The following is a 107287-nucleotide window of genomic DNA, read 5'->3' as shown; positions in this document are numbered from 1 at the left end:
CTCAAGGTACGGACGCTTCCTTTGTTCCCGTTTCCGGGCCCTCCGGGCGCTTCCTTCGTTTCCGACTCTATCAGACTCTTTCGTGTCCGATTCCCAGTCAGCGGGATTCGCTTTCCAGGTTTTCGCTTTCGCGTTTCCCTTTCGGCGTGGTCACTACTTTAGCCGATTCCCCGGGCGGCTCATAATCGAGCCAGTGAATCCGAATTCCGGCATGCCGAAAGAAGGACCCGTTGGGGTCAGTCGTAGGTAGTGGGTGGCCGCTTCGGGTTACTGCTGAACAGCAGGACCCGTCTCAAGCGGCTCGGGCTACGTTAGGCGTCGGGCCGGGCCGAGTCAAGTTGCACGGCGGCGTGGCTGATGTGCCCGGTACGGGCTGACTGTCGGATCGTCAGAGATCCAGAACCGCCAGGGATGTGGGGCTCCGTCGCCGCCCACGCCGGTGCGCGGTCCGCTGCGTACCAGGTCGGCCGGTGGCGGGGTCCCCGTAAGTACGGAGAGCGGGGCATCCGTGCCGGTGCAGACGTCCGTGCCGTCGAGGGCCCGGTCGATGTCCAGGGCCGTGGCCAGCCGGGCAGGCCCTTTGGCCAGTTCCTTGTCGTTTCGGGCCGAGATTCGACGTTTACGCGCGAGCTCCGCGCCTACCTGGATCTCGCCCGCCCGCAGCAGGACCCCACTCGCCGCGCCCTCCGGCCCGCACACCACGTTCAGGCAGTGCCACATCCCGTACGTGAAGTAGACGTACGCGTGGCCGGCCGGCCCGAACATCACGCTGTTGCGCGCCGTGCGTCCGCGGAAGGCGTGCGACCCGGGGTCGTTCGCGCCGTCGTACGCCTCCACCTCCGTGAGCCGCAGCTCGACCGGGCCGTCGGCGGTGCGGCGCACGAGGGTGCGGCCGAGGAGGTCCGGTGCGACCTCCAGGACGGGGCGGTCGAAGAAACCGCGCGGGAGTGGCGTACGTTCGGGGGCCGCGATCATGGCGTCCGAGAGTACCGGGTGGGGAGACGGAACCGGAGGCCGCGGTTTTGCGTTTAGTGGGGGCAGGATCTATGGAGGGAACAGCATGGGGTTCAAGCGTCTGCTTGCGAGTCTGGGTGCCGGTGGCGCTTCGGTGGAGACGGAGCTGGCCGAGGCGAACGTGGTACCGGGCGGTGTCGTCCAGGGCGAGGTGCGGATCCAGGGCGGATCCGTGGACCAGATGATCGAGGGGCTCTCGGTCGGTCTCCAGGCGCGGGTCGAGGTCGAGGGCGGTGACCACGAGAGCAAGCAGGACATCGAGTTCACCAAGCTGCGCCTCGGCGGCGCGTTCGAGGTGAAGGCGGGCGCGGTGCACGTGGTGCCGTTCGGCCTGGAGATTCCGTGGGAGACGCCGGTCACGACGGTCGACGGTCAGCCGCTGCGCGGGATGCACATCGGTGTGACGACGGAGCTGGAGATCGCGCGCGCTCTGGACTCGGGCGACCTGGACCCGATCAGCGTGCACCCGCTGCCGGCGCAGCAGGCGATCCTCAACGCCTTCATCCAGCTGGGCTTCCGCTTCAAGAGCGCGGACATGGAGCGCGGGCACATCCGCGGCACCCGCCAGCGGCTGCCGTTCTACCAGGAGATCGAGTTCCACGCGCCGTCGGAGTACCGGGGCCTCAACCAGGTGGAGCTGACCTTCGTCGCGGACGACCGCGCGATGGACGTGGTCCTGGAGATGGACAAGAAGCCGGGGCTGTTCAGCGAGGGCAGCGACTCGTACCGCTCGTTCCAGGTGGGTCTGCACGACTACCAGGCGACGGACTGGCCGGCCTATCTGCACCAGTGGCTGGCGGAGGTCGGCGGCCGGCGCAACTGGTTCTAGGCTCGCCCTCGTCACTGGATCCCGGTGTCACCGGGATCCAGTGCCTATGGTCTGCGATACCGATGGTTACCGATCAGGAGGTGCCCGCGTGAGCGAGCTCAAGAGGCCGCCGCTCCCCCATGACTTCCACCCCGAGGTGCCCTCGTTCACCGTGGTGAGCGAGGACGTCCAGGAGGGTGCGCCACTGCAGGACGCCCAGGTGTACGCGGCCGGGAACACGTCTCCCCACCTTCGGTGGGAGGGGTTCCCGGCCGAGACCGAGAGCTTCGCGGTGACGTGCTTCGACCCGGACGCCCCGACGGGCAGCGGGTTCTGGCACTGGGTGGTGTTCGACATCCCGGCGTCGGTGACCGAGCTGCCGGCAGGCGCGGGCAGCGGGAAGTTCGAGGGTCTGCCGGCCGGGGCGGTCCAGGTCCGCAACGACTACGGGTCGAAGGAATTCGGCGGAGCGGCTCCGCCGGCCGGTGAGTCGCACCGCTATGTCTTCACCGTGTACGCGGTGGATTCCGCGAAGCTGGGACCGGACGCGGACGTGTCGCCCGCCGTCGTCGGATTCAATCTGCGGTTCCACACTCTGGCACGCGCCCAGCTGATCGGTATGTACACGGGTCCCTCGAACAGCTGACTCCGGGTAGCTGATCGTTCCTTCATTGTTTGCCCTGCTCTGGTCTTGGAGAGATCAGAGCAGGGCATTTTTAATGCGTTGTCCGTCGTGGCGAGCCCGGCCAAAGTTGATCCAAGCCCGCCAGGGGGTGGGCCGGCACTACGCGGAGGTGGGCAGGATGCGGGACACGCTGGTACTGAATGCGAGCTTCGAGCCGCTGTCGACGGTCACTCTCAACCGTGCGGTCGTGCTGGTCCTCCAGGACAAGGCCGTCGTCGAGCAGGAGCATCCCGAGCTCAGGATGCGTGCGGCCGCCGTGGAGATACCGGTGCCGCGGGTGATCAGACTCTGCCGTTACGTACGGGTGCCGTTCCGAAGACAGGCTCCGTGGTCGAGAAGGGGGGTGCTGGTCCGGGACCAGCACCGGTGCGCGTACTGCGGAAGGCGCGCGACGACCGTGGACCACGTGGTGCCGCGGGCCCAGGGCGGGCGGGACAGCTGGCTCAATACGGTGGCGTCCTGCGCCGAGGACAACCACCGCAAGGCCGACCGGACGCCGGACGAGGCGGGGATGCCGTTGCTGCGCGAGCCGTTTGTGCCGTCGCCTGCGGATGCGATGCTGCTCGCTATGGCGGCAGGCGATCGGTCGGCGCTGCCGGAGTGGTTGGCTCGCGGGGCCGCGTAGGCGTTCCGCCGCTTGTGCGGTTCGTTTGGCTGTGGGCCGTCTCCGGCTGGTCGCGCAGTTCCCCGCGCCCCTTACCTGAAGACAAGGCATCACGGAGCCCGCCTACCCGTCGGAGGCGGGCTCCGTACCTTTTAGCGCAGCACCAGCTGCACGATCGCCACCACGCCCACCGCGATGATCACCCCCCGCAGCACCGCCGGCTTCAGGCGGCGGCCGACCTTGGCGCCGATCTGGCCGCCTATGGTCGAGCCGGCCGCGATGAGCAGGACGGCCGTCCAGTCGAAGTCGGCGACGAAGAGGAAGAAGACGGCGGCGATGCCGTTGACCAGGGCCGCGAGGATGTTCTTGACGGCGTTGACGCGTTGCAGGCTCTCGGGGAGCAGCAGGCCCATCAGGGAGAGGTAGAGCACGCCCTGGGCCGCGCCGAAGTAGCCCCCGTAGATGCTGGCGAAGAAGAGGCCGACGAGCAGGACGGGGCCGCCGTCGGGGCGGGCCTGGGTGCCGGTGGCCTCGCGGCGGCGCTTGACGGCGGCGGCGATGCGCGGCTGGAAGAGGACGAGCAGCAGCGCGAGGCCGACCAGTACGGGGACGATCGCGTCGAACGCGTCGGACGGCAGGGCGAGCAGCAGGATGGCGCCGACGAGCCCGCCGATCAGCGCGGTGGACGCGAGGCGCAGGATACGGCGGGTCTGGCCGCGCAGTTCGCGGCGGTAGCCGATGGCTCCGCTGATGGAGCCGGAGACCAGGCCGAGGGTGTTGGACACGTTCGCCGTGATCGGCGGGAGACCGGTGGCCAGCAGCACGGGAAAGGTGATCAGGGTGCCTGAGCCGACGATCGTGTTGATGGTGCCGGCGCCGATGCCGGCCGCGAAGACCGCGAGTGCTTCCCAGATGGACAAGGCCATCTCCTTACACAATCAGTGAGACGCCTCCCCGCCATGGAGGTCGGGGGGCCGCACTGATCATGCACGGATGTTGCACTACGCAGTCAACTGGTCTCAGTCTACGGGCGGTTCCTCGCGGCGCTCGGATCCCGTGTTGAAGCCGGGCATCCCGCTGCCGAGGTTGCCGAAGGCGCCGGACAGGCCCTTGAGCGCGTCGCCGATCTCGCTGGGCACGATCCAGAGCTTGTTGGCGTCGCCCTCGGCGATCTTCGGGAGCATCTGGAGGTACTGGTACGAGAGGAGCTTCTGGTCGGGGTCGCCCGCGTGGATGGACTCGAAGACCGTACGGATCGCCTGGGCCTCGCCCTCGGCGCGCAGTGCGGCCGCCTTGGCCTCACCTTCGGCGCGCAGGATCGCGGACTGCTTCTCGCCCTCGGCGCGCAGGATCTCGGACTGCCGGACACCTTCGGCCTGGAGGATCGCGGCGCGCTTGTCACGGTCGGCGCGCATCTGCTTCTCCATCGAGTCCTGGATGGAGGTCGGCGGCTCGATGGCCTTGAGCTCGACGCGGTTGACGCGGATGCCCCACTTGCCGGTGGCCTCGTCGAGGACGCCGCGCAGGGCCGCGTTGATCTCCTCGCGGGAGGTGAGGGTCCGCTCCAGGTCCATGCCGCCGATGATGTTGCGGAGCGTGGTGACGGTGAGCTGTTCGATCGCCTGGATGTAGCTGGCGACTTCGTACGTGGCGGCGCGGGCGTCGGTCACCTGGTAGTAGATGACGGTGTCGATGTTGACGACCAGGTTGTCCTGGGTGATCACCGGCTGCGGCGGGAACGGCACGACCTGCTCGCGGAGGTCGATGCGGTTGCGGATCGAGTCGATGAACGGGACGACGATGTTCAGGCCCGCGTTCAGCGTCCTCGTATAGCGGCCGAAGCGCTCCACGATGGCCGCGCTGGCCTGCGGGATCACCTGGATGGTCTTGATCAGGGCGATGAAGACCAGCACCACCAGAATGATCAGGACGATGATGATCGCTGACATCGCGTTCCCCGTGCCTTTCTTGCCTCTAGGAAGTGTCCGGCAGCCGTGCGGCCCCCGGCCCGGATGATCCTGGCATGGTTCACATGACGATGGCAGTCGCTCCGTCGATCTCGACCACATCGACCTGCTGGCCGGGTTCGAACGACTGGCCGCCGTCGAGGGCGCGGGCCGACCACACCTCGCCCGCCAGCTTGATCCTGCCGCCGCTGCCGTCGACCCTCTCCAGGACGACGGCCTGACGGCCCTTCAGCGCGTCGATGCCGGTGGCGAGGCGGGGCCGCTCGGCGCTGTGCCGGGCCGCGATGGGCCGGACGACGGCGATGAGGGCGACCGAGACCACCACGAAGACGAGGACCTGCGCGACGGTGCCCAGTCCCAGGCCCGCGGCCACGGCCGCGGCGACCGCGCCGACGGCCAGCATGCCGAATTCCGGCATGGCGGTCAGCACCAGAGGAATTCCGAGACCCGCCGCCGCGATCAGCCACCCAACCCATGCGTCCACGAGGTCATGGTAGGTCCGGGCACCCCGTCACGGACAGTGCGCCCGGGGAGCGCCCGGGTCAGCCGAGGGGCAGACCGGTCGCGGAGTAGCGGTCGCCGCGGTGTTCGACGACCAGCGGGAGCCCGAAGCAGAGGGAGAGGTTGCGGGAGGTGAGCTCGGTCTCCATGGGGCCCGCGGCGAGCACCTTGCCCTGGCGGATCATGAGGACGTGGGTGAAGCCGGGGGCGATCTCCTCGACGTGGTGCGTGACCATGACCATCGAGGGCGCGTACGGGTCGCGGGCGAGGCGGCCGAGGCGGCGGACCAGGTCCTCGCGGCCGCCCAGGTCGAGACCGGCGGCCGGCTCGTCGAGGAGCAGCAGCTCGGGGTCGGTCATCATCGCGCGGGCGATCAGGGTGCGCTTGCGCTCGCCTTCGGAGAGGGTGCCGAACTTCCGGTCGACGTAGTCGGTCATGCCGAGCCGGTCGAGGAAGGCGCGGGCGCGCTCCTCGTCGATGGCGTCGTACTGCTCCTGCCAGGTGGCGGTCATGCCGTACGCGGCGGTGAGCACCGTCTGGAGCACGGTCTGGCGCTTGGGCAGCTTGTCGGCCATGGCGACGCCGGCCATGCCGATGCGCGGGCGCAGCTCGAACACGTCGACCTTGCCGAGCCGGTCGCCGAGGATCTTCGCCGTACCGGTGGTCGGGAAGAGGTAGCTGGAGGCGATGTTGAGGAGGGTGGTCTTGCCGGCGCCGTTGGGGCCGAGGATCACCCAGCGCTCGCCCTCCTTGACCGACCAGGAGACGTCGTCCACCAGAGCGCGTCCGTCGCGGACCACGGATACGTCCACCAGCTCCAGTACATCGCTCATGAGCGCGTTGTCTCCCCATGCAATCGTCTTGAGGTCCGGGCTGTTCCTGTGCAGGGTCCCGGGGAAATCTCCCAGGGAAAACCTACGCCACTGAGGGAGTGGACCTGCCGTGAGGGCCAGTACCTAGGCTGGGTCCATGTTCTCGGAACCACGTTCAGGTCGGCTGGCCGCATGGGGAAATGCCCTGTTGGCCGGGAAAGTTTCACCGGATGACGCCGCGTCGGCGATCGTCGGGGACGACACGGTGCACCGGGTGGCGGGGCTGCCGGGTGAGGCGGCACCGGTGGGGCTCACGCTGGCGCTCGGGCGGCTGCGGGGGCTCGGGGTGACCGGCTTCCGGGTCGCGCTGCCCGCCCCGGGGCATCCGCTGGGGCTCAGCGGGCCGCCGGAGTTCAACGCGCGGGCGCTGGACGCGGAGGAGGCCGTCGTCGGCTTCGGGGCGCCGCACGGGCTGGTGCCGGAGGTCAGCGAGGTGGGGCCCGCGGGTGATGTGCGGGTGGAGGTCGTCTGGCAGTGCCTGGCGGTACGGGAGGCGCCGCCGGCCGATGTGCCCTCGCTCGGGGAGGCGGAGCGCGAGCTCGCGGAGGCGCTGCGGGAGGCGACGGCCGTTCTGACCCGGCTCGACGTCGCCGGGTCGGGGCCGGCGGCGGAGGCGGCGATCGACGCGTACCGGGCGCGGGCGGAGGGGCCGGACGACTCGGTCCTGGCTCCCGGTTATCCGCCGCGGGCGGTACGGGTGTTGGAGCTGGCCCGGCGGGTCGCGCTGCTGGTCGAGGTGGCGCGGGGGGCGGAGCACATCGGCGGGGCGGTGAGCGCGTCGGAGCTCGCGGCTCGGGCGGAGGCGTTGCGGCCGGTGGAGCGGGTGGCTCGACGGGCTCGGGTGGCGGCGTACAACTCGTATGTGGAGGGTCCCCCACCCCGCCCGTTCCCCTGAACCCTCCGGGGGGTGGGTGGGGGTGGAGGCTCGTTTCCCGGGGGCTGAGCCGCCGGACCCCCGTTGCGGGGGCTGCGCCGCCGGACCCCCGTTGCGGGGGCTGCGCCCCCTGCACCCCGCTTCGGGGCTGCGCCCCGGACCCCGTTCGTCGCAGGGCTTCTGTGGCCGGTCGCGCAGTTCCCCCGCGCCCCTGAAGACCGGCACCTCCAGCCCCTCCGGCGTTCGAGGAGTGGGGTGCACCTTCAGGGGCGCGGGGCTGTGGCATCGTGCGGCTCCGCCGCGGGCGCGATCAGCCCCCACCCACCCGCAGAAAAACACGGGGCCGGGGCGCAGCCCCTGGCGGGGTGGGGGCACACGAACGCTCGCGGTCAGGAGTTGGAGGACTCGTTTCCGAAGGCCGGGTTGAGTACGCCGATCACGTTCACCGAGTTGCCCGTGGCGTTGACCGGGACATGGACCGGCGCCTGGATCAGGTTGCCGGAGACCACGCCCGGGGAGTGGTCCGCCTTGCCGTCCGCGTTCGCTCCGTGCGCGGAGGCGGCACCGGCACCGGCTGCGACGATTCCTCCGGCGACCATGGCGACGGCGGCGGCCTTCTTCAGGTTCTTCACTTCAGGTTCCTCCTGGTCTCGCCGCGACGGTCCGCCGCAGCACGCCCTGGAGAACGCCCACCGGTCGCCGGGGATACGCCGGACGGGTGACATACACCCGACAGTATGAATCTCTCGCTGGAGTGTGACGATCCGTATTTACGGACCTTCACCTCTGTCCGGCGCCCCGTCAGTCCGTCAGGCCGTGGCGCACCGCCCACAGGGCGGCCTGGGTGCGGTCCGCCAGGTCCAGCTTCATCAGGATGTTGGAGACGTGTGTCTTCACCGTCTTCTCGGAGAGGACGAGTGCCCGGGCGATCTCCCGGTTCGAGCGGCCGTCGGCGATCAGGCCCAGGACCTCGCGCTCGCGCTCGGTGAGCGAGGTGCTCCGGCCCTGGCCGCCGCCCGCGTCGTCCTGGGAGAGCAGCGCGCCCGCGACCTCGGGCTGGAGAAGCACGTGTCCCGCGTGCACCGAGCGGATCGCGCCGGCCAGTGCCTCCGGGTCGACGTCCTTGTACACATAGCCCGCCGCGCCCGCCCGCAGCGCGGGCACCACCGTGCGCTGCTCGGTGAAGCTGGTGACGATCAGCACCTTCGCCGGGTTGGCCAGCGCGCGCAGCTTGCGCAGCGCCTCGATGCCGTCCATGCCGGGCATCTTCACGTCCATCAGGACGACGTCCGGCTTCAGCTCCTCGGCGCGGGCGACCCCCTCGGCCCCGTCGGCGGCCTCACCGACGACCTCTATGTCGTCCTGGACCTCCAGGAACGTCCGCAGGCCGCGGCGGACCACCTGGTGGTCGTCGACCAGGAGGACTTTGATGCTGTCAGCCACCTGGCACCTCCATCTCGATCGTGGCGCCCTCTCCGGGCGCCGATTTCACGATGAGCCGGCCCCCGACGCCGCTCGCCCGGTGCCGCATCGACACCAGGCCGAGGTGACGGCCGGCGCGGCGGACCGCACGGGGTTCGAATCCGCGGCCGTCGTCGACGATCCGCAGGGCGGCGCCCTGGCCGCGTCGTATGAGGACGACCGAGACGTGCTCGGCGTCCGAGTGGCGCAGGGCGTTGTGCAGGGCCTCCTGGGCGACGCGCAGCAGCGCCTCCTCCTGGGCGGGCGGCAGTGCCCGTACTCCACAGTTCTCGAAGGTGACCTCGGCGCTGTGGGCACGGTCGAGGACCTGGATCTGGGTGCGCAGGGTGTTGACCAGGCCGTCTTCTTCCAGGGCGGCCGGGCGCAGTTCGACCACGGCCGCGCGCAGTTCGTCGGCGGCCTCGGCGGCGAGCGCGGCGACCTGCTGGAGCTCGTCCTTGGCGCGCGCGGGGTCGCGGTCCACGAGGGCGGTAGCGGCCTGGGCGGTGAGCCGGAGCGAGAAGAGCTTCTGGCTGACCGCGTCGTGCAGCTCGTGGGCGAGGCGGGTGCGCTCCTCGGTGATGGTGAGCTCGCGGCTGCGCTCGTAGAGCCGGGCGTTGGTCAGGGCGATCGCCGCGTGCTGGGCGAGGATGCCGAGCAGTTCGGCGTCGTCCTCGGTGAAGCCGCAGCCGCCCTCCGGCTTGGGGCAGCGCTTGTTGGCGAGGAAGAGCGTGCCCAGCGTCTCGTCGCCGTCGCGGATCGGCACGCCCAGGAAGTCGGACATGTCGGGGTGCGCGGCGGGCCAGCCGCCGAAGCGGGGGTCCTTGCGGACGTCGGCGATCCGCTCCGGCTTCTGTTCGTTGAGCATCGCCGCGAGGATGCCGTGCTGGCGCGGCAGCGGGCCGATCGCCTTCCACTGCTCGTCGCTGACGCCGTCGACGACGAACTGCGCGAAGCCGCCGTGGTCGTCGGGGACGCCGAGTGCCGCGTACTCCGCGTCGAGCAGGTCGCGGGCCGACGCGACGATCGTCTTGAGGACGTCGCGCACCTCCAGATGCCTGCTCATCGCGAGGAGTGCGGTGCTCACGGCGGCGAGGCCGGAGCTCGGTCGGTGGCTCATGGGATCACCGTACCCGTGGGTTGTGACGGTCCGTATCCGCCTGTGGACGGCGGTCGGCTGGGTCCCGGGGACTAGGTCGAAGTGCCTTGGGCGGCTGGGGCGTGCGGCTGAGGCGGCGGGGGCGGGCGGGGAGTGACGCTGGGGCTGTCGGCGGACCCCGGCTCGCGCGGCCGACGCGCACCGCCGACGCGGGACAGTGACGCGGCGGACTGCGAGGGGACGGAACATCATGCCGGTAGCGATCATCACGGGGGCTTCGAAGGGACTCGGGCGGGCGCTCGCGAGGGCACTGGCCGCACGCGGCTGGGACCTCGTCCTGGATGCCAGAACGGCGTCCGTACTGAAGGAGACCGCCGACGCGCTCGACGGGCACGGAACGAAGGTCGTGGCCCTCGCCGGGGACGTGACCGACGCCGTGCACCGCCGGGCGCTGGTGGCGGCGGCCGGGGAGCTGGGCGGGCTCGATCTGCTGGTGCACAACGCGAGCGCGCTCGGCGCCGAGCCGCTGGTGGCGCTGGAGCGGCAGAGCCTGGACGGGTTCCGGGCGGCCCTGGAGACCAATGTGGTGGCGGCGCTCGGGCTCGTACAGGAGTCGCTCGGCCTGCTGCGGGGCTCGGGGGCGGGGGCGGTGCTGGCGGTGAGTTCGGACGCGGCGGCCGAGGCCTATGCGACCTGGGGCGGGTACGGGGCGTCCAAGGCGGCGCTCGACCAGCTGGCGGCCGTGCTCGCGGTGGAGGAGCCGGGGCTGCGGGTGTGGGCGGTGGACCCGGGCGATATGCGGACCGATCTGTACCGGGCGGCCGTGCCGGGTGACGAGGAGGAGCGGCCGGAGCCGGAGACGGTGGTGCCCGGATTCCTGAGCCTGATCGAGCGCCGCCCCGCGAGCGGGCGGTACGCGGCTCCCGCGCTGGTGGAGGTGGCCCGGTGAGGCGGAGCCCTGGCGGAACGGGGCCGCGATGACGGCGGACATCGCCATCCGGGTGCCCGAGGAGCTGATGGCCTCGGTGCCCGCCGAGGTGCGCGGTTCGGGGCGGGACGACGTGCGGCCGATGGTGTCGCACGGCACCGAGGTCTCCCATCACGCGTTCCGGGAGCCGGCCGGGCAGCTGCGGGCCGGGGATGTCCTGGTCGTCAACACGTCGGCGACCATGCCGTCGGCCGTGGACGGCACGGTGGCCGGCGAGCGGGTGGTCGTGCACTTCTCGACGCTGGGCCCGGACGGGCGCTGGGTGGTCGAGCTGCGCACCCCGGAGCCGTCGGGCAGCACCCGCCGGCGGACCGGTACGCGCGCGTGGACGACGGTGGCGCTGCCGGGCGGGCGGTGCCTGGCCCTGGAGGAGCCGCTCAGCGCGGCCGGGGACCGGCTGTGGTGGGCCCGTGCGGACACCCCGGACGTGCCGGGGCTGCTCGCGCGGTACGGGCGGCCGATCCGGTACGCGTACACCTCGGGCGACCAGCCGCTCTCCGCTTACCAGACCGTCTTCGCGCTGCCCTCGCCGGACGGGGTGGGCTCGGCGGAGATGCCGAGCGCGGCGCGGCCCTTCACGGTGGAGCTGGTCGTGGAGCTGGTGCGGCGCGGGGTGCGGTTCGCGCCGATCACCCTGCATACGGGGGTGGCCTCGGCGGAGGCGCACGAGCCGCCGTATCCGGAGCGGTTCGAGGTACCGGTGTCCACTGCACGGCTGGTGAACGCGGCCCGGGCGGGGAGAAAGCGGGGGGCGCGAAGCGCTTCCTTGAATGGGCGGTGGCGGGCGACGGGCGGGCGGATCGTGGCGGTGGGGACGACCGCGGTGCGGGCCCTTGAGTCGGCGGCCGGGGTGGACGGGGTGGTACGGCCCGCGTCGGGGTGGAGGGACCTGGTGGTGACGCCCGGCGCGGGGTACGCGTGGTGGACGGGCTGCTGACCGGGCTGCACGAGCCGGAGGCCTCGCACCTATTGATGCTGGAGGCGCTCGCGGGGCGGGCGGCGACACGCGCCGCGTACACCCAGGCGCTGAGCGGGCTCTACCTCTGGCACGAGTTCGGCGACGTCCATCTCATCCTTCCGGACGAGGGTCGTCACACACCGAATTGCTCCTGCAACTGATGGTGAGACCGTTGCGTGGCCGATGTGAGCCCGCGCATAGGACGCACATCACTTACGAAGCGGCGTAGTGGATCCATAAAGGCCCTGTAAGCGGGGTGAGCAGGGGCGGGAGGCACTTTTTCCCGGCCCCTGATCCACTATCCGGGTTCGTACGTCACACCTTTGCCACAGGATTTTGCGGCCGCTAAGAATGGCTCCCGTCGCACAGCGCTGCGGCTCACCGCCGCGGCGCTTTCGTGTGCCGTCCCCGTCATTCGGAAGAGGTCCCACAACCATGCCCGAGTCCAGCAACCCTGGTCCCAGCCGTCTGAACAAGACGCACAAGATCTCGATTGCCGGTGTCGCCGCTCTCGGCGCCGCCGCCCTCGCCTTCTCGGTCCTGCCGGGCAGCGGCGAGGCGGGTACCGCCGTGGCCGCCGAGCCCGTCGCCTTCTCCGTGACCGCCGCCGGCACCAACGCGAAGGCCGTCGAGGCGAGCGTCGCCAAGCAGCACGTCACCGCCGTCAAGCAGGCCAAGGCGAAGGCCGCGGCCGACGCGAAGGCCAAGGTCGAGGCGGAGGCGAAGGCCAAGGCCGCGGCGAAGGCCAAGGCCGCGGCCCTGGCGAAGAAGCGCGCGGCCGACGCCGCCGCGAGCCGCGCCGCCGCCCGCAAGCCGGTGTACGCCAACAACCTGGACGGCTGGATCAAGCAGTCCCTGGACATCATGAAGTCCAAGGGCATCCCGGGTTCGTACAACGGTCTGTACCGCAACATCATGCGCGAGTCGACCGGCAACCCGAACGCGATCAACGGCTGGGACATCAACGCCATCAACGGCGTCCCGTCGAAGGGCCTTCTTCAGGTCATCCAGCCGACGTTCAACGCGTTCCACGTGTCCGGCACGTCGACCAACATCTACGACCCGGTCGCCAACATCACCGCCGCGGCGAACTACGCGGCCGGCAAGTACGGCTCGATCGACAACGTCAACGGCGCCTACTGACAGACGCCGACGGCACACGAAAGGGCGGCACCCGTGCGGGGTGCCGCCCTTCGGCGTACGTGCGGGGCCCGCGCTACTTGCGCATGACCTCCGGCTCATGGCGGCGCAGCAGGCGCGCGACCGCGAAGCCGCAGATGACACCGAGGGCGATCAGCACGGTGATGTTGATGCCCCACTGGGCCACCGAGTGCTTCCACAGCGGGTCCAGGTCGGTGGGGTTGTTCTGGTCCCACGGCGGCATCAGGTGCGCGAGGTCCAGGGTCGTACCGGCGCCCGCGATGGCCCAGCGCGAGGGCATCAGCCAGGCGAACTGCTCCAGGCCGATCGAGCCGAAGACCTTGAAGAGGATGCCGGTGAAGACGACCTGCACGATCGCGAACATGACCAGCAGCGGCATGGTCTTCTCGGCGGTCTTCACCAGCGAGGAGATGACCAGGCCGAACATCATCGAGGTGAAACCGAGGGCGATGACCACCAGGCAGATCTCGATGGCCGGCGGCATGATCAGGCCCTCCTTGGGGAGGTCCCGGGTGGAGAAGCCGATGCCGCAGATGATGACGCCCTGGATGGCGGTGATCACGCCGAGCACGATGACCTTGGACATCAGGTACGCCGAGCGGGAGAGGCCGGTGGCCCGTTCCCGTTCGTAGATGACCCGTTCCTTGATCAGCTCTCGTACGGAGTTGGCCGCGCCCGAGAAGCACATGCCGACCGCGAGGATCAGCATGATCGTGCCCGCGTCGCCGTTGAACTTGCTGGACCCGGTCGGCGGGGCGAGGCCGAACTTCGCCGGGATGACCACGCTGACCGCGCCGAGGACGGCGGGCAGGATCACCATCAGGCCCAGGAAGCCCTTGTCGGAGGCAATAACCGACGAGTACCGCCGGATCAGCGTCCACAGCTGGGCGCCCCAGCTCTGCGGCTTGGGCGGGCGCATCTGGTTGGGCGCCGGCATCTGGACCGACTGGGCGGCCACGGCGTCGATGTCCGCGGCGTACATCTGGTAGTGCTGTGAGCCCTTCCAGCGGCCCGCCCAGTCGTAGTCGCGGTAGTTCTCGAAGGCGGAGAAGACGTCGGCCCAGGTGCCGTAGCCGAAGAAGTTCAGCGCCTCCTCGGGCGGACCGAAGTACGCCACCGAGCCGCCCGGCGCCATCACCAGGAGCTTGTCGCAGATCGCCAGCTCGGCCACCGAGTGGGTGACGACGAGGACGGTGCGGCCGTCGTCGGCGAGCCCGCGCAGCAGCTGCATGACATCGCGGTCCATGCCCGGGTCGAGGCCGGAGGTCGGCTCGTCCAGGAAGATCAGGGACGGCTTGGTCAGCAGCTCCAGGGCGACGGAGACGCGCTTGCGCTGGCCACCGGAGAGGGAGGTGACCTTCTTCTCCTTGTGGATGTCCAGCTTGAGCTCGCGCAGCACCTCGCCTATGCGCTGCTCGCGCTCGGACTCGGTGGTGTCGGCGGGGAAGCGCAGCTTGGCCGCGTACTTCAGCGCCTTCTTGACGGTCAGCTCCTTGTGCAGGATGTCGTCCTGCGGGACCAGACCGATGCGCTGGCGCAACTCGGCGAACTGCTTGTACAGGTTCCGGTTGTCGTAGAGGACATCGCCCCGGTTGGCGGGCCGGTAGCCGGTGAGCGCCTTGAGCAGGGTGGACTTGCCGGAACCCGAGGGGCCGATGACCGCGATGAGGGACTTCTCCGGGACGCCGAAGGAGACGTCCTTGAGGATGTCCTTGCCGCCGTCGACCGTCACCGTGAGGTGGCGGGCCGAGAAGGAGACGTCACCGGTGTCGACGAACTCCTCAAGGCGGTCGCCGATGACCCGGAAGGTGGAGTGACCGACGCCGACGATGTCGTTCGGGCCGAGCAGCGCGGAGCCGCCCTTGGCGATCGGCATGCCGTTGACGTACGTGCCGTTGTGCGAGCCGAGGTCGCGGATCTCCGTGCGGCCGTCGGGCGTCGAGTGGAACTCGGCGTGGTGGCGCGAGACCTGGAGGTCGGAGACGACCAGCTCGTTCTCCAGCGCACGGCCGATGCGCATCACCCGGCCCAGCGCCACCTGGTGGAACGTGGTGGGGCTGCGGTCGCCGTAGGCCGCCGACGCGCCCGCTCCCTGGCCGGGGCCCTGCTGCTGCGGGACCTGGGCCTGCGGGGGCTGGGGGGCCGGGGCCTGCTGCTGCGGGGCCTGCTGCCACGCCTGCTGCGGGACCTGCTGCGGCGCCTGCTGCGGGACCTGCTGCGGCGCCTGCTGCTGGGGCTGCTGCGGTGCCCAGCCGCCCGCTTGGGGCTGCTGCTGCGGCGGGGCCTGCTGCGGTGCCTGCTGGGCGGCGGCGGGCGCGCTGTACGCGGCGGCTCCGGCCGGGGCCGCCGCGGCGGCACCGGTGAGATTCAGCCGCGGGCCGTCCGTCGCGTTGCCCAGGTGCACCGCGGAGCCGGGGCCGATTTCCATCTGGTGGATCCGCTGACCCTGCACATAGGTGCCGTTGGTGCTGCCGTGGTCCTCGATGACCCAACTACGCCCGCCCCAGCTGATCGTGGCGTGCCGCCACGAGACCCTGGCGTCGTCGATCACCATGTCGCCCTGCGGATCACGTCCGAGGGTGTACGACCGGGACGCGTCGAGCGTCCAGGTCCTGCCATTCAATTCCAGTACGAGTTCCGGCACTCCATGCCCCACTTTTTGTCCCCCGAGCAATCCCCCGATACAGGGAGTCTAGGGATGGCGAACATCGTGGGGAACTATTTCAGGCCCGGGCTCGTATCCGAAACCCGGCCCTTGTGAATAACGTGCACAGACCTGTCGCAGTCGAGCAACAGGTGTGTACGCGCGCGCCGTTGACTCAGGAGAAACGCGCCCGGAAAGTAGTAAGCACCCATGACTGCCTACGGATCATGCGCGAATGGGACAACTTGGACCAATCCCAGGGGGCCTGATGAGCATGGGCGACAGGGGCGGGAAGAGGCTCTCCGGGGGGCTCGGGACCCCGGGTGCGACCGAGGCCCGAGGGGCGCCCGGCGGCATTGCCTGGACCGATGTACTGCTGGCTTCGATCGCCTCGGTCAGCTGGGCGCTGGTCGGGATGGCGGGCGTGGCGGCCCTCGGGCTGCATCTGCTCGGCGCCGACGCGGCCGGGGCGCTGGGGCCGATGACGGCGGCCGTCGTGGTGCTCGGGGCGGGCGGCTCCGTCACCCCGTCGGGCGATGTCTCGGCGTTCGGCCTCACCGGCGCGCAGGCGAGGACGGCCGTCGAAATCACGCCACTGGGGGTGTCGCTCGCCGGGGCCGTGCTGCTCGCCTTCTTCTTCCTGCGCTCACTGCGGGCAGCGGGGGCGGTCCTGCCCGGGGCGGAGCTCGCCGCGCGGGCGGGCGGCGTCGTGGTGCTGTTCGTCGCGGTGGTGGCGGGGCTCGCCTGGGCCGGCCACGACCTGGTCACCATCGACGGGGGCTCGCTCGGCCTCGACACGGGGAAGTCGCCGGGCGGCGGGGTGTCCATCCCCGGGCTCGGCGACCTGGGCGATCTCGGGGACATCGGCGGGCTGCTGCCGGACCGGCTCGGCAAGCTCGTCGACGCCAAGGCGCAGGTCGGCTTCACCGTGAACACGGCGGACTCGCTGGCGGGCGCGGTGCTCTGGGTGCTCGGGGTGCTGCTGATCGCGCTGCTCGCCTCGCGGCGCTCACCGCTGCCGCGCGGCTGGGAGTGGGTGCACCGGGTGGTACGGCCGGCCGTGTCGGCGCTGGTCGCGGTGGCCCTGGTGGCGGTCGTGGCGGGGCTCGCGGCGGCCGCGTACGCGATGGTGGGCGACGGCCACCCCGGGCGCATCGCGGGCGCCGCGCTGCTCGGTGCGCCGAACGGGGTGTGGCTGGCGCTTCCGCTCGGCCTGTTCGTCCCGTGGAACGGCCATGCCACGGGGGCGCTGGTGAAGGTGCTGCCGGACCCGCTGGACAAGCTGCTCGGCTTCAGGAACGACCAGAGCGTGAGTCTGGGGCGGCTGGCCGAACTCGACGGCCGCGTATGGCTGTTGGCGGTCGCCACGGGCGTGATGATGCTGTATGCGGGGGTACTCGCGGCGGCGCGCACACCGGTGCGGGGGCTGTCGGCGGGCGCGTTCGCGGTGCGGTGCGCGGTGGCGCTCGGGGCCGTGACGGCGGTCGCGCTGCCGCTGATGGTGTGGCTGACGGGGGTGTCGGCGGACGCGTCGCTGTCCGTGCTGGGGTTCAACGCGTTCGGGGCAGGGGTGGAGCTGCACGGCAACGCGGGGCTCGCGGTGGTTCTGGGGGCGGGGTGGGGGGCGGTCGCGGGGGGCGTGGGGGGGCTTCTGGCGTACGGGGTGGGGGCTGCGGGGCGGCGGGTGGGCGTGCTGGCCGGGCCAGCGCCCGTTTCGGGGCCGGGGCCTTCTGCGGATGAGGTGTACGGGCGGGCGGGCCCCTACAGCCCCTCCCCCGTGTACCGGCCGCACGACGAGACGAATCCGTATTTGCGGGGGCCGGGGCCCCCACCCCACCCCTGAGTGACCACCAGGTTTCGCTCCGCTGTCAATTTGGGCCGGGACCGTGACACAGCTGTCCGGTGGGCGGGACAGGGGGTCGGGGCCCGGCGGCGGGCCTATACGGTGGGAGCACCATGAGCGCTTCTCAGCCCCCTCGCCCCGCTGGTCACAGCGGTGACGCCGCCCTCCCGGGCGCGGACATGCCGACCCTGCTCGTCAAGATCTTCGGGAAGGACCGGCCCGGGATCACCGCCGGGCTCTTCGACACCCTGGCCGCCTACTCCGTCGACGTCGTCGACATCGAGCAGGTCGTCACCCGTGGCCGTATCGTCCTGTGCGCGCTCGTCACCGCGCCGACCGTGAGCACGGAGGGCGAGCTGCGGGCCACCGTGCACAGCTGGGCGGAGTCGCTCGGGCTCCAGGCCGAGATCATCTCCGGTACCGGCGACAACCGGCCGCGCGGCAGCGGACGTTCGCACGTCACCGTGCTCGGGCACCCGCTCACCGCCGAGTCCACGGCGGCCATAGCGGCCCGGATCACCGCGACCGGCGGCAACATCGACCGTATCTTCCGGCTCGCCAAGTACCCCGTGACGGCCGTCGAGTTCGCCGTCTCCGGCACCGAGACCGAGCCGCTGCGCACGGCGCTGGCCACCGAGGCCGCAGCCCTCGGCGTGGATGTCGCCGTCGTCTCGGCGGGGCTGCACCGCCGCGCCCAGCGACTGGTCGTCATGGACGTGGACTCCACACTCATCCAGGACGAGGTCATCGAGCTCTTCGCCGCGCACGCCGGGTGCGAGGACAAGGTCGCCGAGGTCACCGCCCAGGCGATGCGGGGCGAGCTCGACTTCGAGCAGTCACTGCACGCGCGCGTGGCGCTGCTCGCGGGGCTCGACGCGTCCGTCGTGGACAAGGTCCGCGCCGAGGTGCGGCTCACCCCCGGCGCGCGCACCCTCATCCGTACGCTCAAGCGGCTCGGCTACCAAGTCGGCGTGGTGTCCGGCGGGTTCACCCAGGTCACCGATGACCTGCGGGAGCGGCTCGGGCTCGACTTCGCCTCCGCCAACACCCTGGAGATCGTCGACGGCAAGCTCACCGGGCGCGTCACCGGGGCCGTGGTGGACCGGGCCGGGAAGGCGCGGCTGCTGCGCGAGTTCGCGGCCGAGGCGGGCGTCCCGCTCGACCAGACCGTGGCGATCGGCGACGGGGCCAATGACCTCGACATGCTCAACGCGGCCGGTCTGGGCGTCGCGTTCAACGCCAAGCCGGTGGTCCGCCGGGCCGCCGACACCGCCGTGAACGTGCCGTTCCTGGACACCGTCCTCTACCTCCTCGGCATCACCCGCGAAGAGGTCGAGGCCGCCGACGGGCTCGTGGACGAGCCCCACTAGTCGCGTGCGGCCAGCCGCGTACAGCACAGGAAGGCCCCGGTAGCGTTCACGCTCCGGGGCCTCTTCTTCACGTATGAGTCGTACGGGTCGTACGGGCCGTACGGGTGGTACGACTCGTACGGTTCACGTGTGCGGTGCCCAGAAGTCCGTCAGCCTGCCGACGCCGGGCTCCACCGTCTTCCACGAGCCGTTGAACGCCACCACCGCGAACGCGGCGGTCGGGAAGCCGCTGCGGTTCATCCTCGGCAGCGCATCCCCCTCCGCCTGGCCCGCCAGCGCGTCGGCGAGCGCGTGCATCCCGGGGTTGTGGCCGACCAGGAGGACGTTGTCGACGTCGTCCGGCGTCTCGTTCAGGAGGGCGATCAGCTCGCCGAGCGAGGCCTCGTACAGCCGCTCCTCGTACACGGTCCTGGGGCGGTGCGGCATTTCCTGCACGGCCAGTTTCCAGGTCTCGCGGGTACGGGCCGCGGTCGAGCAGAGAGTCAGGTCGAAGGCGATTCCGGTCTCGGCGAGCCTGCGCCCGGCCACCGGGGAGTCCGTGCGGCCGCGGTCGGCGAGCGGCCGGTCGTGGTCGGACACCTCGGGCCAGTCGGCTTTCGCATGCCGGAGGAGGGCGATCCTGCGGGGAGTGTCGACGCTCATGCCCAACAGCTTCGCACGGATCACGCCATCGGGCGCAGGGTCCCGGTGCGCCCTCGCGGCAGGGTTGACAAGGGTGTTCACCGGGACAGCGTGTGCTGAATGCGGTCCATGAGGTGGCTGATAGCGGGGTCTGTTCCAGCGGCCTCGGCGTCGTGCGAGCCCGTGATGAGCACCAGCAGCACGACGAAGGCGACGGTGGGGAGCGCGACGGCCCACCAGGGGAGCCGGAAGTCGGCGCGGGCGGTGGCCGGCTGGGTGGACCGGGTGTGCGTACGGGCCGACATGGCCGCCTCCGTAGAACCGTAAAGGTGAAGTACGTGGTCTCGCTGACGTACCTCGAACCTACGGAAGGGGGCGCCCGGGGCCCATCGGGTGACCCACCCACTTACCCCGGGGCTTTTCCCCCTAGGGGTTAGGGGGGCCAGCACCACCATCGGCGCGTCGGTGCAGGTCAGGGGGAGGCGATCGTCGCGATCACGGCGATGACCACGGTGATCGCCAGCATCGCGCCGAGCACGATGAGGAGTTTCTTCTGACCGTTCTGGGGGTTCGGGTCGAGCACAGGCATGCGCTCAGTCTCGCATCCCCGCTTCGTCCTCCACCGTCCGGTCCCTGCCCGCCAGCGACCCGACGACGATCTGCGGCACCATCAGGCCCGCCATCAGCGCGATCGGCAGGCCCCAGCCGCCGCTGCTGTCGTAGAGGGCGCCGACCAGGGTGGGGCCGGGGATGGAGATGAGGTACCCGGTGGACTGGGCGAAGGCGGAGAGCCGCACCACTCCGGTGCCGGTCCGGGTGCGCATCCCGATCATGGTGAGGGCGAGCGGGAAGGCGCAGTTGGAGATGCCGAGGAGGACCGCCCAGGCCCAGGCGCCGGCGGCGGGGGCGAAGTAGAGGCCCGCGTAACCGGCGAGGCCGCAGGCGCCCAGGACGGCGACGATCGGGCCCTGGTTGCGCATCCGGGTGGCGACGCGCGGGATGACGAACGCGAGCGGCACGCCCATCACCATGGTCACCGCGAGCAGCACGCCCGCGGTCCCGGCGGACACCCCGGCGTCCCGGAAGATCTGCGGCATCCAGCCCATCGTGATGTAGGCGGCGGTGGCCTGGAGGCCGAAGAAGCAGGCGAGCGCCCAGGCCGTACGGCTGCGGGTGATCTTGAAGGCGGGAGCCTCGGCGTCCCCGCGGGCGGCCGAGGGCTGTCCGGCCGGCCGGTCCGAGCGGTCGCGGACGAGCAGCAGCCACGGCAGTACGGCCACGACGGCGAGGAGCGCCCACACGCTCAGCCCGGCGCGCCAGCTGCCGCCGAGCACATCGGTGACCGGGACGGTGGCGGCGGCGGCCAGGGCGGTGCCGAGCGCGAGGGCCATCGAGTACAGGCCGGTCATCGAGCCGACGCGGTCCGGGAAGTACCGCTTGACGATCACGGGCATCAGCACGTTGCTGACGGCTATGCCCATCAGGGCGAGCGCGCTGGCCGCGAGGAAGCCCGGGGTGCCGCCGGCGAACGGCCGCAGCAGCAGGCCCGCGGCGATCGCGACCATGCCCGCGCAGACGACCACGGCGGGGCCGAAGCGGCGGGCGAGGCGGGGGGCGAAGACGCCGAAGACGGCGAAGCAGAACGGCGGTACGGAGGTGAGGACACCGGCGACGCTTCCGCTCATGTGCAGCCCGTCGCGCACCTCTTCGAAGAGCGCGCCGAGGCTGGTGATGGCCGGGCGCAGATTGACCGCGGCGAGGACGAGGCCGACGAGCACGAGGCGGATGGTCCACGGCGCCGGGCCGCCCGTGCGCCCGCCTGTGCGCCCGCCTGTGCGCCCGCCTGTGTGCCCGCCCGTGAGGGCTTCCTGGGAGGTGTGGGGCGTGGTGCCCGGCGCGGGGCTCAGGGTGCGGGTCTCGTCGGCCATGGGCCCATCATAGAATCATGGGATGATTGGTTGTCCAATCACTTGGGGCCCGCCCTCACTACAATCTGGGCGACTCTCACTACAAGGAGCGGCATGACGCTGAGCTCTCCCCGGCGGTCCGCCCTCGCCGACCAGGTGATCGCGCAGCTGCGCAACCAGATCACCTCGGGCGAGTGGCCGGTGGGATCGCGCATCCCCACCGAACCCGAGCTGGTCGAACAGCTGGGGGTGGCGCGCAACACGGTCCGCGAGGCGGTCCGGGCGCTCGCGCACAACGGGCTGCTCGACATCCGCCAGGGCTCGGGCACGTACGTGGTCGCGACGAGCGAGCTGGCGGGCGTGATGCACCGGCGTTTCGCCGACGCCGATCCCCGCCATGTGGCCGAACTGCGCTCCACCCTGGAGTCGTCGGCGGCCCGCCTTGCGGCCGAACGGCGTACGGCACGCGATCTGGCACAGCTGGACGCGCTGCTCGCCCGGCGCGAGGAGGCCTGGGAGTCGGGCGACGCGGAGGCGTTCGTGGCCGCCGACGCCACGCTGCACCTGGCGATCGTCGCGGCCTCGCACAACGACGTCCTGACCGAGCTCTACGCCGACCTCGGCGACCTCCTGCGCGACTGGCTCCGCGACGACGTGGGCCGCGAGCTGCGGCCGGAGAACCATATGGACCACGCCCGGCTGGTCGAGGCGATCCGGGCGGGCGACGCGGAATCCGCTGCCGCGGAGGCCGCGGGCCATGCGTTCGTCTGCCTGAGCGATCGCATCTGAGTGCTTCGCCGCGCGGGGGCTTTCGGCTGCGGGTCGTCTGTGGCTGGTCGCGCAGTCCCCGCGCCCCTAAGGGGTGCTCGGCACCGCACCACGCCGGCGCTCCGGCGCCGGCAGCGCCCCCGGCTTCTCATGGGTGACCCACACCGCCCGCACCTCCTTCCAGCAACGGTCGGTGAGCCGCACGGTCTGGGCGGGCGCCACCTCCACCGGGGCCGCGTCGGCGTCGACGTCCCACCAGCGGGCGCACTCGGTGTGCAGCCGCACCCGGTCGGTGTCGGGGTACGGGTTGTGGCAGTACGCGATGACGTGCGAGCCCCGCACCGAGGTGCGGCAGTCGGCCCCGAAGGGCTCGGGCGCCGCGGCCGGGGCGGGGTCCTCCGAGGTGGCGGCCCGTACGACCGAGGGGGCCGCGAGTGCGGCGAGGGCCGTGAGCAGGAGCGCCACCAGGGCGACGGCTCGGCGCTGGGCCGTACGCAAGGGCCGCACCGCCCCACCTCCTCCCCTGCTGACCGCCCGACTTGTCCGCTTCGCTCAGTCTGCGGGGAGTTGGCCCGATACGCACGACGGCCGCCTCCCCCCGCCGGAGCGGGGAAAGGCGGCCGTCGTGGGTGCGCGCCGGGTAAGGGCGCCCGCCGCGGCGGGGGCTCGCACCGGTCATGGCGCCGTCAGGCGTCCTACGCGCCCATCATGTGCACGCCGCCGTCGACGTGGACGATCTCGCCCGTCGTCTTCGGGAACCAGTCCGAGAGCAGGGCCACGACGCCGCGGCCGGCCGGCTCCGGGTCGGCCATGTTCCACTCCAGCGGGGAGCGGGTGTTCCAGACGTCGGCCAGGTCCGAGAAGCCCGGGATGGACTTGGCGGCCATCGAGCCGATCGGGCCCGCCGAGACCAGGTTGCAGCGGATGTTCTCCTTGCCCAGGTCGCGGGCGAGGTAGCGGGAGGTCGCCTCCAGGGCGGCCTTCGCCGGGCCCATCCAGTCGTACTGCGGCCAGGCGAACTGCGCGTCGAAGGTCAGGCCGACGACCGCGCCGCCCGAGCTCATCAGCGGGCGGCAGGCCATGGTCAGCGACTTCAGCGAGAACGCCGAGACGTGCATCGCCGTCGACACCGACTCGAACGGGGTGTTGAGGAAGTTGCCGCCGAGGGCGTCCTGCGGGGCGAAGCCGATGGAGTGGACGACGCCGTCCAGACCGCCGAGCTCCTCCTTGACCAGGTCCGCCAGCCGGTCCAGGTGCTCCTGGTTGGTCACGTCGAGCTCGATGACCTTGGCGGGCTTGGGGAGCTTGCGGGCGATGCGCTCGGTGAGCGTGGGCCGCGGGAAGGCGGTCAGGATGACCTCGGCGCCCTGCTCCTGAGCCAGCCTCGCGGTGTGGAAGGCGATGGAGGACTCCATCAGCACACCTGTGATCAGGACGCGCTTGCCGTCGAGAATTCCGCTCATGTGATCAGTGACCCATGCCCAATCCGCCGTCAACCGGGATGACGGCACCAGTGATGTACGAGGCGTCGTCCGAGGCGAGGAAGCGGACCGCGGCAGCGATCTCCTCGGGCTGCGCGTAGCGGCCCAGCGGTACCCCGGAAAGGATCGAGGTGCGCTGCTCGTCGGTGAGCACCTTGGTCATGTCGGTGTCGACAAAACCGGGTGCGACGACGTTGAAAGTGATGTTGCGGGAGCCCAGCTCGCGCGCGAGGGAGCGGGCGAACCCGACGAGACCGGCCTTGGAGGCCGCGTAGTTGGCCTGGCCGGGCGAGCCCATCAGACCGACGACGGACGAGATCAGGACGACACGGCCCTTCTTGGCGCGCAGCATGGCGCGGTTGGCGCGCTTCACGACCCGGAAGGTGCCGGTGAGGTTGGTGTCCAGGACCGAGGTGAAGTCCTCCTCGGACATCCGCATCAGCAGCTGGTCCTTGGTGACTCCGGCGTTGGCGACGAGCACCTCGACGGGCCCGTGGGCCTCCTCGATCTGCTTGAAGGCCTGATCCACCTGCTCGGTGTCGGTGATGTCGCACTTGACGGCGAGGAACCCCTCCTCCTGGAGGGCGTCCGGCTCTCCGGAGCGGTAGGTGATCGCGACCTTGTCGCCCATGGAGGCGAAAGCGCGGGCGATGGCGAGGCCGATGCCCCGGTTTCCTCCGGTGACGAGAACCGAGCGGCTCAACGGATCACCCTTTCGATAGCGGTTTCGTACTTCCGCAAACTATCGGTACCGGCCGTTGTACGGGGAATCGACCTGTGACAGTGGCGTACGGAAAGCGCTGTGGGGTCCCTACAGAAAGGGATAGGCAGGCGCCCCCGAACCGCGACATGATCGGGTCGACCGGTCTCACACGACAGGAGACATCCGTGCCTCATTCCATCGACGCAGCCTTCACGGCGCTGCCGCTGCGGGCGCTCGCCGACGCCGCGCTGGCGCGCGCCCGTGCGCTCGGCGCCGACCATGCCGACTTCCGCCTGGAGCGGGTGCGCAGCGCGGCCTGGCGGCTGCGCGACGCCCGGCCCTCGGGGTCCTCCGACACCACGGACCTCGGTTACGCGGTCCGGGTGGTGCACGGCGGCGCCTGGGGCTTCGCCTCCGGCGTCGACCTCACCATGGACGCCGCCGCCAAGGTGGCCTCGCAGGCCGTGGCGATGGCGAAGCTCTCGGCGCAGGTGATCGCGGCGGCGGGCTCCAAGGAGCGCGTGGAGCTGGCGGACGAGCCGGTGCACGCCGACAGGACCTGGATCTCCTCGTACGAGATCGACCCGTTCTCCGTACCGGACGAGGAGAAGAGCGCGCTGCTCGCCGACTGGAGCGAGCGGCTGCTGGGGGCGGACGGGGTGGCGCACGTCGACGCCTCGCTGCTCACCGTCCACGAGAACAAGTTCTACGCGGACACGGCGGGCACCGTCACCACCCAGCAGCGGGTGCGGCTGCACCCGCAGCTCACCGCGGTCGCCGTGGACGGCAAGACCGGCGAGTTCGACTCGATGCGCACGATCGCGCCGCCGGCGGGGCGCGGCTGGGAGTACCTCACGGGCACCGGCTGGGACTGGGACTCCGAGCTGGAGCGGATCCCGGCGCTGCTCGCGGAGAAGATGCGGGCGCCGAGTGTGCGGGCCGGGTCGTACGACCTGGTGGTGGACCCGTCGAACCTGTGGCTGACCATCCACGAGTCGATCGGCCACGCCACCGAGCTGGACCGGGCGCTGGGCTACGAGGCGGCGTACGCGGGCACCTCGTTCGCCACCTTCGACCAGCTGGGCAAGCTGGCGTACGGCTCGTCGGTGATGAACGTGACCGGTGACCGCACCGCCGAGCACGGGCTCGCGACCATCGGGTACGACGACGAGGGCGTCGAGGGGCAGTCCTGGGACCTGGTGAAGGACGGCACGCTGGTCGGCTACCAACTGGACCGCCGCATCGCCAAGTTGACGGGCCTGGGCCGGTCGAACGGCTGCGCCTTCGCGGACTCCCCCGGGCACGTCCCGGTCCAGCGCATGGCCAACGTCTCGCTCCAGCCGGACCCGGGCGGGCTCTCCACGGAGGACCTGATCGGGGGCGTGGAGCGCGGGATCTACGTGGTCGGCGACCGCTCGTGGTCGATCGACATGCAGCGCTACAACTTCCAGTTCACCGGTCAGCGGTTCTTCCGCATCGAGAACGGCAGGCTGGCGGGCCAGTTGCGCGATGTCGCCTACCAGGCGACGACGACCGACTTCTGGGGCTCGATGGAGAAGGTCGGCGGCCCGCAGACGTATGTGCTCGGCGGCGCCTTCAACTGCGGCAAGGCCCAGCCGGGCCAGGTGGCGGCGGTCTCCCACGGCTGCCCCTCCGCCCTCTTCCGGGGCGTGAACATCCTCAACACCACGCAGGAGGCGGGCCGATGACTCGCGGGATGCGCCGCACCGCCCCCGGCTGGGGGTCCGGGGGCCCGCAGCGGCAGCTGCTGATGTCACAGACCCCGGGACAGCACAGTCTCAACACCACGCAGGAGGCCGGGCGATGAGCTCCCGTACGACCGTCAAGCCGCACGAGATCGTCGAGCGGGCGCTCGCGCTGTCCACCGCCGACGGGTGCGTCGTCATCGCGGACGAGCAGTCCTCCGCCAATCTGCGCTGGGCCGGCAACGCGCTGACCACCAACGGCGTGACCCGCGGCCGCACCCTCACCGTGATCGCGACCGTCGACGGGGCGCAGGGCACGGCCTCGGGCGTGGTGTCCCGGTCCGCCGTGACCGCCGACGACCTGGAGCCGCTGGTCCGGGCGGCGGAGGCGGCGGCGCGCGGCGCCGGGCCCGCCGAGGACGCCCAGCCGCTGGTCGAGGGCGTGCCGGTGGCGGCCGACTTCACCGACGCGCCCGCCGAGACCTCCTCGGCGGTCTTCGCGGAGTTCGCCCCCGCCCTCGGCGAGGCCTTCGCCCGGGCCCGCTCGGGCGGGCGCGAGCTGTACGGCTTCGCCAACCACGAGATGACGTCCTCGTACCTGGGTACGTCGACGGGCCTGAGGCTGCGCCACGACCAGCCGACCGGCACGCTCGAACTCAACGCGAAGTCGCCGGACCGGGCGCGTTCGGCCTGGGCCGGGCGCTCCACCCGGGACTTCAAGGACGTCGACCCGGGCGCCCTGGACGAGGAGCTCGCCGTCCGGCTCGGCTGGGCCGAGCGCCGTATCGACCTGCCCGCGGGCCGGTACGAGACGCTGCTGCCGCCCACCGCCGTGGCCGATCTGCTGATCTACCAGCTGTGGTCGTCGAACGCGCGGGACGCCACCGAGGGCCGGACCGTGTTCTCCAAGCCCGGCGGCGGCACCCGGCTCGGCGAGACGCTGGCGCGGCTGCCGCTGACGCTGCGCAGCGACCCGAACGAGCCGGGTCTGGAGTCGGCGCCGTTCCAGCTGGCGCACTCCTCCGGCGACGACGCCTCCGTCTTCGACAACGGTCTGCCGCTGGCCCCCACCGACTGGATGCGCGACGGGAAGCTGGAGCGGCTGATCACCACCCGCCACAGCGCCGCTCTCACACAGTTGCCCGTGACACCGTCGATCGGCAACCTGGTCCTGGACGGCGGCGGCGAGCGCTCCCTTCAGGAGATGGTCGCGGCCACCGAGCGGGGCCTGCTGCTGACCTGCCTCTGGTACATCCGCGAGGTGGACCCGGCGACGCTGCTGCTCACCGGGCTGACCCGGGACGGCGTCTACCTCGTCGAGAACGGCGAGGTGGTCGGCGAGGTCAACAACTTCCGGTTCAACGAGTCGCCGGTGGACCTGCTGTCGCGGGCCACCGAGGCCGGGCGGACCGAGAAGACCCTGCCGAGGGAGTGGAGCGACTGGTTCACCCGGGCCGCGATGCCGGCCCTGCGGGTGCCGGACTTCAATATGAGCTCGGTCAGCCAGGGCGTCTGACCCCCATAGACTGACTGCTGCACATCCACACACCTGAGCCGAGGAGACGTACGACCGTGACGGACATCGTCGATGAGCTGCAGTGGCGCGGGCTGATCGCCCTCTCCACTGACGAGGACGCACTACGCAAGGCGTTCGCGGACGGTCCCGTCACGTTCTATTGCGGCTTCGACCCGACCGCGCCCAGCCTGCACCTCGGCAACCTGGTGCAGATCCTGACCATGCGCCGGATCCAGCAGGCGGGCAACCGCCCGCTTGGCCTGGTCGGCGGGGCCACCGGTCTGATCGGCGACCCCAAGCCGAACTCGGAGCGCACGCTGAACGCGCCCGAGGTCGTCGCGGGCTGGGTCGAGCGGCTGCGCGGGCAGATCGAGCGGTTCCTCGACTTCGAGGGCCCGCACGCCGCGACCATGGTCAACAACCTGGACTGGACGTCGGGCCTGTCGGCCATCGACTTCCTGCGTGACATCGGCAAGTACTTCCGGGTCAACAAGATGATCGCGAAGGAGGCGGTCGCCCGGCGGCTGAACTCCGACGCGGGCATCAGCTACACCGAGTTCAGCTACCAGATCCTGCAGGGCATGGACTTCCTGGAGCTGTACCGGCGGTATGGCTGTGTGCTGCAGACCGGCGGCAGCGACCAGTGGGGCAACCTCACCGCGGGCACCGACCTGATCCACCGGGTCGCCCCGGAGGCCGAGGTGCACGCGCTGGCCACCCCGCTGATCACCAAGGCGGACGGCACCAAGTTCGGCAAGACGGAGTCCGGCACGGTCTGGCTGGACCCCGAGCGCACCACGCCGTACGCCTTCTACCAGTTCTGGCTGAACGCGGACGACCGCGATGTCTCCAAGTTCCTGCGGATCTTCAGCTTCAAGTCCCGCGAGGAGATCGAGGAGCTGGAGCAGCTCACCGCGGAGCGCCCGCAGGCGCGCGCCGCGCAGCGCTCGCTCGCCGAGGAGCTGACGACGCTGGTGCACGGCGCCGACCAGTGCGCGGCGGTCGTCGCCGCCTCGAAGGCGCTGTTCGGGCAGGGCGAGCTGGCGGACCTGGACGAGGCCACGCTGGCCTCCGCGCTCTCCGAACTGCCGCACGCCGAGGTCGCCGAGGCCGGTCTGGTGGTGGACCTGTTCGCCGCGGTGGAGCTGGTGGCGAGCAAGTCGGCGGCCCGGCGCACGGTGAAGGAGGGCGGCGCCTACGTGAACAACGCGAAGGTGACGTCCGAGGACGCGGTGATCACGGCCGACGATCTGCTGCACGGCCGCTGGCTGGTGCTGCGCCGGGGTAAGAAGAACCTGGCCGCGATCGAGGTCAAGGGCGCCTGACCTGCGCATACGGTAGACGGCGAGGGGGCGGTTCCGTTACGGGGCCGCCCCCTCGCCGTACCGTCAGGCCCGCTGTTTGTTGCCCCGCATCGCCATGTAGAGCATGTCGCCGAGGAAGACGATGACGACGGCCGCCGCGATCTGGAGGCCGTGCCGGCCCCAGTCGATACCCTTGGTCTCGGCGATGCCGATCGCCCGGGCGATCGAGTTGCCGACCACACCGCCGATGATGCCGAAGATGGTGGTCAGCCAGAGCGGACTGTGCTGCTTCCCCGGAAGGATCGCCTTCGCGATGAGACCCAGCACGAATCCCACGATGATCGCCCACAACCAGCCCATGGCTGCCTCCTCGTTCGCTCGACATGAGCAGTCGCAGTCAGTGTTGACCCATCCGCCATACGACGCATGTCGGACTCGTCCGTACGTAGTACGGATCGGATCAATCACGCGGGCCGGACCGGCCCCGGTCTCGAACCCGGCGGATACCGGGCGTACCGTGTGAACAGTCCGGGCCGGGGAGAGTCCGGTGTGGAGTCGGGTGGTGGAGCTTGATGCGGAAGCGGAGCGGAGCCGAGGTCTTCCGGATCACCGGGGCCCGGCAGGGTCTCGCCGAGGACGTGCGGGGGCGGCAGCGCCGCTATGTGATCTCGATGTCGATCCGTACGGTGTCGGTCGTGCTGACGGCCGTCCTGTGGAACATCGAACGCCCTGTCGCAATCGTGACCCTGGTGCTGGGAGCCCTGCTCCCCTATGTGGCTGTGGTGCTCGCCAACGCCGGGCGGGAGAACGTGCCTTCGCTGCCGTCGACGTACATCCCGGCGCCGTCGCGGCCGATGCTCGGGGCGGCTCCGGCGGGGGGTCCGGCGGAATCCCCGGAGGCCTCCGGGAGCCCTGACCACGAACCGTGGTCACGTGAGCAGACCTGATCCGTCACCGTCTGCAAAGCTCAAGAAAAGCTCAGATCAATCATGAAGTTACGGTGCACCACATCGGGTCCCCCGTGACATACTGCGTAGGCGCTCCGCATCCCCCGTCGGAGCGACGGACCGACGCCGGGCAGCTCCCCCCGTGGCTGCTCGGCGTCGCCATGTCACCCCCGGTTCATGGCGCAGAATGTATCCGTGAGTGACGAGATCGCCGACGAGGCGCCCACATGTTCCGCCAAGGGCTGCCGCACCGCGGCCCTATGGGTCCTGGCATGGAACAACCCGAAGATCCACACGCCGGAGCGGCGCAAGACCTGGCTCGCGTGCGACGAACACCGCGAGCACCTCTCCCAGTTCCTGGGCGTACGCGGGTTCCTCAAGGACGTGGCGCCACTGGCCGAGTGGGAGTCAGCCGCCGATCGCTGACATCGGGCGGTCGGGCTGGAGGAAAGCCGGGTCGTCCAGACCGGATCCGGCCTTCTTTCCCCACATCGCCAGCCGCCACAGCCGGGCGATCTCCTCGTCCGGAGCGCCCGAGCGCAGGGCCGCGCGCAGGTCGGACTCCTCACGCGCGAAGAGGCAGGTGCGCACCTGGCCGTCGGCGGTGAGCCGGGTCCGGTCGCAGGCCGAGCAGAACGGGCGGGTCACCGAGGCGATGACGCCGACCCGGTGCGGTCCGCCGTCCACCACCCAGCGCTCGGCGGGCGCGGAGCCCCGCTCGTCGTCGCCCTCGGGGGTGAGCGTGAACCTCGTACGCAGCGAGGCGAGGATGTCACCGGCGGTGATCATGCCGTCGCGCTTCCAGCCGTGCTGGGCGTCGAGCGGCATCTGCTCGATGAACCTCAGCTCGTAGTCGTGCTCCACGGCCCAGGCCAGCAGGTCGGGGGCCTCGTCGTCGTTGAGCCCGGGCATCAGGACCGCGTTGACCTTGACCGGGGCGAGCCCGGCGGCGCGGGCGGCCTCCATGCCCTCGATGACGTCCTTGTGGCGGTCGCGGCGGGTGAGGGTCTTGAAGACCTCGGGGCGCAGGGTGTCGAGGGAGACGTTGACCCGGTCGAGACCGGCCGACTTCAGCGCGGCCGCGGTGCGCTTCAGGCCGATGCCGTTGGTGGTGATCGACATCCGGGGGCGGGGCTCCAGGGCCGCGCAGCGCTCCACGATGCCGGCCAGGCCCGGACGCAGCAGCGGCTCGCCGCCGGTGAAGCGGACCTCGGTGATGCCGAGCTCGGTCACGGCGATGCGGATGAGGCGGACGATCTCGTCGTCGGTGAGCAGGTCCGGCTTGGCCAGCCACTGCAGGCCCTCTTCCGGCATGCAGTACGTACACCGCAGATTGCAGCGGTCCGTGAGTGAGACACGCAGGTCAGTGGCCACACGGCCGTATGTGTCGATGAGCACTGTGGGCCCCCTCCCCCGATTACCGGTTGGTGTATACAGCCGAGCCTACGCGAGAGGGGTGACAACGGCGGGGGCCGTTTGACACGAGGTGCGACGCGGTCGCGTCGTAGGACCCTACGACGCGGCCGCGGCTCGTACCCGTACGGAACGCACTAGTGGGCACCGACTCCGGTGAGGGACTTGACCTCCAGTTCCGCGTACTTTCCGGCGTCCGGCTCCTCCTTCGAGAGCAGCGATCCGATCAGGCCGAGCAGGAAGCCGACGGGGATCGAGATCAGGCCGGGGTTCTCCAGCGGGAACCAGTGGAAGTCGACGCCCTTGAACATCGACGTCTTCGGGTTGCCGGAGACGACCGGCGAGAACAGCACCAGCACGACCGCCGTGGTCAGACCGCCGTAGATCGACCACAGCGCGCCCTGGGTGGTGAACCGCTTCCAGAAGAGGCTGTAGAGGATGGTAGGCAGGTTGGCGGAGGCGGCGACCGCGAAGGCGAGCGCCACCAGACCGGCGACGTTCAGATCGCGGGCGAAGGCGCCGAGCACGATGGCGACGGCCCCGATGAAGACGGTCGCCCAGCGCGCGGCCCGGACCTCCTCCTTCTCGGTCGCCTTCCCCTTGCGGATGACGTTGGCGTAGATGTCGTGCGCGAAGGAGGACGACGAGGCGAGGGTGAGGCCCGCGACGACCGCGAGGATCGTGGCGAAGGCGACCGCCGAGATCACCGCGAGCAGGATCGCGCCCCCGTTGGAGCCGCTGCCGCCGCCGATCTCCAGGGCCGCCAGTGGCGCCGCGGTGTTGCCCGCCGGGTTGGAGGCGATGATGTCGCCCGGCTTGAGCAGCGCGGCCGCGCCGAAGCCGAGCACGATCGTCATCAGGTAGAAGGCGCCGATGATGCCGATCGCCCAGTTCACCGACTTACGGGCGGCCTTGGCCGTGGGGACGGTGTAGAAGCGGATCAGGATGTGCGGCAGGCCGGCCGTGCCAAGCACCAGGGCGACGCCGAGCGAGATGAAGTCCAGCTTGGAGGTGCCGGTCTTGCCGTACTTGAGGCCGGGCTCCAGGAAGGCGCTGCCCTTGCCGCTGTTCTTGGCGGCCGTGCCGAGCAGGTCCGAGAGGTTGAAGTTGAACTTCAGCAGGATCAGGAAGGTGATCAGGATGGTGCCCGCGATGAGCAGGACCGCCTTGACCATCTGCACCCAGGTGGTGCCCTTCATCCCGCCGATCGTCACGTACACGATCATGAGCACGCCGACCAGGGCGACGATCAGGACCTTGCCCGCGTCGCTGGTGATGCCGAGCAGCAGCGAGACGAGCACACCGGCGCCGGCCATCTGCGCCAGCAGGTAGAAGATCGAGACGACGATGGTGGAAGTGCCGGCGGCCGTGCGCACGGGACGCTGGCGCATCCGGTACGCGAGCACGTCGCCCATGGTGTAGCGGCCGGAGTTGCGCAGCGGCTCGGCGACCAGGAGCAGCGCCACCAGCCAGGCGACCAGGAAGCCGATCGAGTACAGGAAGCCGTCGTAGCCGAAGAGCGCGATGGCTCCGGCGATGCCGAGGAAGGACGCGGCGGACATGTAGTCGCCGGAGACCGCCAGGCCGTTCTGGAAAGCGGTGAACTGGCGGCCGCCCGCGTAGAAGTCGGCCGCGCTCTTGGTCTGGCGGCCCGCCCAGACGGTGATGACCAGGGTCGCGACGACGAACACCGAGAAGAGCGTGATGATCAGCGGCCGGTGCTCGCTGGTGGCGGTCGCCGCGAGCGGGAGGTGGGCGTACGGGGCGCTCATGCGTCGGCCTCCATGCGGGACTTGATCGCCTCGGCACGGGGGTCGAGCTCGGCGACCGCGTACCGCGAGTAGAGCCAGGCGATGAGGAAGGTGGTGAGGAACTGGGCGAGACCGAAGACGAGCGCCACGTTGATGTTGCCGAACAGCTTGTGGCCCATAAAGCCGCCCGCGTAGTTGGACAGCAGGACGTACAGGAGGTACCAGGCGATGAAGGCGACCGTCAGCGGGAACGCGAACCGGCGGTGTGTGCGGCGCAGTTCGGCGAATTCCTCGCTCGCCTGCACCTCGACGAACTTCTCGGTGGGGGGCTGGGCGGGGCGCGTGTCGATACCGCCTTCGGGCGGTGGCACGTCGGTGGCCACGGAGTCTCCTCGCGATGCGGGTGCGGTGGGGATGGACGTCAAGGGGGACCTCACTGTCGGGGACGGGGTGATGGTGGTCCCCCTGACAACGGCACGGAGGGCGTCGCGTCTCGGTTCAGACCGGTCGTTTTTCTCGGCCCCCTTTCCCGGCGCCGCCTCCACGTCGTTCACACAACTTCTCGGACCAACCCGCCCGAACTCGTTGATGGGCCCGCGTGATCAGCGATAGCTTCGCTGGTCATGTACCCGTCCATCCGTGACCCGCGGTTGGACGGCTCTCACGGATGATGTGGAGAACCCATGGCTCATCTGGGATCCGGACGGCGACGGGCCCTCGTGCTCCCCGCCGGCCTGGCGCTCACGGCCTCGCTCGGCTTCCTCCCGGTGGGCACGGCCTCGGCCGCACCGGCCCCCGCCGCCGACGGACCGGACCTCTCGTACGTCGTCAACACCACGGGCGGGCACGGCACTTCGGCCCGGGTGCAGAAGGCGATAGCGAAGGCGGGCGGCACGGTCGTCGTCTCCTACGACCGGATAGGCGTGGTCGTCGCGCACTCCACGAACCCCGCGTTCGCCCGGGAGATACGCCGGGCCAGGGGCGTCACCTCCGCCGGCGCCACCCGTACGACGCCCCTGAAGGCGCAGGCCACCACCGAGGAGGGCACCACCCAGGCCCTCACCCCGGCCGAGGCCGCCAAGGCGAAGGCGGCGGCCGCACCCGGCCAGGAGCCGCTGGAGGCCAACCAGTGGGACCTGCGGGCGATCGGCGCCGACAAGGCCGCCAAGATCTACCCGGGCAGCCGCCGGGTCACCGTCGGCGTGATCGACACCGGGGTCGACGACACCCACCCGGACCTCGCCCCGAACTTCTCCGCCTCCCAGTCGGCCAACTGCGTGGGCGGCGTCGCCGACACCTCGCCCGGCGCCTGGCGGCCGTACGTGGGCGGCAGCGACCACGGCACGCACGTCGCGGGCGAGATAGCCGCGGCCCGCAACGGAATCGGCGTCGCCGGGGTCGCGCCCGGCGTCAAGGTCGCCGGGATCAAGGTCGCCGAGCAGGGCAGCGGGCTGTTCTTCACCGAGGCGGTGGTCTGCGGGTTCGTCTTCGCCGCCGAGCACCACATCGACGTCACCAACAACAGCTATTACGTGGACCCCTGGTACTTCAACTGCAAGGCCGACCCGGACCAGAAGGCACTGCTCGACGCGGTGACCCGGGCGAGCAGGTACGCCGAGCACAAGGGCGTCCTCAACGTCGCGGCGGCGGGCAACGAGAACTACGACCTGTCCAAGCACGCCATCACCGACACCACCAGCCCGGACGACCAGCCCGCGCCGCACCCCACGGTGACCGTGGACCCGGCCAAGTGCCCGGACATCCCGGCCCAGTTGCCGGGTGTCGTCACGGTCGCTGCGACCGGGGTGCAGAACGTGAAGTCGTACTACTCCAGCTACGGCCTGGGCCAGATCGACGTGGCCGCGCCCGGCGGCGACAAGTACCAGATCCCGGACACCCCGGACAAGAACGGGCGGATCCTGGCGACGCTCCCGGGCGGACAGTACGGCTACAAGCAGGGCACGTCCATGGCCACGCCGCACGTCGTCGGCGTCGCCGCGCTCCTGAAGTCCAAGAACCCGTGGGCATCCCCGGCCGAGCTGCGGGAGATGCTCAAGGAGCAGGCCGACAACCCCGGCTGCCCCACCGGCCTGTACGACCCGGACGGCAACGGCGTCCAGGACTCCACCTGTGAGGGCGGCAAGCGCGTCAACGGCTTCTACGGCCGGGGCGTCGTCAACGCGCTGCGCGCGGTCACCGAGTAAGCGGCGCGGCGGTTCTCCGCGGCCACCACCGCACCTTCCGTACGTACCGAGACATCCGTCAGCCACATGGAGATCCCATGACGTTGCACTTCTCCCGTACGCACCGCGCCCTCGCCGTATCCGTCGGCATGGCGACCATCACCGCGCTCGCGGTCCTGCCGGGCACGGCGTCGGCCATGCCGGCCGGCGGCACGGCCACCAAGGCGGCCCCGGCCGCCGCCTCGCCCTCGCTCAGCTATGTCGTCAACCTCCGCAAGGGGTACGGGCACGCGGACCGGGTCAGAAGGGCCATCGAGGCGGCCGGGGGCACGGTCGTCCAGTCCTACGACCGGATCGGCGTGATCGTCGTCCACTCCGCCGACCCCGGCTTCGCGACGGCCGTGCGGGCGGTACGGGGAGTGGAGTCGGCCGGGGCGACCCGGACCGCGCCGCTGCCCGCGCAGACGACGACCGACGTCGGCACGCCCAGGACGCTCACCGCCGAGGAGGTCCGGGCCGCCACCGCCGGGGCCGCGGCCGGCGAGGACCCGCTGGAGCCGCTCCAGTGGGACCTGAAGGCCATCAAGGCCGACAAGGCCCACGAGAAGACCCTGGGCAGCTCCCGGGTGACGGTCGGCGTCATCGACACGGGCGTGGACGACACCCACCCGGACATCGCGCCCAACTTCGACCGCGCCAAGTCGGTGAGCTGCATCGGCGGCAAGCCGGACACCACCGACGGCGCCTGGCGGCCGTTCACCACCGGCGGCTCCCCGCACGGCACGCACGTGGCGGGCGAGATAGCCGCGGCCAAGAACGGCGTCGGCGTCACCGGTGTGGCGCCCGGCGTCAAGGTCGCCGCCATCAAGGTGTCCACCCAGGGCGGCAGCTTCTTCTACACGGAGGCCGTCGTCTGCGGCTTCATGTGGGCCGCCGACCACGGCATCGACGTCACCAACAACAGCTATTACACCGACCCCTGGTACTTCAACTGCAAGACCGACCCGGACCAGAAGGCCCTGGTCGAGGCGATCACCCGGGCGAGCCGGTACGCCGAGTCCAAGGGCACGGTGAACGTGGCGGCGGCGGGCAACGAGAGCTACGACCTCGCGGCCGACTCGATCACGGACCCGGCCAGCCCGAACGACTCCACGCCGGGCGACCGGACCGTCGACCCGAGCAAGTGCTTCGACATCCCCACGCAGCTGCCGGGCGTGGTCACGGTCGCCGCGACCGGGGCCAAGGGCCTGAAGTCCTCGTTCTCCAACTACGGCCTCGGCGTGGTCGACGTGGCGGCGCCGGGCGGCGACTCGACCGCCTACCAGCCGCCGCAGGCCCCGGCCACCAGCGGTCTGATCCTCGGCCCTGTGCCCGGCGGCAAGTGGGCCTACATGGCGGGTACGTCGATGGCGACCCCGCACGTGGTGGGCGTGGCCGCGCTGCTCAAGTCCGCGCACCCGCACGCGCCGGCCTGGAAGATCAAGGAGCTGCTGAAGGAGGGCGCCGACGCGACCGCCTGCCCCGACCCGTACGACATCGACGGGGACGGGAAGGCTGACGCGGTCTGCGAGGGCGGCCGGCATCACAGCGGGTTCTACGGGGCGGGGGTGGTGAACGCCCTGCGAGCGGTGCGGTAGCGCTCCGCTGGGGCGCGGGGATCCGGCTGCGGGCCGTGTGTGGCTGGTCGCGCGGGGCCCCGCGCCCCTCAGGGGCCGCTACGGCTTGATCAGCACCTTCAGGGCCGTGCGCTCGTCCATCGCCTTGTAGCCGCCGGGGACGCCGTCGATGCCGACCGTCACGTCGAAGACCGGGGACGGGTCGATCGCGCCGGACAGGACGTCCGGCAGCAGCTCGGGGATGTAGGCGCGGACCGGGGCGACGCCGCCGCGCAGCGCGATGTTGCGGTCGAACATGACGCTGAGGTCGAGGCCGGTGCCGCTGCCGTGCGGGACGCCGACGTAGCCGATGGCGCCGCCGTCGCGGGTGATCTCGACGGCGGTGCGCATCGACTGCTCGGTGCCGACCGCCTCGATGACCGCGTGCGCGCCCTGGCCCCGGGTCAGCTCGCGCACCGCGTCGACGGCGGCCTCGCCGCGCTCGGCGACGACGTCCGTGGCGCCGAAGGTCCGCGCGATGTCCGTACGGGCCTGGTGGCGCCCGAGAGCGATGATCCGCTCGGCGCCGAGCCGCTTGGCCGCCAGGACGCCGCAGAGGCCGACGGCCCCGTCACCGACGACGGCGACCGTGGAGCCGCGCCGCACGCCCGCGCCGACGGCCGCGTGATGGCCCGTGCCGAGCACGTCGGAGAGGGCGAGCAGGGCGGTGAGCAGGTGGTCGTCGGAGGCCGCGGCGGCGGGCAGCTTGACCAGCGTGCCGTCGGCGAACGGCACCCGGACCGCCTCGCCCTGGCCGCCGTCGGAGCCCACCGAGCCCCAGAACCCGCCCTGCGGGCAGGACGTCTGGAGCCCCTCGGCGCAGTACTCGCAGTTGCCGTCGGACCAGACGAAGGGCGCGACCACGAGGTCCCCGGCCCGCAACCCGTTCACCTCGGAGCCCGCCTCCTCGACGACGCCGAGGAACTCGTGTCCGATCCGCTGCCCGGGCTGCCGGGCGGACTCGCCCCGGTAGGCCCACAGGTCGCTGCCGCAGATACAGGCCCGCAGCACCCGCACGACCGCGTCGGTGGGGAACCGGACCACGGGGTCGGGCACGTCCTCCACCCGGATGTCGTGGGGGGCGTGGATGACGGTGGCGCGCATGGGGCAGGTCCTTGCTGGTCAGTCAGGGGTGGTACGGAAACGGCCGGGCCACCGGCGGTATGGCGACGGGCCGCCCGGAGGTCCGGATCTCACCGTACGCCCCTCACACCCCCGACGCCCCCAGCGCCGCCCCCGCCGCATACGTCACTCCCATGGCCACCGCGCCCCCGGCCATGTTGCGCAGGACCGCCGCGCCGGCCGGGGCCGAGCCCAGGCGGGCGCTGCCCCAGCCGGTGAGGGCCAGGGCGGCCAGGACCGAGGTGACCGTCACGTACAGGCGCACCGAGGACGGGGGCAGGACGATGGCCAGGAGGGGGAGCAGGGCGCCGGCCGTGAAGGCCAGGAAGCTGGCGCCCGCCGCGTGCCAGGGGTTGGCCAGCTCGTCGGGGTCGATACCGAGCTCCACGCGCGCGTGGGCGCGCAGGGCGTCGCGCTCGGTGAGCTGCTGCGCCGCCTCCCGCGCCACCTCGGCGCTGAGGCCGCGGTCCTCCAACAGGCCGCTCAGCTCATCCAGTTCGGCCTCCGGATCCTCGCGCAGCTCGCGCCGCTCCTGCGCCAGGGCGGCCTTCTCGGAGTCGCGCTGGGTCGACACGGAGACGTACTCGCCCGCCGCCATCGACATCGAGCCGGCAAGGAGGCCGGCGAGGCCCGCCGTCAGCAGGGCGGAGCGGTTGTCGGTCGCGCCCGCCACGCCGACGACGAGGCCCGCCGTGGACACGATGCCGTCGTTGGCGCCGAGGACCGCCGCCCGCAGCCAGTTCAGGCGCGTGCCGAGGGCGCCCCGGTGGGCCTCGTCGTGGCCCCCGGCCGTCTCCGCTTCCGTCATGCGGCGAAGGGTCTCATCCGCCGCCTCACCACACCCGTACCGACCCACCCGGCGCGAACACCGGGCTCGTCGCGTCCGCCGGGATCTCCTTGAGCGGCTCGGCGATCTCCTCGACGGTCGGGCCCACCCTCGCCGCGATCTCGTCCAGGAAGGGCAGGTCGAAGCCGTACACCCGGGCCGCGTTGCCGCCGGTCATCCGCGCCACCTCCTCCCTGGGCAGCCCCGCGTAGGCGATCCGCAGGCCCTCCCGGGAGTAGGGGGTGGTGCCCTCGTCGTGCGGGTAGTCGCTGCCCCACATGATCTTGTCGAGGCCGATCCGGTCGCGCAGCGGCACCTCGTGGGGGCGCATGAAGCTGGCGCCCACATAGCAGTTGTCGCGCCAGACCCGGCTCGGCCCCGCGCCCATCGACTCCGCGAGGCCCGCGCCGAACTTGGACTCCGCCGTCGCCGCCCGGGTCGCCGCCGACACCAGGCGCTCGTGGTAGTAGTCGAGCATCTCGATCACGCCGGGGATCCAGCCCGAGCCCTGCTCGGTGAGGATCAGCTTCAGCGCCGGGTGGCGGCGGAACGCGCCGCCGAAGATCAGGTGCCACAGGGCCCGGTGCGAGAACCAGGTCGTCTCCACCATGAAGACGGCCCGCGCGGCCGGTTCCTCGCCGAGCGGCGGCGACGCGGAGCCGCCGTGGTGGCTGACCGGTACGCCGAGGTCGGCGCAGGCCGCCCAGATCGGGTCGTGGACGGCCGAGTACAGCTCGGGGACGCCCGAGCCCGGCGGGGCGCCCGGCAGCAGGATGCCGCCGGTCAGGCCCGCCTCCTTCACCCGGTGGATCTCCGCCACCGCCGCGTCGGTGTCGTTCAGCAGGATCTGCGCCACGCCCGCCCTGCGGCCCGGCACCAGCGCGCAGAAGTCGGCCAGCCAGCGGTTGTGGGCCCGCAGCCCCGCCCAGCGCTGGTCGAGCTCCTCCCGCGTCGGCGCGGGCGCCATCAGGGAGGCCGAGGGGAAGAACGGCGGGATGGTGTTGGGGAACACCACCTCCGCGACGATCCCGTCCGCCTCCAGCTCGGCCACCCGCCGCTCGGAGTTCCAGTTGCGGTCGGCGGTGTCGGCGAGCAGGTCCTCGTGCGGATTGACGTAGGTGGCGGCCCAGGCGTCGAAGTCTTCGTGGTGGCGCTTCTCCAGATACGGCTTGTAGTCGAGGAGGTCGGCGCCCGCGTGGCAGTCGGCCGAGATCACCGTGTACCGGTCGGCCGTCATGACACCCCCAGGACCGGGAAGTCGTGGTCGGTCAGCCAGTGCCGGCCCACCTCGCGCGACCGCGCCCAGGACGCCTCGACCGCCGGCTGGTCCTCGCTCTGGCCGAGTTCGGCCGGGGTCGGGCCGATGCGCCGGGCCAGCGGGGCCAGTTCCGCGGTGTCGAAGCCGAAGACCTCCGCCGCCGCCAGGCCCAGCATCCGGCGCGTCTCCGCCACCGGGATGTCGTGGAAGGTCTTGCGCAGCCACTCCCTGGTGTGCGGCCAGGTGCCCTCCGGGTGCGGGAAGTCGGAGCCCCAGAGGATGTTGTCGACGCCGATCTCGTAGCGCTGGGCCAGCTCGCGCCGTTTGGTGTTGGTGGCGCAGACGAAGATCTGGCGGTCCAGGTACTCGCTCGGCGGGCGCTTGAGCTCCGCGAACGGCGAGAGCTTCTTGCCGCCGTGCGCGCCCAGGTACAGCCGGTCCATGAACCACAGCAGGTTCGGCAGCCACCAGCAGCCCGACTCCGCGACCCCGAAGCGGAGTCCGGGGTGGCGCTCGAAGACACCGGACCAGAGCAGGAACCACAGCGGCCGGGCCGGCCACCAGGTGACCTCGCTGACGTAGATGCCGAGGTGGTCGCCGTACTCGTGGCGGGGCGCCGCTCCCGAGTGGGTGACGACCGGCATCCCGGTCTCGGCGGCCGCCGCCCAGACGGGGTCGTAACGGCGGTCGTGGTACGGGGCCTTGTCCACCCACATCGAGGGGATCATCAGCGCGCCGAGCCCGGACTCCTTGGCCCGGTGGATCTCCGCGACCACGCGCGCGGTGTCGCCCGTCACCGGCAGCAGGGCGACCCCGCAGTGCCGTTCGGGATTCTGACCCACGAACTCGGCGAGCCAGCGGTTGTGCGCCTGCGCGCCCGCCATCCCGAGGTCGGGGTCCTGGTCGCCGGAGAGGCCGAGGCCCACCCCGAAGGGCGCGGCGGTCCGGCTGTCGACGGCGTCCGCGTCGGGGAAGACGACCTCGGCGGCCACCCCGTCCCCGTCGAGCTCCTTGAGCCTGCGGGCGGCGTCCCAACCGCCCTTCAGGCCCTCTTCGTTGTCGGCGAACCACTTGTCCGCGAAGGCCTCGTTGCGGACGCCCAGCCGGGTCATCTCCTCGCGGCGGCGGTCGCGCCCGTCGAGGAAGCCGTCGAAGTCCCGGTGGAAGCGGGAGTCGAGATAGGGCCGGTACTGCTCGGTGGGGAGCCCGGCGTGGCAGTCGGAGGAGATGATCAGGTACGGGTCGTTCTGTGCGCCTTGCGATGTGCTGCTCTTCGGCATGGCGAAATCCCTTGATCCAGAATGCTGCGTTTCCCGGGGGCACCCCCCGGACCCCCGGCCGGAAGCCCGAGTCGGCGCGTCGGCGCGTCGGCGGGAGTCGCAGCGGGTCAGTCGAGAATGAAGTTCTCCAAGTACGACGGATCGGCCCGGTCCAGCATCGACTGCGACCTCGCCCTGATCTGGCGGTCGCTGTGCTCGCTCGGCGGGAGCATCCAGAAGCGGTCGGCCCGGATGCCGTCGACGACCGCCTCGGCGACCTCCTCGACCGGGGTGAACTCGACCTCGTGCCCGGCCGCCCGCATCGCCGCCTCCCACTGGCCGAGGCTGCGGTAGGGCGCCTTGCGCGGGCGCTCCTTGGCGTAACGGTCGGGGCGGTTGCGGTGCGACTCCCACAGTCCGGTGCGCAGCATGTGCGGCCCGGGAAAGAGCACGGACGCGCCCACGCGCGCGTGCTCCGCCTTCAGGTGCGCGTACAGCGACTCGGTCATGGTGACGACGGCCGCCTTGGTGACCGCGTACACGGAGGCGGTGGGCAGCGGCGCGATCCCGCCGTCGCCCGAGGAGGTGTTGACGACATGGCCCGGCTCACCGGAGGCGATCATGCGGGGCACGAAGGCCTGGATGCCGTGGAAGACGCCCCACACGTTGACGGCGAAGGCCCACTTCCAGTCGTTGACCTCGTGCTCCCACATCCGGCCCTCGGCGCCCGAGCCGACGCCCGCGTTGTTGCACAGCACGTGGACGGCCCCGAACGTGTCATACGCCGCGTCCGCCAGCTCCTGTACGGACGCGCGCTGCGAAACGTCGACCACGCGCGCGTGGACCTGCGCCCCGTCCTCGCGCAGCGACTGCGCCGCCTTCTCCAGGGCCGCCTCCTCGACGTCCGCGAGGACCACATCGAGCCCCTCGGCCGCGAACCTGCGGGCCATGGCGAGCCCGATCCCGCTCGCCGCGCCGGTGACGACGGCGACCTGCCCCTCGGTGAGCCGCATCACACGCTCCCCGCCGGCGGGCCGTCGAGGATCTGCCGCGGGTCGTCGTAGCGCTGGTGGATGTACGGCAACAGGGCCTGGGCGCTGACCCGTTCGGCCACCCGGCCCCGCTGGTCGGTGGTCTTCTCGCCGATCGTGATCTCCACGACGCGCCGGACCGGGAGGTCCGCGACCGGGTCGTACATGGACTCGCGCAGCACCACGTCACCGGTGATCCGCTCCAGCTTGCGGACCTTCTCGTTGCGTACGCAGTACACGAGCACCGGGTCCGCGTCGAAGCCCTCGCCGTCCACGGCGGGCAGGAACTTGAAGTAGAAGTCGACCTTCTCCACCGGCTCCGGCAGCGGCAGCGCGCTGCCGACCGCGCCGCGCACCTCCACGAAGGCGATGCCGTGCCGGGCGAGCGCGGCCCGGACGACCAGGCCGTCCCGCTCGACGGTGACCTCGCCGAGCTTCTTCGGCTCGCCGAACACCTCGCGCCCGCCGATCAGCGCCCGCTCATGGGTCATCGGCATCACCAGCGGGTACCAGCCGGGCTGCCCGTCGTGCACGGCGGAGACCGCCACCGAGCCCGCGCCGAGCGGATAGCCGGGCAGGTCGACCCGGCTGATATTGGCCCGTACGAGTGAATCCCCGGCGGGCTTGAGCGGCGGCGGCAGCACCGCCGCCACCGCGTCGGGATCGCTCTCCCAGACGGCCACCACACCGGTGGACCAGATGTCGGGGAGGCGGGAGCTCGCGGTGCGCGCGGCCCGGATCTCGTCCTCGGTCCGCGCTCCGTACCGTACGCGTGCCATGGCGTACCACCCTTCCTGGGTCGTGCCTCGCAGTGCGTTCCCCGGGGTCTGTAACACAGTTACACCGAGCCCGATGAAGGTAAAGAGCCGTGCGGAAAAGAGCCGCGCGGAGCGGGAAAGAGCCGCGGGGGCGAGAGCCGCGCCGGGAGGTGGGCCGTGCGGGAAGGGGAGCCGGGAGCGCCATGACGCGTGCGTCGCTCAGCCGCGAGGAGGTGCTGGCCGCGGCCGGCACGCTGGTCCGCCTGTACGGCCCGGCCGCCCTCACCATGCGCGCGCTCGCCGCCGAGCTCGGCACCGCCGTCACGTCGATCTACTGGCACGTCGGCAACCGCGAGTCGCTCCTGGACGCGCTCGTGGAGCGGACCGTGGAGGAGCTGGGCGAGATCGCGCCGCGCGGGACGACCCCCGCCGCCCGGATCGTCTCGGTCGCCCGGACCCTGCGCCGCGAGCTGCGCGCCCGGCCGCACCTGATCGCGATGGTCCACGAACGCGGCCTCACCGAGCGGATGTTCCTCCCCGCCCAGCAGGCTCTCGTCCACGAGATGCACGCGGCCGGGCTGCGCGGGGGCCGCGCGGCCGACGCGGTCCGGGCCGTCCAGTTCCACGTCGTCGGCCATCTGCTGGTCGAGCGCAACCGGGAGCGCGCGCCCGCGCAGCACCCGGACGAGGAGGAGCTGTGGCACGCGCCGGCACCCCGGGCCGCGGAGCACGATCCGGCGCTCGCGCGGGCGCTGGCGCGGCCGGTGGACGAGGAGCGCCTTTTCACCACCTCTGTACGCGCGCTCGTGGCGGGCCTGTTGGCAGCCGGGGAGCCGGCGGGCTGACCGGCCGCCGCCCGCGTTGTCAGTGCGGCCCCGTATTCTCTGTGACCATGCTCGACGACCGTACGACAGCAGCAGCGACGTGGCCGGCCGCCTACCCACAGGGGTACGCGGTCGTCGACGTGGAGACCACCGGCCTCGCCCGCGACGACCGGATAGTGTCGGCTGCCGTCTACCGCCTGGACGCCCAGGGCAACGTCGAGGACCACTGGTACACGCTGGTCAACCCCGAGCGCGACCCCGGCCCCGTGTGGATCCACGGGCTGACCACCGACCTCCTGGCGGGCGCGCCGCTCTTCCCGGACATCGCCGCGGAGTTCGCCGAGCGCCTGGACGGCCGGGTCCTGGTAGCGCACAACGCGATCTTCGACTGGCAGATGATCTCCAGGGAGTACGCACGGGCGAAGCGCACCGCGCCGGTGCGCCAGCGGCTGTGCACCATCGCGCTCTCCAAGGAGCTCGACCTGCCGCTGCCCAACCACAAACTGGAGTCGCTGGCCGCGCACTACGGAGTGGTGCAGCAGCGCGCGCACCACGCGCTGGACGACGCGCGCGTGCTGGCCGAGGCGTTCCGCCCGAGCCTGCACGAGGCGGCGCGGGTCGGGGCGCGGCTGCCGCTCCTCGAATGCCGCCCGCTCACCGAGTGGTCGGACGGCCCGGCCACCCCCCGCATCGGCTACCAGGCCACCGGTTCGTACGGCCGGAGCTCCAGCTGGCGGCCCGCACGCAAGCGCCCGGTATGTCCGCACCCCAACCCCGGCCGTTACGAAGTGGACAAACCACTCAAGCAGGGCATGCGGGTGGCGTTCTCCGGCGACACCTCCATCGACCGGGAGCTCCTGGAGGACCGCGCGGTCGAGGCCGGGCTGCACGTGGCGACCAGCGTCTCCCGGCTGACCAGCCTGCTGGTGACCAACGATCCGGACTCGGCGACCTCCAAGACCGTGAAGGCGAAGTCGTTCGGCACCCCGGTCGTCGACGAGGCGGCCTTCACCCAGCTGCTGCGGGACGTGGCTCCGGCAGACGGGTGACCGCATGGCGTGCCGCCCGCCGTTGCGGCGCGGTGCGCCGCACCCTGTGGCGCATGGCACGTTGTGAGGTCTGCGGAAACGACTACGGGATGTCCTTCGAGGTGCACGCGCAGGGCGTGGTGCACGTATTCGACTGCTTCTCGTGCGCCATCCACCGCATGGCGCCCATCTGCGAACACTGCCGGGTCCAGATCATCGGCCAGGGCGTCGAGGTCGAGGGGCACTGGTACTGCGGCGGGCACTGCGCCCGAGCGGAGGGCCGGGTGGGCATCGTCGACAAGGTGTGACCCGGCCGCATCTGCCTCGTTGGGGCCTTCGAGGCGGCGTGCTCGCCCAGTTCCCCGTTCTACGGGGGTGGCCCGCGATAGCCCCCCGACGGTACGAGTCGGTCGTACGCTCCCCGCCGGTGCGGGGGTCCGGCCCCCGGCGGTACCCACTGCCGGGGGGCCTTTCGCCACGTTGTACCGTCGATGCGTGTACCGCTTCCTGTTGTCCCGGCAGTGGGTGCTCGTCACCCTCCTCGCCCTCGTTCTCATCCCCACGATGATCGAGCTGGGCTTCTGGCAGCTGCACCGCCATCAGCACCGCGTCGCGCAGAACACCGTCATCGCGGACAACCTGAAGGCCGAGCCGGTCCCGGTGACCGCGCTCACCTCCCCCGGCCACACCGTCCCGCACGCCCAGTACTGGCGCCGGGTCACCGCCACCGGCACATACGACACCGCCCACGAGGTCGTGGTGCGCCGTCGGACCGCCGCCGACGGACGGGTCGGGTACCACGTCCTCACGCCGTTCGTCCTCGACAGCGGGCCGACCGTGCTGATCAACCGCGGCTGGGTGCCGGACAACGGCAGCCAGACCGAGTTCCCGCAGATCCCGGCCCCGCCCAAGGGCGAGGTCACGGTCACCGGGCGGCTGATGGCCGACCAGACGACCGCGGCCAGCGGCATCAAGGACGTCAAGGGCCTGCCACCCCGCCAGGTGATGCTGATCAGCAGCGCCCAGCAGCAGAAGGCGCTCGGCCGCCCGGTCCTGGGCGGCTACATCGAGCAGACCGCGCCCGAGTCCGGCGACTCCCCCGAACTGATCCCGGCCCCGGACCACTCCTCGATCGGCCCGCACATGGCGTACGCCGTGCAGTGGTGGCTGTTCACCGCAGGGGTCCCGGTCGGCTGGGTGATCCTGGTCCGCCGCGAGAAGCGGGACCGGGCCGAGGCGGCGGCGAAGGCCGGGGCGGCGGAGCCCGCACCGGCGACGGCCTGACCGGTCCGTCGCCCGACGATCCGTACCGTCCGGTCCTATTGACGTACTGGCCTGATTGACAATTCCGCCGGGCGGGAAGACGCCTGAGCGTGACGCGACGTATCCAACGCATCGAGGACTACGCCCTCATCGGCGACCTCCAGACCGCCGCCCTCGTCGGCCGGGACGGCTCCATCGACTGGCTCTGCCTGCCCCGCTTCGACTCGGCGGCCTGTTTCGCGGCGCTGCTCGGCGACGACGACAACGGCCACTGGCGGATCGCCCCGGCGGGCGCCGGGGACTGCACGCGCCGCGCCTACCTCGACGACTCGCTCGTCCTGGAGTCCGTCTGGGAGACCCGCACCGGCACGGTCCGCGTCCTCGACTTCATGCCCCAGCGCGACACCTCCCCCGACGTCGTACGGATCGTCGAGGGCGTCAGCGGCAGGGTGGAGATGAGCTCCGTACTGCGGCTGCGCTTCGACTACGGCCGGGTGGTGCCCTGGGTGCGCCGCGCCGACGGCCACCGGGTCATGGTCGCCGGCCCCGACTCGGTCTGGTTGCGCACCGAACCCCCCGTCAAGACCTGGGGCCAGCAGATGAGCACCCGCTCGTCGTTCACCGTGGGCCCCGGCGAGAAGGTCGCGATGGTGCTGACCTGGCACCCCTCGCACGAACCCCGGCCGTCGATACTCGATCCATTCGAGTCGCTGGAGCAGAGCCTGGCGGACTGGCGCGAGTGGGCGGGCAAGTGCCGCTGCACCGGCCCCCACCGGGACGCCGTCGTCCGCTCCCTCATCACCCTCAAGGCCCTCACCTACGCGCCGACCGGCGGCATCGTCGCCGCCCCCACCACCTCGCTCCCGGAGGAGCTCGGGGGCGTGCGCAACTGGGACTACCGCTACTGCTGGCTGCGCGACTCGACGCTGACGCTGGGCGCGCTGATCTCGGCCGGCTACCTCGACGAGGCGGCGGCCTGGCGCGACTGGCTGCTGCGCGCGGTCGCGGGCGACCCGGCCGACCTCCAGATCATGTACGGCCTCGGCGGCGAACGGCGGCTGCCGGAGACCGAACTGCCGTGGCTGAGCGGCCACTTGGACTCCGCCCCGGTCCGGATCGGCAACGCCGCCGTCAGACAGCTCCAGCTCGATGTGTACGGGGAGGTCATCGACTCCCTCCATCTGGCCCGTACCGCGGGCATGGCCGCCAAGCCGCACACCTGGAACGTCGAACTCAGCCTGCTCGGCTTCCTGGAGTCCCGCTGGCGCGAGCCGGACGAGGGTCTGTGGGAGGTGCGCGGGGAGCGCCGCCACTTCGTGCACTCCAAGGTGATGGCGTGGGTCGCCGCCGACCGTGCGGTGCAGGCCCTGGAGTCCGACCCGTCCCGGCGCGGCGACGCGGAGCGCTGGCGGCGGATGCGGGACGAGGTGCACCGGGAGGTGTGCGAGAAGGGGTTCGACGCCGAGCGGAACACCTTCACCCAGGCGTACGGGTCCCAGGAGCTGGACGCCGCGACGCTGCTCATCCCCCGGGTCGGGTTCCTGCCGGGCGACGACCCGCGGGTGATCGGGACGGTGGACGCGGTACGCGCCGAGCTCGGCCACGACGGCTTCGTGCGCCGCTACAGCACCGAGGGCACCACGGTGGACGGTCTGCCCGGCGACGAGGGCACCTTCCTGGTCTGCTCGTTCTGGCTGGCCGACGCGCTGCGGCTGACCGGCCGCGAGAAGGAGGCGCGGGAGCTGTTCGATCGGCTCCTCGCGCTCCGCAACGACGTCGGACTGCTGGCCGAGGAGTACGACCCGGCGGCCGGCCGGCAGCTGGGCAACTTCCCGCAGGCCTTCAGCCACATCGGACTGGTGGCGACCGCGATGGGACTGGAGGCAGGATAGGCGCATGGATCTTGGACTGAAGGACCGCGTCTACGTCGTCACCGGCGCCTCCCGGGGCCTCGGCCTCGCCTCGGCGCGGGCGCTCACGGGCGACGGCGCGAAGGCGGTGCTCAGCGGCCGCGACGAGAAGGCGGTGGCGAAGGCCGCCGAGGAGCTGGGCCCGAACACGCTGGGAGTGGCCGTCGACAACGCGGACACCGGCGCGGCCGCCCGTCTGATCGCCACCGCCCGCGAGCGGTTCGGCCGCTTCGACGGCGTGCTGATCAGCGTGGGCGGCCCGCCGCCCGGCTTCGTCGCCGACAACACGGACGAGCAGTGGCGCTCGGCCTTCGAGTCGGTGTTCCTGGGTGCGGTACGGATGGCGCGCACGGCGGCGGAGGAGCTGGACGAGGGCGGCGTGATCGGCTTCGTCCTGTCGGGCTCGGTCCACGAACCCATCCCCGGCCTGACCGTCTCCAACGGCCTGCGCCCCGGCCTCGCGGGCTTCGCCAAGTCCCTGGCGGACGAGCTGGGCCCGCGCGGTATCCGGGTGGTCGGTCTGCTCCCGGCCCGCATCGACACCGACCGCGTCCGCCACCTGGACGCCCTCTCCGGCGACGCGGAAGCAGCCCGTACGGCCAACGAGGCCCAGATCCCGCTGCGCCGCTACGGCACCCCGGACGAGTTCGGCCGCACGGCCGCGTTCCTGCTCTCGCCCGCCGCGTCGTATCTGACGGGCCTGATGCTGCCGGTGGACGGCGGATCACGGCACGGCTTCTGAGGCGACACCGACGCGGGGGTGGCGCTCCACTCCCTCCGGCGGTACGAACACCCCATGAAAGAGCCGGAGTTCACGGCGGAGAGCCGCCACTACGAGGAGGCGCTGGCCGCTTCGGCCGACATCCTCGCCATGGCCGAGGAGCTGGCCGCCGCGCGGCCGGACACGTACCGGCCGGACCTGGCCGCGGCGCTAGGAAGTCACGGCGCCCTGCTGGCCCGGGCCGGACGGCGCGAGGAGGCGCTTGCGCCCATCGAGCGGTCGGTGGCCGTCCACCGGGAGCCGGCGGCCCCGCACCCCGGCGCCCGCCGCGAGCCGCTGGCGGCCTCGCTCGGCGCCCTGGCCGGGCTGCTGGCCGCGCTGGAGCGGTACGCGCCCGCCCGGGAGGCCGCCGAGGAGAGCGTCGAGCTGTACGCACGGCTGGCCCGGGAGGACCCCGCCGTCCATCTCCCGGCGCTGGCGGCCGGGTTGAGCGGGCTCGCCGCGGTCCTCGACGCCCTCGGCGAGCCGCGTGCCGCGCGCAGGGCGTCAAGGCGGGCCGCACGGATCCGCCTGCGGCTGGCACGGGATATCGGCGGGCCACTGCGGCCCGGGGTCAACTCACCCGCTGCGCCCGGTGCTTGACCTCGCGCAGCCGTACCTCGGCCGGGAGCGCGGCGAGGCCCGCCGAGTCGCGGGCGTGGGCGAGGGCCTCCGAGGTGAGCCGGGAGAGGGCTTCGACGGGGGCCGCGTGGGGCTCCAGGAGGAGGGCGACGCGAGCCGCCGGTGTGGTGCGGCGGCCGTGCAGGGCCACCTGGGCGCGGGCCACACCGGGCAGCGACTCCGCCTCGCCCGCCAGGACCGCCTCCATGGCGCGGCCGCGCAGCAGCGCGCCCTCGCCGTCGCCCGAGTCCACCAGGACCTCGGCCAGCCGCGCCCGGCGCAGCTGGGCGAAGAGCCACCACAGGGTGAGCAGGACGAGTACGGCCAGCGCCGCGATGACCGTCGGCCACCACCAGCCGTGGTGGTGCCAGCGCTCCCGGCGGGCCCGGTCGAGCAGTACATCGTCGGTGCCCTCCCAGGGCCACCACGACGGGACCGGGAGACCGGCCCCGGCCGCGAGGACCGCACCGCCCGCCACCACCAGGATCAGCCCGACGAGGCCGATCAGCACCCGGTTCACCGTCCTGAGCATGGGTCACCTCTTCCTGGCGGCACGGCCCACGTGCACGGAGAGCCCGGGCTGCCCGGCGAGCCCGAGCTCCTTGATGCCCGCGCCCAGCGCGGCATCCAGATCGGCCCGTACGTCGTCGAGCTCGCGGAAGTGCGAGACGGCCCGTACGGCGACCTTGGCGCGGCCCATCCTGACCCGCACCGACTGCACACCCGGGACCTCCATCGCCCGGTCCCGCAGCACCAGCGCGGCGGCGGAGCGGTCGAGCCCGGCGCGGACCCCGGCCGAGGCGCGCCGCATCGGCAGCACGTCGCGCAGCCCCGGCGTCACCGCGAGCACGATCAGCCAGATCCCGACGGCCACCACGACGCCCGCGCCGGTGAGCACCACCGCGTCGTCCACGGTGTGCCGGGCCGGCCAGTCGGCGAGCCGACGGCGCCAGTGCATCGCGGGGCGGTCCGCGCGTACGGCCGCGATGTCGTACAACAGCGGCCCGGACACGGCCAGTAGGGCCAGGGCGACCAGCACGGCGGGCACCCGCCGCACCGACCAGAAGCGCCCGGCCCGGCCGCCCTCGTCCTCGGCGAGGACAGGCACGGGGTCATAGGCGGCGGACGACTGCGACTGGTCGAGCCCGCCGTCGGGGTCCTGGTCGGAGCCCATGGCGGGGTCCTTCTCCATGACGACGGGAAGGCGCCGGGTGCCGCTCGCGCCACTCGTTCCACTGGACGGGTCGTGCCCGCCCGGCTCGCTGGGCTCGCTCATGTGGTCCTCCCCCGGGCCGCCGTACCGGTGTGCGCCGAGTGCAGACGCTCGATCTGCACCGCCACCTCGGGCACCTCCATGCCCGCCAACGCCTTTACCCGCTCGGCCACTTGCCGACGCACGGCACCGCACTGGGCGCCGAGATCGGAGGGGTAACCGAGCTCCAGGCTGACCCGCACCCGGGCCACGTCCTGGTGCACCGTGACCGCCGTGTGGGGCACGGCCCCGCCCTCGGGGAGCGCGCCCAGCACCTCGCGCGCCGCCTGTGCGGCGATCTTCGCCACGACCCGGTCGGCGATACGGGTCGCTCCGCGCTCGGCGGGCGCGATACGGCGGGGTGCGCCGGCCGGCCCGGGGCCGAGGGGGTCCGGCGTGATGGCGGGGCCGTCTTCGCCCCGGGCGCCGGTTCTCCCCCGGCCGGGCCGGGCCTCACCGGCCCCGGACGCCGCCGTCGACGACACCGTCATGAGCCCGCGTCACCGCCGCCGGTCGCCGCGGTCGCGGTCCCGGGGGCGGAAGAAGTCGCCGGGTTCGAGATCGCCGTCCATGAACCTGCCCACCACGAATCCGATCGCGCCGAGCGCCGCGACCAGCACGAACGCCCCGAAACCGCCGAAGTATCCGGCGAATCCGAGCGCCATGCCGGCCACCATGCCGATCACCGCCATGCTCATCCTGAGCTCCTCAGTCGCTCCTCAGTCGGGGGCCGGGGCCTCACCGGGGCCTCACTGGAGCCGGGACTCCGGCTCGTCCTCTTCCTCATCCGGAAGTTTCACGTCGCTCACCGCGATGTTGACCTCGACGACCTCCAGCCCCGTCATCCGCTCCACGGCCGCGATCACGTTCTCCCGTACGACACGGGCCACCTCCGAGATCGACACGCCGTATTCGATGACGATCTCCAGGTCGAGAGCCGTCTGGACCTCGCCGACCTCCGCCTTCACCCCGCGCGCCACGGCGGACTTGCCGCCACCGGGCACCCGGTCGCGCACCGCGCCGAAGGTACGGGACAGACCGCTGCCCATCGCATGGACGCCGACGACCTCGCGGGCCGCGAGCCCCGCGATCTTCTCCACCACGCCGTCGGCGATGGTGGTACGGCCGCGTGTGCCGGGGTCGCCACCGCCGCGCTTCGCGGTGGAGCTCTTTCTGGTACCGCCCACGGCGGTGTCCCTGCCGCCCGAGCCGGACGGTTCGGGGCTACTGCGTTCCACGGTGTCACTCATGGCGTTCATCCCTTTCGGCTTCCCCTTCCCCTCCGCTGCCCACACTAAGTGCGGTTGCCCCGTCTCGCTCCAGGGATGCGGCAGGCTGGAGTAATGACGCCAGACGTATGGAGCACAGAGGTACGGCGCCGGCTGGCCCTGGGCAGGCTGCTGCCGCTCGGGGACGCGGCGGACGGCGCATGGGTGACGGAGCGGGCGGCGGGGGCGGTGCTGCGGGCGGCGTGCGCGTCGGTGCCGGGCCTGGCGGTCACGTCCCTGCGCCTCGCGCTCGCCGACCCGGCGGCGGCCGGTGTGCCCGCGGTTCCGCCACCGCCGAGCGGGCTGCCGCCGGGGGATGTGCGGGCGGTGGTGGAGGTGGCGGTGTGGGGTGACGGCCGCCCTCGGACGGAGGAGGTGCGGCAGGCGATGCTGTCGGCGTCGTCCGCCCGCCTGGGCCTGCGCCTGTCCCGGGTCGACATCCGGGTGACGTCCCTGCTGGACGCCCCCGCATCCTCGTCTCCCCCCGATCCCCCACCCGGGGTACGCCCCGGGCCCCCGCTCTCGGTCCCCGGCGTGGCGTACCTGACGTCGGAGCTGGCGGGGGCGGAGTGTCTGGAGGTGGCGGTCGCGCCGGGGTACCGGGCGGTGGAGGTGGTGCGGGGGGTTCGGGGGGTGGTGGGGGGTGGGGTGGCAGTGCTGGTGACGTGGGTGGGGTGACGTTTCCCCACCCCGCCCCTTCCCGTAAGCCCTGGGCGGGCGGCCGGGCGGTGGGCTGAGGCGGGCTGCCCCGCTTCGCCTGCGGCCCGGTGGGGGCTGGCCGCGCAGTTCCCCGCGCCCCTGAAGGCCGAACGGGGCCCGGCCACATTGCAGCCCCTCCGGCGCTTGAGGAGAAGGGCCCTCCAGGGGCGCGGGGACTGCGCGACCAGTCACGGACGACCCGCAGACGAACGGGGGGCGGGGGCAACCCCGAAAGCGGGCGCGGGGGCACAACCCCGAAAGCGGGTCCGGGGGCGCAGCCCCTGGTAACCCACCCACCCCCGTCCCAGGGCCCGGGGCGGAGCCCCGAAGCGGGGTGCAGGGGCCGCAGGCCCCGCGAAGGGCGCAGGGGGCGGAGCCCCCGCAAGCGGGTCCAGGGGGCACAGCCCCGCCCGGGGTCCAGGGGCACAGCCCCGCCCGGGGTCCAGGGGCACAGCCCCCGGTAACCCACCCGCCCCCGTCCCAGGGCCCGGGGCGGAGCCCCGAAGCAGGGTGCAGGGGCCGCAGGCCCCGCGAAGGGCGCAGGGGGCGGAGCCCCCGCAAGCGGGTCCAGGGGGCACAGCCCCGCCCGAGGTCCGGGGGCACAGCCCCGCCCGGGGTCCGGGGACGCAGCCCCCGGGAAACCACCTCCACCCCCACCCACCCCCGGAGGGTTAAGGGAACGGGCGGGGTGGGGGAAAATCAGTCCGCGAGGCCCGCGAGGGATCGCAGGCGGCGCGCCTGAGCGCCCCGCTCCGCGACCCGCTGCTCCTCGTACGACCGCCCCGACGCCCCCCGCAGCAACGCCTTCGTCTCGATCACCGCATCCCGCGGCGCAGCCAGCAGCGCCCCCGCCAAGTCACGTACGGAAGCGTCCAGCTCCGCCCCCGGCACCGCGAGGTTCGCTAGCCCGATCCGCTCGGACTCCTCCGCTCCGACGAATCGGCCGGTCGCGCAGATCTCCAGGGCGCGGGCGTAGCCCACCAGGCTCACCAGGGGGTGGGTGCCCGTCAGGTCCGGCACCAGGCCCAGGCTGGTCTCGCGCATGGCGAACTGCACGTCGTCGGCGACGACGCGCAGGTCACAGGCGAGCGCGAGCTGGAAGCCCGCACCGATCGCGTGGCCCTGGACCGCCGCGATCGACACGATGTCGTTGCGGCGCCACCAGGTGAACGCCTCCTGGTACTCGGCGATGACCCCGTCCAGCTCCGCGTCGGAGCCGCGCGCGAGGTCGATGAAGGACGGCTCGCCGTCGAAGCCTTCGGGAGTGAAGGCCTGGCGGTCGAGCCCCGCGGAGAAGGACTTGCCCTCTCCCCGCAGCACAACGACCCGGACGGTGCCGGGCAGCTCCTGACCGGCGGCAGCCAACGCCCGCCACAGAGCGGGAGACTGGGCGTTGCGCTTGTCCGGGTTGGTCAGGGTCACCGTGGCGACTGCGTCGTCGACGGTGAGCCGGACGCCGTCCTTGTCGAGTACGGGGTCGGGCGAAGCCATGGGGCGCCTCCGGGTCGGGTGCGGTCAAAATAAGTGACTGCACAGTAACTACCCGGCCGACCGTGCGGCCGACCGGGTGGCAACCCCACCCGGCGAGCCCATGGATCCGCCCGGCCCCGGTCAGGCCGAGGCGGTCTTCTTGCCGCGTGTCGCTCCGCCGCGTCCGCGCAGTACCACCCCGGACTCGCTGAGCATCCGGTGGACGAATCCGTAGGAGCGGCCGGTCTCTTCGGCCAACGCCCGGATGCTCGCACCGGAGTCGTACTTCTTCTTCAGGTCTGCCGCGAGCTTGTCGCGCGCGGCGCCGGTTACCCGGCTGCCCTTCTTCAGAGTCTCGGCCACCCGTGCCTCCTCATGGGAAGTGCGCTCTGGACTTCTCATGATCACCCCTCCCGGGCTTCCTGGCCACCCATTCGGCAAGGTCCGTGCAACCGGGTTTCGGCGCAGGGCGGCGCGAGACGGGGCCGGAATCACAAATTCCGCACGGCCACGGAACCGCCCCGGATTCGAGCGCGGCAAGAACACGCTGGTCAGGGGTGTGTTCGGGGTCACACTCCGGAATCAGTCCGTCCCGTACCCACCGGATCTTGATCCCGTGCATGACACGCCGGGGTACGAGACGCACTCACTCAGATTGAGGATCACACGTAAGCCGAATGATCCATAGGGAGTGGATCATTCGCCCTGCGTCAGGCGAGGGCGACCAGATCCGCGTAGTCGGGACCCCACAGGTCCTCGACCCCGTCGGGCAGAAGAATGATGCGCTCGGGCTGTAGAGCCTCGACCGCGCCCTCGTCGTGCGTCACTAGAACGACCGCGCCCTTGTACGTACGCAGCGCGCCCAGGATCTCCTCGCGGCTGGCCGGGTCGAGGTTGTTGGTCGGCTCGTCGAGGAGCAGGACGTTGGCGGACGAGACCACCAGCGTGGCCAGGGCCAGCCGGGTCTTCTCGCCGCCGGAGAGCACGCCCGCCGGCTTGTCCACGTCGTCGCCGGAGAACAGGAACGAGCCCAGCGTCTTGCGGACCTCGACCAGGTCCAGGTCGGGCGCCGAGGAGCGCATGTTCTCCAGGACCGTGCGGTCCGGGTCGAGCGTCTCGTGCTCCTGCGCGTAGTAGCCGAGCTTGAGGCCGTGGCCCGGGGAGACCTCGCCGGTGTCCGCCTTCTCGGCCCCGGCGAGCAGCCGCAGCAGGGTCGTCTTGCCGGCGCCGTTCAGACCGAGGATGACCACCCTCGATCCCTTGTCGATGGCCAGGTCGACGTCGGTGAAGATCTCCAGGGAGCCGTACGACTTGGACAGGCCCTCCGCGGTCAGCGGGGTCTTGCCGCAGGGCGCCGGGTCCGGGAAGCGCAGCTTGGCGACCTTGTCGGAGACCCGTACCGCGTCCAGGCCGGAGAGCAGCCGCTCGGCGCGCTTGGCCATGTTCTGCGCGGCCACCGTCTTGGTCGCCTTGGCGCGCATCTTGTCGGCCTGCGAGTTGAGGGCCGCGGCCTTCTTCTCGGCGTTCTGGCGCTCGCGCTTGCGGCGCTTCTCGTCGGCCTCGCGCTGCTGCTGGTAGAGCTTCCAGCCCATGTTGTAGACGTCGATCTGGGAGCGGTTGGCGTCCAGGTAGAACACCTTGTTGACGACCGTCTCGACCAGGTCCACATCGTGGGAGATCACGATGAAGCCGCCGCGGTACGTCTTGAGGTAGTCACGCAGCCAGACGATCGAGTCGGCGTCGAGGTGGTTGGTCGGCTCGTCGAGGAGCAGGGTGTCGGCGTCCGAGAACAGGATGCGGGCGAGCTCGACACGGCGGCGCTGACCGCCGGAGAGGGTGTGCAGCGGCTGGCCGAGCACCCGGTCGGGCAGACCGAGCGCGGCCGCGATGGTGGCGGCCTCGGCCTCGGCGGCGTACCCGCCCCTGGTGAGGAACTCGGTCTCCAGGCGCTCGTACTTCTTCATCGCCTTCTCGCGCGTGGCGCCCTTGCCGTTCGCCATGCGCTCCTCGTTCTCGCGCATCTTGCGCAGCACCTCGTCGAGGCCGCGCGCGGAGAGCACGCGGTCGCTCGCCAGGACGTCGAGGTCGCCGGTGCGGGGGTCCTGCGGCAGATAGCCGACCTCGCCGGAGCGGGTGATGGTGCCGCCGGCCGGGATGCCCTCGCCGGCCAGGCACTTGGTGAGGGTGGTCTTGCCGGCTCCGTTGCGGCCGACGAGACCGATGCGGTCGCCCTTGGCTACTCGGAAGGACGCGTTCTCGATGAGGATGCGGGCGCCGGCGCGCAGCTCGATGCCGGTGGCGGTGATCACGGAAATACTCCAGGGCGGTATGGACGGCGGACGGACGGGGGTCGAGGGAGCGTCGACGCCGCCTAATGCACGAGGAGAATTGCCATGGGCCAATTCTAGCGGGGGTGTGCAACTGCTTTAACGTGCGGTGATCTCTTACGAGAGGCGGTCCCCCGGGCGCGCCGACGACCCGCCGTGGGGCGGCCGGCACCGGTCCGCCGCGCGGCCTCACACGCCCCGGGCGGCGCCCACGCGCGCGGGGAGCTCGTTGCCCAGCGGGGTGCGGCCGGGGGCGACGCGCCCGAGGGCGTCCACCGCCACCACCTCCTGGGTCCACACATCCCGGTCGCGGCAGGGCTGGGCGACGAGCAGAACGCCCTCCACGCGCGCGATGCGGCCCGGGTCGAAGGCGCACTCCCGCCGGGCGGGCAGCATCCAGCGCAGATCCCCGTCGGCGGTGCGGTACGCGGCGATGCGCTCGGGGGTGACGACGGCGAGCATCCCCGCCGGAGCCAGCTGCTGGAGCACGCCCGCGGCCCGGCCGGGGCGCCCGGCGAGCCAGCCCGCGAGGCCCGGGACGGCCCGGTGCCAGCGGACCGCGTCGACCGAGAGCACGCGCGCGGTATCGGTGACCATGCCGTCGCTCCAGAGCGCGAAGGCGTGCCCCGGCGCCGTGCGCACCGCCAGCGGACGGCGCCCCTCGCGGCGGTACGTCCAGCTGCGCGCCCCGCTCCTGGGGTCGTACGCCTCGACGGCCGCGCCCCGCACCCGTACCGCCGGGCGGGCCGGCGCGGCGGCGGGCAGCACGGTGAGGCGGTCGCCGTAGGGGGCGGGCCGGGCGTGCTGCGCCTCGGTGACCAGGGGAAGGGCCAGTACGGCGGCGACGGCGGCCAGTGCGAGACGGTTCCGGTCCATGAGGCGCCGAGCGTATCGGGCACCGTGTCAAAAGGGGCGCAACGCAATGAACTGTTTGATACTCAGGCCGACGAGTGGGACGGGAGTTCGTGATGAGTGTGTATCCGACGATTCTGTACGTGGACGCGAAGGCTGCGATCCGCCTGTTGAAGGACGCCTTCGGGTTCACGGAGAGGAGTGTCTACGAGGACGCGGACGGCCTGGTGCTGCACGCCGAACTCGCCAGCGGCACCGGCATGGTGATGCTCGGCTCGAAGAGCCGGGGCGGCCTCTTCGCGGACGCCATGCGCGACGCGGGCCCGGTCGGTGTCTACGTGGTGGTGGACGACGTGGACGCGCACCACAGACGGGCGGTGGAGCACGGCGTGGAGATCCTCATGGAGCCCACCGACCAGGACTACGGCTCGCGGGACTACATGGCACGCGACGCCGAGGGCAACGTGTGGAGCTTCGGTACGTACGCCCCCGGCGCGGCCGGCTGACCCCCGCCGGGCCCTAGACCCCGCCGGTGTGGACCTGGAAGGCCGCGCGGCGCACGGCCTTGGCCAGGGCCGGGTCCGGATGGGCGGCGGCGAGGGCGACCAGGACCTGGACGGTACGGGGGTGGCCGACGGCCCTGACCTCGTCGAGCAGGGCGGGCACGGTGCCCTGCACGGCCGAGTCGAGGTGGCGCACCATCAGCTCGACCTCGCCGTGGTCGGCGACGGCCGCGGCGGTGTCGACCCAGAGCCAGGTGGACTCCTCGCGGGTGAGGACGGCGGTGACGTCCTCGGGGTCGCTCCCCTCGTGCTCGGCGAGCCAGAGCAGGGCGTAGGGGCGCAGGAAGAGCTCGTCGGCGGCGGCGCGCACCTCGGGCTCGGCGGGGGCGCCGACGACCCGCAGCGCCTCGAAGGCGAGCCCGCGCACCAGGGCGTCCTCGCCCCGGGCCGCGTCGAGCAGCTCGGTCACCGCGCTGCCGACGGGCCGGGCGGCGAGCCAGGCGCGGTACTCGGCGCGGGCCGGGCCGGGGGTGAGCCGGGCGCAGCCGCGCAGCATGTCCCCGGCGGACTGCTCGATGTTGCCGGCCGGACTCTGCGCGGCGACGCAGATCTGCTCCAGCTTGACCCACACCGCCCAGCTGCCGAGCGGGGTGAGGGTGGCCGAGCCCTCGCCGAGGGTGAGTGCGCCGACGGCGGCGAGCCCGGCGAGCACCCAGTCCAGGAGGAGGGAGAGGAAGGCGAGGGAGGCGGGGCGGTCCCCGCCGGTGCCGTCCGCGTCGGTGCCGTACGGGACTTCGCAGCGCTCGTCGCGCAGTTCGTCGACGCGCTGGCCGAGCAGATCGAGCAGAGCCGGTACGAGGACGGGACCGGCCGAGAGCTGGAGGAGGGAGAGCACCTGGGGAACGGCTTCGACGACCTCGGCCACGGCGGCGGGCGCGATGGCGGCCGGGGCGGGGTGGACGATCGACCAGGCGTCGAAGAGGGCGACCCAGCCGCGCAGCACCGCGGCGTCGTCGCGGTCCCAGGCGCGCAGCCGCCAGCCGGGGCGCGCGGTGCCGCCGTGCAGTTCGACGAGTCCGGCGAGCCGGGCCCGGTCCCAGCCGGCCCGCACCTGGGCGGGCGTCAGCCGCAGGGTGGCGGCGGCCAGTTCGGCGGCGGCGCCGGACAGGGTGCCCGTCGGGGCGGGGCGGGGCGCGCTGCCCCGGGCGCGCTCGGCCTCGGCCCAGCGGGCGACGCGTACGGCGTCGGCGAGGACCGCTCTGGCCTGGCGGGCCAGTTCGGCGGCGGCCGGGGTGCCCTCGGGCGGCCGGGAGCCCGCCCGGGAGCGGCGGTCGCTCACGGCCCGGCGTGCGCTGGCGAGGGGTCGGGCATCCTTCGCGTGCGGTGCGCGGACAAGCCGCAGTCTGGAGTCTCGCGGCAACTTCTCTTCAGGCTTCCGGGACGTCACGGATGCAGTCTTCCCGTTGACGGGCAGAAAGCCCAAACGGAATGGGGCATGCCCGGATCCCGCGCGGGCCGGGCGCGGCCGGGGCCCGGGGGTTGTCACCCCGGGTGGTGCGGTCCGTTGACGGGCCGAAAGCCGAAGCGGAATGGGCGCCCTGATCGCCTGGGCGGTGCCGGCGGCCCCGTGCGCCGCTTCGGGGGCTCCGGCCCCGCGCGTCACATGAGCGGGGTCAGGAAGCGCCGCAGCGCCTCCTCGTAGCGGGCGGGGTCCGCGTTCCACATCGAGGCGTGCGGGGCGTGCTGGACCGTGTGAAGGGTCACCAGATCGGGGCGGCGGGCCGCGAGTTCACGGGTGAGGTGCCAGGACGCCAGGGTGTCGTCGGGGCCGTGGAAGACCAGCGCCGGGACACGCAGGCCGGCCGGGTCGGCCGCCTCGCGCAGACGGTCGCCGTGCGGGCCGGTGCGGCCTTGCGCGGCCCGGACGGCGAGCGGCAGCAGCGCGCTCGGGGCGCCGTGGGCGAGGGCGAGGGCGCGCAGGGTGCCCTCCCAGTCGAGCACCGGCGAGTCGAGGACGACGCCCCGGATGTGCTCGCGCATCCCGGAGCGCGCGGCGGCGTGCAGCGCCATGGTGGCGCCGGTGGACCAGCCGTGCAGGATGACGCGCTCGGCGCCGGAGCGCACGGCGTACCGGATGGCGGCGTCGAGGTCGCGCCACTCCGAGTCGCCGAGGTGGCCGAGGCCGTCGGGGGACCGGGGGGCACCCTCGTCGCCCCGGTAGGCGAGGTCGAGCACCGGCAGCTTCTGGCGGTGCAGGAAGCCGATGACGTTGAGCGGATGTTCGCGGGTGGTGCCCAGGCCGTGCACGGTGATGACCCAGGTGTTCCGTACACCCTTCACCAGCCAGGCGGGCAGCACACCCAGCTCGGCGGGGATCTCCACGTCCTCGTAGTCGAGGCCGAGCGCCTCCTTCGGGGTGCCGTGGTGCAGCTGCGGGGTGAGCCGGACCCGGTCCCCCGGCTGCGGGCTGCCCCGGGTGACCCGCTCCAGGCGGCGCACCACGGTGTCCGCCGGGTGCGGCCTGTCGACGACCTCGCCGACCACCGCGCGGATGCCGGGACCCTCGATCCCGTACGTCCCGGGGCGCAGCGAGGCCAGGCACCGGGTCAGGGCGATCCGCCCGGGCCCGGTGGCATGCACGGTGAGGTCGGGGTCGGTGGGCAGCGGGCGGCCTGGCGGCGCCTTGAGGGCCGCGTCGCTCGCGTACCGTCCGGCGGCCACCGCGGCCGCGCCGACGCCGATGAGTGTGGTGACGGCCGCTGCCGTCGCTGTAGCCGGGCGCACCCTTCCAGTGTCGGCAGTGCGCGGCGACACGGCCAGTGGGCGGGGGCCTACCGGGGCACGCCCGGGCCGGGGGCGTCCCCCTGGCCGTACCCCCGGAACTGTTCGGCGGCCCGGTCGAGGTCGGCGACGGAGAGCAGGGAGGGGGTGCGGCCGGGGACGGAGGAGGCGGCGAGCCAGAGGCGGCACATCCACTCCAGCTGGGCGGTGCGGTCGTATGCCTGGGAAAGAGTGGTTCCGTAGGTGATCGTCCCGTGGTTCTGGAGGAGACAGCCGGTGCGGCCTTCGAGGGCGCGCAGCATGTTCCGCGCCAGTTCCTCGGTCCCGTACAGCGCGTAGGGCGCGACCTGGACCGGACCACCGAGCGTGGCGGTCATGTAGTGGACCGGCGGGAGCTCGCTGACCAGCGTGGAGACGGCCGTGGCGTGCACGGCGTGGGTGTGGACGACGGCCCGGGCGTCGGTGTGCCGGTATACGGCCAGGTGCATCGGGAGCTCGCTGGTGGGCCGCAGCGTGCCGGTCACCTGGCGGCCGGCGAGGTCGACGGCGACGGTGTCGTCCGGGCCGAGGCGGTCGTAGGGGACGCCGGTGGGGGTGACCAGGACCAGGTCACCGACGCGTATGGAGACGTTGCCCGAGGTGCCCACGACCAGGCCTTCCTCGGCGGTGCGGCGCGCGGTGGCGGTCAGCTCGGCCCAGGCCGTGGCGGTCGCTCCGGAGTCCTTCGGCTCTCCCATGGGGCGATCCTCGCAGGCTCCGCGCAGCGGGCGACGGAGTGAGCAGAATCTCTTCAATGGGGTATATGGCCGGTTCGCGGGGTTTGTCAGGGCCTGGTCGCAGCAAAAACCGGTCGGATACACCGCGAAGCCCGACCCAGTTCACCTTCCGTTCATCCAGGTTACTTACGTTCGTCCAGCCACTGACGTCGAACGATTGACTGGGTAAATGGAACACATCACGCTGCTGCTCGCCATTGTGGTCGTGACAGCTCTAGTGTTCGATTTCACGAACGGTTTCCATGACACCGCCAACGCGATGGCCACGACCATCTCGACCGGCGCCCTGAAGCCCAAAGCAGCGGTCGCCATGTCCGCCGCGCTCAACCTGGTCGGCGCGTTCCTGTCGGTGGAGGTCGCCAAGACGATCTCCGGCGGGATCATCAACGAGAAGGGCATCAGAACAGAGGTCATCTTCGCGGCGCTCGTCGGCGCGATCCTCTGGAACCTGGTGACCTGGCTGCTCGGCCTGCCGTCCAGCTCCTCCCACGCCCTGTTCGGCGGTCTGATCGGCGCGGCCGTGATGTCGGCCGGCTGGTCCTCGGTGAACGGCTCGACCATCGTCACCAAGGTGCTGCTCCCCGCCGTCGCCGCCCCGATCGTCGCGGGCGTCGCCTCGATGCTGGCCACGCGCCTGACGTACCGGATCAACCGAAACGCCGACCCGGCTGCCGAGAAGGCCACCGCCAAGGGGTACCGGGCAGGACAGATCGCCTCCGCCGGGCTCGTCTCACTCGCCCACGGCACCAACGACGCGCAGAAGACCATGGGCATCATCACGCTCGCCCTGGTCGCCGGCGGTGTGCTGCACCCGGGCGCCAACCCCCCGCTGTGGGTCATCGTCTCGGCCGGCATGGCCATCGCCATGGGCACCTACCTCGGCGGCTGGCGCATCATCCGCACCATGGGCAAGGGCCTGACCGAGCTGGCGCCGCCGCAGGGCTTCGCCGCCCAGTCCGGTGCCGCGACCGTCATCCTGGCCTCCTCGCACATCGGCTTCTCGCTCTCCACCACCCAGGTCTGCTCCGGCTCCGTCATGGGCGCCGGCCTCGGCCGCAAGGGCGGTGTGGTCCGCTGGTCCACCGCGACCCGCATGTTCATCGCCTGGGGCCTGACCCTGCCCGCCGCGGGTCTGGTCGGCGCCGGCGCCGAGTTCCTGACCGGCCAGGGCACCTGGGGCATCGTCCTCGTGGCGATCCTGCTGATCGCGGGTGCCGGCTTCATCTGGAAGCTGTCGCGCCGCGAGCCGGTCGACCACAACGACGTCACTGCCGCCGCCACCCCGGCGGAGTCCCCGGCCGAGCCCGCCGGCGTCGTGACCACCGCGATCGCCGCCGTCACCCCGCCGCCCACCGCCGCCGCCGTGGCCGCCGATCTGACGGCCACCATCCCGGCTCCGGCCCCGGTGGCCCCCGTCGACCCGGCCCGCCCGGCCACCGTCTGACCCGGCCGCGCACCCCAAAGGAATCGTCATGCACATCGACTGGGCAGCTCTCGGCACCGTCTTCGGTGTCAGCCTCATCGTCACCGTCGGCCTGGTGGGCCTGTTCACCGTCGGGATCGTCGGCCTCAGCAAGCAGCAGTCGGCCGCGGCCGGCAAGGGCAACGTCGCCGTGGCCCGCACCACCGCCTACCTCTGCTTCGCGCTCTGCGCGGCGGCCGTCGCGTACGGCATCAGTCTGATCGTCGGCAAGTAGCCCGGCCAGCAGCGCCGCACACACCTCGAACCGCCTTCCGGCCCGGCCGGAGGGCGGTTCTCTGTGTGCCCCAACACACTCTCCCGTCGCAGGTCAGCAGCGAGTTGACGGGCGTTCCCGGGCATGGTGGACTGCCCGAGCCATTTACGGCGGCAGAAGAGGAAGCCGGTGCGAATCCGGCGCGGTCCCGCCACTGTCATCGGGGAATCATCCCCGTGAGCCAGGAACTCTCACCGCCGGTCGACGTCGTACCAGGGCGCGGACACCCTGAGTGAGGACATACCGCCATGCGCGCCTGCCTGTTGCCGGCACCTCCCGGAAGTACCAGAGTTCTTCGCGGCGTTGCGGCGGGCTGATCCCATGCGTGCCGATCGCACTTTCGCGTACGGCGCCACCGCCGGTCTCCTCGGCGACCTCCTCCTCGGCGATCCCCGCCGCGGACACCCGGTCGCCGCGTTCGGCCGTGCCGCGGCCGCCGTGGAGCGCACGCTGTGGCGCGACCACCGGGGCTGGGGCGCGCTGCACACCGCCGTGTGCGCCGGAGGCGCCGCGGGCGCCGCACTGCTCGCCACGCGCGCGGTACGAAAGCTTCCCACCGCGTCCGTCGCGCTGACCGCCGCCGCCACCTGGGCCGTCGTGGGCGGCACTTCGCTGGGCCGGGAGGCCCGCGCGATCGGCGAGGCGCTGGAGGCCGGGGACGTCGAGGCGGCCCGCGCGCGCCTGCCGCACCTGTGCGGGCGCGACCCGCAGTCCCTGGACGCGCCCGGCATCGCGCGCGCGGTCGTCGAGTCCGTCGCCGAGAACACCTCCGACGCCGTGGTGGGCGCGCTGGTGTGGGGGGCGCTCGCGGGGGTTCCGGGCCTGGTCGCGTTCCGCGCGGTCAACACGCTGGACGCGATGGTCGGCCACCGCTCGCCGCGCCATCGGCGGTACGGGTGGGCCTCGGCGCGCCTGGACGATGTGGCGGGCTGGCCGGGCGCCCGGCTCACCGCCGCACTGGCGGTGGCCGCCGGGGGCGCGCCGCGCGCCGCCACGCGCGCGTGGCGGGACGACGCCCGCAAGCACCCGAGCCCCAACGCCGGTCCCGTCGAGGCGTCGTTCGCGGGCGCGCTCGGCGTACGGCTCGGCGGCACCCTCTCGTACGGCGGCCGTGTCGAGCACCGGCCCGTGCTGAACGGGGGCGGCCGGGCGGTGGAAGTCCCGGACATCGAGCGGGCGGTGCGGCTGTCGCGCCGGGTGGGCTGGCTGGCGCTGGCTGTGGCGATCGCGGTGAGGAAGGTACGTACATGAGCGGCGGACTGCTGGTCGCGGGCACCACATCGGACGCGGGCAAGAGCGTCGTCACCGCCGGGATCTGCCGGTGGCTGGTGCGCCAGGGCGTGAAGGTCGCGCCGTTCAAGGGGCAGAACATGTCCCTCAACTCGTTCGTCACGCGCGAGGGCGCCGAGATCGGGCGGGCGCAGGCGATGCAGGCGCAGGCGGCGCGCGTCGAGCCGTCCGCGCTGATGAACCCCGTGCTGCTCAAGCCGGGGAGCGACCGGTCGAGCCAGGTCGTACTGATGGGCAGGCCGGTGGGCGAGCTGAGCGCCGGCGGCTACCACGGCGGACGCCAGGAAGCGCTTCTCGGCACCGTCGTGGACTGTCTGGAGCGGCTGCGGGGCACGTATGACGCCGTGATCTGCGAGGGGGCGGGCAGTCCGGCCGAGATCAATCTGCGGCGCACGGACATCGTCAACATGGGCATCGCGCGCGCCGCGAAGCTTCCGGTGGTGGTGGTCGGCGATATCGACCGGGGCGGGGTGTTCGCCTCGTTCTTCGGTACGACGGCGCTGCTGAGCCCCGAGGACCAGGCGCTGGTCGCCGGGTACATCGTCAACAAGTTCCGGGGCGACGTCTCGCTCCTCGAACCCGGCATCGACATGCTGCGCGGGCTCACCGGACGCCACACGTACGGGATCCTGCCGTTCGCGCACGGGCTCGGCATCGATGAGGAGGATGGCCTGCGGGTTTCCCTTCGCGGCGCCGTGCGCGAGTCGGTGGTGGCGCCGCCGGTGGGCGACGACGTGCTGCGGGTCGCGGTCTGCGCGGTCCCGCTGATGTCCAACTTCACGGACGTGGACGCGCTCGCCGCCGAACCGGGCGTGATCGTACGGTTCGTGGACCGGCCCGAGGAACTGGCCGACGCGGATCTGGTCGTCGTGCCGGGAACCCGGGGCACGGTCCGGGCGTTGGAATGGCTGAGGGAACGGGGGCTGGCGCGGGAGCTGGCGCGCAGGGCGGCCGAGGGGCGTCCGGTGCTGGGGATCTGCGGCGGATTCCAGGTGCTCGGAGAGCACATCGAGGACGAGGTCGAGTCACGGGCGGGCGCCGTGGCGGGGCTCGGACTGCTGCCCGTACGGGTGCGGTTCGCGGCCGAGAAGACACTTGCACGGCCGACCGGCGAGGCGCTGGGCGAGCCCGTGGAGGGATACGAGATCCACCACGGCGTCGCTCAAGTGCTGGGCGGGGAAGCCTTCTTGGACGGATGCCGGGTCGGTGCGGTCTGGGGCACGCACTGGCACGGGTCACTTGAGAGCGACGGATTCAGACGACGGTTCCTGGAGCGGGTGGCGAGCGCCGCCGGACGGCGTTTCGTGCCCGCCCCGGACACGTCGTTCGGCGCGCTGCGCGAAGAGCAGCTGGACCGCCTCGGCGACCTCATCGAAGAACACGCGGACACGGACGCGCTCATGCGGCTCATCGAGCAGGGCGCGCCCGCAGGACTTCCCTTCATCGCACCTGGAGCACCCGCATGAGCACTGTGCTGTTGTTGTCGACCGCCGACACGGATCTGCTGGCGGCCCGGGCCTCCGGGGCGCCCTTCCGGATCGGCAACCCGACCCGTATCGACGTGGCCGAGGAGCTGCCCGCGCTGATCGAGGGCGCGTCCGTGGCCGTCGTGCGCCTGCTCGGTGGCAAGCGCGCCTGGGAGGACGGCCTTGCGGCGCTGAAGGCGTCCGGCATCCCGACGGTGCTGCTCGGCGGCGAGTCCGTGCCGGACGCGGAGCTGATGGCCGAGTCGTCGGTCCCGGCCGGTGTGGTTGCCGAGGCCCTGCGCTATCTGGTCGAGGGCGGACCGGGCAACCTCGTGGAGCTCGCCCGCTTCCTCTCCGACACCGTGCTCCTGACCGGCGTGGGCTTCGCCGAGCCGGAGAAGATGCCGGAGTGGGGCGTGCACGGCACGCGCGCGTACGTGGAGGGACGCCCCACCGTGGGCGTGCTCTTCTACCGCGCCCACGAGCTCTCCGGCAACACCGCGTTCGTCGACGTCCTCTGCGACCGCATCGAGGCCCAGGGCGCCAACGCCCTTGCCGTGTACGTGGGTTCGCTGCGCGGCGCCGAGCCCGCGCTGTACGAGACACTGGGCCGGGCGGACGCGCTGATCGCCACCGTCCTGGCGGCGGGCGGCACCACCGCCTCGCAGGCCAGCGCGGGCGGCGACGAGGAGGCATGGGACATCGGCGCCCTGGCCGACCTGAACGTCCCGGTGCTGCAGGGGCTCTGCCTCACCTCGTCCAAGGCGGCATGGGAGGCCTCGGACGCGGCGCTCTCGCCCATGGACGCGGCGATGCAGGTCGCCATCCCCGAGTTCGACGGCCGGCTGATCACCGTCCCCTTCTCCTTCAAGGAGCAGGGCCCGGACGACGTGCCGGTCTACGTCGCCGACCCCGAGCGGGCCTCCCGGGTCGCCGGAATCGCGGTGCGCCACGCCCGGCTGAAGCACAAGCCGAACGCGGAGAAGAAGCTGGCCCTGGTCTTCACCGCGTACCCGACCAAGCACTCCCGCGTCGGCAACGCGGTGGGCCTGGACACGCCCGCCTCCGCCGTGCGCGTCCTGGACGCGCTGCGCGACGCCGGTTACGTGGTGGAGGGCCACCCGGACAACGGCGACGAGCTGATCCACCGCCTGATCAACGCGGGCGGCCACGACGTGGAGTGGCTCACCGAGGAGCAGCTGGCGGCCGCCCCCGCGCGCGTGCCGCTCGCCGACTACCGCGCCTGGTTCGAGAAGCTGGAGCCGGAGCTGCGCGACAGCATGCTGGAGCACTGGGGCGAGCCCCCGGGCCAGCTGTACGTGGACGGCGACGAGATCGTGCTCGCCTCCCTCCAGTTCGGCAACGTCGTCGTGATGATCCAGCCGCCGCGCGGCTTCGGCGAGAACCCCATCGCGATCTACCACGACCCCGACATGCCCCCGTCGCACCACTACATGGCTGCCTACCGCTGGCTGGAGAACAGCTTCGGCGCCGACGCGATCGTCCACATGGGCAAGCACGGCACCATGGAGTGGCTGCCCGGCAAGGGCCTCGGCCTGTCCTCCGGCTGCGGCCCGGACGCGGTCCTGGGCGAGCTGCCGCTGGTCTACCCGTTCATCGTCAACGACCCCGGCGAGGGCACCCAGGCCAAGCGGCGCGGCCACGCCACGGTCGTGGACCACCTGGTCCCGCCGATGGCCCGCGCCGACACCTATGGCGACCTGGCCAAACTGGAGCAACTCCTCGACGAGTACGCGCTGGTGAGCGACCTCGACCCGACGAAGGCCCCGGCCGTGCGGGCCCAGATCTGGACGCTGGTGAAGGCCGCCGAGCTCCACCACGACCTGCACATCGCCGAGCAGCCGGACGACGGCGACTTCGACGAGTTCGTCATGCACATCGACGGTTATCTCTGCGAGATCAAGGACGTCCAGATCCGCGACGGCCTCCACATCCTCGGCGGCGGCCCCGAGGCCGAGCCCCGGGTCAACCTGGTGCTCGCGGTGCTGCGCGCCTCCCAGGTGTGGGGCGGCCAGGCCAACGCGCTGCCCGGCCTGCGCGCGTCGCTGGCCGAGCACTTCGGCCTCGTGGAGAAGGAACTGCTCGCCGAGCCGGGCACACCGGTGAAGGTGCCGGTGGAGCTCACGGACCTGGTCGAGGGCCCCGCCCGTACGGCGGCCGACACGATCGACCTCCTGGAGCAGCTGTGCCGCCGCCTGGCGGAGGGCATGGAGGAGCGCGGCTGGGACGCGGCCGCGTGCGGCCCGCTGGTGACCGAGGTCCTGCGCGCCGAACTCGCCCCGGCCATCGCGGTCCTCGACTTCGCCTGCCGCGAAGTGGTGCCGCGCCTGGCCCGTACGACGGACGAGATCACCCACATCCTGCGGGCGCTGGACGGCGGCTACGTCCCGGCGGGCCCGTCCGGCTCACCCACCCGGGGCCTGGTCAACGTCCTGCCGACCGGCCGCAACTTCTACTCGGTCGACCCCAAGGCCATTCCGTCCAGGCTGAGTTGGGAGGTCGGCCAGTCGCTGGCGGACTCGCTGCTCCAGCGCTACCTCGCGGACAACGGCGAGTACCCCAAGTCCGTGGGCCTCACGGTCTGGGGCACCTCCGCGATGCGCACCCAGGGCGACGACATCGCGGAGATCCTGGCGCTGCTCGGCTGTCGCCCGGTGTGGGACGACGCGTCCCGGCGCGTCACCGGCTTCGAGGTGGTCCCGGCCGCGGAGCTGGGCCGTCCCCGCATCGATGTGACGGTCCGCATCTCCGGCTTCTTCCGGGACGCGTTCCCGCACGTGGTCGGCCTGATCGACGACGCGGTGCGGACGGTGGCGGAGCTGGACGAGCCGGCCGACACCAACTACGTACGGGCGCACGCCGACGAGGACACCGCCGAGCACGGCGACCGCCGCCGCGCCACGGCCCGTATCTTCGGCTCCAAGCCGGGGGCGTACGGGGCGGGCCTGCTGCCGCTGATCGACGCGCGCAACTGGCGCTCGGACGCGGACCTTGCCGAGGTCTACGCGGTGTGGGGCGGCTATGCGTACGGGCGAGGGCTCGACGGGCGCGCGGCGCGGGGCGACATGGAGACGGCGTTCCGGCGGATCGCGGTGGCGGCGAAGAACGTCGACACCCGCGAGCACGACCTGGTCGACGCCGATGACTACTTCCAGTACCACGGCGGCATGGTCGCCATGGTCCGCCATCTGACGGGCGAGTCCCCCGAGGCGTACGTGGGCGACTCGGCCACCCCCGACCAGATCAAGACCCGCACCCTGGGCGAGGAGACCCACCGTGTCTTCCGCGCGCGGGTGGTCAACCCGCGCTGGATGGCGGCGATGCGGCGCCACGGCTACAAGGGCGCGTTCGAGATGGCCGCGACCGTGGACTACCTGTTCGGGTACGACGCGACGGCGGGGGTGGTCGACGACTGGATGTACGAGAAGTTGTCGGCGGAGTACGTGTTCGACCCGGAGAACCAGGACTTCATGCGGAAGTCCAATCCGTGGGCGCTGAGGGGAATCACCGAGCGCCTCCTGGAGGCAGCCGACCGAGGGCTGTGGGCGGAGCCTGACCAGGAGACCCTGGACCGGCTCCGGGCGACCTACCTTGAGCTTGAGGGAGATCTGGAGGGCGACGCATGAAAGCCCTCTACACCCCCGCGTCGGCGGGGACAACAGCGCACGGACGGCCGTCGACTTGGCGGTGCCTGGATCACCCCCGCGCCAGCGGGGAGCACCCGCACGGCATGTCAGCCGCCCTGGCCTGCGACGCACAGTCATCGCAACAGCCACTCGAAGGAGTGATCTCGGCGTGAGTGTCCCCTATCCGTTCACAGCCATCGTCGGGCAGGACGATCTGCGACTGTGCCTGCTCCTCAATGCAGTGAGCCCTGCCGTGGGCGGAGTACTGGTCCGAGGGGAGAAAGGGACGGCGAAGAGCACCGCCGTGCGGGCGCTCTCGGCGCTGCTGCCCGAGGTCGAGGTCATCACGGGCTGCCGGTTCTCCTGTGACCCCGGGGCCCCCGATCCGGCGTGCCCCGACGGGCCGCACGAGGCCGGGACCGGGGCGGCCCGGGCCGCGCGGATGGTGGAGCTGCCGGTCGGCGCCTCCGAGGACCGTCTGGTGGGCGCACTCGACATCGAGCGGGCGCTCGCCGAGGGCGTGAAGGCCTTCGAGCCCGGTCTGCTGGCCCACGCCCATCGCGGGATCCTGTACGTCGACGAGGTCAACCTCCTCCACGACCACCTGGTCGACCTGCTGCTCGACGCCGCCGCCATGGGCGCCTCGTACGTGGAGCGCGAGGGCGTCTCCGTACGGCACGCCGCGCGTTTCCTGCTGGTGGGGACCATGAACCCCGAAGAGGGTGAGCTGCGGCCGCAGTTGCTGGACCGGTTCGGGCTGACCGTCGAGGTGAAGGCCTCCCGGGAGCCGGACCAGCGGGTCGAGGTGGTCCGTCGCAGGCTCGCCCACGACGACGAGCCCGCCGCGTTCGCGGCGCGCTGGGACGACGAGGAGAGCTCCGTACGGGCGCGGATCGTCGCGGCGCGTGCGCTGCTGCCCGAGGTGCGGCTCGGTGACGCCGCGCTCCGGCAGATCGCCGCGACCTGCGCCGCCTTCGAGGTCGACGGTATGCGGGCCGACATCGTGATGGCCCGCACCGCCACGGCGCTGGCCGCCTGGGCGGGGCGTACGGACGTGCTCGCCGAGGACGTCCGGCAGGCGGCGCTCCTCGCGCTGCCCCACCGGCGCCGGCGCAACCCGTTCGACGCCCCGGGCCTCGACGAGGACAAGCTCGACGACACCCTCCAGGAGTTCGGGGACCAGGGCGAGGACGACGACCCGGATCCGGACGGGCCGGGCGGCGGGGGCGGGCAGCCCCCGCAGGACGGCGGCCCGACGCCGGACGCGGGCGCCGGGGACACCCCCGCGCGCCCCGAGACGGGCGAGGGCGGCGAGCCGCAGCCGTCCGGCGCGGGAGAGCAGCAGGCCGTACGGGCGGGCGAGCCGTTCCGTACGAAGATGCTGAGCGTGCCGGGGCTCGGCGAGGGCGCGGCCGGGCGCCGCTCACGGGCCCGCACGGCGCACGGGCGTACGACCGGGGCCCGCCGCCCCCAGGGCGCCCTCACCAAGCTGCACCTGGCGGCGACCGTCCAGGCGGCCGCGCCGCACCAGCGGGCGCGCGGGCGTTCGGGGCGCGGCCTGGTCGTCCGGCGCGACGATCTGCGCCAGGCGGTCCGGGAGGGCCGCGAGGGCAACCTGGTGCTCTTCGTCGTCGACGCCTCCGGCTCGATGGCGGCCCGGCAGCGGATGGGCGCGGTCAAGGGCGCGGTGCTCTCGCTGCTGCTCGACGCGTATCAGCGGCGGGACAAGGTCGGCCTGATCACCTTCCGGGGCAAGGACGCGGAGGTGGCCCTGCCGCCGACGTCGTCGGTGGACGCGGCTGCGGTCCGCCTGGAGACGCTGCCGACGGGCGGGCGCACCCCGCTCGCGGCCGGGCTGCTCAAGGCGCACGACGTGCTGCGCGTGGAGCGGATGCGGGATCCGTCGCGGCGGCCGCTGCTCGTGGTGGTGACGGACGGGCGGGCCACCGGTGGCGTGGACCCGGTGGCGCTCGCGGGCCGGTCGGCCCGGCTGTTCGCCGCCGAAGGGGTCGCGTCGGTGGTCGTGGACTGCGAGGCGGGCGCGGTGCGCCTCGGGCTCGCGGCCGAGCTGGCGCGGGAGCTGGGCGGCCCGGCGGTGACACTCGACGAGCTGCGGGCCGACTCGATCGCCGGTCTGGTCAAGGACGTTCAAGGGACTTCGAGGAGGGCGGCCTGATGCCGCAGGGACAGCCGAGCGTGGTGCCCGAGGACGGGCTGACGACCCGCCAGAGGCGTAACCGGCCGCTGGTCGTGGTGCACACGGGCATCGGCAAGGGCAAGTCGACGGCCGCGTTCGGGCTCGCGCTGCGGGCCTGGAACCAGGGCTGGCCGATCGGGGTGTTCCAGTTCGTCAAGTCGGCGAAGTGGAAGGTCGGCGAGGAGAACGCGCTGAAGGTGCTCGGCGCCTCCGGCGAGGGCGGGAGCGTCGACTGGCACAAGATGGGCGAGGGGTGGTCCTGGGTCCAGCGCGACTTGCAAGGCGACAACTCGACCAACGAGGACAAGGCCCGCGAGGGCTGGGAGCAGGTCAAGCGGGACCTGGCGGCCGAGACGTACAAGCTGTACGTGCTCGACGAGTTCGCGTACCCCATGCACTGGGGTTGGGTGGACACGGACGAGGTCATCGCGGTGCTGCGGGACCGCCCGGGCACCCAGCACGTGGTGATCACGGGGCGCAACGCACCCGGGAAGCTGGTGGACTTCGCGGATCTGGTGACCGACATGTCCAAGGTCAAGCACCCGATGGACGCCGGTCAGAAGGGGCAGCGGGGCATCGAGTGGTAGCACGTCTCGTCATCGCGGCCCCCTCGTCGGGCAGCGGGAAGACCACGGTCGCGACGGGCCTGATGGCCGCGCTCGCCGCGACCGGGCTGACCGTGTCCCCGCACAAGGTCGGCCCCGACTACATCGACCCCGGCTACCACGCCCTGGCCACGGGGCGCCCCGGGCGCAACCTCGACGCGTATCTGTGCGGCGAGGAGCTGATCGCTCCCCTGTTCGCGCACGGCGCGCGAGGGTGCGACGTCGCGGTGGTCGAGGGCGTGATGGGGCTGTACGACGGGGCGGCGGGGCTCGGTGAGCTCGCCTCCACGGCGCAGGTGGCGAAGCTGCTGCGGGCGCCGGTGGTACTGGTCGTGGACGCGTCCTCGCAGTCGCGGTCGGTGGCGGCGCTGGTGCACGGGTTCGCGTCCTGGGATCCCGGGGTGCGGATCGGCGGCGTGATCCTCAACAAGGTGGCGTCGGAGCGGCACGAGGTGCTGCTGCGGGAGGCGCTGGACGAGTCGGGGGTGCCGGTGCTCGGCGCGCTGCGCCGCGCCGCCCCCGTGTCGACGCCGTCTCGGCACCTCGGGCTCGTGCCGGTCGCCGAGCGGCGGGCCGACGCGGTGGCCGCTGTCGCGGCGATGGGGGAGCAGGTGCGGCGGGGGTGCGACCTGGCCTCGCTGCTGGCCCTGGCCCGGTCGGCGCCGGATGTCGGGTGCGAGCCGTGGGACCCGGCGGGGCTGTTCCCCCACCCCGCCCCTTTCCTGAACCCTCCGGGGGTGGGTGGGGGTGAAGGTGGTCTCCCGGAAGCTACGCCCCCGGACCCCCGAGGCGGGGGCTTCGCCCCCTGCACCCCCAGCGGGGCTGCGCCCCTGCACCCCCTGGAGGCTGCGCCCCCTGTACCCCGCTCGGGGCTCCGCCCCGGCCCCCGCTCCTCAAACGCCGGAGAGGCCGGAGGTGCCCTGAGGGGCGCGGGGAACTGCGCGACCAGCCCCGCACAACCCGCAGACGAACACCGGGCCCGAAAGGGGGCGCAGCCCGTCGTCGCTCTCGCCGGGGGGCCCGCCTTCACGTTCTCGTATGCCGAGCACGCGGAGCTGCTCTCCGCCGCCGGGGCGGACGTCGTGGTGTTCGACCCGCTCAGGGACGAGAGCCTGCCCGAAGGCACCGCCGGGTTGGTGATCGGCGGCGGGTTCCCCGAGGTGTACGCGGCGGAGCTCAGTGCCAATGAGCCGCTGCGGAAAGCCGTCGGCGAGCTGGCGTGGTCCGGCGCGGCCGTCGCCGCCGAGTGCGCCGGGCTGCTCTATCTGGCGCGGTCGCTCGACGGGCAGCCGATGTGCGGGGTCCTGGACGCCGACGCCCGGATGTCGGAGCGGCTCACGCTCGGGTACCGGGAGGCCGTCGCGGTCGGGGACAGCTGTCTGGCGCCCGCCGGCGCGAGGCTGCGCGGCCACGAGTTCCACCGGACCGTCCTCGACCCGGGGGCGGGGCCCGCGCCCGCGTGGGGTCTGGTGCACCCGGAGCGCCGGGTCGAAGGTTTCGTACAGCAGGGCGTGCACGCGAGCTATCTGCACACGCACTGGGCCGCCCGGCCCGCCATCGCCCGTCGGTTCGTTGAGAGGTGCACTCCATGAGCAAGCTTGTCGGAGTCGGAGTGGGGCCCGGTGACCCGGAGCTGGTGACCGTGAAGGGCGTACGGGCCCTTCGGGAGGCCGACGTCGTCGTGGTGCCCGTGATGGCCGCGTCCGACGGGCAGGACGGCGGCGAGCCCGGCCGCGCCGAGGCGACCGTCCTGCACTACGTGGACCGGGACAAGGTCGTCCGGGTCGTCTTCGCGCTCAACGAGCGCTCCGACCGGGGGCGGCGCGAGGCCGCCTGGGACGCGGCGGGCGGGGCGGTCGCCGAGCTGCTGCGCGCCCACGGCTCGGTGGCCTTCGCGACCATCGGCGACCCCAATGTGTACTCGACGTTCACCTATCTCGCCCAGACCATCACCGAGCTGGTGCCGGGGGCGGAGATCGTGACCGTGCCCGGGATCACCGCGATGCAGGACCTCGCCGCGCGTTCGGGCGCCGTGCTCACGGAGGGGACCGAGCCGCTCACCCTCGTCCCCGTCACCGCCGGGGCGACCGTGCTCAAGGACGCCCTTGAGGGGCCGGGCACGGTGGTGGCGTACAAGTTCGGACGCCAGGCCGGTGAGGTGGCGGCGGCGCTGCGGGCGACCGGGCGGATCGACGACGCGGTGTGGGGCTCGGCGCTCGGCCTGGACGAGGAGTTCATCCGCCCGGCCGCGGAGCTCGACGGCGGCACGCTGCCGTACCTCTCGACGCTCATCGCGCCCGCGCGGCGCGAGGGCGGGCGCGGCGGCAAGCTGTGACAGCGCCCAAGGCTCCGTACGCGGTGGGATCACCCCGCGATCCCCACCACCAGCCAGATGAAGGCCACCCCGCCGACCGTGAACAGCAGCGTGGAGAGCGCCGGGTGGTCGTGGTGGGCCTCGGGCAGGATCTCGGCGGCGGCCAGATACAGCAGCACCCCGCCGAAGAAGCCCAGATAGCTTCCGAGCAGCTCGGCCGGAAGGGTGAACAGCAGCGTCGAGGCGGCGCCCACCATCGGGGCGAGCGCGTCCGCGATCAGCATGGCGACGGCCTTGTGCTTCTCGTTCCCGTACAGGCTGGTGATCGTGTAGGTGTTGAAGCCGTCGGCGAAGTCGTGCGTGATCACGGCGACCGCCACGGCCGCGCCCATGCCGCCGCCCACCTGGAAGGCGGCGCCGATCGCGATGCCGTCCATCAGGCTGTGCCCGACCATCGCCGCGGCCGCCGTCAGACCCACCTGCGGCACCCTCTTCTCGCCTCCATGGGCCGCCCTGCGTACCGCGAGCAGGCGCTCCACCAGGTGGGCGAGGAGGAAGCCGCCGACGAACAGAAGCAGCGCGGCCGGTACGCCGAAGACATCGTCGCCCGCCGCCTCCATCGCCTCCGGCAGCAGGTCGAGTCCGACCACGCCGAGCATCAGCCCGCCCGCCAGCCCCAGCACGAGATGGCGCCGGTCGGTGACGCGCTGGGCCGTCCAGCCGCCGACCAGTGTCATCAGGAACGCACCGAGCGCCACGAGCACTGCCATGCGCCCTTGCTAACCGACTGACCCACCCCCGCGCATTTCGCTTTACCGACTGTGTGACGTACGAGAGGACCCCTCCCATGGCCGATGCCCCCACCGGCAGGCTGACCGTCGTCGGCGCCGGCCCCGGCGCCGCCGATCTGCTGACGTTCCGCGCCGCCCGGGCGATCGCCGAGGCCGACGTGGTCATCTGGGCCGCGAGCCTGGTGCAGGCCGAGGTCCTGGACCACGCGCGCGAAGGCGCCGAGATCCTGGACTCGGCGGCGATGTCCCTGGAGGAGGTCGTCGGGGTGTACGAGCGGGCCGCCCGGGAGGGGCTGAAGGTCGCCCGTATCCACTCCGGCGACCCGGCGCTGTGGGGCGGCACCCAGGAGCAGCTCGACCGGGTGGCGGGGCTCGGCCTGGAGGTCGAGGTCATCCCGGGCGTCTCGTCGTTCTCGGCGGTCGCGGCGATCGCCCAGCGCGAGCTGACCATCCCGGAGGTGGCGCAGTCCGTCATCCTCACCCGCCTGGGCGGCGGCAAGACGCCGATGCCGCCCGGCGAGGAGGTCCGCGAGTTCGCCCGGCACGGCACCACGATGGCGGTCTTCCTGTCCGCCGCCCGCTCGGGCCAGCTGGTGGAGGAGCTGCTGGAGGGCGGCTATCCGACCTCGACCCCGGTCGTCATCGCGTACCAGGCGACCTGGCCCGAGGAGCTGGTGCTGCGCTGCACGATCGACACGCTGGAGGAGACGGTGAAGGAGCACAAGCTCTGGAAGCACACGCTCTTCCTGGTCGGCCCGGCCCTCTCGGCCTCCGGCACCCGCTCGCACCTCTACCACCCGGGTCACTTCCACGGCTTCCGCCGGGCGGACCCGGCGGCCCGCCGCGCGCTGAAGGCCGAGAAGGCGGAGCGCACCCCGTCATGATCACCGTCATCGGTACGGGGACGGGGGCGCCGCCGGCACCGGACGCCCTGGCGGCGCTGGCCGAGGCCACGCTGGTCACCGGCGCCGCCCGCCATCTCGCGGCGGCCGAACTCCCGCCGGGGGCCGAGCAGGTGGTGCTCGGTCCGCTGGCGCCCGCCCTCGACGCCATCGCCGAGCACCACGAGCGCGGTGGCCGGGCCGTGGTGCTGGCCTCCGGGGATCCCGGGTTCTTCGGAATCGTGCGGGCACTGGCCGAGCGGTTCGGGCCGCAGGAGCTGGACGTACGGCCGGGGACCACGTCGGTGGCGGTCGCCTTCGCCCGGCTTGGGCTGCCCTGGGACGACGCGCTGGTGGTCAGCGCGCACGGCCGGGACCTGCGGACGGCCGCCAATGTGTGCCGGGCGCACCCCAAGACCGCCGTGCTGACCGGGCCCGGTGCCGGGCCCGCCGAGCTGGGCGCCGAGCTCGCCCGCCGGGCGCCCGAGCGGCTCCTGGTGGTGGCGTCGGCGCTCGGCGACCCGGAGCGGGAGCGGCTGGTGCGGGTGAGCCCGGCCGAGGCCGCGGCCCGCGAGTGGGACGCGGTCAGCGTGATCGTCTGTCTGGACGAGGAGAAGGCGCTCTCGCCGGTGCGCACGGTCGCGGGCGGCCGGGCCACGCCCGGCCGCTGGGCGCTGGACGAGAGCGCGTTCGCGCACCGCGACTCGATGATCACCAAGGCCGAGGTGCGGGCGCTGGCGCTGGCCCGGCTCGGCCCGCGCCTGGGCGATCTGGTCTGGGACATAGGGGCCGGGTCGGGCTCGGTGGCCGTGGAGTGCGCCCGGTTCGGGGCGGCGGCGGTCGCGGTCGAGAAGACCGCCGAGGGCTGCGAGCACGTCCGGGCCAACGCGGCGGCGCACGGTGTGGACGTACGGGTGGTGCACGGCGCGGCGCCCACGGTCCTGTCGGATCTCGCGGATCCGGACGCGGTGTTCATCGGCGGGGGCGGCCGTGAGCTGCCCGCGATCGTGACCGCCTGCGCCCGGCGGGCCCGGCGCTCGGTCGTGGTGGCGCTGGCGGCCCTGGACCGCGTTCCCGCGGTACGGGCGGCGCTGGCCGGGGCCGGTCTGGAGACCGACGGCGTCCTGCTGCAGTCGTCGCGGCTCGCGCCGCTGCCCGGGGACGTGACCCGGCTCGCCGCCACCAACCCCGTCTTCCTGCTGTGGGGCGACCGCCCCTCGGCTGTATCGGTTGTCGAAGGAGCTGTTCAGTGATCGGCCTGATCTCCGCCACGGCGGCGGGCGCCACAGCCCGCGACCGGCTGGCCGCGGCCTGGCCCGGCCGGGTCCGGGTGTACGAAGGACCCGTGCGGGAGGCCGTGGAGCGGGCCTTCGCGGAGTGCGACGCGCTGGTGTGCTTCCTCGCCACGGGCGCCACGGTCCGGCTGCTCGCCCCGCTCCTCGCGGACAAGGCGTCCGACCCGGGTGTGGTCTGCGTGGACGAGGCCGGGCGCTTCGCCGTCTCGCTGCTCGGGGGCCACGGGGGCGGCGCCAACGCGCTGGCCGCCGAGGTGGCCGAAGTCCTCGGCTGCACGCCGGTGGTGACCACGGCGACGGACGCGGTGGGCGTGCCGGGCCTGGACACGCTTGGCCTGCCGGTGGAGGGCGCGGTGGCGGCGGTGTCCCGGGCGGTCCTGGACGGCTCGCCGGTGGCGCTGCGGGCGGACGGCGTGTGGCCGCTGCCGGCGTTCCCGTCGAACGTGACCGCCGCCGCGGAGGGCCCCGCCGCCCTCCACCTCACCGACCGCCTCCTTGAACTCGGGCCCGACGAAGCCGTGCTGCGGCCGAAGTCCCTCGTCGTGGGTGTCGGCGCGTCCAAGGGCGCGCCCGTCGACGAGGTGCTCGGGCTCGTCGAGGACGCCGTACGGGACGCGGGGCTCAGCCTCCTCAGCGTGGCCGAACTCGCCACCGTGGACGCGAAGTCCGAGGAGCCGGGGATCGTCGAGGCGGCCTCCCGGCTCGGGGTGCCGCTCACCGCGTACAGCGCGGAGGAGCTCTCCCGTATCGAGGTGCCGAACCCTTCCGACGCGCCCCTGGACGCCGTCGGGACGCCTTCCGTCGCGGAGGCCGCCGCGCTCGCGGGCGGCGGTGAACTCCTCGTGCCGAAGCGGAAGTCGAGCCCCGAGGGCCGGGCCGCGATGGCCACCTGCGCGGTCGTGCGGCGCGCCCCGCGCGGGCGGCTCGCGGTCGTCGGGCTCGGGCCCGGGGCCCGGGACCTGCTCACCCCGCGCGCCAAGGACGAGCTGCGCCGGGCCTCGGTGCTCGTCGGGCTCGACCAGTACGTGGACCAGATCCGCGATCTGCTGCGGCCCGGCACCACGGTCCTGGAGTCGGGGCTCGGCGCCGAGGAGGAGCGGGCCCGTACCGCCGTCGCCCGGGCGCGCGAGGGGCACGCGGTCGCGCTGATCGGATCGGGCGACGCGGGGGTGTACGCGATGGCGTCGCCCGCGCTCGCCGAGGCCGCCGACGACATCGAGGTGGTCGGCGTCCCGGGCGTGACGGCCGCGCTGGCCGCCGCCGCGATCCTGGGCGCGCCGCTGGGGCACGACCACGTCTCCATCTCGCTCTCGGACCTGCACACGCCGTGGGAGGTGATCGAGCGCCGGGTGCGCGCGGCCGCCGAGGCGGACATCGTGGTCACCTTCTACAACCCGCGCAGCCGGGGCCGCGACTGGCAGCTGCCCAAGGCGCTCGGCATCCTCGCCGAGCACCGCGCCCCGCACACCCCGGTCGGCGTGGTGCGCAACGCCTCCCGCCCCGACGAGAGCAGCCGGCTGACCACGCTCGGCGCGCTGGACCCGGCGACCGTGGACATGATGACGGTCGTGACGGTGGGCAACACCGCCACCCGTGAGATCGCCGGCCGTATGGTGACCCCGCGCGGCTACCGGTGGCAGGCCGCGACCGCCGAGGGGGCCGAGTGAGCAGGCCCTGGGAGCGTACGGTCCACCCGATCGAGGTGGAGTCGTACCGGCGGATGCGCGCCCGCCTCGACACCTCGCACTTCGCGCCGCTCACCAGGGCCGTGGTGGAGCGGGTCGTCCACTCCGCCGCCGACCTCGGCTACGCCACGGACCTCGTCTGCGACGAGGACTCGCTGGTGAAGGCCCACGCGGCGCTGCACGCCGGGGCGCCGGTCGTCACCGATGTCGAGATGGTCGCGGCCGGGATCACCCGGCGCGAGACCGTCTGCCGTCTGCGGGACGCCGAGTCCGGCCCCGGACTGACGCGTTCGGCACACGCCATCCGGCTCGCGTACGAGGAGGTGGGACCCGGCGCGCTCTGGGTGATCGGCAACGCGCCCACCGCGCTCGAAGAACTCCTCACCCTCGACACCGCTCCCGCGCTGGTGATCGGCCTTCCGGTCGGCTTCGTCGGAGCCGTCGAGTCCAAGCAGGCGCTGCGCGAGAGCGGCCTGCCCGCCGTCAGCAACGTTTCCGAGAAGGGCGGCTCGGCGGTGGCCTCCGCCGCGCTCAACGCCCTTCTGTACCACCCCCTCTCCAAGGAGAACCAGTGACCACCCCCCAGACCAAGCCCGCACTGCTCGTCGCCGGGCACGGCACCCGGGACGACGCCGGGGCCGAGGCGTTCCGCTCGTTCGTCGAGGAGCTCGGCCGCCGCAACCCCGCGCTGCCCGTCGCGGGCGGCTTCATCGAGCTGTCGCCGCCGCCGCTGGGCGAGGCCGTGGCCTCGCTGGTGGAGCAGGGCGTCAAGCGGTTCGCCGCCGTGCCCCTGATGCTGGTGTCGGCCGGGCACGCCAAGGGCGACATCCCGGCCGCGCTCACCCGCGAGAAGGAGCGCCACCCCGGCATCTCCTACACGTACGGCCGCCCGCTCGGCCCGCACCCGTCGCTGCTCGCCGTCCTGGAGCGCCGGGTCGACGAGGTCATCGGCGACCTCGACCGCTCGGAGGTGACGGTCCTCCTGGTCGGCCGCGGCTCGACCGACCCGGACGCCAACTCCGAGGTGTACAAGGCGGCCCGGCTGTTCTGGGAGGGGCGCGGTTACGCGGGCGTGGAGACGGCGTTCGTGTCGCTGGCGGCGCCGGACGTGCCGGCGGGCCTGGACCGCTGCGAGAAGCTGGGGGCCCGGCGGATCGTGGTCCTTCCGTACTTCCTGTTCACCGGCATCCTGCCGGACCGGGTGCGGCAGCAGACCGAGGAGTGGGCGGCGGCGCACCCCGGCCCCGACATCCGTTCCGCCGACGTCATCGGGGCGGCCGAGGAGCTGCACGCGCTGGTCATGGAGCGGTACGAGGAGGCGGTGAAGGGGGATCTGCGGATGAACTGCGACTCCTGCGTCTACCGCATCGCGCTGCCCGGTTTCGAGGACAAGGTGGGACTGCCCCAGCAGCCCCACTTCCACCCGGACGACGACGGCCACCATCATCACCACCATGGCAGCCATGCGCACGCACATCACTGAGCACGATCTGCGCCACCACGGGGACGCCGAGGTCCGTGACGGCGGCGACGGTCTGACCGACCTGGCGGTCAACGTACGGGCGGGTACTCCCCCGGACTGGCTGCGGGAGCGGATCGCCGCGTCCCTGACCGGGCTCGCCGCCTACCCCGACGGGCGGGCGGCGCGGGCCGCGGTCGCGGGGCGGCACGGGCTGCCCGTGGAGCGGGTGCTGCTCACGGCGGGGGCGGCGGAGGCGTTCGTACTGCTGGCGCGGGCGCTCTCGTTCCGCCACCCCGTGGTGGTGCACCCGCAGTTCACCGAGCCGGAAGCCGCCCTGCGGGACGCGGGGCACGAGGTCCACCGGGTCCTGCTGCGCCCGGAGGACGGGTTCCGGCTCGACCCGGCGGCGGTTCCGTCGGAGGCGGACCTCGTGGTGGTCGGCAACCCCACGAACCCCACGTCGGTGCTGCACCCCCGTGGGGTGCTGGCCGCGCTGGCCCGGCCCGGGCGGACGCTGGTCGTGGACGAGGCGTTCATGGACGCGGTGCCCGGCGAGCGGGAGGGGCTGGCGGGGCGGACGGATGTGCCGGGCCTGGTGGTCCTGCGCAGCCTCACCAAAACGTGGGGTCTCGCGGGGCTGCGGATCGGCTATGTGCTGGCCGAGCCCCCGGTCGTGGCCGCGCTGTCGCGGGCCCAGCCGCTGTGGCCCGTCTCCACGCCCGCGCTGGTGGCGGCGGAGGCGTGCGTGTCGCCCCGGGCGCTGGCGGAGGCGGAGGAGGCGGCGCACCGCCTCGCCGCGGACCGGGCGCATCTGGTGGCGGGGCTGGGGGAGTTCGAGGAGGTACGGGTGGTGGAGGCGGCGGAGGGGCCGTTCGTACTGGTCCGCATGGCGGGGGCGGCGGCGGTGCGGGCGCACCTTCGTGGGCTGGGGTTTCTTGCCCGGCGCGGCGACACGTTCCCGGGCCTTGGGCCGGAGTGGCTGCGTCTTGCGGTGCGGGACCGTTCGACGACGAATCGATTCCTCCAGGCCCTGGACCAGGCGCTGACGCTGACGTCGGGGTGACCGGGGGTTGGTTCCCCACCCCGCCCGTTCCCTTGGCCCTCCGGGGGTGGGCGGGGGGTTGAGGTGGTCCCCCGGACCGTCACCCTCCGCGTCAACTCCCCGCCCTCACCCCACGATCCGCCCGTTCAGCACGATCCGGCTCGGTGACGCCAGTGCGCGTACGTCCGCCCGGGGGTCCTGCTCGTACACCACGAGGTCCGCCGGGGCGCCCTCCTCCAGGACCGGGCGGCCCAGCCAGGTGCGGGCGCCCCAGGCCGTGGCGGAGAGGGCCTCCACCGGCGGGATGCCCGCCTTGACCAGTTCCGCCACCTCCGCCGCGACCAGGCCGTGGGCCATCGAGCCGCCCGCGTCGGTGCCGACGAAGACCGGGATTCCGGCGTCGTACGCCGCGCGGACCGTGTCGTAGCGGCGGGCGTGCAGTCGGCGCATATGGGCCGACCAGACCGGGAACTTGGCCTCCCCGCCGTCCGCGAGGTGCGGGAACGTGGCGATGTTGACCAGGGTCGGGACGATGGCGACGCCGCGCTCCGCGAACAGCGGGATCGTGTCCTCGGTCAGGCCCGTGGCGTGCTCGACGCAGTCGATGCCCGCCTCGACCAGGTCGCGCAGCGAGTCCTCCGCGAAGCAGTGGGCCGTGACCCGCGCGCCCAGCCGGTGCGCCTCGGCGATCGCCGCCTCGACCTCGCCGCGCGGCCAGCACGGCGACAGGTCGCCCACCTCGCGGTCGATCCAGTCCCCGACCAGCTTGACCCAGCCGTCGCCGCGCCGCGCCTCGCGGGCCACGTACGCGACGAGGTCGCCGGGCTCGATCTCATGGGCGTAGTTGCGGATGTAGCGGCGGGTGCGCGCGATGTGGCGGCCCGCGCGGATGATCTTCGGTAGGTCGTCGCGGTCGTCGATCCAGCGGGTGTCGGAGGGCGAGCCCGCGTCCCGTACCAGCAGGGTGCCCGCCTCCCGGTCCTGGAGGGCCTGCTTCTCGCTGGTCTCGTCGTCGACCGGGCCGTGCCGGTCGAGCCCGACGTGGCAGTGCGCGTCGACCAGGCCTGGCAGCGCCCAGCCGGTGACCGTGACGGCGTCAAAAACGGCACCCGGCGGGCGCTCGTAGGTGATCCGGCCGTCCACCGCCCACAGTTCGTCCCGCACCTCCTCGGGACCGACGAGCACCCGCCCCTTCACATGCAGCACCACGTGATCGCTCATGGTCAGCACTGTACGAGGCGCTGGGTACCCTCGAACCGGGTACACCCACCGAAGTACCGGCACACCCGCTGAGGTACCGAGCACCGAAGTACCGAGCACACCCGCTGATGTGAAGAAGGCACCGCTGTGACGCACCCGTTCCTCGACCTGGCTCCGCTGACCGCCGACCGCTTCGCGGCCATCGAGCGGCGGGTGGCCGCGCTGCTCGCCACCGGGCAGGACGTGGTGATCATGCAGGGCGAGGCGCTGCTGCCGTTGGAAGGCTGCATCCGGGGCGCCGCGCACCCCGGCTCCACCGCCCTGAACGTGGTGACCGGCCCGTACGGCCAGACCTTCGGCAACTGGCTGCGGGACTGCGGCGCCGAGGTCGTGGACCTGGAGGTGCCGTTCCACACGGCCGTGTCCGCCGAGCAGATCGACCGGGCGCTCACCGAGCACCCGGAGATCGACTTCGTCTCCCTGGTGCACGCGGAGGCGGCGACCGGGAACACCAACCCGGTGGCGGAGATCGGCGAGGTGGTCCGCCGGCACGGCGCGCTGTTCATGCTGGACGCGGTCGCCTCGGTGGCCGCCGAGCCGCTGCTGCCGGACGCGTGGGGCGTGGACCTGTGCGTGATCGGCGCACAGAAGGCGATGGGCGGCCCGGCGGGCGTCTCGGCGGTGTCGGTGAGCGAGCGCGCCTGGGCCCGGATCGCCGCCAACCCGCGCGCCCCGCGCCGCTCCTACCTGTCGCTCCTCGACTGGAAGGAGCGCTGGATCGACGGCGGCCGCAAGGCGCTGCTGCACGCCCCGGCGCAGCTGGAGATGCTGGCCCTGGAGGCGTGTGTGGAGCGGATCGAGACGGAGGGTCTTGACACGGTGGCGGCCCGGCACGCGTCGGCCGCGGCCGCGACCCGGGCGGGTGCCTCGGCGCTCGGCGGCGGTCTGGAGCCGTATGTGTACGAGGCGCGGGACGCGGCCCCGGTGGCCACGACGCTGCGCACCCCCGAGGGCGTCGACGCCTCCGAGCTGGTCGCCAAGGCGCTGGCGGCCGATCCCGCGCTGCCGCTGGTCGCGGGCGGCGGGGCGCTGGCGAAGGAGATGATCCGGGTCAATCACTACGGGGCCGATGCCACTCGGGGTGCGGTCCAGGGCTCGCTCGCGGCACTGGGGGCGGCGCTGGGCGAGACGGGCCGGCGGGTCGATACGGAAGCTGCCCGCAAGGCCGTGTCACAAACCTGGTAACACCTTTAGCGCATATTGATAGCCGATTAATTCCAGTAAACGGGAAGCTGCTTTATCCAGAGCAGCTTCCCGTTTTCTTCTGCCCCGGCTTGTTGATCTCAAACGCAAGATCTCAACAAGGTTTTCGTGGCCCTCGGGCGGGTGTGATCGACCCCACAAAGGTGCCTTTTTGTCCCGGAATTACCGGACAAAACGCCTTGCGCGTGTGCCCGCGTGATAACACAGACCCGCGCCGCGCACACCCCCTCCCGGGAATGCGATTTCGATTTCCGCTGGGTAAATTCCCTCCGCATGACCGCCGCACAGACCGTTGTCCATATCGACACCCCACGCGTCGAGGACGGCGCCGCGATCTGGCGTATCGCCCGCGATTCGCAAGTCCTGGACCTCAACTCCTCGTACAGCTATCTGCTCTGGTGCCGCGACTTCGCCGCGACCTCCGTGGTGGCGCGCGACGCCACCGGTGAGCCGATCGCCTTCGTCACCGGATACGTCAGGCCCGCCCGGCCCGAGACGCTCGTCGTCTGGCAGGTCGCCGTCGACCGCGAGCACCGGGGGCGGGGCCTCGCCGGCACCCTGCTCGAAGCGCTGACCGGGAAGGTCGCCGACTCGCACGGGGTCAGCTGCGTCGAGACCACCGTGACCCCCGACAACACCGCCTCCGACCGGCTGTTCACCGCCTTCGCCGAGCGGCGCGGCACCGCGCCCCACCGCGAAGTCCTCTTCGACAGCGGCCTGTTCCCCGACGAGGGGCACCAGGCGGAAGTCCTCTACCGGATCGACCTGGGAGTACGACTGTGACCATCACCCCGCCCGCACTGAGCGTCTTCGAGACCGTCGAGTCGGAGGTGCGCAGCTACTGCCGCGGCTGGCCGGCCGTCTTCGACCGCGCCCAGGGCGCCCGGCTCACCGACGAGGACGGCCATGAGTACCTCGACTTCTTCGCCGGGGCCGGCTCGCTCAACTACGGCCACAACAACCCGGTGTTGAAACGCGCCCTGCTCGACTATCTGGAACGCGACGGCATCACCCACGGCCTGGACATGGCGACCACCGCGAAACGCACGTTCCTGGAGACCTTCCAGAACGTGGTCCTGCGCCCGCGCGACCTGCCCTACAAGGTGATGTTCCCCGGCCCGACCGGCACCAACGCGGTCGAGGCGGCGCTGAAGCTGGCGCGGAAGGTGAAGGGCCGCGAGTCGATCGTCTCCTTCACCAACGCCTTCCACGGCATGTCGCTCGGCTCGCTCGCCGTCACCGGCAACGCGTTCAAGCGGGCCGGGGCCGGAATCCCGCTGGTGCACGGCACGCCGATGCCGTTCGACAACTACCTGGACGGGCAGACCCCCGACTTCCTGTGGTTCGAGCGGCTCCTTGAGGACCAGGGCTCCGGGCTCAACAAGCCCGCCGCCGTCATCGTGGAGACCGTGCAGGGCGAGGGCGGCATCAACGTGGCCCGTCCGGAGTGGCTGCGCGCGCTCGCGGAGCTGTGCCGGCGCCAGGACATGCTCCTGATCGTCGACGACATCCAGATGGGGTGCGGGCGCACCGGCGCGTTCTTCTCGTTCGAGGAGGCGGGCATCACCCCGGACATCGTCACCCTGTCCAAGTCGATCAGCGGCTACGGACTGCCCATGTCGCTCTGCCTGTTCCGGCCGGAGCTGGACGTGTGGGAGCCGGGCGAGCACAACGGCACCTTCCGCGGCAACAACCCGGCCTTCGTCACCGCGACCGCGGCCCTGGAGGCCTACTGGGCCGACGGCGGCGCCCTGGAGAAGCAGACCCGGGCCCGCGGCGAGCAGGTCGAGCAGGCGCTGATCTCCATCACCGAGGAGAACCTGGTCGACATCAAGGAGTACCGGGGCCACGGCCTGGTCTGGGGCATCGAGTTCCACGACAAGGACCGGGCCGGCGCGGTGGCGCGGCGCGCCTTCGAGCTCGGGCTGCTGGTCGAGACGTCGGGCCCGCAGAGCGAGGTCACCAAGCTGCTCCCGCCGCTGACGATCACGGGGGACGAGCTCGACGAGGGGCTGCGCACCCTCGCCCGCGCGGTCCGCGAGACGGCCGTCTGACCCGTACGTACGAGGAAAGAGAGCAACCCGCTGTGATCGTCCGCTCGTTGAAGGACATCGAGAACACCGAACGCCATGTCCGCGCCGCCTCCGGCACCTGGGAGAGCAAGCGGATCGTGCTCGCCAAGGAGAAGGTCGGCTTCTCCCTGCACGAGACGGTTCTGTACGCGGGCACCGAGACGTCGATGTGGTACGCCAACCACATCGAGGCGGTGCTGTGCGTGGAGGGCGAGGCCGAGCTCACCGACCACGAGAGTGGCGAGACCCACTGGATCGCGCCCGGCACGATGTACCTGCTGAACGGCCATGAGCGCCACACCCTGCGCCCCAAGACCGACTTCCGCTGTGTCTGCGTCTTCAACCCGCCCGTCACCGGACGGGAGGACCACGACGAGAACGGCGTCTACCCCCTGCTGACCGAACCCGAGGAGGGCTGATCAACATGCAGGACCTGTACCCCACCCGTGGCGCCACCGAAGTGGTGACCCCCCGTCAGGACCCCGTCGTCTGGGGGCCTTCCGCCGGGCTCGAATCGTACGAGAAGGACGGCTTCCTCACCGTCGACCAGCTGCTGGCCGACGACGAAGTGGCCTTCTACCGGCGCGAGCTGGAGCGGATGATCGCCGATCCGGCGGTCCGCGCCGACGAGCGGTCGATCATCGAGCCGCAGTCCCAGTCGGTGCGCTCGGTCTTCGAGGTGCACCGGATGAGCGAGATCTTCGCGGGTCTGGTGCGCGACGAGCGCGTGGTCGGCACCGCCCGGCGGATCCTGGGCTCGGACGTGTACGTCCACCAGTCGCGCATCAACGTGAAGCCGGGGTTCGGGGCGTCGGGCTTCTACTGGCACTCGGACTTCGAGACCTGGCACGCCGAGGACGGCCTGCCGAACATGCGGACCGTGTCCGTGTCGATCGCGCTCACCGAGAACCACGACACCAACGGCGGCCTGATGATCATGCCGGGTTCGCACCGGGACTTCCTGGGGTGCGCCGGGGCCACGCCGAAGGACAACTACAAGAAGTCGCTCCAGATGCAGGACGCGGGCACGCCGTCCGACGAGGCGCTGACGAAGATGGCGGACCGGCACGGGATCCGGCTGTTCACCGGGCGCGCGGGCTCGGCGACCTGGTTCGACTGCAACTGCATGCACGGCTCCGGGGACAACATCACCCCGTATCCGCGCAGCAATGTCTTCATCGTCTTCAACAGCGTGGAGAACGCGGCGGTCGAGCCGTTCGCGGCCCCGATCCGCCGCCCGGAGTTCATCGGCGCCAGAGACTTCACGCCGGTGGGGTGACCCGGCCAGGCCGGGGGTCCGGGGGTCGCCCCCGGGAGTCACAGCCCGCCGGTGCGTTGATCGTTGGTACGGTCGGCGCATGGCTGATGAATCTTCACGGACTCCCGTCACCGCGGCCGATGTCGAACACGTCGTACGGCTCTCCGTCACCGCGCTGCGGGCGGGGCTGGCCGCGGACTGGAGCGTGAAGGCCGGCTCCCTGGAGTGGGACTGCTGGGAGACCGTCGAGCACCTCTCGGACGACCTCTTCGCGTACGCCGTGCAGCTCGGCCCGCAGCAGCCGCCGCTCGACGGCGAGGTGCCGTACCTGTGGGAGGCGAAACGTCCCGGCGGGCCGCGCAACGCGGTGCACGCGGACCGCGCGGCCGGGCCCGCCGGGCTCCTCCAGACCCTGGAGGCCAGCGGCGCCCTGCTGACCGCGATGGTCCGCACGGCGTCCCCGGACGTCCGCGCCCACCACAGCTTCGGCATCTCGGACCCGGAGGGCTTCGCGGCGATGGGTGTCGTGGAGACGCTGCTGCACACCCACGACGTGGCGGAGGGCCTCGGGGTCACCTGGGCGCCGCCGGGCGGGCTGTGCGACCGGGTGCTCGCGCGGCTGTTCCGCGAGGTTCCGGCGGATCCGGACCGGTGGCGCGTGCTGCTGTGGGCCACCGGCCGGGCGGAGCTGCCGGACCTGCCGCGCCAGGAGTCCTGGCGCTGGTACGGCGAACCGCTCAGTGGCGCAGCCAGATCCTGAGCCCGCCGACCGGGGTGAACCCGGCGCGGACGGCAGCCGCGAGGTCGTCGCCGCTCTCGTAGCCGACCACGTCGAGGCCGGGCCGGTGCCGGGCGAGCGTGCCCAGGCAGCCGGCCCAGGCCGCGTCGAGGTCGCCGTCGGCCGCGAACAGGTTGGAGACGCCCACCACCGAGGCACCCTCACTGGCGACGGCGCCCGCGACGATCCGGCCCGTCGCGTCCCGCGCCGCGAGGAAGGAGTGGGAGCCGTCGGCGAGGAGCGCGGCCGGGAACAGACCGCTGCTGTCCCCGGCCGACCACGCCTGCTCCCACTGCGCCAGCTCGGCGTCCGTACGCACCGGTTCCCACCCTCCCGCGCCCGTCCCCTGCGCGGGGCGGTGGATCCACTGGGCGTCGAAGAGGACCTCGAAGCCGTCGGCCGTCAGGTCGAGGGCGGAGAAGCTGTCCTTGACCGAGGCGCCCGGTGAGTCGTCGATCCGCTCCACGATCCCGCGCGGCCCGGCGCCCGGGTCGAGGGTCACCGCGTCGGGGTAGAGCGGCGGGGTGCGCTGTGCGCTGGTCCAGGCGCGGGGGTCCCACGCGCCCGTGATGCCATGTGCGCGGCAGAGCGCCGCACACCACTCGGCGTTGTTGCGGGCGGCGGCGCGCACCCGTACGTCCTGCTCGATGTCCCTGGTCACGGCCCGATCCTCCCCTGCGGGACCGGGCCGCGACCAGGGGTTTTCGCCCGGGTCAGACGACGACGGCGGCGTCCAGCGCCGGGTAGTCGAGGTAGCCCTTGTCGTCGCCGCCGAAGAAGGTGGCCGGGTCGGGGGCGTTGAACGGGCCGCCCGTCTCAAGGCGCTGCGGCAGGTCCGGGTTGGCGAGGAAGAGCGCCCCGTACGAGAGCAGGTCGGCGGTGCCGTCCTCGATGAGCGCGAGCGCGTCCGGGCCGGTGGGGCCGTCGGTGGCCGCGTTGAGCACGACCGTGCCGTCGAACAGCTCGCGCAGCGTCCGGGTGAGCTCGCGGAGCCCGGGACCGCCCTCCAGGATGTGCAGATAGGCGAGCCCGACGGTCTCCAGCTCGCGCACCAGCGCGGTGTACGTGGCCTCCGGCGCGGGCTCGCTCATGTCGTTGTAGCTGTTTCCGGGCGAGATGCGCAGGGCGGTGCGGCCCGCGCCGATCTCGGCGGCGACGGCCTTGACGGCCTCGACGGCGAACCGGGTGCGGGCCTCGTCGGAGCCGCCCCAGCGGTCGGTGCGCAGGTTGGTGGTGGGCGACAGGAACTGGTGGATGAGATAGCCGTTGGCGCCGTGCAGCTCGACCCCGTCGAAGCCGGCCGCGATGGCGTTGCGCGCCGCCGACGCGTACTGGCCGATGGTCTCGACGACCTCGGCGTCCGTCAGCTCGCGCGGGGTGACGAAGTCCTGCGGGCCGTTGTGCGTGTAGACCTTCCCGGCGGCGGCGACCGGGGACGGGGCGACGTTGACCAGGTCGCCGGGCAGCAGGTCCGGGTGGCCGATGCGGCCGGCGTGCATCAGCTGCGCGAAGATGCGGCCGCCCTGGGCGTGCACGGCGTCGGTGACCTCGCGCCAGGCGGCGACCTGCTCCTCGCTGTGCAGGCCGGGGGTGTCGGGGTAGCCCTGGCCGACGGCGGCCGGCTGGATGCCCTCGCTGATGATCAGCCCGGCACCGGCTCGCTGGGCGTAGTACGCGGCCGTGGACGCGGTGGGCGAGTTTCCCGGGCCGTAGGCACGGCTGCGGGTCATCGGCGCCATGGCGATGCGGTTGGGGAGGCGGAGGCCGGACAGGTCGATCGGGTCGAAGGCGGTGCTCATGACAGCTCCAGGGAGAGTTATGTGGTCGGCCAAGTAATCCGACGCGGCCAACTGTAACCCATTGATTGGCCGACCAAGGTAAAGTTGTGGCATGACCACGGACGCGCGCAGCCAAGACCCCCTCTGTACGGAGTTGTCCCGCACCCCGGGTGCGGCGCGCGGGGGCCCGATCAGCCACGCCGTCTCCCGGGTGGCCCGGCTGCACCGCGTCGCCGCGGGCCGGCTGCTGCGCGCGACCGGGCTCTACGCGGGCCAGGAGATCTTGATGATGCATCTGTGGGACGCGGGCGCGGTGCGCCAGTCCGAGCTGATCAAGGCGCTGGAGCTGGACCCGTCGACGGTGACGAAGATGCTCCAGCGCCTGGAGCAGGCGGGCCAGGTCCGCCGCCGCCCCGACCCCGCCGACCGCCGCGCCTCCCTGGTCGAGGCGACGGAGGCCAGCTGCGCCCTGCACGACGCGGTGGAGGCGGCGTGGAACGGCCTGGAGGAGAAGACCCTGGCGGGCCTGACCACAGCGGAACGCGCCGAACTGGCCCGCCTGTTGAACAAGGTGGAGACGAACTTGTGCCCGATGGCGGCGGCGGAGGACTGCCCGTCCGGAGAGGGCGTTCCCCCAGCGGGTGCGTGATTCACCTGCGGGTCGTGGTGGGCCGGTCGCGCAGTTCCCCGCGCCCCTAAGAATGCCGCTGCGCGGCAATCCCCCGGGCGGCCCGGAGGGGCGCGTTTAAGGGGCGCGGGGCTGTGACATGTGCGGCTCCGCCGCGTGGGCGCGAGCAACCCACCACGACCCGCAGCAAACAGACGGCCCGATCAGGGGCGCGGGGAACTGCGCGCTCAGCCCAGCACGGTCCGCAGCCGAGTCACAGGGCCGCGCCCAGCACCTCCAACGCCCGGTCCACGTCGGCAGACGAGTTGTACAGGTGGACGGCGAACCGCAGATTCCCACCCCGCGCGGACGCGTAGACGCCACCCCGCGACAACTCCGGCTGCACGCCGCCGAGCCCCGGCACGGCAACGATCGCCGAGGACTCGGCGACGGCCCGGTGCCCCAGGGCGGCAAGCCCCGCCCGGAGCCGCCCCGCCAGCGCCAAGTCGTGCGCGTACACCGCCTCGATCCCCACGGCCTCAAGAACCGCGAGCGACTCGGCGGCCGCGTGGTACGACAGGAACGAGCCCGGCTCGTCGTAGCGCCGCGCGGACCCCGCGAGCTCCCGGACCGGCCCGTAGTTGTCGGCCAGGTCCTCCGCCGCGAACCACCCCGAGTGCAGCGGCGCCAGCCGCTCCTGCGCCTCCTCCGTCACGGTGAGGAACGACGTACCGCGCGGGCAGGCCAGAAACTTGAAACCGGCCGTGACCGTGTAGTCGTACGCGCCCGCGTCCAGCGGCAGCCAGCCCGCCGACTGGCTGGCGTCGAGGAGCGTACGGGCCCCGTGCGCGGCCGCCGCGGCCCGTACGGCGTCGAGGTCCGCGACCCGCCCGTCGACGGACTGGACGGACGAGAAGGCGACCAGGGCGGTGCCCGGCCGTACCGCCTCGGCCAGCGACTCCAGCGGCACGTACCGCATCTTGAGGTCGCCACGCACCGCGAAGGGCTGCACCACCGAGCTGAACTCGCCCTCGGGGGCGAGGACTTCGGCCCCGGCGGGCAGTGAGTGGGCGACGAGGGCGACGTGCACCGAGACCGAGGAGCCGAGGGCGACCCGGTCGGCGCCGACCCCGGTGAGCCGGGCGAACGAGCCGCGGACGGCGGCGAGCGCGTCGAAGCTGCCCGCGCCCTCGCGGGTGCCCGCCAGGTTCTCCCCGGCGAGCCGCGCGATGGCGTCCACGGCACGCCGGGGCAGCAGGCCGCAGCCGGAGGTGTTCAGATACGTCGTCTCGGGCGCGAACGCGTCGCCCGACAGGGGCTCCAGGATCTCCATGATCCCACCCTGAGGTCCCCCCGCCCCGGGGTCAATCGACAAAGGCCAAGGGGAACCGTCAACGTCTGCTTACGGGTTGGGCCGAAAGTGTGCAGCCCAACAACCCCACGACCATACGCACACCACTCACATCACACGCGTCACGCGCGCGGGACCTCGCACCCGTCCGGGCCGCACGCCTCGCCCTCGGCCGAGGCGGGGGCGCCGAGCGTGGCGAGGACGGGCGTGCGCTCCTGCCAGGCCTGCTCAAGCGCCTGAGTGAAGACCTCGGCGGGCTGGCCGCCGGAGATCCCGTACTTGCGGTCGACCACGAAGAACGGCACCGCGCCGGCGCCGAGCGCGGCGGCCTCGGCCTCGTCCGCGCGCACCTCGTCGGCGTACGCGCTCTCGTCGGCGAGCACGGCCTTCGCCTCGTCGGCGTCCAGGCCCGCCTCGACGGCCAGCTCCAGCAGGACGGCGGTGTCGAAGACCGAGCGCTCCTCGGCGAAGTTGGCCCGGTAGGCGAGGTCGAGCAGCGCCTCCTGGCGGCCCCGGGCCTTGGCGAGGTGGAGCAGCCGGTGGATGTCGAAGGTGTTGCCGTGGTCCCGGCCCTCGGTGAGGTATCCCAGCCCCTCGGCGTGCGCGTTGGAGGCGACGTGCTCCTCCATGCCCCGGGCCTCGTCCAGGGTGCGGCCGTACTTCTCCGCCAGCATCGGGATCACCGGGCCGACCGCGTCCTTGGCGCGGTTCGGGTCGAGCTCGAAGGAGCGGTGCACGACCTCGATGTCGTCGCGGTGGGCGAACTCCGCCAGGCCCTTCTCGAAACGGGCCTTGCCGATGTAGCACCACGGGCAGGCGATGTCGCTCCAGATCTCGACGCGCATGTCACTTCTCTCCGAGTCTCTCCGAGTATTTTGTGTCACTTTCAAGTATTACAACGTACTGGACGTCCGACGCATTCCCCCGGTCGCCCACCTCCGATCAGCCCACCCTTACCGGGCCCACCGTCTCCAGCCTGCTGAAGGTGGCCCGGTACGAGCTCGGGGTCAGACCCGTGCGCCGGACCAGATGGGCGCGGAGCGAGTCGGCGCTGCCCAGGCCGCTGGCCTCGGCGATCTGGTCCATGGCGAGCGTGGTGGTCTCCAGGAGCTCCTTGGCCCGCTCGATGCGCTGGTGCAGCAGCCACTGCAGCGGGCTGACCCCGCTCTCGGCGTGGAAGCGGCGGGTCAGGGTGCGCACGCTCACCCCCGCGTGCCGGGCCAGGTCGGTGAGGGTGAGCGGCTTGTCCAGGTTGCGCATCGCCCAGCCCCGGGTGTCGGCGCAGGCCACGCCCCGCTCGGCGGGCAGCGGGGTCTGGGTGAACTGGGTCTGCCCGCCGGGCCGCACCGGGGCGACCAGCGCGGCCCTGGCCACCTGGTTGGCGACGGCGGCGCCGTAGTCGGTACGGATGATGTGCAGGCACATGTCGATCCCGGCCGCGTATCCGGACGAGGTCATGACGTCCCCGTCCTCGACGTAGAGGACGTCGCCCTTGAGGTCGAGGGTCGGGTAGCGCCGGCGCAGCTCCTCGGCGAGCTCCCAGTACGTGGTGGCGCTGCGCCCGTCGAGCAGTCCGGCCTCGGCGAGGACGAAGGCGCCACTGCAGATGGAGGTGATCCGGGTCCCGTCGGCGGCGGCCGCGCGGACGGCCTCCACCGTGCGCGGATCGGGCACATAGCGCTGCCCCGTCCCCGCGACCAGGACCGTGTCGGCGTCCGCCACGGCGTCCAGGCCCCGGCCCACGTACAGGTCCAGCCCGCCGGTGGTGGCGACCGGGCCCGGCTCCGGGGTGCAGACGGTCAGCTCGTACCCGGGGGAACCGTCGATCTCCACCTTGGCGAAGAGCAGCTCGGGGATGGCGAGGTTGAACATCGCCACGGGAGAGGGCGCGATGACGACGACGCGGTGGGGGGCGGATGGCCGGTCCGTGGACCGCCGGTCGGACTTCATGGCCAGAACCTCCGGATGCATGGCGTTCAGGCCACTACTGTAACCGGCGGCGGATCGTCAGGCTGAGGGCATGTCACCCAACGCCGTACGCCAATCCGTCCCCGACGCCGGCCAGTTGAGCACCGACGGGTCCCTACGGCACCGGCCGTCCCGCTCCCCCTCCCCCGGCCTCACCCTCGCCGCCGCGCTCCTCGGCTTCGCCCTGATCACGCTGGACGCTTCCGTGGTGAACGTGGCGCTGCCCGCGATCGGCTCCGACCTGGGCGGCGGGATGTCCGGGCTGCAGTGGGTGGTCGACGCGTACACGCTCGCGTTCGCGGCGCTGATGCTGTCGACCGGCGCCTTCGCGGACCGGATCGGCTCGGCGAGGGCGTACGCGCTGGGCACGGTCGTCTTCGTCCTCGCCTCCGCCGCCTGCGGCTTCGCCCCGGACCTCGGGGTGCTGATCGGGGCCCGGGTGGTGCAGGGCGCGGCCGCCGCCGTGGTGCTGCCCGCCTCGCTCGCCCTGGTGCGCCAGGCGTACGCGGATCCGGCGCGGCGGGCCCGCGCGGTGGCGTTGTGGGCGGCGGGCGGCTCGGTCGCGGTGGCGCTCGGCCCCGTCGCGGGCGGGGCGCTCACCACGGCCTGGGACTGGCGCGGGATCTTCTTCATCAACCTCCCGCTGGGCTTGGCGGCCCTGGCCCTGACGACCCGCGCCCCGCGCTCCCGGCGCCGCCCCGCGCCGCTGGACCTTCCCGGCCAGCTGACGGCGATCGTGGCCCTGGCCGCGCTCGCCTTCGCCGTGATCGAGTCCGGACCGGTACGGGTGGTGGCGGGCGCGGTGGCGCTCGTCTCCGGATCGGCCTTCCTGCTGATCGAGTCGCGCGCGGCCCATCCGGTCGTGCCGCTCGGCCTGTTCCGTACGCCGACGGTCGCGGTGGCGGTCGCGGTCGGTGCGGCGGCGAGTGTGGCGTTCTACGGCGTGATCTTCGTCTTCTCTCTCTACTTCCAGCGGGTGCGGGGGGAGTCGGCGCTGGTGACTGGCTTGATGTTCCTGCCGATGACGGCCCTGATCCCGGCGACGAACGTCCTCTCGGGCAAACTCGCCAACCGCTACGGCCCGCGCCGCCCGATGATGATCGGCCAACTGGTGGCCCTGGCGGGCCTGCTCCTGCTCCTCGTCCCCGACGAACACACACCCACCCTGCTGGTGGCCTTCCTCCTGATCCCCCTGGCCCTCGGCTGCGCCCTCTCCATCCCGGCCCTCACCGCCGCGATGATGGAGGCCCTGCCGCAGGAGCGGGCGGGCCTGGCGGCGGGCGTACTGAACGCGGCGCGGCAGGTGGCGGGGGCGCTGAGTGTGGCGATGTCGGGGGCGCTGGTGGCGGGGGGATTCGTACCCGGGATGAGGGTGTGGCTGGTGGTGGCGGCGACCCTGTTCGCGGGAATGGCGGTGGCTACGCGGCGGCTGCGGTAGCCCTCCGGGGGGCGGGATTTCTCTGCGGGCCGTCTGTGGCTGCGCGCGAAGCCCTTCGGGGGTGCGGGATTTGCCTGCGGGCCCGGTGGGGGCTGGTCGCGCAGTTCCCCGCGCCCCTTTTTGGCCCGGTGTTCGTCTGCGGGTCGGCTGTGGTTGCTCGCGAAGTTCCCCGCGCCCCTTTTGGGCCCGGTGTTCGTCTGCGGGTCGGCTGTGGTTGCTCGCGCAGTTCCCCGCGCCCCTGAAGGCAGGCAGAACGGGGCTCGGCCACATTGCATCCCCTCCGGCGGCGAGGAGCGGGGCCCGCGCATCAGCCCCTCGGGCGTGTGAGGGACAGGGCCCGCGCATCCACCCCCTCCAGCGCCCGAGGAGCGGGGCAGGGGCAGGGGCCGTAGGCCCCGCCCTTCAGGGGCGCGGGGAACTGCGCGACCAGCCCCCACCGATCCGCGGACGAACGGGGGCCGGGGCGAAGCCCCCAGCCCCCCGCCGGGGCCCGGGGCGGAGCCCCGACAGCGGGGTGCAGGGGACGCAGGCCCCGCAACCGGGGTCCGGGGGCCTAGCCCCCGGGAGGCCAGCTCCACCCCCACCCGCCCCCGGAGGGTCTAGGGAAGGGGCGGGGCGGGGAGTTCCAACCGGCCGTCCACCCACCGCATCACCCCCGCCCCACCCCCCTCCCGCAGCTCCACCGGAAGCAGCGCCTCCGGCGTGCTCTGGTACGTCACCGGCCGCAGCCACCGCTCGACCGCCGTCGCCCCCACCGACGTGGACGTCGACGTCGTGGCCGGGTACGGCCCCCCGTGGTGCTGGGCCGGCGCCACCGCCACCCCCGTCGGCCACCCGTCCACCAGGACCCGCCCCGCGAGAGCCGTCAGCTCAGCGAGGAGCAGCTGCGCCGCCGCCCCGCCCTCGGTCCCCGCCGCCTCCCCCGCCGACAGCTGAAGCGTCGCCGTCAGGTTCCCCGGCAACCGCGAGAGCACCGCTCCGATTTCGGACGGGTGCTCATACCGCGCGACCACCGTCACCGGCCCGAAGCACTCCTCCAGCAACAAGTCGTGCGGCCCGGGCGACAACAGCGCCGAAGCCCCCACCGTCAGGAACCCCGCGCTCACCGTGTGCGCCCCGCCGGAACCCGGCGTCACCGGCGCCCCGACCCCGTCGAGCGCGGCCCGCTCGGCGACCCCGGCCACGAACGCGTCCCGCATCCGGTGGTCGAGCATCACCCCCGCCTCCGAGTCGCTCACCGCCGCCGTCAGCGCCTTGACCATCGCGTCACCCCCGGCACCGACGGGCGCCAGCACGAAGCCCGGCTTGGTGCAGAACTGGCCGACGCCCAGCGTCATCGACGCACCGAGGCCCGCCCCGATCTGCTCGCCGCGCTCCTCGGCCGCCGCCTCGGTGACCACGACCGGGTTCAGCGAGCCCAGTTCGCCGTGGAAGGGGATCGGCACCGGCCGGGCCGCCGCCGCGTCGAAGAGGGCGCGCCCGCCCCGTACCGAACCGGTGAAGCCCGCCGCCGAGACCAGCGGGTGGCGCACCAGCGCGACGCCCGCGTCGAAGCCGTGGACCAGCGCCACCACGTCCTGCGGCAGCCCGACCCGTACCGCCGCCCGCCGCAGCAGCGAGACGCACAGCTCGGAGGTGGCCGGGTGGGCCGGGTGGGCCTTGACCACGACCGGGCAGCCGGCCGCCAGCGCGCTCGCCGTGTCCCCGCCGGGGACGGAGAAGGCGAGCGGGAAGTTGGACGCCGAGTACACCGCGACCACCCCCAGCGGCACCTTCATCCGGCGCAGGTCCGGCCACGGCGGGGTGCGGCCCGCGTCGGCGTGGTCGATGCGCACGTCGAGGAAGGCGCCTTCGTCCACGACGTCCGCGAACGCCCTCAACTGGGCGGTGGTCCGGGCCAGTTCACCGGTGAGCCGGACGGGCCCGAGGGCCGTCTCGGCGTCGGCGGCCTCCACCACGTGCTCGGCGGCCCCGTCGAGCAGCTCGGCGGCGGTCCGCAGCAGCGCGGCCCGTACGGTCCGGTCGGCGAGCGCGCCGCGCACCGCCCAGGCGGCCTGTACCGCTGCGTCGACCTCGTGCTCCGTCGCCTCCGAAGCGACTTCCTCGCGCGGCTTCCCGGTACGGGGGTCGACACTCCAGACTGGTGCTGTGCTCACCGCGATGTCCTTCCGGCTTCCGGCCCCGCCCGTGGTCCGGGAGCGGGACCTTGCTCGTCATCCTTGCCCGTCCTGCTCCACCACCAGGGTTTGTTCGGTATTCTGAACAGCGTTCCTGTTGGTGAATATGCTGGACTCTATTGACGGGCGTTCTGCGTTGGCAAGACGCGCAGACGAAGAAGGGGCGAGGGCGAATGTCGGCTGCCGAGACAGGTGGGGCCCAGGTCAAGTCCGCCGTGCGTACGGTGGAGTTGCTGGAGTACTTCGCGGGGCGCCCCGGAATGCACTCCCTCGCCGCGGTCCAGGAGGCGGTCGGATACCCGAAGTCCAGCCTCTACATGCTCCTTCGCACCCTGGTCGAGCTCGGCTGGGTGGAGACCGACGCCACCGGCACACGGTACGGGATCGGCGTCCGGGCCCTGCTGGTGGGCACCTCGTACATCGACGGCGACGAGGTCGTCGCGGCCGCCCGGCCCACCCTGGACCGGCTCTCCGACGACACCACGGAGACCATCCACCTCGCCCGCCTCGACGGCACCAACGTGGTCTACCTCGCCACCCGCCAGTCCCAGCACTATCTGCGCCCCTTCACCCGCGTCGGCCGCCGGCTGCCCGCGCACTCGACCTCACTGGGCAAGGCGCTGCTCGCCACCCACAGCGACGAGCAGGTGCGCAAGCTGCTCCCGGAGACCCTCCAGCAGCTGACCGAGCACACCATCACCGACCGCGAGAAGCTCATCGAGGAGCTCCACCAGATCCGCGAGCAGGGGTACGCGGTGGACCGCGAGGAGAACACGCTGGGGCTGCGCTGCTTCGGCGTCGCGATCCCGTACCGGACCCCCGCGCGCGACGCGATCAGCTGCTCGGTGCCGGTCGCGCGGCTGACCCCGGCGCACGAACAGATGGTCAAGGACGCCCTGTTCGACGCCCGCGACCGGCTCACCCTGGCCACCCGTAGGCTCTGAGCCATGACGCTCGCCTCCTCCTCGCACGCCCGGCCGGCCGTCGTCCTGCGGGAGGTGCGCGACGACGATCTGCCGGTGTTCTTCACGCACATGAGCGACCCCGAGTCGGTGCGGGTCGCGGCCTTCGCCGCCGAGGACCCCACCGACCGGGCCCGCTTCGCCACCCACTGGGCCCGGCTCCGCGCCTCGGACGACCTGATACGCACGGTGCTCGCCGACGGCGAAGTGGCGGGCCACGCGGCGGTCTACGGCCCGCCGGACCACCGCGAGGTGACGTACTGGGTGGACCGCGCGCACTGGGGCCGAGGCATCGCCACCGCCGCCCTGTCGGCCCTGGTCGGGCTCGTTCCGCAGCGCCCGCTGCACGCCCGCGCCGCCGCCGACAACACCGGCTCGATCCGGGTGCTCCAGAAGTGCGGCTTCGAGATCGTCGGACACGACCGCGGCTTCGCCAACGCCCGGGGCGCGGAGATCGACGAGGTCGTCCTCGCGCTGGCGCGCTGAACCCCCGCGGACCGGACCTCCACCGGACCGGACCTCCACCGGACCGGGCTCCCGCCGGACCGGGCTCCCGCCGCCGTCCTCGCCTACTCTGTACGGATGATCATCGCCACGCGCCTGCTCGGCCGGACGGCCCGGCTGCGCTGGGTCCATCTGGTGCTCGGCGGCGCGGCGTTGATGCCGTACTTCCTGCTCGGCTCGGCGATCGTGGGTGCGGTCACCGGCGGCGCGGACGTCTACACCACGCTTCGCTTCCAACTCGCCGCGTTCGCCTGCGCGTTGCCGATCGCCGCCGTCTCCGCGCTGTTCCCGGTCGCCCGCCCGCTCTCGGTGGCTGCGGCCCGCGCGCTGTGCGGGGTCGACCCGGCCGCGCTCGCGGACGGGCCCGCCGGCTCACGGGCGGCCCGGGTGCGCACCGCCGGATGGTTCACGCTCCACATCGGCCTCGGCGGGGTCATCAGCGGGATGACACTCGCGCTGCCGCCGTTCGCGCTGACCCTGATCGTGCTGCCGCTCTTCGCGGCGCTGCGGCACTCCCGCCTCGAACTGCCCCTCTTCGACGGCTGGACGGTGCTGCTCGCCCCACCGCTCGGCCTCGCCGGACTGCTGGCGCTGAACTGCTGCGCGGCCGGTTCCGGCGCGTTGCTGGCCCGCTGGGCGCCGAGACTGCTCGGCCCGACGCCCGCGGACCGGCTCGCGGCGGCCGAGCAGCGGGCGGCGGAGCTCGCCGTGCGCAACCGGCTGGCGCGCGAGCTGCACGACTCGGTGGGCCACGCGCTGAGCGCGGTGACGCTCCAGGCGGGCGCGGCCCGCCGGGTGTTCGACAGCGACCCCGCCTTCGTACGGGAGGCGCTGGCGGCGATCGAGGAGACGACCCGGCGCACGGTCGGTGAACTCGACTCCGTGCTCGGCCTGTTGCGGCAGGGCGACGACGAGGCGGCCGGGGGCGCCGGGCCCGGCCTCTCCGGTCTCGACGGGCTACTGTCGCGTACCGGCGTGAAGGTGTCGTACACGGCGGACGGCGACCTCGCCGCCGTGCCGGAACTGGTCTCGCGCGAGGCGTACCGGATCGTGCAGGAGGGCCTGAGCAACGCCCTGCGGCACGGCGGCGCCGCACCCGTGGCCCTGCGGATCGCCGTCGACGGCGAGGAAGTGGAGATCGTGATGGAGAACCCCCTGCCCGAGACGGCTCAGGTGGTACGTCCGGGGGGCGGCCGGGGCCTGCGCGGGATAGCCGAACGGGCCGCCCTGCTCGGCGGCCGCGCGCAGGCGGGCCCCGAGGACGGCCGGTGGCGGCTCGCCGTCCGCTTCCCGGTCGCGGGCGAGCCCGGGGGTGCGCGATGAGCGCGGTCCGGGTGGTGCTCGCGGACGACGAGCGGATGGTGCGCACCGCGCTGCGGGCCATCCTGGAGGCGGAGGCGGACCTGGAGGTCGTGGGCGAGGCCGCGACCGGCGCGCAGGCGGTCTCGGTGGTGCGCGAACTGCGCCCCGACGTGGTCCTGATGGACGTGCGCATGCCCGAGATCGACGGCATCCGCGCCACCGAGCAGATCCTGGCGACGCTCCCCTCGCCGCCGCGGATCGTGGTGGTGACGACCTTCGAGAACGACTCGTACGTGTACGAAGCGCTGCGCGCCGGGGCCGCCGGGTTCCTGCTGAAGCGGGCGGCGGCCGAGGAGCTGGTGCAGGCGGTGCGCCTGGTGGCCCGCAGCGAATCGCTGCTCTATCCGTCGGCGGTGCGGGAGCTGGCGGCACTGCACTCCTCGGCCCGGCCCGCGCCCCCGCCCTGGGCGGCCCGGCTCACCGAGCGCGAGGCGGACGTACTGCGGCTGATGGCCACCGGCCTCTCCAACGCGGAGATCGCGGACCGGATGGGCGTCGGCCCGGCGACGGCGAAGACGCATGTGGCGTCGGTGCTCGCCAAGACGGGCGCGCGGGACCGCACCCAGGCGGTGATCGCGGCGTACGAGTCGGGGTTCATCACACCGCGCTGAGGCCTCCGCGATCTCTGAGGCCTCAGTGCCCTCCGCGACAGATGAGAGCTTCCTTAGAAAACCGGCCAAATGGAACGATTCGCGTCAGCCACCTCGTCCCTTTGATGGGATGAACAAGACGATCAGGCGCGCCTCGGTCCTCTGTCTGCTCATGGTGCTCGCCCTCCTGGGACGGGCCACCTATGTGCAGTTCTACAAAGGCCAGGCCCTCGCGGACGACAAGCTGAACCGGCGGAACACCATCGCGCGGTACGCGAACCCGCTCGGGGACATCATCGTGGCCGGCTCCCCGGTCACCGGATCGGAGAGGACGGCGAGCGGCGACCTCGCGTACAAGCGCGCGTACAAGAACGGTGAGCTGTACGCGGCGGTGACCGGCTTCAGCTCGCAGGTGTACGGGGCGACCCAGCTGGAGGGGATCTACGGCAAGGTGCTCGACGGCACCGACACCCGCATGAAAGACCCGCTCTCGGTACTCACCGGCGAGCGGGCCCGCGGCGGCAACGTGCTGACCACCATCGACCCGGCGGTGCAGAAGGCCGCCTACCGGGCGCTCGGGAGCAAGAAGGGCGCGGCCGTCGCCATCGACCCGAAGACCGGCCGCATCCTCGGCATGGTCTCGACGCCGTCGTACGACCCGTCGAAGATCGCCGGTTCGACGGACGGCGACGCCTGGAAGGCGCTCTCCGAGGACCCGGACAAACCGATGGTCAACCGGGCGCTGCGGCAGCCGCTGCCGCCGGGTTCGACGTTCAAGCTGGTGGTGGCGGCGGCGGCACTGGAGAACGGCCTCTACCCGTCGGTGGACACGAGGACCGACAGCCCCAACCCGTACACCCTGCCCGGCACCCGGACCGTGCTGACCAACGAGAACCCGTCCGCCCCGTGCGAGAACGCCACCATCCGCACGGCGCTCCAGTACTCGTGCAACAACGTCTTCGCGAAGATGGCGGACCGGCTCGGCCAGGACAAGGTCCGGGCCATGGCGGAGAGGTTCGGCTTCGACGACGCGAAGCAGGACGTGCCGGTACGGGCCTCGGCGAGCGTGTACCCGAAGGGCATGGACAAGGCGCAGACCGCGCTGACCGGCATCGGCCAGTTCGATGTGACGGCGACGCCGCTCCAGATGGCCATGGTGTCCGCCGCCATAGCCAACGATGGAGTCATGGCATCGCCCCATATGGTCTCCCAGGTGACGGACGCGGACGGCGCCACCCTGCAGTCCTACCAGGACGGCGACGGCAAGCGGATCATGTCGGCGGAGACCGCGCGCCAGTTGCGCGCCGCGATGGTGACGGTCGTCGAGGACGGCACCGGCTCCAACGCCAAGGTGAGCGGGGCCGAGGTCGGCGGCAAGACGGGCACGGCCCAGCACGGCGTGGGCAACTCCAAGACGCCGTACGCCTGGTTCACGTCGTACGCGAAGGACTCCGCCACCGGCAAGGAGGTGGCGGTGGCCGTGCTCATCGAGGACTCGGGCGCGGCGCGCTCGGAAGTGAGCGGCAACGGCCTGGCGGCGCCGGTGGCGCAGAAGATGATGCGGGCGGCGCTGGGTTCGTCGTAGGGCATCGGCGGGCGCGGGCGGGGCTGGTGGGGCTGGTGGGGCCGGGGTGCTGCTGCCGGTGGTGGGGGCGGGAGCGCTGCTGGCTGCGCTGACGCCTCGGGGGCCCCACCCCGCCCCTTCCCTGAACCCTCCGGGGGTGGGGGTGGGTTGAGGTGGTTCTCCCGGGGGGCTGCGCCCCGGATCCTGTTCGTCTGCGGGCCGCCGTGGCTGGTCGCGCCCACGCGGCGGAGCCGCACATGTCACAGCCCCGCGCCCCTGAAGGGCGGGTCCTGCGACCCCTGCCCCGCTCCTCAAACGCCCGAGGGGCTGAAATATGGCCGCGCCCCTTCCGCCTGCCTTCAGGGGCGCGGGGAACTGCGCGAGCAACCACAACCGACCCGCAGCCAAGCACCGGGCCGAAAAAGGGGCGCGGGGAACTGCGCGACCAGCCACAGCCCACCCGCAGCCAAACACCGGACCCAAAAGGGGCGCGGGGAACTGCGCGACCAGCCACAGCCGACCCGCAGACGAATGGGGGGGGCCGGGGCAGAGCCCCCAGCAGCCCACCCCGACCCGCCACCCGGCCGCCGCCCAGGCCACGCGGCGGAGCCGCACCATGTCACAGCAGGGAACGGGCGGGGTGGGGGTCAACCCACCACCCCCGACCGCCGCACCGCCGCCACATCCTCCCCCGACGCCAACCCCCCGTGGTACAGCCTCAACTCCGTCGCCCCAGCCCCCTCCGCCCGCACCGCATCCTCCCCCAGCGCCCCAGGCCGGCCCCCCATCCCCGCCACCACCGTGAAGTTCGCCGCTACCACCGCCCCCGCCCCCGCGTGCGCCGCGAACGGCCGCAGGAGGTCCGGGCGGCCGGCGGGGCAGGGGACGACCACGCCGTCCGCCAGGCCGAACACCCCCGCCACATCCACCCCCACGTTCGCCCCGCACCGGTGCACACCGGGATCCGCGTGCAGCAGCACCTGGAAACCGGGCCCCGCCGCATCCCGCACAGCGCCGACCGCCTCCTCCTGAAGGCTCCGCGCCACCGCGGCGCGGTAGCCGACCGTCGCCTCCAGCAGTTCCCCGCCCGCACACGGGCCCCCGCGCCACACCGGCTCCAACGCCGCCCGCACCTCCCCCGCCAGCCGTTCCGCGTCCAGGCCCCACTCCCCGTACCCCTGTCGGCATGAATCGCAGAAGCACAGCGACATCAGGTACTGGGCCGTGTCGTCCAGCGCCACTCCCGCGATCTTGTCGTGGGCGTGCAGGTGCGCGAGGCCGTACCAGCCGCAGGATTCGAGTTCCGTCCCGCGCGCCCCGGGCCGTACCGCCGCCTCCGCCGCGAGGGCGACCAGGTACGCGCGGACCTCCGGGCGCGCTATGCAGGGCGCCCAGGGGTAGCGGTCGCCGTACGCGTTGACCACCGAGGTCTCGGGGTGCTCCGCGCCGAGGCGGGAGTTGTGGGCGAGGACGACCCAGGAGTGGACGTCGAGGCCGACCGCCGCGAGCGCCTCGGCGGCCTCGCCGTACGCGTCCCCGGGCGCCCACCGCCCGGCGGCGTAGGGCCGCAGCGTACGGCCGGACCAGCGGCGTTCGTCGACGGGGTACAGGACCGCCGCGTGCTCGGCCGTGACCACCCGGTGGCGCGGGTGGTGCGGGGTGAGGGCCCGGGTCGAGTGGTAGGCGGCGGCGAGCGTCACCTGCCCGACCCCGAGGCCGGCGATCCGCGCGGGCGCGTCCGGGTCGCCGATGACGTCCCAGGGGTAGAGGAACGCGGACGCCTTCACGCGGGCGCCCCGCCCCGCCCGACCGGCTCCCCTTCGCCCTCCGCCAACAGCGAGCGACCCCGCTCGATCAGCGCGGCCAGCTGCTTGATGTGGGCCGCGTCGGGCTCGTTCAGCGGCGGCCGCACCTCGCCGACCTCCAGACCCGCCAGCCGTACGCCCGCTTTGACGAGGGATACGGCGTAGCCGCGGCCCTGGTTGCGCAGTTCGACGAGCGGCACGTAGAAGCCGTCCAGGAGGCGGTTCACGGTGGCGTCGTCGCCGGTGTCGAGCGCCCGGTGGAAGGCGAGCGCGATGTCCGGGGCGAAGCAGAAGACCGCCGACGAGTAGAGCGTGACGCCGATGCCCCGGTAGGCGAGGCCGGTGAGCTCGGCCGTGGGCAGGCCGTTGAAGTAGAGGAACTCGCGGTCGGGCTCCTCGCGGCGGACGGTGCTGACGATCCGCTGCATCAGGTCGAGGTCCCCGATGCCGTCCTTGAGGCCGATGATGCCGTCGGCCCGGGCGAGTTCGACGGCGGTGGCGGGGGTGAGGACCGCGTTGTCGCGCTGGTAGACGATGACGTCGAGGGAGGTGGCGGCGGCGAGCGCTGTGTAGTGGCGCAGCAGCCCTTCCTGGTCGGCGACGACGAGGTACGGCGGCATGGCGAGCAGCCCGTCGGCGCCCGCGTCCTCGGCAAGCTCGGCGTACTGGATCGCGAGGGCCGTCCCGTATCCCGCGCCTGCCACCACCGGGACGTGGCCCGCGGCCTCCTCGACGGCGGCGGCCACGCAGGCGTGGAACTCCTCCGGGGTGAGCGCGTGGAACTCTCCCGTACCGCAACAGGCGAACACCGCGCCCGCGCCCGCGTCGATGCCGCTCCTCACATGCGCGCGGAAGGCGGCGAGGTCGAGGCCGCCGTCCGGCCCGAAGGGGGTGACCGGGAAGAAGAGGAGACCGTCCAGACGGGCGGCGAGCGGGGAGGGGTCATCGGGCGTCACGGGCGCTCCCAGGGCAAAGGCCGTTGTGCACAATTCTGATCGGCGTCTATGTTTCTGAACGCCATCACGCTATGGCAGCCCTACGACGACGGTCAAGACGCGAAACCCCGGCGCGCGGGTGTTTTCCGCACGGCTGACCCCTCTGCCGCCATGGCGCCGCCAGGCGCTCCGCGCCACACTTGACGAGGCCGGAGCCCGCTCCCTAGCTTGTCCATGCATATGAATGACATCCACGGGGGTGTCCGTCCGGCCCGCACGGCCGCCGTCCCGCCCGCGCACCGAGGAGATCCTCATGCCCGCTCCCCGCACCGTCCTGCTCACCGGCGCCGCCGGCGGACTCGGCACCCTGATGCGGGGGCTGCTTCCGGCGTACGGCTACGACCTGCGCCTTCTCGACGCACGGACCATCCCGGGCGAGCCGGACGCGATCACCGCCGACCTCGGCGACCGGGGCGCGCTGCGGGAGGCGGTCCGGGGCGTCGACGCGGTCCTGCACCTGGCGGGAATCTCCCTGGAGTCCACGTTCGACAAGATCCTGCGGGCCAACATCGAGGGCACGTACAACCTCTACGAGGCCGCACGCGAGGAGGGCGTCGCCCGCGTGGTCTTCGCCTCCTCCAACCACGCGGTCGGCTTCACCCCGCGCCCGCGCGGCGAGGTGCCGCTGGAGCGGGCCGCCCTGATCCCGGTCGACACCCCGCGCCGCCCCGACACCTTCTACGGCCTCTCCAAGTCGTTCGGCGAGGACCTGGCCCAGTTCTACTGGGACAAGTACGCCCTGGAGAGCGTCTCGGTGCGGATCGGCTCCTGCTTCATGGAACCCACCTCCGTACGGATGCTTTCGATCTGGATGAGCCCCGGCGACGGCGCCCGCCTCTTCCACGCGGCCCTCACCGCCGAAGGCGTCGGCCACACGGTGGTCTACGGCTCCTCCGCCAACACCCGGCTGTGGTGGGACCTCTCGTCGGCACGGGAGCTCGGGTACGAGCCGCAGGACGACTCCGAGCAGTACGCCGAGAAGCTGGTCGCCGAGCAGGGTGAACTCGACCCCGACAGCCCGGACCACGCGTACCTCGGCGGCCATTTCACCACCGACCCGCCGGTGTGGCCGTACTGAAACCGGCAGGGACGGGTGACGGGCGGATCCGTGATCGTTCACGCATCGGCGGGACGCTCACCGAATTGGCGGGACATTCAAGGAACCGTAAAGCCGTTCCGCTCGTTCCCGGAGCATGACCGCAATGACACCTGGCTCGAACCTTCCGCTCCCGACCGCCCGCGTGGCGGTGGACGTCGCCGCCCCGGTGCGGCTCGACGTGTCGGGCCTGTTGCTCACCGCCGACGGCAAGGTGCGCTCGGACGACGACTTCATCTTCTACAACCAGCCCTCGGGCCCCGGTGTCACCTACCGGTCCGGCGGCGGCACCGCCCCGGACGCGATCGTGGTGGACACGTCGGCGGTGCCGCCCGGCATCGAGAAGATCGTCGTCACCGCCAGCCCCGACGCCGCGGGCCAGACCTTCCAGGGCATCGAGCCCACCGCCACCCTGCGCGACGCCGACGACGGCAGTGTGATCGCCACCTTCACCCCGCCGCAGCTCGGCGGCGAGACCGCGCTGGTCGTCATGGAGGTCTATCTGCGCGGCGGCGCCTGGAAGGCCCGCGCGGTGGGCCAGGGGTACGCGAACGGGCTGGCGGGCATCGCCACCGACTTCGGCGTCTCCGTCGAGGAGCCCCAGGCCGCCGCGCCCGCCCCCGCCGCGCCGGCCCCCCCTCCGGCTCCCCGCGCCGCACGCGCGCCGCCCGCCCCGGCCCCCCCGCCGCCGCCAGACCCCGGTGCCGGCTCCCTCT

At 72.5% G+C, this 107287-nt stretch carries 102 protein-coding genes, 2 pseudogenes and 1 riboswitch; of the genes and pseudogenes, 56 read left to right on the top strand and 48 right to left on the bottom strand.

Annotated elements, in window-relative coordinates; translation table 11 throughout:
• Positions 1–333: 333 nt before the first annotated feature.
• Positions 334–975 (bottom strand): DNA-3-methyladenine glycosylase, encoded by a 642-nt coding sequence (locus tag ACFWA7_RS12915; protein WP_385540831.1) that lies wholly within the window; start codon positions 973–975, stop codon positions 334–336.
• Between the two features lie 85 nt (positions 976–1060).
• Between ACFWA7_RS12915 and ACFWA7_RS12910 the strand changes: the two genes are divergently transcribed.
• The 3 genes from ACFWA7_RS12910 (at position 1061) to ACFWA7_RS12900 (ending at position 3132) form a co-directional block, all read left to right on the top strand.
• On the top strand, positions 1061–1843 hold the full coding sequence (locus ACFWA7_RS12910; protein WP_385822763.1) for a sporulation protein: 783 nt from the start codon (positions 1061–1063) through the stop codon (positions 1841–1843).
• Positions 1844–1931: 88 nt separating this feature from the next.
• Positions 1932–2468 carry a YbhB/YbcL family Raf kinase inhibitor-like protein gene (locus tag ACFWA7_RS12905; protein ID WP_385822761.1) on the top strand — a complete coding sequence of 179 codons (537 nt, stop codon included), beginning with the start codon at positions 1932–1934 and terminating at the stop codon, positions 2466–2468.
• A 157-nt stretch (positions 2469–2625) separates the two neighbouring features.
• On the top strand, positions 2626–3132 hold the full coding sequence (locus ACFWA7_RS12900) for an HNH endonuclease (RefSeq protein ID WP_385540836.1): 507 nt from the start codon (positions 2626–2628) through the stop codon (positions 3130–3132).
• A gap of 131 nt (positions 3133–3263) precedes the next feature.
• On the opposite strand, the gene ACFWA7_RS12895 is transcribed toward ACFWA7_RS12900, so the two are convergent.
• From ACFWA7_RS12895 to ACFWA7_RS12880, 4 genes are all read right to left on the bottom strand, one after another.
• Entirely contained in the window at positions 3264–4037 is a 774-nt protein-coding gene (locus ACFWA7_RS12895) for a sulfite exporter TauE/SafE family protein (protein WP_385822759.1), read from the bottom strand.
• Positions 4038–4130: 93 nt separating this feature from the next.
• Complete coding sequence (locus tag ACFWA7_RS12890; protein ID WP_190093590.1) at positions 4131–5060, bottom strand: SPFH domain-containing protein; 930 nt, start codon at positions 5058–5060, stop codon at positions 4131–4133.
• A gap of 79 nt (positions 5061–5139) precedes the next feature.
• A complete protein-coding gene (locus tag ACFWA7_RS12885; protein WP_385822757.1) occupies positions 5140–5562 on the bottom strand; it encodes an NfeD family protein in 423 nt (140 codons plus the stop codon).
• Positions 5563–5620: 58 nt separating this feature from the next.
• Positions 5621–6412, bottom strand: coding sequence for an ABC transporter ATP-binding protein (locus ACFWA7_RS12880; RefSeq protein WP_385540843.1), 792 nt, complete (start codon positions 6410–6412; stop codon positions 5621–5623).
• A gap of 136 nt (positions 6413–6548) precedes the next feature.
• On the opposite strand from ACFWA7_RS12880, the gene ACFWA7_RS12875 reads away from it, so the two are divergent.
• Positions 6549–7346, top strand: a complete 798-nt coding sequence (locus tag ACFWA7_RS12875) for a hypothetical protein (RefSeq protein ID WP_385540845.1) — start codon at positions 6549–6551, stop codon at positions 7344–7346.
• A 368-nt stretch (positions 7347–7714) separates the two neighbouring features.
• On the opposite strand, the gene ACFWA7_RS12870 is transcribed toward ACFWA7_RS12875, so the two are convergent.
• The 3 genes from ACFWA7_RS12870 to ACFWA7_RS12860 all read right to left on the bottom strand — a co-directional run bounded on the left by ACFWA7_RS12870 (position 7715) and on the right by ACFWA7_RS12860 (position 9906).
• Entirely contained in the window at positions 7715–7957 is a 243-nt protein-coding gene (locus tag ACFWA7_RS12870) for a chaplin (RefSeq protein ID WP_385540847.1), read from the bottom strand.
• A 169-nt stretch (positions 7958–8126) separates the two neighbouring features.
• The gene (locus ACFWA7_RS12865; RefSeq protein WP_385822755.1) at positions 8127–8768 is read right to left on the bottom strand and encodes a response regulator; all 642 of its coding nucleotides are present in this window, start codon (positions 8766–8768) and stop codon (positions 8127–8129) included.
• Positions 8761–9906, bottom strand: a complete 1146-nt coding sequence (locus ACFWA7_RS12860) for a GAF domain-containing sensor histidine kinase (RefSeq protein WP_385540851.1) — start codon at positions 9904–9906, stop codon at positions 8761–8763. The genes ACFWA7_RS12865 and ACFWA7_RS12860 overlap by 8 nt, the downstream gene beginning before the upstream one ends.
• A gap of 229 nt (positions 9907–10135) precedes the next feature.
• On the opposite strand from ACFWA7_RS12860, the gene ACFWA7_RS12855 reads away from it, so the two are divergent.
• From ACFWA7_RS12855 to ACFWA7_RS12845, 3 genes and pseudogenes are all read left to right on the top strand, one after another.
• Positions 10136–10834 carry an SDR family NAD(P)-dependent oxidoreductase gene (locus ACFWA7_RS12855; RefSeq protein ID WP_385540853.1) on the top strand — a complete coding sequence of 233 codons (699 nt, stop codon included), beginning with the start codon at positions 10136–10138 and terminating at the stop codon, positions 10832–10834.
• Positions 10835–10862: 28 nt separating this feature from the next.
• Positions 10863–11992, top strand: a pseudogene (locus tag ACFWA7_RS12850) (S-adenosylmethionine:tRNA ribosyltransferase-isomerase).
• A 274-nt stretch (positions 11993–12266) separates the two neighbouring features.
• Positions 12267–12974 (top strand): transglycosylase SLT domain-containing protein, encoded by a 708-nt coding sequence (locus ACFWA7_RS12845; RefSeq protein WP_385540855.1) that lies wholly within the window; start codon positions 12267–12269, stop codon positions 12972–12974.
• 73 nt (positions 12975–13047) lie between these two features.
• On the opposite strand, the gene ACFWA7_RS12840 is transcribed toward ACFWA7_RS12845, so the two are convergent.
• Complete coding sequence (locus tag ACFWA7_RS12840; RefSeq protein ID WP_385822753.1) at positions 13048–15636, bottom strand: FHA domain-containing protein; 2589 nt, start codon at positions 15634–15636, stop codon at positions 13048–13050.
• Between the two features lie 415 nt (positions 15637–16051).
• Here ACFWA7_RS12840 and ACFWA7_RS12835 point away from each other — a divergent pair.
• Together ACFWA7_RS12835 and serB are read left to right on the top strand one after the other, a co-directional pair.
• A pseudogene (locus ACFWA7_RS12835) lies at positions 16052–17458 on the top strand (streptophobe family protein); the annotation flags it as partial.
• A gap of 134 nt (positions 17459–17592) precedes the next feature.
• Positions 17593–18849, top strand: a complete 1257-nt coding sequence (gene serB, locus ACFWA7_RS12830; protein WP_385540859.1) for a phosphoserine phosphatase SerB — start codon at positions 17593–17595, stop codon at positions 18847–18849.
• A 123-nt stretch (positions 18850–18972) separates the two neighbouring features.
• Here serB and ACFWA7_RS12825 read toward each other — a convergent pair whose 3' ends face one another.
• From ACFWA7_RS12825 to ACFWA7_RS12810, 4 genes are all read right to left on the bottom strand, one after another.
• Positions 18973–19491, bottom strand: a complete 519-nt coding sequence (locus ACFWA7_RS12825; RefSeq protein WP_385540861.1) for a SixA phosphatase family protein — start codon at positions 19489–19491, stop codon at positions 18973–18975.
• 77 nt (positions 19492–19568) lie between these two features.
• On the bottom strand, positions 19569–19775 hold the full coding sequence (locus tag ACFWA7_RS12820; protein ID WP_385540862.1) for a hypothetical protein: 207 nt from the start codon (positions 19773–19775) through the stop codon (positions 19569–19571).
• Between the two features lie 167 nt (positions 19776–19942).
• Complete coding sequence (locus tag ACFWA7_RS12815; protein ID WP_257582640.1) at positions 19943–20059, bottom strand: SGM_5486 family transporter-associated protein; 117 nt, start codon at positions 20057–20059, stop codon at positions 19943–19945.
• A 4-nt stretch (positions 20060–20063) separates the two neighbouring features.
• Positions 20064–21398: a CynX/NimT family MFS transporter gene (locus ACFWA7_RS12810; RefSeq protein WP_385822751.1), complete on the bottom strand. Its 1335-nt coding sequence runs from the start codon at positions 21396–21398 to the stop codon at positions 20064–20066.
• A gap of 93 nt (positions 21399–21491) precedes the next feature.
• Here ACFWA7_RS12810 and ACFWA7_RS12805 point away from each other — a divergent pair, with 93 nt between their 5' ends.
• Complete coding sequence (locus ACFWA7_RS12805) at positions 21492–22166, top strand: FadR/GntR family transcriptional regulator (protein ID WP_385822749.1); 675 nt, start codon at positions 21492–21494, stop codon at positions 22164–22166.
• A 66-nt stretch (positions 22167–22232) separates the two neighbouring features.
• On the opposite strand, the gene ACFWA7_RS12800 is transcribed toward ACFWA7_RS12805, so the two are convergent.
• From ACFWA7_RS12800 to fabG, 3 genes are all read right to left on the bottom strand, one after another.
• Positions 22233–22643, bottom strand: coding sequence for a hypothetical protein (locus ACFWA7_RS12800; protein ID WP_385540925.1), 411 nt, complete (start codon positions 22641–22643; stop codon positions 22233–22235).
• Positions 22644–22840: 197 nt separating this feature from the next.
• Positions 22841–23608: an enoyl-ACP reductase FabI gene (gene fabI, locus ACFWA7_RS12795; RefSeq protein WP_385540869.1), complete on the bottom strand. Its 768-nt coding sequence runs from the start codon at positions 23606–23608 to the stop codon at positions 22841–22843.
• 4 nt (positions 23609–23612) lie between these two features.
• Positions 23613–24329, bottom strand: coding sequence for a 3-oxoacyl-[acyl-carrier-protein] reductase (gene fabG, locus ACFWA7_RS12790; protein ID WP_385540871.1), 717 nt, complete (start codon positions 24327–24329; stop codon positions 23613–23615).
• Positions 24330–24514: 185 nt separating this feature from the next.
• Between fabG and ACFWA7_RS12785 the strand changes: the two genes are divergently transcribed.
• From ACFWA7_RS12785 to tyrS, 3 genes are all read left to right on the top strand, one after another.
• Positions 24515–26038, top strand: coding sequence for a TldD/PmbA family protein (locus ACFWA7_RS12785; protein WP_385822747.1), 1524 nt, complete (start codon positions 24515–24517; stop codon positions 26036–26038).
• A gap of 115 nt (positions 26039–26153) precedes the next feature.
• Positions 26154–27551, top strand: coding sequence for a metallopeptidase TldD-related protein (locus tag ACFWA7_RS12780; RefSeq protein ID WP_385540875.1), 1398 nt, complete (start codon positions 26154–26156; stop codon positions 27549–27551).
• Between the two features lie 56 nt (positions 27552–27607).
• A complete protein-coding gene (tyrS, locus tag ACFWA7_RS12775) occupies positions 27608–28876 on the top strand; it encodes a tyrosine--tRNA ligase (RefSeq protein ID WP_385540877.1) in 1269 nt (422 codons plus the stop codon).
• Positions 28877–28939: 63 nt separating this feature from the next.
• Here tyrS and ACFWA7_RS12770 read toward each other — a convergent pair whose 3' ends face one another.
• Positions 28940–29215, bottom strand: coding sequence for a GlsB/YeaQ/YmgE family stress response membrane protein (locus tag ACFWA7_RS12770; RefSeq protein ID WP_067157421.1), 276 nt, complete (start codon positions 29213–29215; stop codon positions 28940–28942).
• A gap of 212 nt (positions 29216–29427) precedes the next feature.
• Between ACFWA7_RS12770 and ACFWA7_RS12765 the strand changes: the two genes are divergently transcribed.
• On the top strand, positions 29428–29802 hold the full coding sequence (locus tag ACFWA7_RS12765; RefSeq protein ID WP_385540879.1) for a DUF3099 domain-containing protein: 375 nt from the start codon (positions 29428–29430) through the stop codon (positions 29800–29802).
• A gap of 177 nt (positions 29803–29979) precedes the next feature.
• Positions 29980–30228: a hypothetical protein gene (locus ACFWA7_RS12760; RefSeq protein ID WP_385822745.1), complete on the top strand. Its 249-nt coding sequence runs from the start codon at positions 29980–29982 to the stop codon at positions 30226–30228.
• Here the strand turns inward: ACFWA7_RS12760 and moaA are convergent.
• The 3 genes from moaA to ACFWA7_RS12745 form a co-directional block, all read right to left on the bottom strand.
• Complete coding sequence (gene moaA, locus ACFWA7_RS12755; protein WP_385540883.1) at positions 30211–31200, bottom strand: GTP 3',8-cyclase MoaA; 990 nt, start codon at positions 31198–31200, stop codon at positions 30211–30213. The genes ACFWA7_RS12760 and moaA overlap by 18 nt on opposite strands.
• A gap of 152 nt (positions 31201–31352) precedes the next feature.
• On the bottom strand, positions 31353–32987 hold the full coding sequence (locus ACFWA7_RS12750) for a cation acetate symporter (RefSeq protein ID WP_385540885.1): 1635 nt from the start codon (positions 32985–32987) through the stop codon (positions 31353–31355).
• Positions 32984–33349 carry a DUF485 domain-containing protein gene (locus ACFWA7_RS12745; RefSeq protein WP_385540887.1) on the bottom strand — a complete coding sequence of 122 codons (366 nt, stop codon included), beginning with the start codon at positions 33347–33349 and terminating at the stop codon, positions 32984–32986. Before ACFWA7_RS12745 ends, ACFWA7_RS12750 begins: the two co-directional genes overlap by 4 nt.
• A gap of 300 nt (positions 33350–33649) precedes the next feature.
• On the opposite strand from ACFWA7_RS12745, the gene ACFWA7_RS12740 reads away from it, so the two are divergent.
• Entirely contained in the window at positions 33650–35170 is a 1521-nt protein-coding gene (locus ACFWA7_RS12740; protein WP_385822742.1) for a S8 family serine peptidase, read from the top strand.
• A gap of 77 nt (positions 35171–35247) precedes the next feature.
• Positions 35248–36786, top strand: a complete 1539-nt coding sequence (locus ACFWA7_RS12735) for a S8 family serine peptidase (protein WP_385540891.1) — start codon at positions 35248–35250, stop codon at positions 36784–36786.
• Positions 36787–36864: 78 nt separating this feature from the next.
• Here the strand turns inward: ACFWA7_RS12735 and ACFWA7_RS12730 are convergent, their stop codons facing one another.
• The 6 genes from ACFWA7_RS12730 to ACFWA7_RS12705 form a co-directional block, all read right to left on the bottom strand.
• Positions 36865–37908 carry a zinc-dependent alcohol dehydrogenase family protein gene (locus tag ACFWA7_RS12730; RefSeq protein ID WP_385540893.1) on the bottom strand — a complete coding sequence of 348 codons (1044 nt, stop codon included), beginning with the start codon at positions 37906–37908 and terminating at the stop codon, positions 36865–36867.
• 103 nt (positions 37909–38011) lie between these two features.
• Positions 38012–38734 carry a VIT family protein gene (locus ACFWA7_RS12725; protein WP_385822740.1) on the bottom strand — a complete coding sequence of 241 codons (723 nt, stop codon included), beginning with the start codon at positions 38732–38734 and terminating at the stop codon, positions 38012–38014.
• Between the two features lie 25 nt (positions 38735–38759).
• Positions 38760–39989 carry an amidohydrolase family protein gene (locus ACFWA7_RS12720; protein WP_385540897.1) on the bottom strand — a complete coding sequence of 410 codons (1230 nt, stop codon included), beginning with the start codon at positions 39987–39989 and terminating at the stop codon, positions 38760–38762.
• Positions 39986–41290 carry an amidohydrolase family protein gene (locus tag ACFWA7_RS12715; protein WP_385540899.1) on the bottom strand — a complete coding sequence of 435 codons (1305 nt, stop codon included), beginning with the start codon at positions 41288–41290 and terminating at the stop codon, positions 39986–39988. The genes ACFWA7_RS12720 and ACFWA7_RS12715 overlap by 4 nt, the downstream gene beginning before the upstream one ends.
• Positions 41291–41397: 107 nt before the next feature.
• Positions 41398–42282 (bottom strand): SDR family NAD(P)-dependent oxidoreductase, encoded by an 885-nt coding sequence (locus tag ACFWA7_RS12710; RefSeq protein WP_385822738.1) that lies wholly within the window; start codon positions 42280–42282, stop codon positions 41398–41400.
• The gene (locus tag ACFWA7_RS12705) at positions 42282–43079 is read right to left on the bottom strand and encodes an acetoacetate decarboxylase family protein (RefSeq protein ID WP_385822736.1); all 798 of its coding nucleotides are present in this window, start codon (positions 43077–43079) and stop codon (positions 42282–42284) included. Before ACFWA7_RS12705 ends, ACFWA7_RS12710 begins: the two co-directional genes overlap by 1 nt.
• Positions 43080–43261: 182 nt before the next feature.
• Here ACFWA7_RS12705 and ACFWA7_RS12700 point away from each other — a divergent pair, with 182 nt between their 5' ends.
• The 7 genes from ACFWA7_RS12700 (at position 43262) to ACFWA7_RS12670 (ending at position 49446) form a co-directional block, all read left to right on the top strand.
• Positions 43262–43903, top strand: a complete 642-nt coding sequence (locus ACFWA7_RS12700) for a TetR/AcrR family transcriptional regulator (protein WP_385540905.1) — start codon at positions 43262–43264, stop codon at positions 43901–43903.
• Positions 43904–43944: 41 nt separating this feature from the next.
• Positions 43945–44931 (top strand): DEDDh family exonuclease, encoded by a 987-nt coding sequence (locus tag ACFWA7_RS12695; RefSeq protein ID WP_385540907.1) that lies wholly within the window; start codon positions 43945–43947, stop codon positions 44929–44931.
• 53 nt (positions 44932–44984) lie between these two features.
• A complete protein-coding gene (locus tag ACFWA7_RS12690) occupies positions 44985–45218 on the top strand; it encodes a hypothetical protein (protein WP_067160707.1) in 234 nt (77 codons plus the stop codon).
• A 187-nt stretch (positions 45219–45405) separates the two neighbouring features.
• Positions 45406–46194, top strand: a complete 789-nt coding sequence (locus ACFWA7_RS12685; RefSeq protein ID WP_385822734.1) for an SURF1 family protein — start codon at positions 45406–45408, stop codon at positions 46192–46194.
• 89 nt (positions 46195–46283) lie between these two features.
• A complete protein-coding gene (locus tag ACFWA7_RS12680; RefSeq protein ID WP_385540911.1) occupies positions 46284–48065 on the top strand; it encodes a glycoside hydrolase family 15 protein in 1782 nt (593 codons plus the stop codon).
• Positions 48066–48069: 4 nt separating this feature from the next.
• Complete coding sequence (locus ACFWA7_RS12675; protein WP_385822732.1) at positions 48070–48825, top strand: SDR family oxidoreductase; 756 nt, start codon at positions 48070–48072, stop codon at positions 48823–48825.
• A 54-nt stretch (positions 48826–48879) separates the two neighbouring features.
• A complete protein-coding gene (locus ACFWA7_RS12670) occupies positions 48880–49446 on the top strand; it encodes a tetratricopeptide repeat protein (protein WP_385822730.1) in 567 nt (188 codons plus the stop codon).
• Here ACFWA7_RS12670 and amaP read toward each other — a convergent pair.
• From amaP to ACFWA7_RS12645, 5 genes are all read right to left on the bottom strand, one after another.
• A complete protein-coding gene (gene amaP / locus ACFWA7_RS12665) occupies positions 49418–49996 on the bottom strand; it encodes an alkaline shock response membrane anchor protein AmaP (protein WP_385822728.1) in 579 nt (192 codons plus the stop codon). The genes ACFWA7_RS12670 and amaP overlap by 29 nt on opposite strands.
• 3 nt (positions 49997–49999) lie before the next feature.
• Complete coding sequence (locus ACFWA7_RS12660) at positions 50000–50740, bottom strand: DUF6286 domain-containing protein (RefSeq protein ID WP_385822726.1); 741 nt, start codon at positions 50738–50740, stop codon at positions 50000–50002.
• The gene (locus ACFWA7_RS12655; RefSeq protein ID WP_385540926.1) at positions 50737–51117 is read right to left on the bottom strand and encodes an Asp23/Gls24 family envelope stress response protein; all 381 of its coding nucleotides are present in this window, start codon (positions 51115–51117) and stop codon (positions 50737–50739) included. The genes ACFWA7_RS12660 and ACFWA7_RS12655 overlap by 4 nt, the downstream gene beginning before the upstream one ends.
• 99 nt (positions 51118–51216) lie before the next feature.
• A complete protein-coding gene (locus ACFWA7_RS12650; protein ID WP_385540919.1) occupies positions 51217–51414 on the bottom strand; it encodes a hypothetical protein in 198 nt (65 codons plus the stop codon).
• A 51-nt stretch (positions 51415–51465) separates the two neighbouring features.
• Complete coding sequence (locus tag ACFWA7_RS12645; protein WP_385822724.1) at positions 51466–51966, bottom strand: Asp23/Gls24 family envelope stress response protein; 501 nt, start codon at positions 51964–51966, stop codon at positions 51466–51468.
• 93 nt (positions 51967–52059) lie between these two features.
• Between ACFWA7_RS12645 and ACFWA7_RS12640 the strand changes: the two genes are divergently transcribed.
• Positions 52060–52662 carry a nucleopolyhedrovirus P10 family protein gene (locus tag ACFWA7_RS12640; protein WP_385822722.1) on the top strand — a complete coding sequence of 201 codons (603 nt, stop codon included), beginning with the start codon at positions 52060–52062 and terminating at the stop codon, positions 52660–52662.
• Between the two features lie 720 nt (positions 52663–53382).
• Here the strand turns inward: ACFWA7_RS12640 and ACFWA7_RS12635 are convergent.
• The 4 genes from ACFWA7_RS12635 to ACFWA7_RS12620 all read right to left on the bottom strand — a co-directional run bounded on the left by ACFWA7_RS12635 (position 53383) and on the right by ACFWA7_RS12620 (position 57356).
• Positions 53383–54174, bottom strand: coding sequence for an enoyl-CoA hydratase/isomerase family protein (locus ACFWA7_RS12635; RefSeq protein ID WP_385540567.1), 792 nt, complete (start codon positions 54172–54174; stop codon positions 53383–53385).
• Between the two features lie 120 nt (positions 54175–54294).
• The gene (locus ACFWA7_RS12630; RefSeq protein WP_067157635.1) at positions 54295–54516 is read right to left on the bottom strand and encodes a helix-turn-helix domain-containing protein; all 222 of its coding nucleotides are present in this window, start codon (positions 54514–54516) and stop codon (positions 54295–54297) included.
• A gap of 347 nt (positions 54517–54863) precedes the next feature.
• Complete coding sequence (locus ACFWA7_RS12625) at positions 54864–56462, bottom strand: ABC-F family ATP-binding cassette domain-containing protein (protein WP_385540569.1); 1599 nt, start codon at positions 56460–56462, stop codon at positions 54864–54866.
• A 207-nt stretch (positions 56463–56669) separates the two neighbouring features.
• A complete protein-coding gene (locus tag ACFWA7_RS12620; protein WP_385540571.1) occupies positions 56670–57356 on the bottom strand; it encodes a hypothetical protein in 687 nt (228 codons plus the stop codon).
• A gap of 92 nt (positions 57357–57448) precedes the next feature.
• Between ACFWA7_RS12620 and ACFWA7_RS12615 the strand changes: the two genes are divergently transcribed.
• A complete protein-coding gene (locus tag ACFWA7_RS12615; protein ID WP_385540573.1) occupies positions 57449–57838 on the top strand; it encodes a VOC family protein in 390 nt (129 codons plus the stop codon).
• A 13-nt stretch (positions 57839–57851) separates the two neighbouring features.
• Here the strand turns inward: ACFWA7_RS12615 and ACFWA7_RS12610 are convergent, their stop codons facing one another.
• The 3 genes from ACFWA7_RS12610 to ACFWA7_RS12600 form a co-directional block, all read right to left on the bottom strand.
• Positions 57852–59174 (bottom strand): hypothetical protein, encoded by a 1323-nt coding sequence (locus ACFWA7_RS12610; RefSeq protein WP_385540575.1) that lies wholly within the window; start codon positions 59172–59174, stop codon positions 57852–57854.
• Between the two features lie 320 nt (positions 59175–59494).
• Positions 59495–60619, bottom strand: a complete 1125-nt coding sequence (locus tag ACFWA7_RS12605) for an alpha/beta hydrolase (RefSeq protein ID WP_385822720.1) — start codon at positions 60617–60619, stop codon at positions 59495–59497.
• A 47-nt stretch (positions 60620–60666) separates the two neighbouring features.
• Positions 60667–61353 carry a class II aldolase/adducin family protein gene (locus tag ACFWA7_RS12600; protein WP_385822718.1) on the bottom strand — a complete coding sequence of 229 codons (687 nt, stop codon included), beginning with the start codon at positions 61351–61353 and terminating at the stop codon, positions 60667–60669.
• A gap of 208 nt (positions 61354–61561) precedes the next feature.
• On the opposite strand from ACFWA7_RS12600, the gene ACFWA7_RS12595 reads away from it, so the two are divergent.
• The 9 genes from ACFWA7_RS12595 to cobI all read left to right on the top strand — a co-directional run bounded on the left by ACFWA7_RS12595 (position 61562) and on the right by cobI (position 74668).
• Complete coding sequence (locus ACFWA7_RS12595) at positions 61562–62836, top strand: anion permease (RefSeq protein ID WP_385540581.1); 1275 nt, start codon at positions 61562–61564, stop codon at positions 62834–62836.
• Between the two features lie 28 nt (positions 62837–62864).
• Positions 62865–63089, top strand: a complete 225-nt coding sequence (locus ACFWA7_RS12590) for a hypothetical protein (RefSeq protein WP_385540583.1) — start codon at positions 62865–62867, stop codon at positions 63087–63089.
• Positions 63090–63199: 110 nt separating this feature from the next.
• A riboswitch (cobalamin riboswitch) is annotated at positions 63200–63342 on the top strand.
• Between the two features lie 107 nt (positions 63343–63449).
• The gene (locus ACFWA7_RS12585; protein WP_385540585.1) at positions 63450–64379 is read left to right on the top strand and encodes a cobalamin biosynthesis protein; all 930 of its coding nucleotides are present in this window, start codon (positions 63450–63452) and stop codon (positions 64377–64379) included.
• Positions 64376–65884 (top strand): cobyric acid synthase, encoded by a 1509-nt coding sequence (locus ACFWA7_RS12580; RefSeq protein WP_385540587.1) that lies wholly within the window; start codon positions 64376–64378, stop codon positions 65882–65884. The genes ACFWA7_RS12585 and ACFWA7_RS12580 overlap by 4 nt, the downstream gene beginning before the upstream one ends.
• Complete coding sequence (gene cobN / locus ACFWA7_RS12575) at positions 65881–69531, top strand: cobaltochelatase subunit CobN (protein WP_385540589.1); 3651 nt, start codon at positions 65881–65883, stop codon at positions 69529–69531. Before ACFWA7_RS12580 ends, cobN begins: the two co-directional genes overlap by 4 nt.
• 169 nt (positions 69532–69700) lie before the next feature.
• On the top strand, positions 69701–71707 hold the full coding sequence (locus ACFWA7_RS12570; protein WP_385822716.1) for a putative cobaltochelatase: 2007 nt from the start codon (positions 69701–69703) through the stop codon (positions 71705–71707).
• Positions 71707–72315 carry a cob(I)yrinic acid a,c-diamide adenosyltransferase gene (gene cobO, locus ACFWA7_RS12565; protein ID WP_385822714.1) on the top strand — a complete coding sequence of 203 codons (609 nt, stop codon included), beginning with the start codon at positions 71707–71709 and terminating at the stop codon, positions 72313–72315. Before ACFWA7_RS12570 ends, cobO begins: the two co-directional genes overlap by 1 nt.
• Positions 72309–73925 (top strand): cobyrinate a,c-diamide synthase, encoded by a 1617-nt coding sequence (locus ACFWA7_RS12560; RefSeq protein ID WP_385822712.1) that lies wholly within the window; start codon positions 72309–72311, stop codon positions 73923–73925. Before cobO ends, ACFWA7_RS12560 begins: the two co-directional genes overlap by 7 nt.
• Positions 73922–74668: a precorrin-2 C(20)-methyltransferase gene (gene cobI, locus ACFWA7_RS12555; protein WP_385540596.1), complete on the top strand. Its 747-nt coding sequence runs from the start codon at positions 73922–73924 to the stop codon at positions 74666–74668. Before ACFWA7_RS12560 ends, cobI begins: the two co-directional genes overlap by 4 nt.
• Before the next feature lie 29 nt (positions 74669–74697).
• On the opposite strand, the gene ACFWA7_RS12550 is transcribed toward cobI, so the two are convergent.
• A complete protein-coding gene (locus ACFWA7_RS12550) occupies positions 74698–75417 on the bottom strand; it encodes a ZIP family metal transporter (protein WP_385540598.1) in 720 nt (239 codons plus the stop codon).
• 77 nt (positions 75418–75494) lie between these two features.
• Between ACFWA7_RS12550 and cobM the strand changes: the two genes are divergently transcribed.
• Genes cobM through cobC form a run of 6 tightly spaced genes read left to right on the top strand, consistent with a single transcriptional unit; the run spans position 75495 to position 81824 of the window.
• Positions 75495–76322 carry a precorrin-4 C(11)-methyltransferase gene (gene cobM, locus ACFWA7_RS12545; protein ID WP_385540600.1) on the top strand — a complete coding sequence of 276 codons (828 nt, stop codon included), beginning with the start codon at positions 75495–75497 and terminating at the stop codon, positions 76320–76322.
• Entirely contained in the window at positions 76319–77572 is a 1254-nt protein-coding gene (gene cbiE / locus ACFWA7_RS12540) for a precorrin-6y C5,15-methyltransferase (decarboxylating) subunit CbiE (RefSeq protein WP_385822710.1), read from the top strand. The genes cobM and cbiE overlap by 4 nt, the downstream gene beginning before the upstream one ends.
• The gene (gene cobJ / locus ACFWA7_RS12535) at positions 77569–79281 is read left to right on the top strand and encodes a precorrin-3B C(17)-methyltransferase (protein WP_385822708.1); all 1713 of its coding nucleotides are present in this window, start codon (positions 77569–77571) and stop codon (positions 79279–79281) included. The genes cbiE and cobJ overlap by 4 nt, the downstream gene beginning before the upstream one ends.
• 53 nt (positions 79282–79334) lie before the next feature.
• A complete protein-coding gene (locus tag ACFWA7_RS12530) occupies positions 79335–79874 on the top strand; it encodes a precorrin-8X methylmutase (protein ID WP_385822765.1) in 540 nt (179 codons plus the stop codon).
• Positions 79871–80782 (top strand): sirohydrochlorin chelatase, encoded by a 912-nt coding sequence (locus tag ACFWA7_RS12525; RefSeq protein WP_385540605.1) that lies wholly within the window; start codon positions 79871–79873, stop codon positions 80780–80782. Before ACFWA7_RS12530 ends, ACFWA7_RS12525 begins: the two co-directional genes overlap by 4 nt.
• Positions 80754–81824, top strand: a complete 1071-nt coding sequence (cobC, locus tag ACFWA7_RS12520) for an Rv2231c family pyridoxal phosphate-dependent protein CobC (RefSeq protein ID WP_385822706.1) — start codon at positions 80754–80756, stop codon at positions 81822–81824. The genes ACFWA7_RS12525 and cobC overlap by 29 nt, the downstream gene beginning before the upstream one ends.
• Positions 81825–81929: 105 nt before the next feature.
• On the opposite strand, the gene ACFWA7_RS12515 is transcribed toward cobC, so the two are convergent.
• A complete protein-coding gene (locus tag ACFWA7_RS12515) occupies positions 81930–83024 on the bottom strand; it encodes an amidohydrolase family protein (RefSeq protein ID WP_385822704.1) in 1095 nt (364 codons plus the stop codon).
• 126 nt (positions 83025–83150) lie between these two features.
• On the opposite strand from ACFWA7_RS12515, the gene ACFWA7_RS12510 reads away from it, so the two are divergent.
• The 6 genes from ACFWA7_RS12510 (at position 83151) to ACFWA7_RS12485 (ending at position 88356) form a co-directional block, all read left to right on the top strand.
• The gene (locus tag ACFWA7_RS12510) at positions 83151–84248 is read left to right on the top strand and encodes a pyridoxal-phosphate-dependent aminotransferase family protein (RefSeq protein WP_385822702.1); all 1098 of its coding nucleotides are present in this window, start codon (positions 83151–83153) and stop codon (positions 84246–84248) included.
• A 291-nt stretch (positions 84249–84539) separates the two neighbouring features.
• Positions 84540–85049, top strand: a complete 510-nt coding sequence (gene ectA / locus ACFWA7_RS12505) for a diaminobutyrate acetyltransferase (RefSeq protein ID WP_385822700.1) — start codon at positions 84540–84542, stop codon at positions 85047–85049.
• A complete protein-coding gene (ectB, locus tag ACFWA7_RS12500) occupies positions 85046–86320 on the top strand; it encodes a diaminobutyrate--2-oxoglutarate transaminase (protein WP_385822698.1) in 1275 nt (424 codons plus the stop codon). The genes ectA and ectB overlap by 4 nt, the downstream gene beginning before the upstream one ends.
• A gap of 32 nt (positions 86321–86352) precedes the next feature.
• Positions 86353–86757: an ectoine synthase gene (locus ACFWA7_RS12495; RefSeq protein WP_385540617.1), complete on the top strand. Its 405-nt coding sequence runs from the start codon at positions 86353–86355 to the stop codon at positions 86755–86757.
• Positions 86758–86762: 5 nt separating this feature from the next.
• Positions 86763–87617 (top strand): ectoine hydroxylase, encoded by an 855-nt coding sequence (thpD, locus tag ACFWA7_RS12490; RefSeq protein ID WP_385540619.1) that lies wholly within the window; start codon positions 86763–86765, stop codon positions 87615–87617.
• Positions 87618–87696: 79 nt separating this feature from the next.
• The gene (locus tag ACFWA7_RS12485) at positions 87697–88356 is read left to right on the top strand and encodes a hypothetical protein (protein ID WP_385540620.1); all 660 of its coding nucleotides are present in this window, start codon (positions 87697–87699) and stop codon (positions 88354–88356) included.
• Here ACFWA7_RS12485 and ACFWA7_RS12480 read toward each other — a convergent pair.
• Both ACFWA7_RS12480 and ACFWA7_RS12475 read right to left on the bottom strand, forming a co-directional pair.
• On the bottom strand, positions 88334–89035 hold the full coding sequence (locus ACFWA7_RS12480; protein ID WP_385822696.1) for a hypothetical protein: 702 nt from the start codon (positions 89033–89035) through the stop codon (positions 88334–88336). The two genes, ACFWA7_RS12485 and ACFWA7_RS12480, sit on opposite strands and share 23 nt — an antisense overlap.
• A 52-nt stretch (positions 89036–89087) precedes the next feature.
• Entirely contained in the window at positions 89088–90173 is a 1086-nt protein-coding gene (locus ACFWA7_RS12475; RefSeq protein WP_385540624.1) for an alkene reductase, read from the bottom strand.
• Between the two features lie 91 nt (positions 90174–90264).
• Here ACFWA7_RS12475 and ACFWA7_RS12470 point away from each other — a divergent pair, with 91 nt between their 5' ends.
• Positions 90265–90801, top strand: coding sequence for a MarR family winged helix-turn-helix transcriptional regulator (locus ACFWA7_RS12470; protein ID WP_385822694.1), 537 nt, complete (start codon positions 90265–90267; stop codon positions 90799–90801).
• A 232-nt stretch (positions 90802–91033) separates the two neighbouring features.
• On the opposite strand, the gene ACFWA7_RS12465 is transcribed toward ACFWA7_RS12470, so the two are convergent.
• From ACFWA7_RS12465 to ACFWA7_RS12455, 3 genes are all read right to left on the bottom strand, one after another.
• Positions 91034–92092 carry an aminotransferase class V-fold PLP-dependent enzyme gene (locus tag ACFWA7_RS12465; RefSeq protein WP_385822692.1) on the bottom strand — a complete coding sequence of 353 codons (1059 nt, stop codon included), beginning with the start codon at positions 92090–92092 and terminating at the stop codon, positions 91034–91036.
• Positions 92093–92232: 140 nt separating this feature from the next.
• Positions 92233–92955 carry a DsbA family oxidoreductase gene (locus ACFWA7_RS12460; RefSeq protein WP_385540630.1) on the bottom strand — a complete coding sequence of 241 codons (723 nt, stop codon included), beginning with the start codon at positions 92953–92955 and terminating at the stop codon, positions 92233–92235.
• 97 nt (positions 92956–93052) lie between these two features.
• Positions 93053–94060: a GlxA family transcriptional regulator gene (locus tag ACFWA7_RS12455; RefSeq protein ID WP_385822690.1), complete on the bottom strand. Its 1008-nt coding sequence runs from the start codon at positions 94058–94060 to the stop codon at positions 93053–93055.
• 70 nt (positions 94061–94130) lie between these two features.
• Here ACFWA7_RS12455 and ACFWA7_RS12450 point away from each other — a divergent pair, with 70 nt between their 5' ends.
• Positions 94131–95516, top strand: coding sequence for an MFS transporter (locus ACFWA7_RS12450; RefSeq protein ID WP_385822688.1), 1386 nt, complete (start codon positions 94131–94133; stop codon positions 95514–95516).
• Between the two features lie 599 nt (positions 95517–96115).
• Here ACFWA7_RS12450 and ACFWA7_RS12445 read toward each other — a convergent pair.
• The gene (locus tag ACFWA7_RS12445) at positions 96116–97672 is read right to left on the bottom strand and encodes an aldehyde dehydrogenase (NADP(+)) (protein ID WP_385540636.1); all 1557 of its coding nucleotides are present in this window, start codon (positions 97670–97672) and stop codon (positions 96116–96118) included.
• 194 nt (positions 97673–97866) lie between these two features.
• On the opposite strand from ACFWA7_RS12445, the gene ACFWA7_RS12440 reads away from it, so the two are divergent.
• The 5 genes from ACFWA7_RS12440 (at position 97867) to ACFWA7_RS12420 (ending at position 102696) form a co-directional block, all read left to right on the top strand.
• Positions 97867–98637 (top strand): IclR family transcriptional regulator, encoded by a 771-nt coding sequence (locus ACFWA7_RS12440; protein ID WP_101387738.1) that lies wholly within the window; start codon positions 97867–97869, stop codon positions 98635–98637.
• 3 nt (positions 98638–98640) lie between these two features.
• Positions 98641–99141, top strand: a complete 501-nt coding sequence (locus tag ACFWA7_RS12435) for a GNAT family N-acetyltransferase (RefSeq protein WP_385822686.1) — start codon at positions 98641–98643, stop codon at positions 99139–99141.
• 96 nt (positions 99142–99237) lie between these two features.
• Positions 99238–100482, top strand: coding sequence for a sensor histidine kinase (locus tag ACFWA7_RS12430; protein WP_385822684.1), 1245 nt, complete (start codon positions 99238–99240; stop codon positions 100480–100482).
• Positions 100479–101132 carry a response regulator gene (locus ACFWA7_RS12425; RefSeq protein ID WP_385822681.1) on the top strand — a complete coding sequence of 218 codons (654 nt, stop codon included), beginning with the start codon at positions 100479–100481 and terminating at the stop codon, positions 101130–101132. Before ACFWA7_RS12430 ends, ACFWA7_RS12425 begins: the two co-directional genes overlap by 4 nt.
• 109 nt (positions 101133–101241) lie before the next feature.
• A complete protein-coding gene (locus ACFWA7_RS12420) occupies positions 101242–102696 on the top strand; it encodes a peptidoglycan D,D-transpeptidase FtsI family protein (protein ID WP_385822679.1) in 1455 nt (484 codons plus the stop codon).
• Positions 102697–103322: 626 nt separating this feature from the next.
• Here the strand turns inward: ACFWA7_RS12420 and ACFWA7_RS12415 are convergent.
• Together ACFWA7_RS12415 and ACFWA7_RS12410 are read right to left on the bottom strand one after the other, a co-directional pair.
• Complete coding sequence (locus ACFWA7_RS12415) at positions 103323–104462, bottom strand: hypothetical protein (RefSeq protein WP_385822677.1); 1140 nt, start codon at positions 104460–104462, stop codon at positions 103323–103325.
• Positions 104459–105436, bottom strand: a complete 978-nt coding sequence (locus ACFWA7_RS12410; protein WP_385540648.1) for a 5-dehydro-4-deoxyglucarate dehydratase — start codon at positions 105434–105436, stop codon at positions 104459–104461. The genes ACFWA7_RS12415 and ACFWA7_RS12410 overlap by 4 nt, the downstream gene beginning before the upstream one ends.
• 292 nt (positions 105437–105728) lie before the next feature.
• Between ACFWA7_RS12410 and ACFWA7_RS12405 the strand changes: the two genes are divergently transcribed.
• Both ACFWA7_RS12405 and ACFWA7_RS12400 read left to right on the top strand, forming a co-directional pair.
• Positions 105729–106553 (top strand): NAD-dependent epimerase/dehydratase family protein, encoded by an 825-nt coding sequence (locus ACFWA7_RS12405; RefSeq protein ID WP_385822675.1) that lies wholly within the window; start codon positions 105729–105731, stop codon positions 106551–106553.
• A 115-nt stretch (positions 106554–106668) separates the two neighbouring features.
• Positions 106669–107287 (top strand): TerD family protein (locus ACFWA7_RS12400; protein WP_385822673.1); only part of this gene is annotated, 619 nt, incomplete at its 3' end.

Origin of the sequence: Streptomyces sp. NPDC059994 (assembly GCF_042737755.1) — a bacterium.
Classification (GTDB): Bacteria; Actinomycetota; Actinomycetes; order Streptomycetales; family Streptomycetaceae; genus Streptomyces.
This window is presented reverse-complemented; position numbering and strand designations above follow the sequence as displayed.

Bases quoted from the DNA above. Each gene is read 5' to 3' on its own strand.
- ACFWA7_RS12880 (WP_385540843.1), bottom strand. From the start codon at position 6,412: ATGAGCGATGTACTGGAGCTGGTGGACGTATCCGTGGTCCGCGACGGA.
- ACFWA7_RS12405 (WP_385822675.1), top strand. From the start codon at position 105,729: ATGCCCGCTCCCCGCACCGTCCTGCTCACCGGCGCCGCCGGCGGACTC.
- ACFWA7_RS12425 (WP_385822681.1), top strand. From the start codon at position 100,479: ATGAGCGCGGTCCGGGTGGTGCTCGCGGACGACGAGCGGATGGTGCGC.
- ACFWA7_RS12670 (WP_385822730.1), top strand. From the start codon at position 48,880: ATGAAAGAGCCGGAGTTCACGGCGGAGAGCCGCCACTACGAGGAGGCG.
- ACFWA7_RS12650 (WP_385540919.1), bottom strand. From the start codon at position 51,414: ATGAGCATGGCGGTGATCGGCATGGTGGCCGGCATGGCGCTCGGATTC.
- ACFWA7_RS12450 (WP_385822688.1), top strand. From the start codon at position 94,131: ATGTCACCCAACGCCGTACGCCAATCCGTCCCCGACGCCGGCCAGTTG.
- ACFWA7_RS12915 (WP_385540831.1), bottom strand. From the start codon at position 975: ATGATCGCGGCCCCCGAACGTACGCCACTCCCGCGCGGTTTCTTCGAC.
- ACFWA7_RS12550 (WP_385540598.1), bottom strand. From the start codon at position 75,417: ATGGCAGTGCTCGTGGCGCTCGGTGCGTTCCTGATGACACTGGTCGGC.
- ACFWA7_RS12485 (WP_385540620.1), top strand. From the start codon at position 87,697: ATGGCTGATGAATCTTCACGGACTCCCGTCACCGCGGCCGATGTCGAA.
- ACFWA7_RS12615 (WP_385540573.1), top strand. From the start codon at position 57,449: ATGAGTGTGTATCCGACGATTCTGTACGTGGACGCGAAGGCTGCGATC.
- ACFWA7_RS12475 (WP_385540624.1), bottom strand. From the start codon at position 90,173: ATGAGCACCGCCTTCGACCCGATCGACCTGTCCGGCCTCCGCCTCCCC.
- ACFWA7_RS12675 (WP_385822732.1), top strand. From the start codon at position 48,070: ATGGATCTTGGACTGAAGGACCGCGTCTACGTCGTCACCGGCGCCTCC.
- ACFWA7_RS12900 (WP_385540836.1), top strand. From the start codon at position 2,626: ATGCGGGACACGCTGGTACTGAATGCGAGCTTCGAGCCGCTGTCGACG.
- ACFWA7_RS12710 (WP_385822738.1), bottom strand. From the start codon at position 42,282: ATGCGGCTCACCGAGGGGCAGGTCGCCGTCGTCACCGGCGCGGCGAGC.
- ACFWA7_RS12640 (WP_385822722.1), top strand. From the start codon at position 52,060: ATGACGCCAGACGTATGGAGCACAGAGGTACGGCGCCGGCTGGCCCTG.
- ACFWA7_RS12820 (WP_385540862.1), bottom strand. From the start codon at position 19,775: ATGTCGGCCCGTACGCACACCCGGTCCACCCAGCCGGCCACCGCCCGC.
- ACFWA7_RS12645 (WP_385822724.1), bottom strand. From the start codon at position 51,966: ATGAGTGACACCGTGGAACGCAGTAGCCCCGAACCGTCCGGCTCGGGC.
- ACFWA7_RS12430 (WP_385822684.1), top strand. From the start codon at position 99,238: ATGATCATCGCCACGCGCCTGCTCGGCCGGACGGCCCGGCTGCGCTGG.
- ACFWA7_RS12730 (WP_385540893.1), bottom strand. From the start codon at position 37,908: ATGCGCGCCACCGTCATCCACGCCCCCCACGACATCCGGGTGGAGGAC.
- ACFWA7_RS12455 (WP_385822690.1), bottom strand. From the start codon at position 94,060: ATGAAGTCCGACCGGCGGTCCACGGACCGGCCATCCGCCCCCCACCGC.
- ACFWA7_RS12810 (WP_385822751.1), bottom strand. From the start codon at position 21,398: ATGGCCGACGAGACCCGCACCCTGAGCCCCGCGCCGGGCACCACGCCC.
- cbiE (WP_385822710.1), top strand. From the start codon at position 76,319: ATGATCACCGTCATCGGTACGGGGACGGGGGCGCCGCCGGCACCGGAC.
- ACFWA7_RS12860 (WP_385540851.1), bottom strand. From the start codon at position 9,906: ATGAGCCACCGACCGAGCTCCGGCCTCGCCGCCGTGAGCACCGCACTC.
- ACFWA7_RS12805 (WP_385822749.1), top strand. From the start codon at position 21,492: ATGACGCTGAGCTCTCCCCGGCGGTCCGCCCTCGCCGACCAGGTGATC.
- ACFWA7_RS12720 (WP_385540897.1), bottom strand. From the start codon at position 39,989: ATGACGGCCGACCGGTACACGGTGATCTCGGCCGACTGCCACGCGGGC.
- ACFWA7_RS12740 (WP_385822742.1), top strand. From the start codon at position 33,650: ATGGCTCATCTGGGATCCGGACGGCGACGGGCCCTCGTGCTCCCCGCC.
- cobI (WP_385540596.1), top strand. From the start codon at position 73,922: ATGAGCAAGCTTGTCGGAGTCGGAGTGGGGCCCGGTGACCCGGAGCTG.
- ACFWA7_RS12460 (WP_385540630.1), bottom strand. From the start codon at position 92,955: ATGCGCGTCGAGATCTGGAGCGACATCGCCTGCCCGTGGTGCTACATC.
- ACFWA7_RS12435 (WP_385822686.1), top strand. From the start codon at position 98,641: ATGACGCTCGCCTCCTCCTCGCACGCCCGGCCGGCCGTCGTCCTGCGG.
- cobN (WP_385540589.1), top strand. From the start codon at position 65,881: ATGAGCACTGTGCTGTTGTTGTCGACCGCCGACACGGATCTGCTGGCG.
- ACFWA7_RS12855 (WP_385540853.1), top strand. From the start codon at position 10,136: ATGCCGGTAGCGATCATCACGGGGGCTTCGAAGGGACTCGGGCGGGCG.
- ACFWA7_RS12595 (WP_385540581.1), top strand. From the start codon at position 61,562: ATGGAACACATCACGCTGCTGCTCGCCATTGTGGTCGTGACAGCTCTA.
- ACFWA7_RS12465 (WP_385822692.1), bottom strand. From the start codon at position 92,092: ATGGAGATCCTGGAGCCCCTGTCGGGCGACGCGTTCGCGCCCGAGACG.
- ACFWA7_RS12735 (WP_385540891.1), top strand. From the start codon at position 35,248: ATGACGTTGCACTTCTCCCGTACGCACCGCGCCCTCGCCGTATCCGTC.
- ACFWA7_RS12635 (WP_385540567.1), bottom strand. From the start codon at position 54,174: ATGGCTTCGCCCGACCCCGTACTCGACAAGGACGGCGTCCGGCTCACC.
- fabI (WP_385540869.1), bottom strand. From the start codon at position 23,608: ATGAGCGGAATTCTCGACGGCAAGCGCGTCCTGATCACAGGTGTGCTG.
- ACFWA7_RS12420 (WP_385822679.1), top strand. From the start codon at position 101,242: ATGAACAAGACGATCAGGCGCGCCTCGGTCCTCTGTCTGCTCATGGTG.
- ACFWA7_RS12895 (WP_385822759.1), bottom strand. From the start codon at position 4,037: ATGGCCTTGTCCATCTGGGAAGCACTCGCGGTCTTCGCGGCCGGCATC.
- ACFWA7_RS12770 (WP_067157421.1), bottom strand. From the start codon at position 29,215: ATGGGCTGGTTGTGGGCGATCATCGTGGGATTCGTGCTGGGTCTCATC.
- ACFWA7_RS12585 (WP_385540585.1), top strand. From the start codon at position 63,450: ATGCGTGCCGATCGCACTTTCGCGTACGGCGCCACCGCCGGTCTCCTC.
- cobM (WP_385540600.1), top strand. From the start codon at position 75,495: ATGGCCGATGCCCCCACCGGCAGGCTGACCGTCGTCGGCGCCGGCCCC.
- ACFWA7_RS12875 (WP_385540845.1), top strand. From the start codon at position 6,549: ATGTTCTCGGAACCACGTTCAGGTCGGCTGGCCGCATGGGGAAATGCC.
- ACFWA7_RS12715 (WP_385540899.1), bottom strand. From the start codon at position 41,290: ATGCCGAAGAGCAGCACATCGCAAGGCGCACAGAACGACCCGTACCTG.
- amaP (WP_385822728.1), bottom strand. From the start codon at position 49,996: ATGCTCAGGACGGTGAACCGGGTGCTGATCGGCCTCGTCGGGCTGATC.
- ACFWA7_RS12470 (WP_385822694.1), top strand. From the start codon at position 90,265: ATGACCACGGACGCGCGCAGCCAAGACCCCCTCTGTACGGAGTTGTCC.
- ACFWA7_RS12825 (WP_385540861.1), bottom strand. From the start codon at position 19,491: ATGAGCGTCGACACTCCCCGCAGGATCGCCCTCCTCCGGCATGCGAAA.
- ACFWA7_RS12845 (WP_385540855.1), top strand. From the start codon at position 12,267: ATGCCCGAGTCCAGCAACCCTGGTCCCAGCCGTCTGAACAAGACGCAC.
- cobC (WP_385822706.1), top strand. From the start codon at position 80,754: ATGGCAGCCATGCGCACGCACATCACTGAGCACGATCTGCGCCACCAC.
- ACFWA7_RS12765 (WP_385540879.1), top strand. From the start codon at position 29,428: ATGCGGAAGCGGAGCGGAGCCGAGGTCTTCCGGATCACCGGGGCCCGG.
- ACFWA7_RS12515 (WP_385822704.1), bottom strand. From the start codon at position 83,024: ATGAGCGATCACGTGGTGCTGCATGTGAAGGGGCGGGTGCTCGTCGGT.
- ACFWA7_RS12750 (WP_385540885.1), bottom strand. From the start codon at position 32,987: ATGAGCGCCCCGTACGCCCACCTCCCGCTCGCGGCGACCGCCACCAGC.
- ACFWA7_RS12620 (WP_385540571.1), bottom strand. From the start codon at position 57,356: ATGGACCGGAACCGTCTCGCACTGGCCGCCGTCGCCGCCGTACTGGCC.
- ACFWA7_RS12725 (WP_385822740.1), bottom strand. From the start codon at position 38,734: ATGACGGAAGCGGAGACGGCCGGGGGCCACGACGAGGCCCACCGGGGC.
- ACFWA7_RS12910 (WP_385822763.1), top strand. From the start codon at position 1,061: ATGGGGTTCAAGCGTCTGCTTGCGAGTCTGGGTGCCGGTGGCGCTTCG.
- ACFWA7_RS12530 (WP_385822765.1), top strand. From the start codon at position 79,335: ATGCGCGCCCGCCTCGACACCTCGCACTTCGCGCCGCTCACCAGGGCC.
- ACFWA7_RS12600 (WP_385822718.1), bottom strand. From the start codon at position 61,353: ATGGGAGAGCCGAAGGACTCCGGAGCGACCGCCACGGCCTGGGCCGAG.
- ACFWA7_RS12580 (WP_385540587.1), top strand. From the start codon at position 64,376: ATGAGCGGCGGACTGCTGGTCGCGGGCACCACATCGGACGCGGGCAAG.
- serB (WP_385540859.1), top strand. From the start codon at position 17,593: ATGAGCGCTTCTCAGCCCCCTCGCCCCGCTGGTCACAGCGGTGACGCC.
- ACFWA7_RS12780 (WP_385540875.1), top strand. From the start codon at position 26,154: ATGAGCTCCCGTACGACCGTCAAGCCGCACGAGATCGTCGAGCGGGCG.
- cobO (WP_385822714.1), top strand. From the start codon at position 71,707: ATGCCGCAGGGACAGCCGAGCGTGGTGCCCGAGGACGGGCTGACGACC.
- ACFWA7_RS12690 (WP_067160707.1), top strand. From the start codon at position 44,985: ATGGCACGTTGTGAGGTCTGCGGAAACGACTACGGGATGTCCTTCGAG.
- ACFWA7_RS12700 (WP_385540905.1), top strand. From the start codon at position 43,262: ATGACGCGTGCGTCGCTCAGCCGCGAGGAGGTGCTGGCCGCGGCCGGC.
- ACFWA7_RS12440 (WP_101387738.1), top strand. From the start codon at position 97,867: ATGTCGGCTGCCGAGACAGGTGGGGCCCAGGTCAAGTCCGCCGTGCGT.
- thpD (WP_385540619.1), top strand. From the start codon at position 86,763: ATGCAGGACCTGTACCCCACCCGTGGCGCCACCGAAGTGGTGACCCCC.
- ectA (WP_385822700.1), top strand. From the start codon at position 84,540: ATGACCGCCGCACAGACCGTTGTCCATATCGACACCCCACGCGTCGAG.
- ACFWA7_RS12590 (WP_385540583.1), top strand. From the start codon at position 62,865: ATGCACATCGACTGGGCAGCTCTCGGCACCGTCTTCGGTGTCAGCCTC.
- ACFWA7_RS12760 (WP_385822745.1), top strand. From the start codon at position 29,980: ATGGCGCAGAATGTATCCGTGAGTGACGAGATCGCCGACGAGGCGCCC.
- ACFWA7_RS12705 (WP_385822736.1), bottom strand. From the start codon at position 43,079: ATGGCACGCGTACGGTACGGAGCGCGGACCGAGGACGAGATCCGGGCC.
- ACFWA7_RS12890 (WP_190093590.1), bottom strand. From the start codon at position 5,060: ATGTCAGCGATCATCATCGTCCTGATCATTCTGGTGGTGCTGGTCTTC.
- ACFWA7_RS12815 (WP_257582640.1), bottom strand. From the start codon at position 20,059: ATGCCTGTGCTCGACCCGAACCCCCAGAACGGTCAGAAGAAACTCCTC.
- ACFWA7_RS12660 (WP_385822726.1), bottom strand. From the start codon at position 50,740: ATGAGCGAGCCCAGCGAGCCGGGCGGGCACGACCCGTCCAGTGGAACG.